At 61.0% G+C, this 93202-nt stretch carries 88 protein-coding genes; 37 read left to right on the top strand and 51 right to left on the bottom strand.

What is annotated here, in order from left to right; genetic code table 11:
* Positions 1–62 precede the first annotated feature (62 nt).
* From PMI16_RS15995 to infA, 19 genes are all read right to left on the bottom strand, one after another.
* A complete protein-coding gene (locus PMI16_RS15995) occupies positions 63–677 on the bottom strand; it encodes a HupE/UreJ family protein (RefSeq protein ID WP_007881359.1) in 615 nt (204 codons plus the stop codon).
* A gap of 68 nt (positions 678–745) precedes the next feature.
* The gene (gene ureG / locus PMI16_RS15990; protein WP_007881349.1) at positions 746–1381 is read right to left on the bottom strand and encodes an urease accessory protein UreG; all 636 of its coding nucleotides are present in this window, start codon (positions 1379–1381) and stop codon (positions 746–748) included.
* Positions 1382–1451: 70 nt separating this feature from the next.
* Positions 1452–2132 carry an urease accessory protein UreF gene (locus PMI16_RS15985; protein ID WP_007881348.1) on the bottom strand — a complete coding sequence of 227 codons (681 nt, stop codon included), beginning with the start codon at positions 2130–2132 and terminating at the stop codon, positions 1452–1454.
* Between the two features lie 17 nt (positions 2133–2149).
* Positions 2150–2662, bottom strand: a complete 513-nt coding sequence (gene ureE / locus PMI16_RS15980) for an urease accessory protein UreE (protein WP_007881346.1) — start codon at positions 2660–2662, stop codon at positions 2150–2152.
* A 6-nt stretch (positions 2663–2668) separates the two neighbouring features.
* Positions 2669–4369, bottom strand: a complete 1701-nt coding sequence (gene ureC / locus PMI16_RS15975; protein ID WP_007881344.1) for an urease subunit alpha — start codon at positions 4367–4369, stop codon at positions 2669–2671.
* The gene (locus PMI16_RS15970) at positions 4369–4692 is read right to left on the bottom strand and encodes an urease subunit beta (protein ID WP_007881342.1); all 324 of its coding nucleotides are present in this window, start codon (positions 4690–4692) and stop codon (positions 4369–4371) included. The genes ureC and PMI16_RS15970 overlap by 1 nt, the downstream gene beginning before the upstream one ends.
* Before the next feature lie 11 nt (positions 4693–4703).
* A complete protein-coding gene (locus PMI16_RS15965; protein ID WP_007881339.1) occupies positions 4704–5006 on the bottom strand; it encodes an urease subunit gamma in 303 nt (100 codons plus the stop codon).
* A gap of 37 nt (positions 5007–5043) precedes the next feature.
* Positions 5044–5949, bottom strand: a complete 906-nt coding sequence (locus tag PMI16_RS15960) for an urease accessory protein UreD (RefSeq protein WP_007881337.1) — start codon at positions 5947–5949, stop codon at positions 5044–5046.
* A 136-nt stretch (positions 5950–6085) separates the two neighbouring features.
* Positions 6086–6784 (bottom strand): urea ABC transporter ATP-binding subunit UrtE, encoded by a 699-nt coding sequence (gene urtE / locus PMI16_RS15955; protein WP_007881335.1) that lies wholly within the window; start codon positions 6782–6784, stop codon positions 6086–6088.
* 32 nt (positions 6785–6816) lie between these two features.
* Positions 6817–7671, bottom strand: coding sequence for an urea ABC transporter ATP-binding protein UrtD (gene urtD, locus PMI16_RS15950; protein ID WP_007881334.1), 855 nt, complete (start codon positions 7669–7671; stop codon positions 6817–6819).
* A complete protein-coding gene (gene urtC / locus PMI16_RS15945; protein ID WP_007881333.1) occupies positions 7668–8801 on the bottom strand; it encodes an urea ABC transporter permease subunit UrtC in 1134 nt (377 codons plus the stop codon). The genes urtD and urtC overlap by 4 nt, the downstream gene beginning before the upstream one ends.
* Complete coding sequence (gene urtB, locus PMI16_RS15940; RefSeq protein ID WP_007881332.1) at positions 8798–10414, bottom strand: urea ABC transporter permease subunit UrtB; 1617 nt, start codon at positions 10412–10414, stop codon at positions 8798–8800. The genes urtC and urtB overlap by 4 nt, the downstream gene beginning before the upstream one ends.
* A 213-nt stretch (positions 10415–10627) precedes the next feature.
* A complete protein-coding gene (gene urtA / locus PMI16_RS15935) occupies positions 10628–11881 on the bottom strand; it encodes an urea ABC transporter substrate-binding protein (RefSeq protein WP_007881331.1) in 1254 nt (417 codons plus the stop codon).
* A 233-nt stretch (positions 11882–12114) separates the two neighbouring features.
* Entirely contained in the window at positions 12115–12948 is an 834-nt protein-coding gene (locus PMI16_RS15930; protein WP_443134894.1) for a ferritin-like domain-containing protein, read from the bottom strand.
* Positions 12949–13184: 236 nt separating this feature from the next.
* A complete protein-coding gene (gene dapA / locus PMI16_RS15925; RefSeq protein WP_007881329.1) occupies positions 13185–14054 on the bottom strand; it encodes a 4-hydroxy-tetrahydrodipicolinate synthase in 870 nt (289 codons plus the stop codon).
* A gap of 315 nt (positions 14055–14369) precedes the next feature.
* Positions 14370–15026 carry an HD domain-containing protein gene (locus tag PMI16_RS15920; RefSeq protein ID WP_007881327.1) on the bottom strand — a complete coding sequence of 219 codons (657 nt, stop codon included), beginning with the start codon at positions 15024–15026 and terminating at the stop codon, positions 14370–14372.
* Between the two features lie 231 nt (positions 15027–15257).
* On the bottom strand, positions 15258–15470 hold the full coding sequence (locus PMI16_RS15915; RefSeq protein ID WP_007881326.1) for a cold-shock protein: 213 nt from the start codon (positions 15468–15470) through the stop codon (positions 15258–15260).
* Between the two features lie 246 nt (positions 15471–15716).
* On the bottom strand, positions 15717–16025 hold the full coding sequence (locus tag PMI16_RS15910) for a hypothetical protein (RefSeq protein ID WP_007881324.1): 309 nt from the start codon (positions 16023–16025) through the stop codon (positions 15717–15719).
* Positions 16026–16057: 32 nt separating this feature from the next.
* Positions 16058–16321, bottom strand: a complete 264-nt coding sequence (infA, locus tag PMI16_RS15905) for a translation initiation factor IF-1 (RefSeq protein WP_007881321.1) — start codon at positions 16319–16321, stop codon at positions 16058–16060.
* Positions 16322–16784: 463 nt separating this feature from the next.
* Here infA and PMI16_RS15900 point away from each other — a divergent pair, with 463 nt between their 5' ends.
* The gene (locus PMI16_RS15900) at positions 16785–17039 is read left to right on the top strand and encodes a DUF1488 family protein (protein ID WP_007881319.1); all 255 of its coding nucleotides are present in this window, start codon (positions 16785–16787) and stop codon (positions 17037–17039) included.
* A 528-nt stretch (positions 17040–17567) separates the two neighbouring features.
* Positions 17568–20267, top strand: coding sequence for a DbpA RNA binding domain-containing protein (locus PMI16_RS15895; RefSeq protein ID WP_007881317.1), 2700 nt, complete (start codon positions 17568–17570; stop codon positions 20265–20267).
* Between the two features lie 190 nt (positions 20268–20457).
* Here PMI16_RS15895 and PMI16_RS15890 read toward each other — a convergent pair whose 3' ends face one another.
* The 3 genes from PMI16_RS15890 to PMI16_RS15880 form a co-directional block, all read right to left on the bottom strand.
* On the bottom strand, positions 20458–21762 hold the full coding sequence (locus PMI16_RS15890; RefSeq protein ID WP_007881316.1) for an LLM class flavin-dependent oxidoreductase: 1305 nt from the start codon (positions 21760–21762) through the stop codon (positions 20458–20460).
* 9 nt (positions 21763–21771) lie between these two features.
* On the bottom strand, positions 21772–22734 hold the full coding sequence (locus PMI16_RS15885; protein WP_007881314.1) for a sulfonate ABC transporter substrate-binding protein: 963 nt from the start codon (positions 22732–22734) through the stop codon (positions 21772–21774).
* A 146-nt stretch (positions 22735–22880) separates the two neighbouring features.
* Positions 22881–23297 (bottom strand): hypothetical protein, encoded by a 417-nt coding sequence (locus tag PMI16_RS15880; RefSeq protein ID WP_007881311.1) that lies wholly within the window; start codon positions 23295–23297, stop codon positions 22881–22883.
* 161 nt (positions 23298–23458) lie between these two features.
* Between PMI16_RS15880 and PMI16_RS15875 the strand changes: the two genes are divergently transcribed.
* From PMI16_RS15875 to PMI16_RS15860, 4 genes are all read left to right on the top strand, one after another.
* Complete coding sequence (locus PMI16_RS15875) at positions 23459–23800, top strand: zinc ribbon domain-containing protein YjdM (protein ID WP_007881309.1); 342 nt, start codon at positions 23459–23461, stop codon at positions 23798–23800.
* Between the two features lie 46 nt (positions 23801–23846).
* On the top strand, positions 23847–24908 hold the full coding sequence (locus tag PMI16_RS15870) for an oxidoreductase (protein ID WP_007881307.1): 1062 nt from the start codon (positions 23847–23849) through the stop codon (positions 24906–24908).
* Positions 24909–25003: 95 nt separating this feature from the next.
* The gene (locus PMI16_RS15865; protein WP_007881305.1) at positions 25004–25552 is read left to right on the top strand and encodes a chlorite dismutase family protein; all 549 of its coding nucleotides are present in this window, start codon (positions 25004–25006) and stop codon (positions 25550–25552) included.
* Between the two features lie 174 nt (positions 25553–25726).
* A complete protein-coding gene (locus PMI16_RS15860) occupies positions 25727–27280 on the top strand; it encodes a methyl-accepting chemotaxis protein (RefSeq protein WP_007881303.1) in 1554 nt (517 codons plus the stop codon).
* Between the two features lie 88 nt (positions 27281–27368).
* On the opposite strand, the gene PMI16_RS15855 is transcribed toward PMI16_RS15860, so the two are convergent.
* The 3 genes from PMI16_RS15855 to PMI16_RS15845 form a co-directional block, all read right to left on the bottom strand.
* Positions 27369–29084 (bottom strand): methyl-accepting chemotaxis protein, encoded by a 1716-nt coding sequence (locus tag PMI16_RS15855; protein WP_007881301.1) that lies wholly within the window; start codon positions 29082–29084, stop codon positions 27369–27371.
* A 252-nt stretch (positions 29085–29336) separates the two neighbouring features.
* Positions 29337–31067 (bottom strand): sensor domain-containing diguanylate cyclase, encoded by a 1731-nt coding sequence (locus PMI16_RS15850; protein ID WP_007881299.1) that lies wholly within the window; start codon positions 31065–31067, stop codon positions 29337–29339.
* 89 nt (positions 31068–31156) lie between these two features.
* The gene (locus PMI16_RS15845) at positions 31157–32479 is read right to left on the bottom strand and encodes an ABC transporter substrate-binding protein (RefSeq protein WP_007881297.1); all 1323 of its coding nucleotides are present in this window, start codon (positions 32477–32479) and stop codon (positions 31157–31159) included.
* A 319-nt stretch (positions 32480–32798) separates the two neighbouring features.
* Between PMI16_RS15845 and PMI16_RS15840 the strand changes: the two genes are divergently transcribed.
* From PMI16_RS15840 to PMI16_RS15775, 14 genes are all read left to right on the top strand, one after another.
* Positions 32799–34025 carry a Bcr/CflA family multidrug efflux MFS transporter gene (locus tag PMI16_RS15840; RefSeq protein ID WP_034380833.1) on the top strand — a complete coding sequence of 409 codons (1227 nt, stop codon included), beginning with the start codon at positions 32799–32801 and terminating at the stop codon, positions 34023–34025.
* 419 nt (positions 34026–34444) lie between these two features.
* The gene (locus tag PMI16_RS15835) at positions 34445–35128 is read left to right on the top strand and encodes a FadR/GntR family transcriptional regulator (protein ID WP_007881293.1); all 684 of its coding nucleotides are present in this window, start codon (positions 34445–34447) and stop codon (positions 35126–35128) included.
* 98 nt (positions 35129–35226) lie between these two features.
* On the top strand, positions 35227–36879 hold the full coding sequence (locus tag PMI16_RS15830; protein ID WP_007881291.1) for an ABC transporter substrate-binding protein: 1653 nt from the start codon (positions 35227–35229) through the stop codon (positions 36877–36879).
* A gap of 81 nt (positions 36880–36960) precedes the next feature.
* Positions 36961–37914 (top strand): ABC transporter permease, encoded by a 954-nt coding sequence (locus PMI16_RS15825; protein WP_007881289.1) that lies wholly within the window; start codon positions 36961–36963, stop codon positions 37912–37914.
* Positions 37915–37916: 2 nt separating this feature from the next.
* A complete protein-coding gene (locus tag PMI16_RS15820) occupies positions 37917–38807 on the top strand; it encodes an ABC transporter permease (RefSeq protein ID WP_007881288.1) in 891 nt (296 codons plus the stop codon).
* Positions 38804–39844, top strand: coding sequence for an ABC transporter ATP-binding protein (locus PMI16_RS15815; RefSeq protein WP_007881286.1), 1041 nt, complete (start codon positions 38804–38806; stop codon positions 39842–39844). Before PMI16_RS15820 ends, PMI16_RS15815 begins: the two co-directional genes overlap by 4 nt.
* The gene (locus tag PMI16_RS15810; RefSeq protein WP_007881284.1) at positions 39837–40856 is read left to right on the top strand and encodes an ABC transporter ATP-binding protein; all 1020 of its coding nucleotides are present in this window, start codon (positions 39837–39839) and stop codon (positions 40854–40856) included. The genes PMI16_RS15815 and PMI16_RS15810 overlap by 8 nt, the downstream gene beginning before the upstream one ends.
* 56 nt (positions 40857–40912) lie before the next feature.
* Positions 40913–42115, top strand: coding sequence for an amidase (locus PMI16_RS15805; protein WP_007881282.1), 1203 nt, complete (start codon positions 40913–40915; stop codon positions 42113–42115).
* The gene (locus PMI16_RS15800; protein ID WP_007881280.1) at positions 42102–42647 is read left to right on the top strand and encodes an ureidoglycolate lyase; all 546 of its coding nucleotides are present in this window, start codon (positions 42102–42104) and stop codon (positions 42645–42647) included. Before PMI16_RS15805 ends, PMI16_RS15800 begins: the two co-directional genes overlap by 14 nt.
* A 128-nt stretch (positions 42648–42775) precedes the next feature.
* The gene (rarD, locus tag PMI16_RS15795) at positions 42776–43654 is read left to right on the top strand and encodes an EamA family transporter RarD (RefSeq protein WP_007881272.1); all 879 of its coding nucleotides are present in this window, start codon (positions 42776–42778) and stop codon (positions 43652–43654) included.
* Positions 43655–43723: 69 nt separating this feature from the next.
* Positions 43724–45391: an energy-dependent translational throttle protein EttA gene (ettA, locus tag PMI16_RS15790; protein WP_007881271.1), complete on the top strand. Its 1668-nt coding sequence runs from the start codon at positions 43724–43726 to the stop codon at positions 45389–45391.
* A gap of 325 nt (positions 45392–45716) precedes the next feature.
* Complete coding sequence (locus PMI16_RS15785) at positions 45717–46775, top strand: branched-chain amino acid ABC transporter substrate-binding protein (protein WP_237719876.1); 1059 nt, start codon at positions 45717–45719, stop codon at positions 46773–46775.
* A 121-nt stretch (positions 46776–46896) separates the two neighbouring features.
* Entirely contained in the window at positions 46897–47178 is a 282-nt protein-coding gene (locus tag PMI16_RS15780; RefSeq protein ID WP_007881268.1) for a hypothetical protein, read from the top strand.
* Positions 47179–47309: 131 nt separating this feature from the next.
* On the top strand, positions 47310–47900 hold the full coding sequence (locus tag PMI16_RS15775; RefSeq protein ID WP_007881266.1) for a hypothetical protein: 591 nt from the start codon (positions 47310–47312) through the stop codon (positions 47898–47900).
* 56 nt (positions 47901–47956) lie between these two features.
* Here the strand turns inward: PMI16_RS15775 and PMI16_RS15770 are convergent, their stop codons facing one another.
* Positions 47957–48535 carry a DUF4337 domain-containing protein gene (locus tag PMI16_RS15770; RefSeq protein ID WP_007881264.1) on the bottom strand — a complete coding sequence of 193 codons (579 nt, stop codon included), beginning with the start codon at positions 48533–48535 and terminating at the stop codon, positions 47957–47959.
* Positions 48536–48756: 221 nt separating this feature from the next.
* On the opposite strand from PMI16_RS15770, the gene hisC reads away from it, so the two are divergent.
* Entirely contained in the window at positions 48757–49824 is a 1068-nt protein-coding gene (hisC, locus tag PMI16_RS15765; RefSeq protein WP_007881263.1) for a histidinol-phosphate transaminase, read from the top strand.
* Here hisC and PMI16_RS15760 read toward each other — a convergent pair.
* Both PMI16_RS15760 and PMI16_RS15755 read right to left on the bottom strand, forming a co-directional pair.
* Positions 49801–51057: a YbfB/YjiJ family MFS transporter gene (locus tag PMI16_RS15760; RefSeq protein ID WP_007881262.1), complete on the bottom strand. Its 1257-nt coding sequence runs from the start codon at positions 51055–51057 to the stop codon at positions 49801–49803. The genes hisC and PMI16_RS15760 overlap by 24 nt on opposite strands.
* A gap of 88 nt (positions 51058–51145) precedes the next feature.
* Positions 51146–51796 carry an HD-GYP domain-containing protein gene (locus tag PMI16_RS15755; RefSeq protein WP_157212663.1) on the bottom strand — a complete coding sequence of 217 codons (651 nt, stop codon included), beginning with the start codon at positions 51794–51796 and terminating at the stop codon, positions 51146–51148.
* Between PMI16_RS15755 and PMI16_RS25970 the strand changes: the two genes are divergently transcribed.
* From PMI16_RS25970 to PMI16_RS15740, 4 genes are read left to right on the top strand one after another with little or no spacing between them, the layout of a single operon-like run.
* Entirely contained in the window at positions 51795–51932 is a 138-nt protein-coding gene (locus tag PMI16_RS25970) for a hypothetical protein (RefSeq protein ID WP_157212662.1), read from the top strand. The genes PMI16_RS15755 and PMI16_RS25970 overlap by 2 nt on opposite strands.
* Positions 51933–51968: 36 nt before the next feature.
* A complete protein-coding gene (locus tag PMI16_RS15750) occupies positions 51969–53129 on the top strand; it encodes an MFS transporter (RefSeq protein ID WP_007881260.1) in 1161 nt (386 codons plus the stop codon).
* Positions 53130–53188: 59 nt separating this feature from the next.
* Complete coding sequence (locus PMI16_RS15745; RefSeq protein WP_007881257.1) at positions 53189–53641, top strand: META domain-containing protein; 453 nt, start codon at positions 53189–53191, stop codon at positions 53639–53641.
* 35 nt (positions 53642–53676) lie between these two features.
* Positions 53677–54372: an alpha/beta fold hydrolase gene (locus PMI16_RS15740; protein ID WP_007881254.1), complete on the top strand. Its 696-nt coding sequence runs from the start codon at positions 53677–53679 to the stop codon at positions 54370–54372.
* A 150-nt stretch (positions 54373–54522) separates the two neighbouring features.
* Here the strand turns inward: PMI16_RS15740 and PMI16_RS15735 are convergent, their stop codons facing one another.
* Together PMI16_RS15735 and PMI16_RS15730 are read right to left on the bottom strand one after the other, a co-directional pair.
* On the bottom strand, positions 54523–54789 hold the full coding sequence (locus PMI16_RS15735; RefSeq protein ID WP_007881249.1) for a hypothetical protein: 267 nt from the start codon (positions 54787–54789) through the stop codon (positions 54523–54525).
* Between the two features lie 191 nt (positions 54790–54980).
* Positions 54981–55952 (bottom strand): NAD(P)H-dependent flavin oxidoreductase, encoded by a 972-nt coding sequence (locus PMI16_RS15730; RefSeq protein ID WP_007881247.1) that lies wholly within the window; start codon positions 55950–55952, stop codon positions 54981–54983.
* Positions 55953–56202: 250 nt separating this feature from the next.
* Here PMI16_RS15730 and PMI16_RS26680 point away from each other — a divergent pair, with 250 nt between their 5' ends.
* Positions 56203–56325: a hypothetical protein gene (locus PMI16_RS26680; RefSeq protein WP_007881246.1), complete on the top strand. Its 123-nt coding sequence runs from the start codon at positions 56203–56205 to the stop codon at positions 56323–56325.
* A 247-nt stretch (positions 56326–56572) separates the two neighbouring features.
* Here the strand turns inward: PMI16_RS26680 and PMI16_RS15725 are convergent, their stop codons facing one another.
* The 11 genes from PMI16_RS15725 to PMI16_RS15675 form a co-directional block, all read right to left on the bottom strand.
* A complete protein-coding gene (locus PMI16_RS15725; protein ID WP_007881243.1) occupies positions 56573–57481 on the bottom strand; it encodes a hydroxymethylglutaryl-CoA lyase in 909 nt (302 codons plus the stop codon).
* Between the two features lie 38 nt (positions 57482–57519).
* On the bottom strand, positions 57520–58065 hold the full coding sequence (locus PMI16_RS15720; protein WP_007881242.1) for a YbaK/EbsC family protein: 546 nt from the start codon (positions 58063–58065) through the stop codon (positions 57520–57522).
* A gap of 2 nt (positions 58066–58067) precedes the next feature.
* A complete protein-coding gene (locus tag PMI16_RS15715; protein WP_007881241.1) occupies positions 58068–58997 on the bottom strand; it encodes a 2-hydroxyacid dehydrogenase in 930 nt (309 codons plus the stop codon).
* Between the two features lie 62 nt (positions 58998–59059).
* On the bottom strand, positions 59060–59995 hold the full coding sequence (locus PMI16_RS15710; RefSeq protein WP_007881240.1) for an MBL fold metallo-hydrolase: 936 nt from the start codon (positions 59993–59995) through the stop codon (positions 59060–59062).
* Between the two features lie 10 nt (positions 59996–60005).
* A complete protein-coding gene (locus PMI16_RS15705) occupies positions 60006–62018 on the bottom strand; it encodes an acetyl/propionyl/methylcrotonyl-CoA carboxylase subunit alpha (protein ID WP_007881238.1) in 2013 nt (670 codons plus the stop codon).
* 44 nt (positions 62019–62062) lie between these two features.
* Entirely contained in the window at positions 62063–63685 is a 1623-nt protein-coding gene (locus PMI16_RS15700; protein WP_007881236.1) for a carboxyl transferase domain-containing protein, read from the bottom strand.
* A gap of 26 nt (positions 63686–63711) precedes the next feature.
* Entirely contained in the window at positions 63712–64140 is a 429-nt protein-coding gene (locus PMI16_RS15695) for a YchJ family protein (RefSeq protein WP_007881234.1), read from the bottom strand.
* A complete protein-coding gene (locus PMI16_RS15690) occupies positions 64140–64751 on the bottom strand; it encodes a 2-hydroxychromene-2-carboxylate isomerase (protein WP_007881233.1) in 612 nt (203 codons plus the stop codon). The genes PMI16_RS15695 and PMI16_RS15690 overlap by 1 nt, the downstream gene beginning before the upstream one ends.
* Positions 64752–64768: 17 nt before the next feature.
* Positions 64769–65962 (bottom strand): acetyl-CoA C-acetyltransferase, encoded by a 1194-nt coding sequence (locus PMI16_RS15685; RefSeq protein ID WP_007881232.1) that lies wholly within the window; start codon positions 65960–65962, stop codon positions 64769–64771.
* Positions 65963–66194: 232 nt separating this feature from the next.
* The gene (locus PMI16_RS15680) at positions 66195–67388 is read right to left on the bottom strand and encodes an isovaleryl-CoA dehydrogenase (RefSeq protein ID WP_007881221.1); all 1194 of its coding nucleotides are present in this window, start codon (positions 67386–67388) and stop codon (positions 66195–66197) included.
* 110 nt (positions 67389–67498) lie between these two features.
* A complete protein-coding gene (locus tag PMI16_RS15675; protein WP_007881219.1) occupies positions 67499–67939 on the bottom strand; it encodes a MerR family transcriptional regulator in 441 nt (146 codons plus the stop codon).
* Between the two features lie 170 nt (positions 67940–68109).
* Between PMI16_RS15675 and PMI16_RS15670 the strand changes: the two genes are divergently transcribed.
* Positions 68110–69174, top strand: a complete 1065-nt coding sequence (locus tag PMI16_RS15670; RefSeq protein ID WP_007881217.1) for an MBL fold metallo-hydrolase — start codon at positions 68110–68112, stop codon at positions 69172–69174.
* A gap of 75 nt (positions 69175–69249) precedes the next feature.
* Here PMI16_RS15670 and PMI16_RS15665 read toward each other — a convergent pair whose 3' ends face one another.
* From PMI16_RS15665 to def, 4 genes are all read right to left on the bottom strand, one after another.
* Positions 69250–71376, bottom strand: a complete 2127-nt coding sequence (locus tag PMI16_RS15665) for a peptidase domain-containing ABC transporter (protein ID WP_007881215.1) — start codon at positions 71374–71376, stop codon at positions 69250–69252.
* 2 nt (positions 71377–71378) lie between these two features.
* The gene (locus tag PMI16_RS15660; protein WP_007881213.1) at positions 71379–72536 is read right to left on the bottom strand and encodes an HlyD family secretion protein; all 1158 of its coding nucleotides are present in this window, start codon (positions 72534–72536) and stop codon (positions 71379–71381) included.
* A 337-nt stretch (positions 72537–72873) separates the two neighbouring features.
* Complete coding sequence (locus tag PMI16_RS15655; RefSeq protein WP_007881203.1) at positions 72874–73089, bottom strand: hypothetical protein; 216 nt, start codon at positions 73087–73089, stop codon at positions 72874–72876.
* A 343-nt stretch (positions 73090–73432) separates the two neighbouring features.
* The gene (def, locus tag PMI16_RS15650; RefSeq protein ID WP_007881201.1) at positions 73433–73945 is read right to left on the bottom strand and encodes a peptide deformylase; all 513 of its coding nucleotides are present in this window, start codon (positions 73943–73945) and stop codon (positions 73433–73435) included.
* 170 nt (positions 73946–74115) lie between these two features.
* On the opposite strand from def, the gene PMI16_RS15640 reads away from it, so the two are divergent.
* From PMI16_RS15640 to PMI16_RS15625, 4 genes are all read left to right on the top strand, one after another.
* On the top strand, positions 74116–74991 hold the full coding sequence (locus PMI16_RS15640; RefSeq protein ID WP_007881191.1) for a hypothetical protein: 876 nt from the start codon (positions 74116–74118) through the stop codon (positions 74989–74991).
* Complete coding sequence (gene dprA, locus PMI16_RS15635; RefSeq protein ID WP_007881186.1) at positions 74981–76087, top strand: DNA-processing protein DprA; 1107 nt, start codon at positions 74981–74983, stop codon at positions 76085–76087. The genes PMI16_RS15640 and dprA overlap by 11 nt, the downstream gene beginning before the upstream one ends.
* A gap of 106 nt (positions 76088–76193) precedes the next feature.
* Positions 76194–76670 (top strand): DUF494 family protein, encoded by a 477-nt coding sequence (locus tag PMI16_RS15630; RefSeq protein WP_007881183.1) that lies wholly within the window; start codon positions 76194–76196, stop codon positions 76668–76670.
* Between the two features lie 236 nt (positions 76671–76906).
* Positions 76907–79555 (top strand): DNA topoisomerase III, encoded by a 2649-nt coding sequence (locus tag PMI16_RS15625; RefSeq protein ID WP_007881181.1) that lies wholly within the window; start codon positions 76907–76909, stop codon positions 79553–79555.
* Positions 79556–79660: 105 nt separating this feature from the next.
* On the opposite strand, the gene PMI16_RS15620 is transcribed toward PMI16_RS15625, so the two are convergent.
* On the bottom strand, positions 79661–80437 hold the full coding sequence (locus tag PMI16_RS15620) for an exodeoxyribonuclease III (protein WP_007881180.1): 777 nt from the start codon (positions 80435–80437) through the stop codon (positions 79661–79663).
* 127 nt (positions 80438–80564) lie between these two features.
* Between PMI16_RS15620 and pyrE the strand changes: the two genes are divergently transcribed.
* Positions 80565–81227 (top strand): orotate phosphoribosyltransferase, encoded by a 663-nt coding sequence (gene pyrE / locus PMI16_RS15615; protein WP_007881179.1) that lies wholly within the window; start codon positions 80565–80567, stop codon positions 81225–81227.
* A gap of 85 nt (positions 81228–81312) precedes the next feature.
* Here the strand turns inward: pyrE and PMI16_RS15610 are convergent, their stop codons facing one another.
* From PMI16_RS15610 to gatC, 5 genes are all read right to left on the bottom strand, one after another.
* Entirely contained in the window at positions 81313–81804 is a 492-nt protein-coding gene (locus PMI16_RS15610; protein WP_007881178.1) for a hypothetical protein, read from the bottom strand.
* A gap of 174 nt (positions 81805–81978) precedes the next feature.
* Entirely contained in the window at positions 81979–82872 is an 894-nt protein-coding gene (locus PMI16_RS15605) for a TauD/TfdA dioxygenase family protein (protein ID WP_007881177.1), read from the bottom strand.
* 297 nt (positions 82873–83169) lie between these two features.
* A complete protein-coding gene (gatB, locus tag PMI16_RS15600; RefSeq protein WP_007881176.1) occupies positions 83170–84630 on the bottom strand; it encodes an Asp-tRNA(Asn)/Glu-tRNA(Gln) amidotransferase subunit GatB in 1461 nt (486 codons plus the stop codon).
* A gap of 48 nt (positions 84631–84678) precedes the next feature.
* Entirely contained in the window at positions 84679–86163 is a 1485-nt protein-coding gene (gene gatA / locus PMI16_RS15595) for an Asp-tRNA(Asn)/Glu-tRNA(Gln) amidotransferase subunit GatA (RefSeq protein ID WP_007881175.1), read from the bottom strand.
* Positions 86164–86247: 84 nt separating this feature from the next.
* Positions 86248–86550: an Asp-tRNA(Asn)/Glu-tRNA(Gln) amidotransferase subunit GatC gene (gatC, locus tag PMI16_RS15590; protein ID WP_007881174.1), complete on the bottom strand. Its 303-nt coding sequence runs from the start codon at positions 86548–86550 to the stop codon at positions 86248–86250.
* 392 nt (positions 86551–86942) lie between these two features.
* Between gatC and PMI16_RS15585 the strand changes: the two genes are divergently transcribed.
* From PMI16_RS15585 to rodA, 5 genes are all read left to right on the top strand, one after another.
* Entirely contained in the window at positions 86943–87986 is a 1044-nt protein-coding gene (locus tag PMI16_RS15585; RefSeq protein WP_007881173.1) for a rod shape-determining protein, read from the top strand.
* A 247-nt stretch (positions 87987–88233) separates the two neighbouring features.
* Complete coding sequence (gene mreC / locus PMI16_RS15580) at positions 88234–89346, top strand: rod shape-determining protein MreC (RefSeq protein ID WP_007881171.1); 1113 nt, start codon at positions 88234–88236, stop codon at positions 89344–89346.
* Complete coding sequence (gene mreD / locus PMI16_RS15575) at positions 89343–89855, top strand: rod shape-determining protein MreD (RefSeq protein ID WP_007881169.1); 513 nt, start codon at positions 89343–89345, stop codon at positions 89853–89855. The genes mreC and mreD overlap by 4 nt, the downstream gene beginning before the upstream one ends.
* Positions 89856–89886: 31 nt before the next feature.
* On the top strand, positions 89887–91833 hold the full coding sequence (gene mrdA, locus PMI16_RS15570) for a penicillin-binding protein 2 (protein ID WP_007881168.1): 1947 nt from the start codon (positions 89887–89889) through the stop codon (positions 91831–91833).
* 8 nt (positions 91834–91841) lie between these two features.
* Positions 91842–92951 carry a rod shape-determining protein RodA gene (gene rodA / locus PMI16_RS15565; protein ID WP_007881167.1) on the top strand — a complete coding sequence of 370 codons (1110 nt, stop codon included), beginning with the start codon at positions 91842–91844 and terminating at the stop codon, positions 92949–92951.
* Positions 92952–93202 lie beyond the last annotated feature (251 nt).

Raw genomic sequence — 93202 nt, 5'->3', positions numbered from 1 at the left:
TCGAAACGCGGCTTTTACATCTGCTCAATCACCGATATGTATCGGCTATTCAAATCAACGTATCAAACGCCTGCGAGCAAATATGCACCCACGGCAGCGATACCAATACCACCGATACGCACAACTTTATCGGCCATCTGCTTGCCGGCGAACAAGCCAATACCCAAACCGGCGGCATGCAACAACGCTGTCGCCAGCACAAAACCAAGGCCATACATCGCCGCCGACGAACCGTGCGGCAATTCGCTGCCATGGGCATAGCCGTGGAACAGCGCAAACAGCGACACCACCATCGTGCTAGACCACAAGGGCATCTTCACCGCAAAGGCGATCAACAGGCCGAGCACCGCAACCGAAGCCGCAATACCGGTTTCGGCTGCAGGAAATTCAAGGCCGGCAAATGCCAGCAGTGCCCCGACGACCATCATCAACGGAAACGCCAACGGCAACACCCACATCGCCGAACGCTTGTTTTGCGCGGCCCACAGACCGACCGCCAACATGGCCAGCAAATGGTCGATGCCGGAGAACGGGTGAGCGAAGCCGGTGCTGAAGCTGGCCGACGCCGTCATCATCGAATCGGGATGGCCAGGGTGTGCGAAAGCGCTGCCTGCTGCCAGCGCGGCGATGGTCAATGCGCCGGCGCGCATGGCAGTCTTGGTGGAAATACGGAACATGTTTTTCTCCTTCATATAAATCTTCGTGGATGCGCACGCGCGCCAGGTTAATCTGAATGACGTGAATCTCAAGCCTGCTTCTTTTCGTCCAGCAAACCTTGTTTGCGGATGTATTCAATCACCGTCTCGACACCGTCGCCGCTGCGCAAGTTGGTAAACACAAACGGACGCTCGCCGCGCATGCGCTTGGCGTCCTGCGCCATGATGTCGAGATTGGCGCCGACGTAGGGCGCCAGATCGGTCTTGTTGATGATCAGCAGATCCGAGCGCGTGATACCCGGGCCACCCTTGCGCGGAATCTTCTCGCCGCCGGCGACGTCGATCACGTAAATCGTCAGGTCCGACAATTCCGGGCTGAACGTTGCCGCCAGATTGTCGCCGCCGGATTCTACCAGTATCAGGTCCAGATCCGGAAAATCTGCGCTCATGCGCGCGATCGCTTCCAGGTTGATCGAGGCGTCTTCGCGGATTGCCGTGTGCGGGCAGCCACCGGTTTCGACGCCCATCAGGCGTTCTGCCGGCAATGCATCGGCGCGCAGCAGGATCTCCATGTCCTCCTTGGTGTAGATGTCGTTGGTGATGACCGCCATGTCGTAATGGTCGCGCATGCGTTTGCACAGCATCTCGCACAGCGCCGTCTTGCCGGAGCCGACCGGGCCGCCGATGCCGACGCGCAATGGATTGGGAGAAGAAGGATTGCTCATGGTTTTCTCGATTAAAAACGGATTCTATAAAAATTCAAAATGGATCTGACCAGTGGATCCGAGATCCACATTAAGAACGGTACAAACGGCTGTACTGCACCTCGTGCTGCATCGACAGCAGCGACAAGCCCGGCGACCAGTTCGACAACTCATCGTCGGCCAACTCCTGCGCCGTCTTTGCCGCAGCTTCCAGCTCCGGCTGCAAGGACAACAGCAAACGTTGCCCGGCGACCTGGCCCAGCGGCACCGACTTGACGCAGACCAGCACCTGATTCTCCGCCCACGCGAACAGCATGCCCAGCAAAGCGGCGTCATGCGGTACGTTCAGCGCCACGGCAGCATACGCCAACGCCGTCGGCAAAGGCACTTCGCCCTGCGCCTGCATCAGACCGAGCAAGGACTCGTCGCCGATCTTCAGATCGATGGCCAGCTTGCTCAGCGAGTAACCCATCTGTATCGTCTCGGCGCGAAACTCGGCCGTATCGCGCGCGGCGATAAAGCGTTCATTCCACAATGCCACCGCGTCCGCATCGCGTTCGGCGAAAGCCCGCAGCAAGCGCCACAAGATCGGCGCCTCGAAGCGGGCGACCACTTCGTGCAGCGAATCGATGATCCAGGCACGCGCGCCGGCCTCGTTCTTCACGCTGCCGTTTTCAATGGCTGCCTCCAGCCCCTGCGAATAGCTGTACGCACCGATCGGCAAGGATGGGCTGGTCAGCTGGAGCAGATGAAGCAGGGCTTGTGCTTGCATGATGTCGATCTGAGGAACTAAGCGGGCTTATCGCCGGGACGATGAATCTTCTGGCGTACGGGGATTGGCGCCAGTGGATGATGATGATCGTCGCCGTGGTGGTGGTGACCGCCGCCATAGGCGCCGGATTCAGGCTCAAACGCAGCTTCTTCCTCCGTCACCAGAGCGCCCAGGCCTTCCAGCATTTCCCTCAGCACAGGATCCTTGCGAATGCGCAGGAAGCCTTCGCCGACCTGCGCCTGCGTGTGGCGGTTGCCGAGGTGAAAGGCGCAACGCAGCAGCTGATGCGGCGAACTCGCCTCGACACGGTAAGTCGCTTCCCTCGCTGCGTTGATCTTCACCACGCGGCCATCGTCGCCGCGCAGCAGGTCGCCGTTGCGCAGCACGGTGCCGCGCACGGTGAAGACGGCGACTTCCTCGCCGGATGTCATGGTCGCGCGCAGGCGGCTCTTTTCGCGCTGGTCGTAGGGCAACAGCAATTCGCCGTCGATGTGTTCGGCGTGTTCGATCTTGGTGTTCAGGGTCAGCATAATTTTTCAGAACAGGAAATAACGTTGCGCCAGCGGCAGGACCTTGGCAGGTTCACACACCAGCAATTCGCCATCGGCGCGCACTTCGTAAGTTTCGGAATCGACTTCCATCTTCGGCGTCGCGCCGTTGTGGATCATGTCGCGCTTGCGCAGATTGCGCATGCCTTTCACGGGCACGACGGGCTTGTTGAGCTTGAGCATGTCGCCGATGCCGGCATCGAAAGCAGACTGCGAGACGAAAGTCATCGAGGTCTTCAAGCCGCCGCCATACGCGCCGAACATCATGCGGTAATGCACGGGCTGCGGTGTCGGGATCGAGGCATTCGGATCGCCCATCTGCGCCGCCGCGATCATGCCGCTCTTCAGGATCATCGACGGCTTGACGCCGAAGAAGGCCGGCTTCCACAGCACGATGTCGGCGACTTTTCCCACCTCCAGCGAACCGACCACATGCGAGATGCCATGCGTGATCGCCGGGTTGATGGTGTATTTGGCGATATAGCGTTTGACGCGGAAGTTGTCGTGGCGAGACGGATCTTGCGCCAGCGAGCCCCGTTGTGTCTTCATCTTGTGCGCGGTCTGCCAGGTGCGCATGATCACTTCGCCGACGCGGCCCATCGCCTGCGAATCGGACGACATCATCGAGATCGCGCCGATGTCGTGCAGGATGTCTTCCGCGGCAATCGTCTCGCGTCGGATGCGCGATTCGGCGAAGGCGATGTCTTCGGCAATCGCAGGATCCAGATGATGGCAAACCATCAGCATGTCCAGATGCTCGTCCAGCGTATTGACGGTGTAGGGACGCGTCGGGTTGGTCGAGGACGGCAGTACATTGCCTTCGCCGACGGCCGCGATGATGTCGGGTGCGTGACCGCCGCCCGCGCCTTCGGTATGGAAGGTGTGGATGGTGCGGTCCTTGAAAGCCGCGAGCGTGTGTTCGAGGAAGCCGCCTTCGTTGAGCGTGTCGCTGTGGATCGCCACCTGCACGTCAAGGCGATCCGCCACCGACAGGCAGTTGTCGATCGCCGCCGGCGTCGAGCCCCAGTCTTCATGCAGTTTCAGGCCGATGGCGCCGGCGTGGACCTGTTCTTCCAATGGCGTCGGCAGGCTGACGTTGCCTTTGCCGAGGAAGCCCAGATTCATCGGGAAGGCATCCGCCGCCGACAGCATTGAATGGATATGCCACGGACCCGGCGTGCACGTCGTCGCCGCCGTGCCGACCGCCGGGCCGGTGCCGCCGCCGATCATGGTGGTGACGCCGCTCATCAGCGCTTCTTCGATCTGCTGCGGGCAGATGAAATGGATGTGGGTGTCAACGCCGCCGGCCGTGACGATCATGCCTTCGCCGGCGATGATCTCGGTGGCGCCGCCGATGGCTATGGTGACGTCGGGCTGGATGTCCGGATTGCCGGCCTTGCCGATGCCGGCGATCTTGCCGCCCTTGAGGCCGATGTCAGCCTTGACGATGCCCCAGTGGTCGACGATCACCGCATTGGTGATGACGGTGTCCATGACGTCTTTGTAGTTGCGCTGCGACTGGCCCATGCCGTCGCGGATCACCTTGCCGCCGCCGAACTTGACCTCTTCGCCGTAGGTTGTGAAATCCCTCTCGACCTCGATGAACAGTTCGGTATCAGCCAGGCGCAAGCGGTCGCCGACGGTGGGGCCGAACATTTCGGCGTAAGCCTGACGCGAAATCTTGGCCATTATTTATTTCCCTTCTTGTCGAGTGCGCCCATCACCTTGGCGTTGAAACCATAGACCTTGCGTTCGCCCGCCAGCGCCACCAGTTCCACCGTGCGCTCCTGACCCGGCTCGAAGCGCACCGCGGTACCGGCGGCGATGTTCAGACGCATGCCGTAACCGACCTGGCGGTCGAATTTCAACGCCGGATTGGTTTCGAAAAAGTGAAAATGCGATCCGACCTGGATCGGCCTGTCGCCGCTGTTGGCCACCGTGACGGTCGCCGTGGCGCGGCCCACGTTGAGTTCGATGTCGCCGGGTTCAACCAGCATTTCTCCTGGAATCATCTCAGTGCTCCTTAAGGAATAGGGTGATGAACCGTGACGAGCTTGCTGCCGTCCGGGAAAGTCGCTTCGACCTGGATGTCGGGGATCATCTCCGCCACGCCATCCATCACGTCGGCGCGGCTCAGGATCTTGGTGCCTTCCGACATCAGCTCGGCAACCGTGCGGCCGTCGCGCGCGCCTTCCATGATGGCTGCCGTGATCAGCGCCACCGCTTCCGGATAATTCAGTTTCAGGCCGCGCGCCTTGCGCCGTTCAGCCACCAAGGCCGCCGTAAAAATCAGCAGCTTGTCTTTTTCCCGTGGAGTGAGTTCCATCGCGTGTTCTCCCTGATGCGTGATGTTTGTATGTTCGTTATGTATTCCAGATGCGCGGCACGATCGCCTCGCGCCGCATCAATTCCGGCCGGATGCGCTGCCATGCATGCGTCAGCCATTGCCGGGCAACCTGACTGGAGTTGCCCAGATAGCGCAGCACCAATACTTGTTTCATTTGCGTCGCGCCGCTGCGGCCATTCCCGTTTTGCGCCAGCGCGCTGGTCTGTTCGCGCAACTCGCCGAGAAAGGCGGCGTTGAGCGGCAAGCCGACCGCGATCAGGGTCGCGCTTACGGTATAACCGGCCAAGGCCAGCGGACTCGTCATGGACGACGTCCCGGCGCGCAAGGCGCCTTGTTCGAACCACACCAGCTTGCCGTCGCGGCGAATGCTGGTGCGCTGGCTGACGCGGCCGTTGACGAAGGATTCGCCCGACGCGGTGCGGCCGAAGCACAGGATCTCGCCGCCGATATACGTGGCGTCGGCAGCCAGCTCAACCTGGTGTTCCATGCGCACGTCGGCGTCGTTGAAGAAAATGGTTTCCTGCGGCAGCCATTCCAGCGCCGCGCCGGCGGTTGCCGTCAGCGCTACCTGCTGCTGTGAGACGAAGCCGTTGGCGCGGTACCATTTGCCGGCACCGGGCGTTGTCAGCAACGCATGCGCGTTGTCGCCGACGTGTGCAGTGATATTCAGCACGTCGCCGCCCAGGATGCCGCCCGGCGGATGCACGATGACGGCATGGCAGACGGCAGGATGTTCGGGATAGAGCGGCTTTTGCACGCGCAGCGGACCGAAGTGGCTGCGCTCGATCATGCGCGTCGTGCCGGCGTCGTCGGCAAAGCCGAGCGTCAGCCGCGCCTGTTCATGGCGCGCGGAAGCCATGGAGGCGACGACGGTTTGGCCGGACTCCGTGACGGCAGCGGCAGGATCAATGATGCGTTTCATGCAGTGTTCTGATTATGGCGACATGAGGGCGAGACGCGCGCGGACCTTCGTTTATAGCAGACCTGCCGCCAAAACGCACGCAGGGCGCACGCCGGCTGGACTTGATAATCCGGCAACTCCGCGTGCATAGCCCGGATCACACCGCCAGGTGTTTCTTGACGTCTTCGTTGTCCATCTCGGCCTGCACGCCCGAGGCGACGACTTCGCCGCGCGACATCACGACGAAGGTGTCTGCCAGCTCGCGCGCAAAATCGAAATACTGCTCGCACAGCAGGATGCCGATGTCGCCGCGCTGGCGCAAGAGGCTGATCACGCGGCCGATGTCCTTGATGATCGACGGCTGGATGCCTTCGGTCGGTTCGTCGAGGATGATCAGCTTCGGTTCGGCCAGCAGCGCGCGGGCAATCGCCAATTGCTGTTGTTGCCCGCCCGACAGATCGCCGCCGCGACGGTGCAGCATTTCCTTGAGCACCGGGAACAGCTCGTACACCTCGCCCTTGATCGTCGACGCCTTGCGGCCGGACTTGGTCGCCATGCCCATCAGCAGGTTTTCTTCCACGGTCAGGCGCGCGAAGATTTCACGGCCTTGCGGTACATAGGCAATCCCCAGTCCTGCGCGTTGATGCGGCTTGAGTCTGGTGATGTCCTTGCCTTCCAGGGTGACGTTGCCGGCGGCGACGGGCAAGACGCCCATCAGGCATTTCAGCAAGGTGGTCTTGCCGACGCCGTTGCGGCCGAGCAGCGACAGGCACTTGCCCTTTTCGACATTGATCGACACGCCGCGCAAGGTATGCGCGGCGCCGTAGTATTGGTTCAGTTGATTGACTTGCAGCATATTCTTTTCGTCCCGGGTTTAGAGCTCTACTCTTAGCGGCCTAAGTACACTTCAATCACGCGATCGTCCGATTGCACCTGCTGCATCGTGCCTTCGGCCAGCACCGAGCCTTCGTGCAGCACGGTCACCTTGCCGCCTTGCGCGATTTCTTCGACGAAGCCCATGTCGTGCTCGACCACCATGATCGAATGCTTGCCGCGCAGTTCGTTGAGCAATTCGGCGGTGCGCACGGTTTCGGCGTCGGACATGCCGGCCACCGGTTCGTCCAGCAGCAGCAATTGCGGCTCCTGCATCAGCAGCATGCCGATCTCCAGCCATTGCTTCTGGCCGTGCGAAAGCAGGCCGGCGACGCGGTTTTCCTGGCCGTTGAGGCGGATCAGTTTGAGGATTTCTTCGATCTTGCCGATCTGTTCCGAATTCAGGCGCGCGAACAAGGTCGTCTTCACGCGCTTGTCCATCTTCATCGCCATTTCCAGGTTTTCGAATACCGAATGCTGCTCGAACACCGTCGGCCGCTGGAACTTGCGGCCGATGCCGGCGTGGGCGATTTCGTATTCCGTCATCCTGGTCAGGTCGATGGTCTGGCCGAAAAAGGCCGTGCCCGCCGTTGGCCGCGTCTTGCCGGTGATGACGTCCATCATGGTGGTCTTGCCGGCGCCGTTGGGGCCGATGATGCAACGCAGCTCGCCGACCGAGATGTCGAGGTTGAGGTTGTTGATCGCCTTGAAGCCGTCGAACGAGACCGTGATGTTTTCCAGATACAGGATGGCGCCGTGAGTGGTGTCGACGCCTTCCTGCTTGATGCGTGCATACGAGGTGCCATGGTCGGCATGCTGGCCGTTATCGACGCTGTCTTGCGGCGCGGCGCGATTGTACATTTCGCTCATGCGGCCTCCTTGGCGCGATCTTGTTCTTCTTGCTTCTCTTGCTTCTTCAGTTTCTTGATCAGTCCCAGGATGCCTTGCGGCAGGAACAGCGTCACGAGGATGAAGATCAGCCCCAGCGCATACAGCCACAGATCCGGGAAGGCGGCGGTGAACCAGCTCTTGAGGCCGTTGACGGTGAACGCGCCGATGATGGGGCCGAGCAGCGAACCGCGTCCGCCGACTGCCGCCCAGATCACCATTTCAATCGAGTTGGCCGGCGACATTTCGGACGGGTTGATGATGCCGACCTGCGGCACGTACAGTGCGCCGGCGATGCCGCACAGCACCGCCGACAAGGTCCACACGAACAGCTTGAACCACAGCGGGTTGTAACCGATGAACATCAGCCGCGATTCCGAATCGCGCACGCCTTGCAGCACGCGTCCCAGCTTCGACGTCACGATGGCGCGGCACAGCAGCAGCGAACCGAGCAGGAAGGCCAGCGTCACCAGATACAGCACCGCCTTGGTCGACGGCGCCGTGATCGTGAAGCCGAGGATGCGCTTGAAATCGGTGAAGCCGTTGTTGCCGCCAAAGCCGGTATCGTTGCGGAAGAACAGCAGCATGAAGGCGAAGGTCATCGCCTGCGTGATGATCGAGAAGTACACGCCCTTGATGCGCGAACGGAAGGCAAAGTAACCGAACACGAAGGCCAGCACGCCCGGCACCAGCACCACCAGCAGCATGGCGAACCAGAAGTGCTCGGTCATCCACCAGTACCACGGATAAGCCTTCCAGTTGAGGAACACCATGAAGTCCGGCAAGTCGCTCTGATACACCCCGTCATGGCCGATGGCGCGCATCAGGTACATGCCGTGCGCATAGCCGCCCAGCGCGAAGAACACGCCGTGGCCGAGCGACAGGATGCCGGTGTAGCCCCACACCAGATCCAGCGCCAGCGCCGCCATGGCGTAGCACATGAACTTGCCGATCAGCGCGATGGTGTAGCTGGAAATCGATAGCGGATGACCGGCCGGGAAGATCAGGTTGAGGATAGGCAGCAGACCCAGGATCACGGTAAAGACCACGATGCCGATCCAGGCCGGACGAGAAAACAGCGAAGGTTTCAATGGGAGATTGAGGGTACTCATTCCACGCTCCTGCCTTTCAGTGCAAACAGGCCTTGCGGGCGCTTTTGGATAAACACGATGATGAACACGAGGATGGCGATCTTGGCCAGCACGGCGCCGGCGACCGGCTCCAGGAACTTGTTCACCTCACCCAGGCCGAACGCGGCGATCACGGTGCCCGCCAACTGGCCGACGCCGCCCAGCACCACCACCATGAAAGAGTCGACGATATAACCCTGGCCGAGGTCGGGACCGACATTGCCGAGCTGCGACAAGGCCACGCCGCCGAGACCGGCGATGCCGCAGCCGAGGCCGAAGGTCATCATGTCGATCTTGCCGGTCGAGACGCCCACGCAATCGGCCATGCGGCGGTTCTGCGTGACGGCGCGCACGAACAGGCCGAGGCGTGTTTTATTGAGGATCAGCCACACCGCGAACACCACGAACAGCGCGAAGAAGATGATCACGATCCGGTTATACGACAGCACCAGCGAACCCAGCACCGTGATGCCGCCCGACATCCAGCTCGGGTTGGCGACTTCGACGTTCTGCGCGCCGAAGATGGAACGCACGCCTTGCATCAGCATCAGGCTGATACCCCAGGTGCACAGCAGGGTTTCCAGCGGACGGCCGTAGAGCCAGCGGATCACCAGGCGCTCCAGCGCGATGCCTACTGCAGCGGCGACGATGAAGGCGGCCGGCAGCGCGACGACAAGATAAGCGTCGATCGCGCCCGGGAAGAATTTGCGGAACACCAGCTGGCACACGTAGGTCGTGTAGGCGCCGATCATCAGCAGTTCGCCGTGCGCCATGTTGATGATGCCCATCAGGCCGAAGGTGATCGCCAGGCCCAGCGCGGCGAGCAGCAGCACGCTGCCCAGCGAGACGCCGTAGAACAGTTTGCCGACGAATTCGGTGATGGACAGGTGGCGATCCAGCGCCGACAGCGTGCGGACTGCTTCGATACGCACGCCTTCGTCGGTTTCGACATAACTGCCGTCGGGATTCCTGGCCAGCATTTGCTCCAGCACCGGCTTCAGGTTGGCGTTGGTGGTCTCGGCCAGGGCCTTGACGGCGGCCTTGCGTGCCGCCGCATCAGGCGCATGCAGGTTGGCGGTGGCGACGACTTGCTTGAGCACTTCCTGGATTTGCGGATCTTTTTCCGCCGCCAGTGCCTTGCTGATCAGCGGCGTTTGGGCGGCATCGGCGGTCTTCAGCAGTTCCGTCGCGGCGGTCAGGCGCGTGGCGCGATCGGCCGAAAACAGTTTGAGTCCCGACAGCGCGCCTTCCACCACGCCGCGCAGGCGGTTGTTGACGGTGATGCCTTCGGCGTCGTCAGGCGCCGGGCCGGTCTTGTCGGTGGCGGGATTGAAGGCTTCGGCGTCTTCGATGATCAGCACGTCGCCGGCGGGCGTGGCGTACAGCGCATCGCTGTTGATGGCATTGAGGATTTTCTGTGCGTCGGCATTGGCCAGCGCAGCAATCTGCGTGACGGCGGCAATCCGCGCATCGGGGTCGTCGCCGGCCAGCGGCTTGAGCAGCGCCGGATCGATCGCGGCATGCGCGCTGATCGCCTGGGTGCACAGCCAGCCTGTGAGCAAGGCGGAGGCAATGATCTTGGGGAGAAGTCTCATGGTTCTTTTCGGTGGCACGGCAAGACGGAAAATAAATCGGTCTTGCGACGCTTATCTGAGATTCATGCACGCACTTCAAGGAAAAACGCATGAGGAGTGCGGCGTTGATTGCACCGGACGGGATGTCGGACGTCCGGTGCAAGGTCTTGCAAACCGCGGCATGGAACATGCAGCGGGTACTGCTCAACTACTCAAGCACGGCAAGCAGCTGCATTACATTTTTTGCTTGCTTTCGTTGCCCGGGATGTACGGGCTCCATGGCTGCGCACGGATCGTGGTCTTGGTCTTGTTGACCACGTTGAACTGACCGTCGGCCTTGATTTCGCCGATCATCACTGGTTTGTGCAGGTGATGGTTGGTCTTGTCCATTTCCAGCGTGTAGCCGGACGGCGCCTTGAAGGTCTGGCCGCCCATCGCCGCGATCACCTTGTCGGTGTCGGTGGTCTTGGCTTTTTCAACCGCTTGCTTCCACATGTAGATGCCGACGTAAGTCGCTTCCATCGGATCGTTGGTCACGACGGTGTCGGCGTTCGGCAGACCCTTGGCCTTGGCGTAGGCTTTCCACTTCTTGATGAAGGCGGTGTTGACCGGGTTCTTCACGGATTCGAAGTAGTTCCAGGCTGCCAGGTGGCCGACCAGCGGTTTGGTGTCGACGCCGCGCAGTTCTTCTTCACCCACCGAGAACGCCACGACAGGCACGTCGGTCGCCTTCAGGCCGGCGTTGCCCAGTTCCTTGTAGAACGGCACGTTGGAGTCGCCGTTGATGGTCGAGATCACTGCTGTCTTGCCGCCTGCTGCGAACTTCTTGATGTTGGCGACGATGGTCTGGTAATCGGAGTGGCCGAACGGTGTGTAGACTTCATCGATGTCGGAATCCTTCACGCCCTTGCTATGCAGGAAGGCGCGCAGAATCTTGTTGGTGGTGCGCGGGTACACATAGTCGGTGCCCAGCAGGACGAAACGCTTGGCGCCGCCGCCTTCTTTCGACATCAGGTATTCGGTGGCGGGGATGGCTTGCTGATTAGGCGCCGCGCCGGTGTAGAACACGTTCTTTTCCAGCTCTTCGCCTTCGTACTGGACCGGGTAGAACAGCAGGCTGTTCAATTCCTTGAAGACCGGCAGCACCGATTTGCGCGAGACCGAAGTCCAGCAGCCGAACACGACGGAGACCTTGTCCTGGGAAATCAGCTGGCGCGCTTTTTCAGCGAACAGTGGCCAGTTGGATGCCGGGTCAACGATCACGGGTTCGAGCTTTTTGCCCATGACGCCGCCGTTGGCGTTGATTTCATCGATTGTCATCAGCGCCACATCTTTGAGCGATGTTTCGGAGATGGCCATGGTGCCCGACAGCGAGTGCAGGATGCCGACCTTGATGGTATCCGCGGCGAACGCGGCTGGGAGCCAGGAGGATGCTGCAAGTGCGAACGCGCCGAGTGCTGTTGCTTTTAGGATAGTGCGACGTGACATGAAGTGCTCCTACAGTTAGAAGAATCAATGAGAGTTGGTTGACTGCCTTTCTGCTTTAGCAGATTGCGTGCCAATGACAATTCGTCAATCTCTCTCGATTTCTCGAACTTTGTAGAAGCGGATGTGCGCTATAGCACCATTTTGGTGATGGTAAAAATAGTGACGGTGCGGCGAATCCCGATTTGCCCCAAACATGAGCAATTTGGTGCAAATCAGTGAAGGGGTGATTGTTTTTAGCGCAAAAACACGTGTTGCATCAGCTGTTGTATCGGATATTGCACCCAGGCCTGCACCCGCGGCGACAGTTCCAGCGGGCGCATGATCATCTTCAGCGTCATCTCCGGCGTCAAATTGGTGCGAACGGTCGTGCTCATGCGCGCGCTCAGTTCTCTTAAATAGGCAGTGTCATTGGCACGTGCCGGATCGCGGAATTTCAGCACGTGGCGGATGGCGCAGTCGGCGTCCTCGTTGCGCATTTCCAGCGTGCGGCGGCTCAGGGTGCCGAGCACGCGTGAACGGCCGATGCCTTCACGCTCGCGGTATTGGCGGAAGTAGCGATAGAAGTGCTTGTAATGATTAACCTCGTCATTGGAGATGCGCGCGGCCAGATCGCGCAGCACCGGTTCCTTCACGCTGCGCGACAGCGCCCGGTAATACGTGGCGGTGCCGGTCTCGACCACGCAGCGGGCCGCCATCTCCAGCGCCTTGGTCGGCTCCAGCAGCTCGACCTTGCAGTAAGTGGCGTACTCGGCGAGAAAGCTGTCGTAGGCGCTCTGCCAGTCGAACTCGGGCCAGACGTGTTCGACATAGGCGCGCAGGGCGCGGCCGTGTTGCAGTTCCTCCGCCTCCCACTGCCCGCGTAGCCAGGCTGCAACTTCTGCGTTGTCGCTGAAGAAGTCCAGCAGGTTGTGCGTATAGAGGTCGGAGCCGCTTTCGACGAAGGAGGCGCAGGCGACCAGATAGAAGGTATTTTCGTCGTTGCGGACGCGTCGCAGATCGATGCGGGAAAAATCCAGGTCGGCGATGCTCCAGCGCGGTTGATGGTGCTGTTCCTGACTTGCCACGATAACTCCTCGACAATGATGAGATGGAAATATGACGAGGAGAAAACAGCTTGGTTCGCAAAGAAAGATGAGCCTTTTGTAACAATGGCGGATTTATCCTGCATCGCATTTCCAATCTGGCAATGTGAAAAACCGCCGGTGGAATGCGAGCGACGACGGTTGCATTGACTTCAGCAATGCGTCGTTCCGTGATTCCGCCATTTCTGGATACCGGCGTCCTTCGGTTTTTCGATATGTGTTTACAAGCAACCGAGTCGCAGCAATTCACGTTGCAGTTTTTCTCGCAATGCCGGCGAACTTGCCTGCATCGGCGCGCGCAATTCGTCGCGCACCATGCCCATCAATGCGAGCGCCGTCTTGATCGGCGCCGGATTCGGTTCGGTAAACAGCAGGCGAATCAGCGGCAGCAAATCGTAGAAGACGGCGCGTGCTTCATCGATGCGTTGCGCGCGCACCAGTTGCGCCACGCGTACGAACAGGTCCGGACGCAGATGTGCCGCTGCCGTGATGGCGCCGCTGCCGCCCAGGCAGAGCGTGGTGAAAATTTGTTCATCCTCGCCGGACAAGATGCATAAACCGCCATGCGTGATCAGGTCCATGGTTGCGCCCATGCTGCCGCCGCAATCCTTGACGGCGACGATGCGTTCATGCGCGGCGAGCGAGAGTATCGTGGCGGCGTCGATGTTGATGCCCGAGCGATAAGGGATGTTGTAGACGATCACGGGTGCGTTGGCTGCATCCGCCATGGCGAGATAAAAAGCGCGCAGGCCTTCTTGCGAAGGGCGAATGTAATACGGCGCCGGAATCAGCAAACCGGCAATCCGGCGCTGCTGGATTTTCTGCATCTTTTCCAGCATGGCCGCCTGGCGGTTGCCGGCCAGCCCCATCATCACCGGGCAGTCGGGCACGGCGGCGATGATGGCGTCCAGCACCGCCAGTTGTTCGTCGTCGTCCAGTGCAGCGGCCTCGGCGGTCGAGCCGCAGGCCACCAGCCCGCTTATGCCGGCGTCAACCATGCTGCGCGCCAGCGCCTGCAAGGCGGGAAAATCGATACGACCGTCGTGAAACGGCGTGATCAGGGGAATCCAGATTCCGTCGAAAGATGTCATTGCTGCTCTCCATTGAAGTACTGCATTACAGACCGTCGAATGTCTGTCGGCAGGTGCAAGGAAGAGGTAGCGAGGGGGAACGTGTCCGGTCTGCGTTTGCCATCCTGTCAGCCCACCTGACAGGACAGCGCGCCCCGGTCAGATGAGCGACTGTTTCTTTTGTTTACCGGCGGCTGCTGCGCGAGCGCGTGTCTGTGCAGCCAGGACGAACAGGCTGAGCGACAACAGGCAGGACAGGGCGACGATAATCATGAAGATCAATGCGTGATGTAAAAAACGATGGATCGATTCTAGCAGCATTTCCAGAAAGAGATTTCAGGCGGCGCCGACGCCGTTCCATTCCGCCGCAAACGTCGAACGGAAATCGCGTAGCCATTGCATGCGTTCTTCACCAAGCTTGCGGCCGGCGACGGTCTGCATGCTTGCCGGCAGCGTTTCCAGCTTGCAGGCGATATGGTCGAGCGCGTAGCGTTTGTCGTCCAGCGCGCGCCGTGCGCCGAGCACGTCGTCGGAATGCGCCAGCTGGCTGCCCATGCGGCCTGCGGTATAGAACAAGCGTGCTAGGCCGACCGCACCGAGCGCGTCGAGTCGATCGGCGTCTTGCACGATCTTTGCCTCTGTCGTTTCAGGAGTAATGCCGGCGGAAAAACTGTGCGCTTCGATCGCATGTGCCACACCTGCGAGTTTGTCTGCGGGGAAACGCATCGCCTCCAGATGACGGCGAGCCAGTTGCGCGGCCTGCCTCGACGCCATGTGCCGTTGCGGATTGTTCTTCGGCAGGTTCACGAGATCGTGCAGATAGCATGCCGCCTGCACGATCAGCGCATCGGCTTCGGGGTGCGCGCGTAGCAAGGCGTGCGCGGTGTGCCACACGCGATGCAGATGATTGATGTCGTGCGCGCCGTCGTTGTCGGCGAGCTTGCCGGCCAGCGCGACAAACCGTGCTGGCCAGTCGTGCAGAGGAAGATTCATGAACAAGAATTGAGAAATAAGGGAACAGCGATGATAGCGGAAGCGCACCGGCTGGCCGGAAAGCGCAAGACGAAAAAAAGCCCGCCGTAGCGAGCTCTTTTTATCTGCGGTTTCCCGCAGGGTGCCGGATCCGATCGGCAATGACCCATGCTATCTGCGTGGTGTCACCGGCGACGTACGAATCCGGACTTGCATGCGCGAAGACCGTGGTCTTCGCGTCAGAACATTCGATCAGATAGGACGAATGTTGGTCGCTTTTTCGCCTTTAGGACCAGTGCCGCGTTCAAACGAAACGCGTTGGTTTTCAGCCAGGCTCTTGAAACCGGTCGACTGGATGTCCTGGAAATGCGCGAACAGATCGTCGCCGCCTTGATCAGGCGTGATAAAGCCGAAGCCCTTGGAATCGTTGAACCATTTGACTGTGCCGGTTTGTGATGTAGACATGTTTTACTTCCTTGAAAAAATGAGGGACGACGCCCGAAGCGCACCCGAGATCAAGCAAGATGTAACCGAAGAGAGTCAAACAGAGATGGCTTGTGAACAAGCGCAAGGGAGAGAGACCGACAATAACGACGACTTGATGTAAGTGCAGAATTCAATATACAGGTAAATCAGAGACTTACCTAAGCATATCGTGATAAATGGAGATTTATTTCGTCAAGCCCGGCTCGCAAGCTCAGCTCAGTGATCTCAGTTATAGCCGTAGGTCGGCGCAGGTGCGCGTTGCTGCAACTGCGCGATGGCGCGTTGCAGGCGCTCATCGATACGCTTGCTGCGCGAGGCATTGCCCGCGGTGGTCAGTTCCAGTTCGCGAAAATACACGCGCACCGATTTTGCCGCCGTCACCAATTCCAAGCGATGCGCATGTTCATGCGTGAGATCGGCGCCGATGTCCCACACGCAATCGGCGATCTCGACCTCGAGCGCAAGCGCGATGGACAGCGCCTTGGCGGAAATCGCCGCAGCGCCTGCAGAGCGTTCGATGATGGTGTCGGACATGGCGCGGTTTCCAGTGTGGACGTCAGGTAACTTTAATAGCGACGACGTTGTTGTCCGCCGCCGACCGGTCCGCGCTTTTCCAGGTGACGGAAAGTGATGCGGCCCTTGCTCAGGTCATAAGGAGACAGTTCCAGCGTGACTTTGTCGCCGGCCAGGATGCGGATATGGTTTTGGCGCATCTTGCCGGAGGTGTAGGCGATCAGTCGATGACCGTTTTCCAGATTGACGCGAAAGCGCGAGTCAGGGAGGACTTCTTCGACGAGGCCGTTCATTTCGAGTAATTCTTCTTTAGCCATGGTGGTTTCCAGGTAAGGCGCTCGACGGGCGAAACAGGCACGCAGCAATCGAGCTGCACGGCATTCGCCAGAGAACGCAGAAAAAAGAGACCGGTTGCCGCGCGAGCGGACCAGTGCGATTTTGCTTTTCGTTCAGGTGCCCAAACAAGGACACACAAAAAGACTTTTGCGCCGGAAGTACAACGTTGCCGGCACAGGACGGTTACTACGGGACGGGCCGACTGCTCGGGAACGACAGAAGCACGACCGGAAAGAGTGGAGACGGGCAATGCGACGGGCCAGTCCGGAAAAGGGCGAATCGCCCGACTAGGCGCTATTATACCCTGTTGGCGCGGCGGCGGCCGGATAAGCCCGCGCGGAGCCCGAAAAAGGGGTGGGAAAGCCCGCCGTTTGCCGATTTTAATTGCTATTGGCGACGCTTGCGCGCACTATAACTGGATTCTACGATTGAAAGTGAGCTGTCATGTCTCAAGCGTCAACCGAAGTGAAAATGACCAAAGCGGGCATCGTTTTTTCCGTCTGCGTCGAATTCGTCAATCGCGAGTGCTTCATCTCCAACGAAGCGCTGATCAAGCTGGCCTCGCAGATGTTTACCGCCATCGGCCCGATGCAAACCTTTCGCGAGCTGGAACCCAACATCACCGGCGTCGCCCGCCGCATGGTGCGTGCCGGCGTGCAGGGCACACCGCTGCAACTGACGCCCAATACCTTTCAATAACACCAACTATTGCACGCAATCGCCGCCGGGAATGGTCGCCATGATCGTCGCGGCTTGATTGCCGTTCGGCACTTATTAGAACTCATTTCATAAATAGGCGTGAGATGCGTTCTTCCCAGAAAGGGTGCTGGCAAGGCGTGCGACGCGTCGTGTGCCGGGGCACACGCAAGGAGCACAACGCGGCCAGCGCCCTTTCTGGGAAGAACCCGTAGGGAGCGGCCTGTTTGGGCGAATTGCCGCGTTACGAATCAGGGTCAAGACGCCCAGTCTTGACCCCGATTCGCGCCTTGCACTTCATCCCAAACAGGGTAAGCTCGCACTCACGCCTATTTATGAAATGAGTTCTAGTAGCGGACTTGGCGTCCGCCGCAGCATTTTTCTCTCGTAAGATCCCTGCCGGCGACGTGTCGGCGGAAGCAGCTTCCCTGTCGGTGTTGCAACTTAACTTCGCTGATTCCGTCACAAGCGAGTAAACTGCGTCACCATCCGGCCGCGCCCTGCGGCCTAAAAGAACCTGTGAGTCTCACCATGTCCGAAGCACCTCTCCCCCAATTTTCCGATCTCAATCTCAGCGAACCGCTGCTGCGCGTCCTGAAGGAACTCGGTTACGAAACACCCTCGCCGATCCAGGCCGCCACCATCCCCACCTTGCTGAACAACCGCGACGTGCTGGGCCAGGCGCAGACCGGCACCGGCAAAACCGCGGCGTTCGCCTTGCCGATCCTGTCGCGCATCGACATCCGCCAGACCGCGCCGCAAGCGCTGGTGCTGGCGCCGACGCGCGAACTGGCGATCCAGGTGGCCGAAGCATTTCAGCGCTATGCCACGCACATCCCCGGTTTCCACGTCTTGCCTATTTACGGCGGCCAGAGCTACGGCCCGCAGCTGAGCGCCTTGCGCCGCGGCGTGCACGTGGTGGTCGGGACCCCCGGCCGCGTGATCGATCACCTCGACAAGGGCTCGCTCGATCTGTCGCAACTGAAGACCATGGTGCTCGACGAAGCCGATGAAATGCTGCGCATGGGTTTCATCGACGACGTCGAATCGATTTTGCAAAAGACCCCGGCCACGCGCCAGACCACGTTGTTCTCCGCGACCATGCCGGCCGTCATCAAGCGCATCGCCAAGACCTATCTGCGCGACCCTGCGGAAATCACCGTCGCCGCCAAGACCGGCACCGCCGAAAACATCCGCCAGCGCTACTGGCTGGTCAGCGGCATGCACAAGCTCGACGCGCTGACGCGCATCCTCGAAGTCGAACCCTTCGACGGCCTCATCATTTTTTCGCGCACCAAGCTCGGCACCGAAGAGCTCGCCGGCAAGCTGCAGGCGAGGGGTTTTGCCGCCGCCGCCATCAACGGCGATGTCCAGCAGCAACAGCGCGAGCGCACCATCCAGCAATTGAAAGACGGCCAGATCGACATCCTGATCGCCACCGACGTCGCCGCGCGCGGCCTCGATGTCGAACGCATCAGCCATGTCATCAACTACGACGTCCCTTACGATCCGGAAAGCTACACCCACCGCATCGGCCGCACCGGCCGTGCCGGACGCAGCGGCGAAGCGATCCTGTTCATCACCCCGCGTGAAAAGAATTTGCTCAAGAGCATCGAACGCTCGACGCGCCAGCCGATCACGCAGATGACCTTGCCGAGCGTGCAGGCCGTCAATGACGTGCGCGTGGCGCGCTTCAAGGAACAGATCGGCGAAACGCTGGCCGACGGCGGTCTCGACATCTTCCGCTCGCTGATCGAAGACTACGAGCGCGAACAGAACGTCACCGCGGTCGACATCGCCGCAGCGCTGGCCAAGATGGCGCGCGGCGACGTGCCGTTGCTGCTCGACAAGAACCAGCGCGAGCCTGAATTCGTCCGTAACGACGACCGCGCCCCGCGCGAACGTCCGGACCGCTCGCCGCGTGCAGAGCGTGGTGATCGTGGCGATCGTGGCGATCGCCATGAACGCACCGAGCGCCCGAGCTACGCCGCCAAGGAGCGCATCGTCCGCGCCGCCGATCCCGGCATGCAGACCTTCCGCATCGAAGTCGGCCATCAACACGGCGTCAAGCCCGGCAACATCGTCGGCGCGATTGCCAACGAAGCCGGCATGGATTCCAAGCACATCGGCCGTATCGAAATTTATGACGACTACAGCGTGCTCGATCTGCCGGACGATATGCCTGCCGATCTGATCGACCATCTGAAATCCGTGCGCGTCGCCGGCCAGCAATTGCAGATCAGCCGCGACGACGGCAACGCCACCGCTGCGCCGCGTGCCGCACGGAGCGAGCGTCCGGAACGTGCCGAGCGCACCGATCGTCCCGAGCGGGCTGAACGTGCAGAACGTCCGGAACGCACTGAGCGTCCGCGCCCGACCAAAGCCGACTTCGCCGCCCACACGACACAGACGTACCGCATCGAAGTCGGCCATGAGCACGGCGTCAAGCCGGGCAACATCGTCGGCGCCATCGCCAACGAAGCCGGCATGGATGCCAAGCACATCGGCCGCATCGAAATCTTCGACGACCACAGCGTGCTGGATCTGCCGGGCGACATGCCCGACGATTTGCTGCAGCATCTCAAGAAGGTCTGGGTCGCCGGTCAGCAGCTCAAGATCAGCGTGACCGACGAGCGTCCGCCGATGCTGCGTGCCGAACGCGGTCCGCGCACCGACCGGGACAACGGTCGCGGCGACGATCGTCCTGCACGTGCCGAACGTACGGAGCGCGTTGAGCGTCCTGAGCGCACCGAGCGCACGGAACACGCGCCGGTCGAAGAGCCGCGCAAAACCAAAACCAAGGAAAAGGGCAAGCCGGAGTTCCAGATGCAGACCTTCCGCATCGAAATCGGCCGCGCGCATGCCGCCACGCCCGCCGGCATCGTCAACGCCATCGCCACCGAAGCCGGGCTCGAAGCCAAGCACATCGGCCGCATCGACATCCACGACGACCACAGCACCCTGGACCTGCCTGCCGGCATGCCCAAGCCGCTGCTGCACCAGTTGAAGGCGGTGGAGATCGGCGGCCGCAAGATGAACATCAGCATCATCGGCACCGGCACCGAGCATCACGACAAGACCCCGGCGAAGAATTCCACGCCGCCCAAGGTCAACAGCAGCGCACGCGCCGGTCGTCCGGGCGACAAACGTTCCGACAAGCGGGATGCGCGCCCTGATACGCGTGCCTCGGGCAAGGCTGCGCCGCATCGCAAGGGCGGCAAACCTGGGTAAGCTGAGGTAAATCAGTAGGGTGAGATGAAAAACGGCGCGAAGTCACTCGTGCCGTTTTTTTTGATGCAGCTGTTCGGCTCACCCTGCCGCCACCAGCCTTTTCGATCTATTACCGTCGTCCCAGCGAACGCTGGGTCCTGACTTTCGTCAGGACGACGGCGATGGCGCATGTACGGGAAGAGCGAGGACTTCAGCGCAGATGAGCGCGCAAAGTATCGCCCTCGTAATCCCAGCGGAACAGCCCGCGCCGCTGCAACTCCGGCACCGCCAGATCGACGAAATCGTCGAAGCCTTCCGGCAGATGCGTCGGCGTGATCACGAAACCGTCGGCGCCTTGCTGTGCGACGATGTGTTCCATCCAGTCGGCGATGTCTGCCGCCGTGCCCGCAACTTGCGGCACCAGCACGCCGCCGGCATACAGGCGACCGATATCGGCCAGCGTCAGGCTGCCGTCGCGCGACAGCTCCTTCACCAGTTTGAACAAACCCTGCATGCCCTCGACCTGGATGTCGTCCACCGGTGCATCCAGTGCATATCTGGAAAAATCCACGTTCATGTGGCTCGACAGCGTCGACAGGCCGACCGCCGGATCGACCACGGCGTTGTGGCGTGCGCGCTGCTCTTCCGCTTGCTCCTTGCCGGCGGCGACAAACGGCATGACCGCGGTCAGCACCTTGATGTCCTGCGGTCGCCGCCCGAACTTTTCGGCGCGGCTTTTCAGATCCTGATAGAAGCGCTGCATGCGCGCCAGATCCGGCTGGATGCCGAACACCACCTCCGCCCAGCGCGCCGCAAAATCCTGCCCGCGATGCGACGATCCGGCCTGGATGATCACCGGGCCGCCCTGCGGGGATGCGGGAATGTTCAGCGGGCCGCGCACGTTGAAATGTGCGCCGTGATGATCGATGGGATTGACCTTGTCGGGATCGGCGTAGCGTCCGCTCTCCGCCTCCAGCAAGAGCGCGCCTGGTTGCCAGCTGCGCCATAGCTTGTGCGTGACATCGAGGAATTCGTCGGCACGATCGTAGCGCTCGTCATGTCCCAGCGTTTCGCGCAAACCGAAATTGTCGGCTTCGCCCTGATTCACCGACGTCACCACATTCCATGCCGCGCGTCCCGCCGACAAGTGATCGAGCGTGGAAAACTCGCGCGCCAGGCTATACGGTTGCGAATACGTCGTCGAGCGCGTGGCGCCCAGGCCGATGCGCGAGGTCACCGCTGCAATTGCTCCCAGCACCGGCAACGGATCCATGCGCGTCGCATCCTGATCGCCGTACGCCACGCCATAGCGATGGTCGCCGCCGAAGCGCGTCGACACCGCCAGCCGGTCGGCAAAAAACAGCAGGTCGAACTTGCCGCGTTCCAGCGTCCGGGCAATGTGTTTGTAGTAATCGAGCGTGAGGAAGCCACCCGGCCGGCTCTGCGGATGCCGCCACAGCACCTGGCTGTGGGCGGCATTGCCGGCGATGAGAAAGGCGGCGAGATGTATGGTCATGACACAGGCTTACAGCAGCGCTTCGCCGTAGACCTTGTCCTTGACCTGCACCGGATTCTTGATCAGGTTCAGTTTGTAGAAGGCTTCGACGATTTGCTGTTGTTCCTGGATGATGCCGGCATCGATGGGCACGGTGGTGTAGTTGCGGCGCTCCGTCGCCAGGCGCAGGACCTTGGCGTCGACGCCCAGTTGCGGCGCCAGCAGGTCGGCGGTTTCCTGCGGATGGGCCTGGGTCCAGCTATTGGTCTTCTTCAGCTCGGCGAACAGGATGCGGATGATGTTCTTGTTCTGGTCGACGAACTTCGGCGTGGCCAGATGGAAGGTGCGGTTGTTCGACAGGCCGGTGCCGTCGCGCAGGATGCGCGGGCGCGTCGCCAGTTCCTGACCTGCCAGGAAGGGATCCCACAAACCTGCCGCGTCGACGTTGCCCGATTGAAAGGCCGCGCGTACATCGGCGGCATTGGAGACATACACCGGCACGATGTCGTTGTAGCTGAGTCCGGCTTCTTCCAGTGCGCGCACCAGCAGATATTGCACATTCCAGCCGCGACCCAGCGCGACCTTCTTGCCTTTCAATTCCCTGATCGAACGGATGGGTGAATCCTGCGCGACGAAGATGCCGATGCCTTTCGGATAGGGCTGCTCGGCGGCCAGATAGACCGCATTCACGCCGGAAGCATTGGCGAATACCGACGGCGTGTCGGCGGCATGGCCGAAATCGATGGCGTCGGCGTTCAGGGCTTCGGTCAGCTGCGGCCCGGCGGCGAATTCGAACCATTTCACTTTCCAGCCCAGCGGCGCCAGCGCCTTTTCCAGGTTGCCGGTGCCTTTGAGAATATTGAGCGTGTTGAACTTCTGGTAGCCGATGCGCAGCGTGCGCTCTTCGGCCGCGCTGCTCCATGCCGCCGCCCCCGCCAGCGTTGCCGCAGCCGTCGCTTGCAAAATCAGGCGGCGCTTGTTCGATGTTGTCATGTCCTGCCCCGTAGAATGTGGTGGGCATCAAGACTAAACAAATCGATGGCGATTCAGAACGAATGCTTTCGATGATGCTTAGGCGATTTCTGCATATTCTCGGGCGGGGACAACCAGACAATCAGATAACGCAGATCTGGTGAAGGTCAGGCGTCGCCCAGCAGGTCGTGCGCATTGAGGATGGTGAAGGCGATTTCGGGATGGTTTTCCAGGCATTTGCGAATCGCGGCGGGTACCGCCTGGCGCGTCTTCTTGCACAGGCCGGGTTGGTCTTCCAGCAGGATCACGAAGCCGCGCACGGTGCGCACTTCGCGCGGGCTCGGCGTGATGCGCAGGACCACGCCGAGCTGTTTGTACAGCAGGGCGCTGACGTGCTGGAGATCGTCGTAGCTGTCGATGCGATCGATGCGTTCGATCAGCCGGCGCTCCTGTTCCTGCGTCAGCGTCAGGATGCGCAGATCGGTGTCGGGGTCGGCCCGGTCGAGCAGGCTCTCGCGATCGCACACGCACGCGCCGGGCGGGCACTCCTTGCGGATGGGGATACCGGAAAGCGACTGCAGCATGCCAACTCCTGAATTTCGACGTTCAACCAGAACCGATTTGCAGTTCCATAGTATAGCGGCTGCGCATCTCCGGCGCCGATTGCCGGCGCTGTATACTGCGCATTCTGCAACCGGCATCCGGCGTTTTTCCGCGTCCTTGCCACATCATCAAGAAAGCCATCATGAGTACCCTGCCAGCCTGCCCGCAATGCCAGTCCGAATTCACCTACGAAGACGGCGCGCTCTACATCTGTCCCGAATGCGCGCATGAATGGTCGGCGCAAGCGACGGAGGTCGCGGAAGACGCCGCCAAGGTATGGCGCGACGCCGCCGGCAATATCCTGCAGGACGGCGACACCGTCACCGTGATCAAGGACCTCAAGCTCAAGGGCGGTGGCGGCGTCGTCAAGATCGGCACCAAGGTCAAGAACATCCGCCTGGTCGACGGCGACCACGACATCGATTGCAAGATCGACGGTTTCGGCCAGATGGGCCTGAAGACCGAGTTCGTCAAAAAAGTCTGAACAACGCAGAACGCAGAACGCAGAACGAAAAACGAGGAGACTCCCCATGTCCGAGGTATTGAAGCTGGGTTTGATGGGCTACGGTTTTGCCGGTTCGACCTTCCACGCGCCGGTGATCGCGCATAGCGGCCGCACCGCCCTCGCCGCGATCGCCACCTCGCAGGCCGGGCGCGCCCGCGCCGATTATCCCGATGCCGCCGGCGTCGCCGGTGTTGACATCGTGCCGGATTTCGACGCCTTGCTCGCGCGCGAAGATATTCCTTGCATCGTCATCGCCACGCCCAACGACACCCATTTCGACCTGGCCCGCCGCGCGCTCGACGCCGGCAAGCATGTCGTGGTCGACAAGCCGGTGACCTTGTCCGGCGCCGATGCAAAGACGCTGGCGGAGTTGGCGACGCAGCGCGGCTTGCTGTTGGCGCCGTTTCACAACCGGCGCTGGGACGGCGACTTCATGACCCTGCGCGCGCTGATTGCCGACGGCAAGCTGGGACGCGTGACGCATTACGAATCGCACTTCGACCGCTTTCGTCCGGTGATTCCCAAGCGCTGGCGTGAAGAAGCGGCGCATGGCGGCGGCCTGCTGTTCGACCTGGGACCGCATCTGATCGACCAGGCGCTGGCCTTGTTCGGCGCGCCGCAATCCATCTCGGCGACGGTGAGGCAGCAACGCGACAATGCCCAGGTGCCGGACTACGTCCATTTGCAATTGCATTACGCCGACAAGGAAGTCATCCTGCACGCCAGCGCGCTGACCGCCTTGCCGCCGCCGCGCTTTACCGTGCACGGCACACGCGGCAGTTACGTCATCAACGGCCTCGACGTGCAGGAAGACCAGCTCAAGGCCGGCCTGCGCCCCGGCGATGCCGGCTTCGGCAAGAACGCTTCCGGCCTGCTGCGCGAAGCCGATGGCGAGCGCGATACACAGTCGGCCTGCGCCACGCAGGATGGCGACTATGCCGGCTTCTATCGCGCGCTGGCGGAGACGCTGCTCGACGGCAAGCCTTTCCCGGTGGCGGCGCACGACGCGGTCGATGTCATGAACATCATCGACCTCGTCATCCGCAGCGATGCCGAGGGACGGCGTTTACCCTTCCCCTCGGCCTGAAATCCGGGGCATGGCCCTTGCTTGACTGATGTAAGAAGCGCCGCCGCGGCGCGACTAAGCAGAACCAGGAAAAAACATCATCAGCGAGGGCAGACATGAATGAACGGCTTTGGAGTTTTTCCGGCGGCGATCACGGGCAATGGCGCGTTACCGACGTCAAGGCCATCACCGGCACATCGCTGGCCATGGCAGCACGACTCGATATCGTCAACGGGGCGCCGTCCGCGCCTGCCGTATGGACGCTGCAAGGCGTCACCAGCAACGAGCGCTACGTGCAACAGGATGAAAAACAAAAACTCGTTGTCGTCCAGCAGGGCCCGGGTCGCCCTTCCTCCACACAGGCGGCGTTGATTCCCATCCGCAAGAATGCCGCCTGGTGGGCGCTGGCGCAGGACGAGCGCCGCGACATTCTCGAAGCCAAATCACGCCACATCGAAATCGGCCTGCGGTACCTGCCGCCGATCGCCCGCCGCTTGCATCACTGTCGCGATCTTGCCACGGCGCAAGGCTACGATTTCCTGACCTGGTTCGAGTTCGCGCCGGAGCATGCGAAAGCCTTCGGCGAGCTTCTCCTTGCCCTGCGCAGCACCCCTGAATGGACCTATGTCGAGCGTGAAACCGAGGTGCATTTGCGGCGCGCTTGAGAACGCCATGGAGGGATGAAAAATGGGTGCCCCATGTTGCACAGCAGCAGTGTAGCTTTCCGGACAATATATATTTTCGGTAGGTTTAAAACGCGGTAATCTGCATTGGAGCTCGAGGAGGAAACAGGGCCGGGGGACACATTAAAACGATAGCAAGCAAGGGGCGATATCACCATGAAACAACTTTCCAACATGCGGATTTCCAGCCGCCTGATTTTCGGTTTTGCCATTGTTCTCATCCTGGCGATCATTTCCACCTCGATGGGACTGATCAATGCCAAACGTAACGCGGAATCCACGCGCGCCATGATGGAGTTGCCGCTGGCCAAGGAAAGGCTGGTCGCCGACTGGTTCGTGCTGACGTATTCGGCGATCGTGCGCACGTCGATGATCGCGCGCAGCTCCGACGTCAATTTGGCTGACACCTTCAAGGAAGCGATCGCCGCCAGTGTGGTTTCCGGCAGCGGCATCATCAAGCAGATCGAACCGCGCCTGAGTTCGGAGGATGAGAAAGCACTGTTCAAGGAAATCATCGCCGCGCGCAATACATACCAGGCCGCCAAGGAACTGGTGATGAATACGCGCAAGACCGGCGACGCCGCCGCCGCCGAGAAAGCCTACAAGGATGTGTTCGAACCGGCGTCCAAGGCCTATGCGGACAAGGTCCACGGGCTGCTGGCGATGCAGCGCAAGGCCATCGACCAGATGGCCGTCGATATCGACCGCACCAACACGCGCGGCATGCAACTGATGATGGCGCTGGGCGTGCTGCTGGTGGTCATCAGCGTGGTTGCGGTGATCATCATTTCGCGCAGCATCACGACGCCGTTGAAGCGCGCGCTGCAAGTTGCCAGGATGGTGGCGGCCGGCGATCTCACCGCCAACATCGAGAAACACGGCAAGGACGAAATCGCCGAACTGATGCGGGCGCTCGACGAAATGAACGAGGCGCTGCGCAAGATCGTGTCTGAAGTGCAGACCGGCACCGAGTCGATCTCGACCGCGGCCAATGAAATCGCCTCGGGCAATTTCGATCTGTCTTCGCGCACCGAGCAGCAGGCCGGTTCGCTGGAAGAAACCGCGGCATCGATCGAACAGCTGACCTCCACCGTCAAGCAGAATGCCGAGAACGCGCGGCAAGCCAATCAATTGGCGCAGAGCGCGTCCGACGTCGCCGTCAAGGGCAGCGGCGTGGTCTCGCAAGTGGTCGACACCATGGGCGCCATCAACGCCTCCTCGAACAAGATCGTCGACATCATCAGCGTGATCGACGGCATCGCCTTCCAGACCAACATCCTGGCGTTGAACGCAGCGGTGGAAGCCGCCCGCGCCGGCGAACAGGGCCGCGGCTTCGCCGTGGTGGCGTCGGAAGTGCGCAGCCTGGCGCAACGCAGCGCGGCGGCGGCCAAGGAAATCAAGATGCTCATCGGCGACTCGGTGGAAAAGGTCGGCTCCGGCAGCCGGCTGGTGGAACAGGCCGGCGTCACCATGAGCGAGATGGTGGAAAGCGTCAAGCGCGTGACGCTCATCATGAGCGAGATCGCCACCGCCAGCCAGGAACAGAGCCAGGGTATCGAACAGATCAACCAGGCCGTCACCGAGATGGACAACACCACGCAACAAAACGCTGCGTTGGTGGAGCAGGCGAGCGCCACTTCGGAACTGTTGCAGGCCCAGGCCGGCAAGCTGGCCGAAGCGGGACGGCACTTCAAGCTCGGGCATGCCTGACGTCGTCTGAGATCGGCCGCCTCCAATAAAAAACGGGCGCCTTTTGACAGGCGCCCGTTTTGGTTTCAAGCCGCGACGCAATGCGCGATCAGAAGGTTTCCCAATCTTCCGAGCCGTCGTTGACCGGCTTTCTGGCCGGCTGTGGCGGCGGGATCAGGCGCGGTGCAGGCTTGTCCGTGCCGGTTGCGATCGCCGCACGTTGCGGCGTGATGTTCCTGATCGGGGTAGCCGATGGTCCGTGTGACGATGCGACGGCTACGCTGTTGGCGTCCAGTGTGAACACGCTCACCACCTGTGCCAGCCGAGCCGCCTGGTCCTGCAGCGAACCGGCAGCAGCGGCGGCCTGTTCGACCAGCGCGGCGTTCTGTTGCGTGACCTGATCCATTTGCGTGATGGCGTGATTGACTTCGCCGATGCCGGTGCTTTGTTCCTGCGTGGCCGAACTGATTTCGGCCACGATGTCGCTCACGCGCCTGACGCTGCTGACGACGTCGGCCATGGTTTTTCCGGCCTGTTCCACCAGGCGGGTACCCGAGCCGACCTTGTCGACGGAGTCGTCGATGAGCGATTTGATTTCCTTGGCAGCCGACGCCGAGCGCTGCGCCAGGCTGCGCACTTCGCTCGCCACGACAGCAAACCCGCGGCCCTGCTCGCCGGCGCGCGCGGCTTCCACCGCCGCATTCAACGCCAGGATGTTGGTCTGGAAGGCGATGCCGTCGATCACGCTGATGATGTCGACGATGCGACGCGAGGATTCGTTGATGGCTTGCATGGTGTCGACCACCTGTCCGACCACGGTGCCGCCTTCGACTGCGACCTTGGAGGCCGACAAGGCCAGCTCATTGGCTTGGCGCGCGTTGTCGGCATTTTGCTTGACGGTGGACGTCAGTTGTTCGACGGCGGAGGCGGTTTCTTCCAGCGAGCCGGCCTGTTGTTCGGTGCGCGACGACAGGTCGAGGTTGCCGGTGGCGATTTCGGATGAAGCAGTGGCGATGGTATCGGCGCCGGAGCGCACTTCGCGCACGGTCTTGAGCAGATTCTGCGTCATGTCGTGCAGGCCTTGCAGCAACTGGCCGATTTCATCCTTGCGGTCCACCACCACATGTTTGCTGAGATCGCCTGCCGCGACGGCGGCGGTGGCTTGTACGGCGCGGTGCAGCGGGCGCGTGATGCCTTCGGCCAGACGCCATGAGGTCAGAATGCCCACCAGCAGCGCCAGCACGCCGACGGCGATCAGAATGACGCGGCCGGAGCGGTACTGGTCGTCGACGATGGCCGCATTGCGATTGATGACATCCTTCTGATGAGTGGCGACAGCGTTGACGCGCGCGCTATATTCCTTCATGGCCGGGATCAGCTTGCCGTCGAGTTCGGCCAGGGCGCCGGCTTCGTCGCCGGCTTCCTTCATCTTGAACACCTTGTTGCGCAAGTCGTTGTAGACCTTGCGCTGTTCCAGCAGCGCGTTGAACAATTTGCGTCCTTCATCGGATTTGACCATTTCGTCGAGCTGCTTCTGGACGGCGCTGGTGCGGTCCACGGTGCCTGCCACCTGGTCCTTGAAGAACTTCTGGTGATCGGGGTTGCTGCTCTTGATCAACGCCACGGTGCGCACGCCGTTGGCGTCGATGTTGGCGGCCCATTCCGAAGCCAGGCGCTCTTTCAGCAGATCCTGGCTGATCATGCTGGCGGTACGGCTGCCGATGTCCTGCAGGCGCCACACGCCGATGACGGTCATCAACACCAGCAGGGATAACACCATGGCAAATCCAAGTCCCAGCCGCGAACCAATGCGGATATTTTTCATGTTTGTCTCGTCCAGATATTGTTGTCGTTTCCGTGCGGGGATGCACGGGGGAAACATGCATACTAGTCCAGCGCGCGGAGCCGCAATCCGGTGAAAAGGCCGGTAAAGCGGGGCTTTATGGCCGATGTAACAGACTACGGCACGACGATGTGGTGTTTTCGTTATTGAAAAATCAACGCGATGCCGCATCGGAAAATTGACCATGCCGGACAGGTCAATTGAGTCATCGATAAACCGGACATCGTTACACCATCATGCCGCCGGTGAGCCGGCGATACCTTCGCGGTCGTTGAGCACGACGCGATTGCGGCCCTGCGACTTGGCCAGATACATCGCCTCGTCGGCCATGCGCAGCACGGTGTCGGTGCTCATGCCGTCGTCGACCTGCACGGCGGTCACGCCGATGCTGCAGGTCACATAGCCGAACGGCGAGTCTTCGTGCGGGATGCGCAGGTTTTCGATGGCGGCGCGGATGTTCTCGCCCAGTTGCATGGCGTGGGCGCTGTCGCTTTCCGCGACGATGATGGAAAACTCTTCGCCGCCGTAACGCGCCGCCAGGTCGGTGGCGCGGCGCGAACTGGTGTGCAGGATCTGCGCCACGGTACGCAGGCAATCGTCGCCGGCCAGGTGGCCGTAGCGGTCGTTGTAATTCTTGAAAAAGTCGACATCCAGCATCAGCAGCGCCAGCGGCTTTTGCGAACGTACCGCGCGCCGCAACTCGCTGGCCAGCGCTTCGTCGAAGCGGCGGCGGTTGGCGATGCCGGTCAGGCTGTCGGTGGCGCTCAGGGCTTCCAACTTGCGGTTGGCCAGCTCCAGCTCGCGCGTGCGCGCGGCGACCTGCTCTTCCAGATGTTCGTTGTGCTGGTACACCTTGCTGGCCATTTCGTTGAAGCGCTGCGACAGCACGGTGATCTCGTCCTTGCCCTCGTATTCCATGCGGATCAGGTAGTTGCCGGTCTTGGTTTCCTTCATCACGCCGACCAGCTGCTTGAGCGGCAGCGAAATGCTGCGCGCGATGATGAAGGATAGTGCGAACGAGACGATGAAGCACAGCACGCCGATCAGGATGATCTTGTTGCGGATCGAGCGCACCTCGGCGTTGAGCGCATTGAGCGGCGTGGTGCTGACCACCATCCAGTCGGTATGCGGAACCGGTGCGAATGCCGCCAGATGTTTTTTCTTGTTGCTGCCGTCATAGGATACGAAATCCTTGCTGCCTTTGGCGACGGCCTGGGCGATGGCGGCCACCAGGCCGGTTTCCGCTGCATCGTTGTCGTCCTGGCTGCCGCTGGCGACGATGCGGCCGTCGCGGCTGTCGATGACGAACAGGCGCGAGCCGTAACCGAGATCGACCGCATCGAAGATGCGCGAAAAATGCGTCGGCTTGAGCCCGACGAACAGGGTGCCGGCCAGCCGGTTGTTGCTCTTGAAGAGAATGTCGCGCAGCATCACCACGCTTTTCTGGCCGGCGGCGGTGCCGTAGGTGCTCCAGTAAGGCCGGCCCTTCATGTCGGGCGCGTCGTCGACGAAGCGGACCACGCCGTCGCCGAGCTGCGCAAACACCTGCGGGTCCATGATCTTGTGTTTGCGGTCGAGTACGTACTTCTGGTTGACGTATTCGAAGGAGCCGTAATTCTCCAGCATCAGCCGCGTCATCTTCGCGCGCGCCGTGGAGCGGTCCGCTTCGTTGCCGTTGTAGTAAGCCGCCAATGCGCCTTGCATGCGGTCGGAAACCGCCAGCTCTTCGCTGGAGGATTCGATCTTCTCGATTTGCTGCAGCATGTTCTGCGCAACCTGCTTGACCACTTCGCCGGCGAAGATGCGGATCTTTTCCTGCGAAGCGCTGCTTGACTCCCGGTAGGCGACGATGCCCGCGATCAACAGCGGCACCAGCGACACCAGTACGAAAGAATTGATCAGCCGATGACGGATCTCGATCTTGCGCAACAGTTTCAGCGACAGGAAATCCAGCATCTTCCTCATGACGGCAGCTTTCCGCATGCGGCGGCCGGACGCAAACAAGGACACGGGCAGGGTGAGAATGCGTTCATCGCGGACAAGGCTGGCATCGCTTATCTGTTCTCCGTTCTGGCTTCATGCCGGATCGATTGTTCCAGCGCCAGGGCGGCCTGGCGCGGGGTCTTTTTGCCGAACAGCACGTCTTGCAGCAGCGGATGCAGCATGTCGATGGTGTTGGTAGGCAGATAAGAATAATACGGCCCCGTCGTCAGCGGCGCTTGCGTGACGTGCTGCACGTAGTCGACGATTTGCTGATCGGTGACGGTCTTGCCGCCGACGTACTTCAACGGAGAGACATTTTGCCGCTTGTTCTGCAGGATCGGATAGCCCTTGTCATAGATGAATTCGAGAAATTTCATCGCCGCCTTCTTGTTGCGCGTCTCGCAGACGGCAAAGCCGGTCTCGCTGCCGACCACCGGCACCACGGTCTTGCCCGGTGCATTCCATGGCGGCACGAAGGTGCCGGTGGTGAAATGATTGCCGTGCATTAATTGCCCCGACGACCACGTTCCTTGGAAAGCCATCGCCGCCTTGCCCTCGGCGAACAGGCGGATGCCTTCGTCGTAGCTGGTGTTCATGTAGCCGCGCTGCACGTAGCCTTTATCGGCGATCAGTTTGATCTTGGCGAAGATGTCGACGGCGTCGTCGGTGTTGAGATCAAGGCTGCCGTCGGCGATGCGGGCCTTCCAGTCGTTGGGGTGACGCGCCACGACGTTGTTGGCGAAGCCGAAGCTGAACGGACCGTTGGCCAGCATGTTGGGGAATGCACCGTTCCAGATGATCGGCGTGAAGCCGGCCTTGCGCAGCGCGGCGCAGGCGGCGAGGAATTCTTCGAAGTTGGCCGGCAGCGTCTTGATGCCGGCTTTGCGGAACATGTCCTTGTTGTAATAGATCAGCGTCGCCGCGACGCCCCCCGAAATGCCGAAGCGCTTGCCGTGGCGGCTGGTCCAGTCGGGTTTGAGCGAGTCCAGCATGTTGTCCCAGGCGGCGCTGTCGCCGACGTCGGCAAGGATTCCCTGGTTCGCCAGCTCGGCGGCATAGGCGTTCGGATTGATGGAGATCAGGTCGGGCAGGTTGTGGGTGGCGACTTTGGGTTTGAGGTTTTCCTCCACCGAGTTGCCGATCATGAACTGCACGTCGACCATGATGTCGGGATTCTCGCGATGGAAGGCATCGGCGATCTTGTGCATCTCCTCAGGCCAGTCGGGCGCCCATATCAGCGCGGTAAGCCGCGTCTGCGGCGCAGGCGCCGGTGCGACGGCAGTCTGGTCGGCGGCCTGGTCGCAGGCCGACAACAGACTGCAACAGCAGAAAACGGCGATGACGGCAAACGCGGTGAAAACACCCGAGGTTCTTTTTATAGCTGCGTGACCCATGAATCTTTCCTGAAGACTTCCCCGATGTGGCTACCGATGAAACATCCCGCGTAGTACGGAGAGGTGTTCGCCAACTTTTTATTCAACATTCAGTGTGCCATCTTTTACGTAACTTGCAGGCGAATGTTGCGGGTTCCACAGAAAAATTTACGGCTTCGTTGTTGCTCCGTCATTGGTCGCGGCGCGTGCCGGAAGCTTTGCGCCCCAGACGGTATAATGACGGACGCTGCATCTGTTCCGCCGTACTCTATTTGCGCCAGGCATTCCCCCCTTTTCTTGTTTGTCCGTCTTTGGCATCAGGCGGCATTTGTCATTTTTCATGCATACAGACTCTTCGCCTTTTCAGGGCAAACGCCTTCCCGGTTGGCTGATCTTGATGGCCGCGCTGACGGCGATGGGCGCCTTGTCGATCGACATGTACCTGCCCAGCTTTTCCTTCATCGCCAAAGATCTCGGCGTGGGCAGCAACACCATCCAGTTGACGCTGTCGACCTTCCTGATCGGGCTGGCGTTCGGGCAAATGTTCTACGGTCCCATCAGCGACCGCTTCGGCCGCAAGCCGCCGCTGTATTTCGGCATCTGCCTGTATGTCGTCTCCTCGCTCGGCTGTGCGCTGGCGCCGAATATCGAAACGCTGCTGGTGCTGCGCTTCTTCCAGGGCCTGGGCGGCAGTTCCGGCATGGTGATCCCGCGCGCGGTGGTGCGCGACAAGATGGGAGCGGAAGGCGCCGCCCGCGCCTTCTCGATGCTGATGCTGGTGTTCGGGCTGGCGCCTATTCTCGCGCCTTTCATCGGCGGCCTGTTGCTGACTTTCTCGACCTGGCGAGCGATTTTCGCCACGCTGACCGTGTTCGGCGCGATTTGCCTGATCTGCACGCACCGCGTGATGGAAGAAACGCGCGACCAGGCCCACGTCGTGCCGCTGCATCTGGGCCGCGTGCTGCGCCAGTACCTCGGTCTGTTGCGGCATCGCCAGTTCATGGCCTACGTCCTGTGCGGCGGTCTGATCCAGGCCGGTTTGTTCGCTTATATTTCGGGCGGTCCTTTCGTGCTGATCGAACTGCACGGCATCAAGCCGCAAAACTTCGGCTTCGTCTTCGGCGCCAACGCCATCGGCCTGATCACCTGTTCGCAGATCAACGCGCGCCTGGTGATCAAACGCAGCGCCGACCGCGTGCTCGGCAAGATCATCTGGATTCCGGCCATCCTGACCACGATCGTGGCGCTGCTGGTGGCGTGCGGGTTTGAAAGCCTGCCGCTGCTGCTGATCGGCTTCTTCGGTTTCCTGTCCTGCCACGGTTTCGTCGGTCCCAATGCCTCGGCCATCGCGCTGGCGCAGCAGGGCAAGCAAGCCGGCACCGCGGCGGCGCTGATGGGTACGCTGCAATTCGGCATCGGCATGTTGTCGGGCGTGGTGATGGGGCTGTGGCACGACGGCACGGCGTTGCCGCTGGTGACCGTGATGGCGGTGTGCGGTGTCGCCGCCTTGCTGCTGTATCGCTATGTTGCGCGTCACACCATGCAAACGGTGCCGCGTCAGGCTTGAGCTGTATAAATGGCGTTCGGCCAAAGTATCTTCTTATCTTTCGCAGTCGTCCCAGCGAACGCTGGGACCCAGTGTCGTGAAAACGGTTGATACGACACTGGGTCCTGACTTTCGTCAGGACGACGGCATGTAGTGATCGTGCACCGGGCGGGAAAATTGGCGCCCACTTGCTCGTCGCATCTCCTCATTCTCATCTCCGTTTTCCCGTGCACGCTTTTGCGCACGCGCCTGCATGAAATATGTGCGGCGGTGTTTTTCGGGGCGGTTCTTTACCGCTCGCCGCGCGTCGGCACGCCGCCATCTTCCAACGCATCAAGCCTTGTTTTGTCTATGTAATCGCCGTTTTTCGAAGTAGGTGGCATATCAATTGCTATATCGATTCTTGCGGTCTGACCAGTCAGACCAAAAAGGGGAAATCGATGAGCATGCCTAATATCGCCGCGCAAACATTGCAACGCCAGATTCTGTCAGGGACCTACAAGACCGGCCAGATGCTGCCCGGCCAACGCGACCTCGCCGAGTCGCTGGGCATCAGCCGCGCGTCCTTGCGCGAGGCCCTGTCGATGCTGGAAGCGCTGGGGTTCATCCGCTCCATGCCGGGCAAGGGCACGCTGGTCACTTCCGGGCGCGGCACTCCCGTCGCCAAGGCAAAGGCGACCTCGGCAGCACCTTCCTCGGCAGAGTTGCAATCCACTTTTCAACTGCGTTACGTCATCGAACCGGACGCCGCCGCACTGGCCGCACGCGTCGCCAACATGCACACCACGCCGCGTCTGTGGGGCGTGCAGGCGCGCTTCGAAGATGCGCTCAAGACCGTCGATCTGGTCAGCGCCTGGCAGGCCGATCTGGCCTTCCATCAATTGATTGCGGAGTTGTCCGGCAACGGCGGCCTGCTGCAAATTTCGCGCGACTTCGAAACCCGCATTTGCCACAGTCTGCGTCTGCCGTTTGCCGATCATTCGCGCATCTGGGAACCGGCCGAAGAACATCGCGCCATCGCCGCTGCGATTTCAGCCGGCGACGCCGACGGCGCCCGCGCGGCGATGCAGGCGCACTTGCTGCACACGGCTGCGCGCGCCGGCATTTCCTTTCTGCAGCCATGACCGTTTTGCTTCACCTCTGATTCAACTTTGTTTCAACTTTAATCCACAGTAAAAAACCAAATTCTCCATCACGTCGTTCTCGTAAAGGAAGCATCAACATGAAACTGACCAAACCAAGCGCGCTCACCCTGGCCTGTACGCTGGCTTTCGGCTTGCTGACCAGCGTCGGCGCGCACGCCGAGAAAGTCTTGCGCATCGCCATGACCGCGGGCGACATCCCGCGCACGCTGGGCCAGCCCGACCAGGGCTTCGAAGGCAACCGCTTCACGGGCATTCCGATGTACGACAGCCTGACGCAATGGGACTTGAGCAAGGCCGACAAGCCCAGCGAAGTGATTCCCGACCTGGCCGTGTCGTGGGCGGTCGACGCCAAGGACAAGACCAAGTGGATCTTCAAGCTGCGTCCGGGCGTCAAGTTCCATGACGGTTCCGCCTTCAATGCCGACGCCGTGGTATGGAACGTCAACAAGGTGCTCGACAAGGACGCACCCAACTTCGATCCGAGCCAGGTCGGCGTGACGGCATCGCGCATGCCGACATTGCGTTCGGCCAAGAAGATTGACGACCTCACCGTCGAGCTGACCACCTCCGAGCCGGACTCCTTCCTGCCGATCAACCTGACCAACCTGTTCATGGCCTCGCCGCTGCAATGGGCCAAGAAGCTGGCCGCCGTGCCGGGTTCGGTGACCGACAAGGCCGAGCGCGCCAAGCAGGCCTGGGCGGCATTCGCTGCAGACGCTTCCGGCACCGGTCCTTTCAAGATGACCAAGTTCGTTGCGCGCGAGCGTCTCGAACTGGCGAAGAACCCGGAATACTGGGACGCCAAACGCCGCCCGCAAATCGACAAGGTCGTGATGTTGCCGCTGCCGGAAGCCAACTCGCGCACCGCGGCGCTGTTGTCCGGCCAGGTCGACTGGATCGAAGCGCCGGCGCCTGATGCGCTCGACACCATCAAGGCGCGCGGATTCAAGATTTATTCCAATCCGCAGCCGCACGTGTGGCCGTGGCAGCTGTCCTTCGTGCCGGGTTCTCCATGGCTGGACAAGCGCGTGCGCCACGCCGCCAACCTGTGCGTGAATCGTCCCGCGATGAAGCAATTGCTGGGCGGCCTGATGGGCGAAGCCACCGGCACCGTCGAGCCGGGTCATCCATGGCGCGGCAACCCCAGCTTCCACATCAAGTACGACCCGGACGGCGCGCGCAAGCTGATGGCCGAAGCCGGTTACTCGGCGGCCAAACCGCTCAAGGTGAAGGTGCAGATTTCGGCGTCTGGTTCAGGCCAGATGCAGCCGTTGCCGATGAACGAGTTCATGCAGCAAAACCTGAAGGCCTGCTTCTTCGACGTGCAGTTCGACGTGATCGAGTGGAACACGCTGTACACCAACTGGCGCATCGGCGCCAAGGATCCGAGCGCGCACGGATCGGACGCGGTCAACATCAGCTTCGCGGCGATGGATCCGTTCTTCGCGATGGTGCGCTTCGTCAGTTCCAAGGCAGCGCCGCCGGTATCGAACAACTGGGGCTTCTACAGCAATCCGGAAGTCGACGCCATCGTCGCCAAGGCGCGCACCACGTTTGACGCCAAACAGCGCGACGCCTTGCTGGCGCAACTGCACGCCAAGATCGTCGACGAAGCGCCGTTCGTCTGGGTGGCGCACGACACCGGTCCGCGCGCCATTTCGGCCAAGGTCAAGGGCGTGGTGCAGCCGCAAAGCTGGTTCATCGATATCGCCACCATGTCGATGGACTAACTCTGCGTTGATGTCGTGAACATTGCCGCCGGCATTGCGAGGGTAATGCCGGCGACAAGAATGACTTGGTAAAGACACCCCATGATTTCCTATCTGATCCGCCGCGTACTGTATGCCTTGCCCATCATGCTGGGTGTGGCGTTCCTGTGCTTCATGCTGGTCCATATCGCACCGGGCGATCCGCTGGTGGCTATCCTGCCGCCCGACGCTTCCGTCGATTTGCAGAAGCAATTGATGGAGCTTTATGGTTTCAATCGCAGCTATCCCGAACAATTTTTCAGCTGGGTCTGGCGTGCCGTGCACGGCGACCTCGGCAGCTCCATCGCCACCGGACGGCCGGTGGCGCAAGAAGTCTTCAAGGCCGTCGGCAATACCTTCATGCTCGCCGCGCTGGCGACGCTGATCGGTTTCTTCTTCGGCTCGCTGTTCGGCTTTGTCGCCGGCTATTTCCGCAACTCCTGGGTCGACAAGATCGCGTCCTTCATCTCCGTGATCGGCGTCAGCGTGCCGCACTACTGGCTCGGCATGGTGCTGGTCATCATCTTCTCGTCGCAACTGATGTGGCTGCCCGCCACCGGCGCCGGGCCTGACGGTTCCGGCGCATGGGTGTGGGATGCCGAGCACGTCAAATACCTGATCATGCCGGCGGTGACGATGTCCTTCATCCCCATGGGCATCATCGCGCGCACCGTGCGGGCGCTGGTGGCCGACATCCTGTCGCAGGAATTCGTGATCGGACTGAAGGCGCGCGGCCTCGGCGAGTTCGGCGTGTTCCGCCACGTGGTCAAGAACTGTGCGCCGACCGCGATGGCGGTCATGGGTTTGCAGCTCGGCTACCTGCTGGGCGGTTCGATCCTGATCGAGACCGTGTTCTCCTGGCCCGGCACCGGCTTCCTGCTGAACCAGGCGATCTTCCAGCGCGACCTGCCGCTGCTGCAAGGCACGATCCTGGTGCTGGCGCTGTTCTTCGTGTCGCTGAATCTGCTGGTCGACATCCTGCAAACCGTGTTCGATCCTCGCATAGAAAGAGCGTGATCATGCAAGCAACTGCTGTTGTTTCCTCCTCATCCTTGCCGGCGTACAAGCGCTCGCGCGGCCACTGGGCCAACGTCGCGGCGCGCATCGTGCGCAATCCGCTGGCGATGATCGCCGCCGTGATCCTGTTGGCGCTGATCGGCATCGCCATGTTCGCGCCGTGGATCATGCCGGCAGATCCTTTCGCTACTTCGATGTTCACGCGCCTGAAACCGATCGGCACCCACGATCATTTGTTCGGCACCGACGAACTCGGCCGCGATCTGCTGTCGCGCCTGATGCTGGGCGGCCGCCTGTCGCTGTTCATGGGCATCACGCCGGTGCTGATGGCCTTCGTGATCGGCAGCGGCATCGGCATCCTCGCCGGTTATGCGGGCGGCTTCATCAACACCGCCATCATGCGCACCATCGACGTGCTGTATGCCTTTCCTTCGGTGTTGCTGGCGATCGCCTTGTCAGGTGCGCTCGGCGCGGGGATCGTCAATGCACTGACCTCGCTGACCATCGTTTTCATTCCGCAGATCGCGCGCATCGCCGAAAGCGTCACCACGCAGGTGCGTCGCAGCGATTACGTCGATGCGGCGCGGGCGTCGGGGGCGAGCGCTTTCACCATCGTGCGCGCCCATGTGCTGGGCAACGTGCTCGGACCGATCTTCGTGTACTCGACCAGCCTGATCTCGGTGTCGATGATCCTGGCCTCGGGGTTGTCCTTCCTCGGCCTCGGCGTCAAGCCGCCCGAGCCGGAGTGGGGCCTGATGCTCAATACGCTGCGCACGGCGATCTATACGCAGCCCTGGGTGGCGGCCTTGCCGGGGGCTTTCATTTTCATCACATCGATTTCGTTCAACATGTTGTCCGACGGTTTGCGTTCGGCGATGGAGGTCAAGCAATGACAGACGAACGCGATATCGGCGGACCGCGCCAGCCTTTGCTGCAGGTGCGCGATCTGCTCAAGCATTTTCCGTTGAAGGGCAAGGGCCTTCCCTTCGCCTCGGCACGCAGCGCCGTGCGCGCGGTGGATGGCGTCAATTTCGACATCCTCAAGGGCGAGACGCTCGGCGTGGTCGGCGAATCCGGCTGCGGCAAGTCGACCACGGCGCGCGTGCTGATGCAACTGATCGACCAGGACAGCGGCGAGCTGGTGTTCGACGGCGAAACGGTCGGTTCGCGCGCCTTGCCGTTGCGCCGGTTCCGCCGCCAGACGCAGATGGTGTTCCAGGATAGTTACTCCTCGCTCAATCCGCGCATGACGATCGAAGACTCGATCGCTTTCGCACCGACCGTGCACGGCGTACCGTCGCGCGAAGCGATTACCCGCGCACGCGATCTGCTGGCGCGCGTCGGTTTGGCGCCGGAACGTTTTGCCGGCCGCTATCCGCATGAGCTGTCCGGCGGTCAGCGCCAGCGCGTCAACATCGCGCGTGCGCTGGCGCTGGAGCCGCGGCTGGTGATTCTCGACGAAGCGGTATCGGCGCTCGACAAGTCGGTCGAGGCGCAGGTGCTCAATCTGCTGCTCGACCTGAAGCAGGAGTTCGGTCTCACTTATCTGTTCATCAGCCACGACCTCAACGTCGTGCGTTTCATCTCCGACCGCGTGCTGGTGATGTATCTGGGCCAGGTGGTGGAGATCGGTTCGTCCGACCAGGTGTTCGACCAGCCCAAGCATCCCTACACGCGCGCGCTGCTGAAATCGATGCCCAGCATGGATCCGCTGCAACGCACGATGGAAGCGCCGCTGGCGGGCGATCCGCCCAATCCCATCAATCCGCCGAGCGGCTGCCGCTTCCATACGCGCTGCGCCTATGCCCAGCCGGTGTGCAGCCAGCGCGCGCCGGTATTCGCCAATGACGACAGCGGTCACGGCGTCGCCTGCCTGCGTTATGAAACCGACACCGCCTCTTTGTTTGCCAGCGAGGTCAGCCATGCATGACATGATTTCATTGCGCGACCTGCAAGTGCAGTTCTTCGCACCGAAGAAACTGATCCGCGCCGTCAACGGCGTCAATCTTACTGTCGGCCAGGGCGAAGTCGTGGCCCTGATCGGTGAATCCGGCTCGGGCAAGAGCGTCACGCTGCGTTCCATCATGCGCCTGCATTCGGAACGGTCGACGCGCATCAGCGGCGGCCTGGACGTCGACGGCAAGGACGTGCTGAAGATGTCGCAGCGCGAACTGGCGGCCTTGCGCGGCGACACGGTGGCGATGATTTTCCAGGAGCCTTTGCTGGCGCTTGATCCGGTCTACACCGTGGGAGCACAAATCGTCGAAGCGATCCGCCGCCACAAGAAAGTATCCAAAGCCGAGGCGCACAAGCAGGCGCTGGGCCTGTTCGAGAAAGTCCGCATCCCGAGTCCGGAACGCCGCCTCGACGCCTATCCGCACGAGATGTCCGGCGGCATGCGCCAGCGCGCGATGATTGCGCTGGCCTTGTCGTGTTCACCGAAGGTCTTGCTGGCCGACGAACCGACCACGGCGCTCGACGCCACGGTGCAGATCCAGATCCTGCTCTTGCTGCGCGATTTGCAGAAGGAACTGGGCCTGTCCATCGTCTTCGTCACCCACGACATCGGCGCTGCTGCCGAAGTAGCCGATCGCATCGCCGTCATGTACGCAGGCAAGATCATCGAACAAGGTCCGGCGGCGGAGTTGCTGACGCGGCCGCGCCATCCCTACACCTTGTCGCTGCTCAAGAGCCGCAGCCATGGCGCCATGCAAAAAGGCCAGCGCCTGGAAACCATAGGCGGGGCACCGCCGGACCTGAGCAATCTGCCGGCCGGCTGCGCCTTTGCCGAGCGCTGCAAATACGCCGTCGCCGAATGCCGCAGCGTGCAGCCGCACGAAGAGACGTTGTCGTCCGGTCATGTCGTGAGCTGTTTGCGCGTGCATCAGATTGCAAATGCCGCTACCGACGCTGATGGCGCTGTCAGCGTGGCCGCAAGTTAAACCTCTGTAAGCAATGCTCTCCATCCATCATCTTTTTATGTCCGAAAGAATTATTCATGTCCGTTGACGCACAAGCTGCACGTTGTTTCGTTCCCTATCCCGCACCCGCTTCCACGGCGATCTCGGCAGGTCCGCTGTCCGGCATCCGCTTTGCGGTGAAAGATATTTTTGACGTCGCCGGTTTTCCGACCGGCTGCGGCAATCCGCACATGCTGGCGATGTCCGGCGTGAAGACCGCATCGGCGCCGTCGGTGGTGGCGTTGGCGCAGGCGGGTGCCAGATTCGTCGGCAAGACTTACACCGATGAGCTGGCATTTTCGATGAACGGCAAGAACGCCCATTTCGGCACGCCGCGCAACGGCGGCGCGCCTGACCGGATTCCAGGCGGCTCCAGTTCGGGGTCGGCCTCGGCGGTGTCCAACGGGCTGGCGGACGTTGCACTCGGCACCGATACCGGCGGTTCCGTACGTGCTCCCGCCAGCCACTGCGGGCTGATCGGCCTGCGTCCGACGCATGCGCGCGTGAGCCTCAAGGGTTGCATGGATCTGGCGCCGTCGTTCGATACTTGCGGCTGGTTCGCGCGCGATATCGACAGTTTTTCGCGCGTGGGCGAAGTGCTGCTGCGCGAAGACACCTGCCTGTTGCCCGACGGTGCGCCGTCGATGCCGCAGGTGCTGGTTGCTGCCGACGTGCTGGCCTTGCTGGAGCCGCGCGTGCAGGCGGTGTTCATGCAGACGCTGGAACGTCTGGCCGGCGTGATCGGCACGCCGTTGCCGGTCAAGACCGCGACGCCGTCGTTCGAAGCCTTGTATTGGGCGTTCCGTTATATCCAGGGTTATGAAGCCTGGCAAAGCCATGGCGAAACCATCGTCCGCCACGACCTGCAACTCGGTCCCGGCGTGGCCGAACGTTTTGCCTGGTCGAGCCAGATCACGCCGCAGCAGATGGAAGAGCACAGCAACGTGCGCGACCGTTTCCGCGAAGATTTCCTGCGCCTGCTGGGCAGCGATCGCGTGATCGTCTTGCCGACCATGCCCGACGTCGCGCCGCTGCTGAGCGAATCGGAACAGGTGCTGGAGAACTACCGCAACCAGGCCGTGCGCATGCTGTGCCTGGCCGGCCTGTCGGGTTGCCCGCAGATTTCGCTGCCGCTGATGACGCTCGATGGCGCGCCTTTCGGCTTCTCCATCATCGGGCCGCTGGGCAGCGATCAGGCCTTGATTCGCTTGTCGAGAAAGCTCATCGATGAACTTGCCTGATTCACCGGCATCAGCCGCAAGCAAAGTCATCGTGGCGCAGACGCTGACAGCGGCGGCGTTCGCGCCGTTCGGCGATGTCATCGCACCAGAGACGGTGCAATCCGAGGCGCAGTCCGGCAGCAGGCCGATCAATGAAGGCACCGCACAACGTTTCGACGACTTGACGCAACTGGATGTGAACGAGCAGGGCGGCGAAGCCTGCGTGGCGATCTTTCGCACGCAGGATGGCACCCACGTCGCGCCGTATGCGCTGACCATGTTCGAGCGTCATCTGCTGGGCAGCCAGAGCTTCGTGCCGATGGGGCAGGGGCGTGTACTGGTGGTGGTGACGCAAGGCGACGATATGCCGGACGAAGGCGCGATTCAGGCTTTCATCGTCGAACCGGGCCAAGGCGTCACGCTCAGGCGCGGCGTCTGGCATCACCCGATGATCACCATCGGCGGCGCGGATGTGTTCGTGATCGAGCGTCGCGCGACGGAAGTGGATTGCGAGATTCAACGCATAAAAGACCGCTTCGTGGTGGCGCTCTGACATGATGCGCGGCCTTGCCAGCCGGAAAAGGGGAATCCTGAGATAATGACGTTGCTGCCGCGAAACTTTCCAGGGTTTTCGCGGCGCTTTCATTTTTGTCATTCCACTTTTCCTATTTCCGGGTCGCCATGTTTTACGCGATAAGCTGTTTCCTCCTGTGGGGGCTGTTCCCGCTGTATTTCAAGTTGCTGCACGACGTCGGCTCCTTCGACATCGTGCTCCAGCGCATTTTCTGGTCGCTGCTTTTTCTCGTCGCGGTGTTGAGCTGGAAGCGCCAGTGGGCCTGGCTCGGCGAAGTCGCGCGCAAGCCGCGTGTGCTGCTGGGATTCCTGATCAGCGCCTTGCTGTTGTCGGGCAACTGGGTGCTGTATGTGTGGGCGGTCAACAGCGACCGCATCGTCGACGCCAGTCTCGGTTACTTCATGAGCCCTTTGGTCAGCGTGCTGCTGGGTTATGTGATCCTCAAGGAGAAATTGCGTCCCTTGCAATGGCTGGCGGTGTTCATGGCGCTGGGCGCGGTGTTGTGGCTGACGTGGATCAACGGCGCCTTGCCGTGGATCGGCCTGACCATCGCCGCGACCTTCGGCATTTACGGCCTGCTGCGCAAGATCGCGCATCTCGGCGCGTTGGAAGGTCTGGCGCTGGAAACCATCCTGCTGTCGCCGCTGGTGCTGGCGGTGCTCGCGGTGTCGGCGCTGCACGGCAGCAACGGTTTCCTGCAGGCCTCGCTGCCGTCGCAGATTTTGCTGGCGCTGTCGGGGCCGGTGACGGCGATTCCCTTGCTGCTGTTCGCTCGTGCGGCGCGCCGGATTCCCTTGTCGCTGCTGGGTTTGCTGCAATACATTTCGCCCACGATGCAGCTGCTGACCGGGGTTTTCATCTATGACGAGCCCTTCGACGGGGCGCGTCTGACAGGTTTCATGGTGATTTGGTCCGCGCTGGCTGTATACTCTCTGGAAGGATTGTGGCGATTGTGGTCCGCCAAGGGCCGCCCGCTCAGCGCATAGGCTCCCGGGCGTTCAGCTGCAATCACGGTATTCCGCAAGCATTCTTACCCTCATTACTGGCATCCAAACATGGCTCAATACGTATTCACTATGAACCGCGTCGGCAAGATCGTGCCGCCGAAGCGTCAGATCCTGAAAGACATTTCGCTGTCCTTCTTCCCCGGCGCCAAGATCGGCGTGCTTGGCCTGAACGGTTCCGGCAAATCGACGCTGCTCAAAATCATGGCCGGCATCGACAAGGAAATCGAAGGCGAAGCGACGCCGGCGCCGAACCTGAACATCGGCTATCTGCCGCAGGAACCGCAGCTCGATCCGGAAAAGAACGTGCGCCAGGAAGTCGAGAGCGCGCTCGGCGAAGTGTTTGAAGCGCAAGCCAAGCTCGACGCCGTGTATGCCGCCTACGCCGAAGAAGACGCCGACTTCGATGCCCTCGCCACCGAGCAGGCGCGTCTGGAAGCGATCATCTCCGCCTCCGACGGCAACAGCCTGAACCAGCAGCTGGAAATGGCCGCTGACGCACTGCGCCTGCCGCCGTGGGACGCCAAGATCGGCGTGCTGTCCGGTGGCGAAAAGCGTCGCGTGGCGCTGTGCAAACTGCTGCTGTCCAAGCCCGACATGCTGCTGCTCGACGAACCGACCAACCATCTGGACGCCGAATCGGTGGACTGGCTGGAACAGTTCCTGCTGCGCTTCCCGGGCACCGTCGTGGCGATCACCCATGATCGCTACTTCCTCGACAACGCCGCCGAATGGATCCTGGAACTGGACCGCGGCCACGGCATTCCATGGAAGGGCAATTACTCGTCCTGGCTGGAGCAGAAGGAAGCGCGCCTGAAGCAGGAAGAAGCCACGGAGTCGGCGCGCCAGAAGACCATCGCCAAGGAACTGGAGTGGGTGCGTCAGAATCCCAAGGGGCGCCAGGCCAAGAGCAAGGCGCGTCTGTCGCGCTTCAACGAGCTGAGCGAACACGAATACCAGAAGCGCAACGAGACCTCGGAAATCTTCATTCCCGTGGCCGAGCGCCTGGGCAACGAAGTCATCGAATTCAAGAACGTCAGCAAGGGCTACGGCGACCGCCTGCTGATCGACAACCTCAACTTCAAGATCCCTGCGGGCGCCATCGTCGGCATCATCGGCCCCAACGGCGCCGGCAAATCGACCTTGTTCCGCATGCTGGCGGGCCGCGAACAGCCGGACAGCGGCGACCTGGTGCTCGGCCCCACCGTCAAGATTTCGCTGGTCGACCAGTCGCGCGAAGATCTGGAAAACAAGAAGACCGTGTTCGAAGACGTCGCCGGCGGCGCCGACATCCTGACGGTCGGTCGTTTCGAAATGCCGTCGCGCGCCTATCTGGGACGCTTCAACTTCAAGGGCGGCGACCAGCAAAAGATCGTCGGCAACCTGTCCGGCGGCGAACGCGGTCGTCTGCATCTGGCCAAGACGCTGCTGCAAGGCGGCAACGTCCTGCTGCTCGATGAACCGTCCAACGACCTCGACGTCGAAACCCTGCGCGCGCTGGAAGATGCGCTGCTGGAATTCGCCGGCACCGTGCTGGTGATCAGCCATGATCGCTGGTTCCTCGACCGCATCGCCACGCACATCATTTCCTTCGAAGGCGACTCGCAGGTCTCCTTCTTCGACGGCAATTACCAGGAGTATGAAGCCGACAAGAAGAAGCGCCTCGGCGAAGAAGGCGCCAAGCCGAAACGCATCCGCTACAAGCCGGTCACGCGCTGACCGGCGCACCTGTCATGCGCTGCATGGCGGGTGGCACTACATGGCAATGCATGGCAACACCATGCAACAGCAGCTCACAACGCCCCGTCTTCGGGGCGTTGTTGCTTGTGAGTATTGTTTCTGTGACAGTTTGTAATGGTGCTCTGATTTCGTATTTTTTTGATCGTGACCGAGGTTGCCGTGAGGTATAAGAGGAGTCATTTTGGTCACGAAAAAACTTTGCGGAGGAGAGATGCCTTTTTTGAGCCGCTTTTACAGGGCGGGGATATTCATTGTATTGTTTTCCGTCTCCGCACACGCATGCGCGGAAGGTTCTCAGACAGTATTGATCGGATTCGCCGGTTCGCTCAGCGGCATCTCGGAAACCTTTGGCAAGAGCATGGCGAACGCGGCAGAACTGGCCATCGCGGCAGCCAATCACCATCCTTATAAAATCAACGGCAAGCACGTGCTGTTCCGGTTGGTCCGCGTGGATGACCAGGGCGACCCGGATCGTGCACGGCACGTTGCCAATATCCTTGTGCGGGCCGGCGTGATCGGCGTCATCGGCGGGGCCAACAGCACCACCAGCGTGGCGAGCGCAAAGATTTACGCCACGGCGGGCATCGCACAAATTTCTCCCGCCGCGACCACGCGCAAGTTCACCGAGATGGGCTATCGCACGACATTCCGCACCTTGGGTGGCGACAGCGAAGCCATCCATTTCCTGGCCGACTATGTCACCGATGATCTGCGCGCCAGCCGTATTGCCGTCATCGACAACGGCACCCTGTTCGGCGTCGGCGCCGCCGCGCATTTCATCGACGTGGCGGCAAAAAATGGCGCGACGATCGTCAGCCACGATACGGTGACGCAGACGGACAGCGATTTCGACAAGATCCTCCTGCGTCTCAAGGCGCAGGACATCGACCTCATCTTTTTTGGCGGCTATACCTCGCAGACCAGCATGTTGACGAAAAATATGCGGCGCCTGGAAATGAAGACCAAGCTGGTCACGTCGCTGAGCGGCGTTGTCGGTTCGTCCTTCCTCATCTCGACCGGAGCGGCTGCCAACGGCACGTTTTCCCTGGAGGCCGGCCTGCCGTTCAACAAGATGCCCGGCTGGAGAAAATTCGAAGCCGCTTACACGCAACGTTTTGATTTCAACGTGTATGGCATGACGCCATTCGCCTACGATGCCGCACAGGTGCTGATCGCCGCGATACGGCAAGCCAATTCGCTGGATGCCAGAAAAGTGGTCGACGTCCTGCATCGGATTCAGTATCGCGGTCTGACCGGGACGATCTCGTTCGACGCGGCAGGCAACCTGAGAAACCCGTCATTCACCATTTACGAAGTGCAGAATCAACGATGGGTCGCGCTGAAAAGCCATACCGCAGAATGACGTCGCGGCGTCGCCGCCGGCATCTTGTAAAGGCAATGTAACGCCGCTCTTTACATCCAGGCGTGACGGCAATTTGTGCGCTAGCCTTGCGGTTCCATCGCTTTGTTTTGTCAGGGGGCACGTGAAGCCGCATCGCTTGTATCTTGGATTCTTCCTGCCGGTTCTGTTGTCGGCTTGCTCCTCCGGCGGCGCCATTCAGCAGCTCGATCGCGATACCTACATGGTCACCGGACAGTCGCGCCTGAACGGCAACGATGGTGCCGCCGCGAGCGCCGTCCTCAACGCCGATGCCTATTGCAAGGAACGCGGCAAGCGCATGCAGTTGACCGGCGCTGAAACTTCCGACGGTGTCTTCGGCGTGCGGCCGTCGCGCAGCGTGGTGATGTTCAGATGCGTGGGATGAGGAAGCCGCAGGCTGGCGATAGGAGTCGGCAGAAATAAAAGGCGGACCGCGGTCCGCTTTTTTTGTATCCGGCATGGGCATTTATCGTGCATCATGCGCTTCATCGCTGGTACAAAAGAGAAAGACCGACAATGAAGAAACGACAATTTCTCGCCGCCGGGCTGCTCGGCATGAGCAGCGTTGCCATCGCCGCAAACAAGAAGCAGGCCGCCTGTGTCGGCAGCACGGAATCCGGTCCGGTGCTGCTGACCGTCACCGGCGCCATCGGCACAGGCAATCGCGGCGCGCTCGATCCGGCATTGGATCAGATGATGGCCAAGCAGAAGCTGCAGTTCAACCGTGCCCACACCTTCGACTTCGCCGCGTTGAGCGCCTTGCCGCAGACAAGCATCAGGCCCACGCTGGAATACGACGGCAAGCAGCATGTGCTGAGCGGCCCCTTGCTGAGCGAGGTGATGCATGCCGCCGGCGCGGCTGCGGTCGGCGACGTTCTGCTGCGCGCCGTCGACGGCTACGCGGTGCAGGTGACGATGGCCGATATCCGCAAGTATCGCTTCATCGTCGCCACGCATCTGGACGGCAAGCCGATTCCGCTGGGCGGGTTGGGGCCGTTGTGGGCGGTCTTCGACGCCGACGCTTTTCCGGACATCATGGCAAAGCCGATCAGCGCGCGTTTTGCCTTGTGCCCGTGGGGCACCTATCACATCGAAGCAAAAACCTGAACCTGTTTGCCATCACGCACTCACCTTTTGATGAAATGCGTGCCGGTGATTTTCAATCAGATATGCATCGCCGCCAGCGTACCGAGCACGACGCTGGCGCCCGCTGCGGTGTAGGAGATGCGCTTCAACCAATTTTTGCGCGTGAGCAGCGTGATCGCCGCCAGCGAGATGGCGATCTGGATGGCCGTCATGGCCTGCGCCCAGCGGTGGTGCTGGTGCAGTTTGACTTCGGACAGTTCGTCCCATTCCTTGGATTCTGCTTCCAGCTTTTCGGCGGCCTTGCGGATGTCTTCCTTTTCCGACTTGTAGCGTTCCGCCGCGGCAGTGTATTTCGCCGCATCGACGCCGGGGATGGTCGCAGCCAGTTCGGCCAGGTTCTGGCGGCTGGATTTGGCCTGGTAATAATTCCACTGGTTGGCCGCTTCGGTCTTCTTGATGGCGGCGTTGTTCTTGTTCATGGCGGCGGCGCTCTCGGTGGAGCCGGCCTGGTAACTGAACAGCGCGCCGACGGTCGCCATGATCGCGGTCATGACGGCGATCTTGCCGGCAAAGTTGTCGCCGCTCTCGTGTGCGTGTTCGGTGACGTGTTCCAGATGATGTTCATGCGGACTTGGGACTTCGAATTCTTCAGCCATGCGAGTACTCTTTATAGATTTGTCATGATGGAATTGACCGGCATTGCCGCCGGGAACCTGCGCAACCCTCCTTGCGCATGCCATTAATGCGCAAGCAAGGGCCTCAGTTGACGTGGTTTGCGTTACTGTCCGCTTTATCTGTGCCGCGCCGCCGGCCGGGGTTTGTTACCATAGACGCTTTCCCGCAGAACTTTACGTAGAATCTTCCGAAAATCATTCCCATGAGCAAATTCTGGAGCCCCATCGTCAGCCGCCTGACGCCTTACACTCCCGGCGAACAGCCCAAGATCAGCAATCTGGTCAAGCTCAACACCAACGAAAATCCCTACGGCCCCTCGCCCAAGGCGATCGCTGCGATGGCGCAGGAAGTCGGCGACAACCTGCGCCTGTATCCGAATCCCGATGCCGAACCGCTGAAACTGGCGATCGCCAGGCGCCACGGCTTGTCGCCGGCACAAGTGTTTGTGGGCAATGGTTCGGACGAGGTGCTGGCGCATGCTTTCCAGGCATTGCTCAAGCATGGCGCGCCGATCCTGTTCCCGGACATCACCTACAGCTTCTATCCGACCTACGCCGGCCTGTATGAAGTGGCCTATCGCGCGGTGCCGCTGGCGGACGACTTTACTATCCGTGTCGAGGACTACCTCGGCCATGGCGCCGCCATCGGCGGCATCATTTTCCCGAACCCGAATGCGCCGACCGGCTGCCTGTTGGCGCTCGACGCCATTGAGCGCATGCTGGCGGGCAATCCGGATCGCGTGGTGATCGTCGACGAAGCGTATATCGATTTCGGCGGCGATAGCGCCATCGCTCTGGTGGCGCGTTATCCCAACCTGCTGGTGGTGCAGACGCTGTCCAAGTCGCGTTCGCTGGCGGGCTTGCGCGTCGGCTTTGCGGTGGGCCACGCCGATCTGATCGGCGCACTGGAACGCGTCAAGAACAGTTTCAATTCCTACCCGCTGGATCGCATCGCGATCGTCGGCGCGACGGTTGCAATGGAAGACGACGAACATTTCGACCGGACCCGCAAGGCGGTCATCGCCAGCCGCGGAAAAATGGTGGCGGAGTTGACGGCGCTCGGTTTCGAGGTGCTGCCGTCGGCGGCCAACTTCGTGTTCGCTCGTCATCCGCAACACGACGCGGCGGGACTGGCGGCATTGCTGCGCGGCGACGGCATCATCGTGCGTCACTTCACCAGCGCGCGCATCAATCAGTTCCTGCGCATCACCGTCGGCACCGACGACGCGTGCGGGACGCTGATTACATCATTGCGCAAGCACCTGGGCTGACGACAGGGGGTGCTGGCGCCACGCCAGCAGCGCCCCGATCAGCAAGGCCGCCGCAGAGAACATCAGGCCTTGCTGCAGGCCGCCGCTGCGGTCGGCGATCCAGCCGACGATGCTCGGGCCGACGATCTGTCCGGCCGCAAACACGATCGTGAACGCACTGATGCCGACCGACCAGCTGGCCGGCGGCAGATTGTGTCGCACCAGCGCCGTGGTTGACGCGACGGCAGACAGAAACACGCCGCCGAACATCAATCCGGAAATGAACACCGCCACCGGTGCCGCCGTCACCGCCGGCAGCAGCGTGGCGATGCTCAATAGCGCGTTGAGGATGGCCAGCGATTCGCCGCCTTTGAACTTGTCCAGCATGCCGGCCCACAGGCGCGACGATGCCACCACCGCGACACCCAGCAGCGTGTAGAACAGCGTGATCATGCCGGCCGACATGCCTTGCTCCTTCAGCAACGCGATGACGAAGGTCATGTATCCGATATAGCCCAAACCGAACATGAAATAACTCGTCAGGCTGAATCCGAGTGTGCGTAGCCGTACCCGTCCCGCGCCGCGCACTTGCGGCGGCAGATCGGGGATGCGTAGCGCCGGCGGCGTCATGAAGGCCGTGGCGACCAGGCTCAGGATCCCCATCGCCAGCCACGCCCATTGCCAGCTGTGCGCAACGCCATACGCGTTGGCGGCGGCAATCGTCAGCGGCACCAGCCAGGCCGAGATCACGATGCCGATGCCGCTGCCGCCGTAGAACACGCCCAGCAGAAATCCCGCGCGTTGCGGATGCAGCGCCGCCAGTCGCGTCGCCAGGATGCCGCCCGAAATGAAGATGAAGGCGCTGACCGCGCCGGTCACGATGCGCAGGAACAGCAAGGTCGCGGTATCGATGAACAAGCCCGACAGGACGATGAAGAATGCCGTCGCCAGCGCGCCGCCGACCAGCATCTTGTGCGAACCGAAGCGGCGCGCCAGCGACGGCGTAATGAGTGCGCCGAGCAGATAGCCGAGCGCGTTGCCGGTGTTCATGCCGCCGGCGATCAGATAGGGCCAGCCGAGGTCTGTGCGCATCGGCGACAGCAACAATGCATAAGAGAAGCGCGCCACGCCGAGCGCGATGGCGGTGCCCAGCGACAGGGCCAGCGCGGTCAGCAGCGGATGGCGCGTAATGAAGTCATGATGAGTGTGGGGGAGTTTGCGCCCCTCGTCGGAGGCGGCAGTCGGATCGGGCATGGCTTGTCTCTTGAGCATCGACGGCTGGTTGCCATCTGGTTTCTTATGATGGATGCGGAGGACGATGCAATGCCGTCCCCGGCTCTGCTCAGAGTGTAGCGGATTGCGCCGAGCCTTGTTGCGGCTCTGCCTGAGTGCCGCAACAAGACTCGGTGCACAGCAGCAGGCAGGCGTCGACCACCGCCGGATCCAGGCGCGTGCCGCGCAGGCGGCGGATCTCGTCGAGCGCGGCGGCCATACCTAGGCTCTTGCGATAGGGCCGGTCTTCCGACATCGATTCGACAATGTCGGCCACGGTCAGGATGCGCGACTCCAGCATGATTTGATCGCCGTGCAAGCCGCGCGGATAGCCGGAGCCGTCGAGGTATTCATGGTGGGCGTAGACGATCTCGGCGACCGGCAGCGTGAACGAAATGCGGCTCAGCACGTCGTAACTGGTCTGTGCGTGGGTCTGGATCAGTGCAAATTCGGCATCGCTGAGCTTGCCGGGTTTGTTGAGGATGTCCAGCGGGATGTCGACCTTGCCGATGTCGTGCACGCGCGCGGCCAGGTGGAGGGCTTCCAGTCGTGCTTCGCTCAGTTGCAGTTGCCGGCCGATGCGCAGCGCCAGGTCGGCGACGCGGCTTTCGTGCCGCGGCGTGTAGTCGTCGATCAGGTGTTGCAGCGCCAGCAGTGCATCGATGGCCTGGCGCTCAAGCTTCAGCGTGGGGAGGAGGTTCGGATCAGTGGAGACGGTCATGCAAAAAAACGGAACGGCGCCGGGTGGCAAGTCATGGGAAGACATGGCAAGTTACGGCGGGCGCAATGAAAAAACATCATCGGGATGGTACGAAATCGCACGGAATGCAAAAGCGATGTCGGCGGATGCGAGATAATGACGGCTGACAGAAGTTTATTCCTCTCTTGACTGCATGACAACCGACCTGACTGAAAGTCTCGGCGCTTCGGCGTTGCGCGTGCGATGGCGGCAGATCGCCATTCCGTTTTTCTTTTTCCTGCTGGGCTTGCTGTATGCCAGCTGGGCCGCGCGCATCCCGTCGATCCGCGACAACTTGCAACTCGATGCCGCCACCCTGAGCCTGGTGCTGCTGTGCGGCGGCATCGGCGCCGTCGGTTCGTTTCCGCTGGCGGCGTGGCTTAACGCGCATTACGGCGCGCGCCGCACGGCCTGGTATGCGGGACTGATGCTGTTGTTGTCGCTGCCGGCCATCGGCTGTGCGCCCGGCCTGCCGGTGCTGATGCTGTTCAGCATGGTGTACGGTGCGGCGTCCAGCTGCTTTGACGTCGCCATCAACGCACTGGGTGCGGTGGCCGAGAAAAAAGCCGGTCGCTCCATCATGTCGCTGCTGCACGCGTGGTTTTGCGTGGGCACCTTCAGCGGGGCCTTGCTCGGCAGCGCGGTAGCATCCTTTGAGATTGCGCCGCTGTGGCATTTCCTGGCGTTGAGCCTGCTTTTCCTGGCGCCGCTGCGCTGGGGTTACAAGGCCCTGCCTAATGACCGGCCGGAACCGAGTGCGGACCGCAAGATATTCGCCATCCCGCACGGCCATCTGGTGGCGCTGGGACTGATCGGCTTTTGCGGCGCCATCGTCGAGGGATCGATCGCCGACTGGAGCGGCCTGTACATGAAGGATCACATGGGCGCGGGCGACGGCGGCGCGCCGCTGGCGTATGCCGCGTTCGCCGGCATGATGCTGCTGGCGCGGCTGGTCGGCGATCGCTTCAAAGAGCGCTGGGGCGCGCGCAAGGTGGTCGGCTTCGGTTCGCTGCTGGCTAGCGTCGGGGTGTTTCTCGCCGTGGCGGCGCCGGACATTCCGCTGGCGATTCTCGGTTTTGCGATTGCCGGCAGCGGCGTGGCGATGGTGTTTCCTTTTGTGTTCAGCGCGGCGGGCCGGCATGGTGCGATCGCGCTGGCGGGCGTGGCCACGCTCGGCTACAGCGGCAGCCTGATCGGCCCGCCGGTTGTGGGTTTTCTGGCGCACGGCTTCGGCTTGCAGGCGGCGCTGGGATTCATCGGCGTGCTGTGTTTCGCGGTGGCGCTGGCGGCTAGCCGCGCAAAATGGCTGGAATAAACGGATTGAAATAAGCGGGTTGGAGTGAACGGACTGAATCCTGAAAGGAGCGCAGGGACATGAAACGATATCCGGCAATCACGGCGGCGACACTGGCGGCATTTGCCCTGGCGGCGTGCGCAAGCTCATCTTCCACGACGAGCGCTGACCTGACCACGTCGCTATGGGAACTGACCAGCTGGCCCGGCCACGAGATTCCGCATGGAGACAATGGCGAGCCGGTTATCCTGAACTTTCAGGATAACGGCAAGCAAGCCAGCGTCAGCGGTCGCGCCTGGTGCAACCGGTTCAACGCGCCGTATGTGCTGCGCGACGGCAGCCGTCTGACGATAGGCCACGCCGCCGCCACGCGCATGGCCTGCATGGGCAAGGCGATGGAATTCGAGTCGGCCTTCCTCGACAAATTGCAGGCGCTGGAGCGCTACAAGATCGACGGCAAGACCTTGCAATTGTTTGCGGTCGACGGCGAAGTCATGACGCTGCAGCGTCGTCCAAGAAACGAACAGCCCTAAGAGCAATATCCCGGACAAGGAAAGAGAAAAAGAAAATGCGCGACCTGGTTTTTTTGCCCGGCTTCATGTTGAACGAAGCCTTGTGGGACGACATGCGGACCGATCTTGCCACGCTGGGCAATCTGCATTTCGGCAATCTCGGACTGGATGGCTCGATCTCCGCGATGGCCGATCGCGTGCTGTCGGCGGCGCCGGAAAAGTTCGTGCTGTTCGGTTTTTCGATGGGCGGTTTCGTGGCGCAGGCGATTGCCTTGAAGGCGCCCGGGCGCGTGCTCGGACTGGGTTTGCTCAATACCTCCTCGCGTCCGCAAAGCGAGAAGGAATCGGCCGGCACGCTGGCGCAGATCGCGCTGGCGGAAAAGGCGCCGTTCAAGGGCCTGACCTCGCGCGCGCTGGCGTCGTCGCTGCATCCCGATCGGGCGACCGACCAGGTTTTGTTGCAACGCTTGCAAGCCATGGCGCTGGCCAACGGCAAGGAAGTTTTTCTGCGCCAGCTGTCGACGCTGCGCGACGGCAGTTACGCCGACCTGCATCGCATTGCCTGTCCGACGCTGATCGTGGCGAGCGATGCAGACCGTTTGCGCACGGTGGAAGAATCGGCGGAAATGGCGCAGCGCATTCCGGCGGCGCGTTTCGAGATCGTGCGCGATTGCGGCCACATGACGCCGATGGAAAAGCCGCAGGAGTTGTTCGGCATCATCAGCGGGTGGATCGCGGACTCGTCGCTTTAAATGGCAGCTGTGAATGCCGGCCACAAACGCAATACGCCGCTGATGAGCGGCGTATCGTCAATGTCCTGCGGTGCGACCGGTTCCTGCCTGGCCTCTTGATTTTTTGCCAATGCAGGCTACCGATTTGCCGCCTGTCGGGCAATCAGGACATCAGTGCGATTTGTCGTACGGATCGTCCTTGCGCGGAGCTTCGCCGGCGCGTTTGCCGGCGCCCTTGTTGATCTCGTCCAGTCCGCCGCTGCCGCGCAGATCGGTGTCCACCTGGCCTTCGCGGATGTCTTGATACGCGCGGCGCATCTCCTTCTGATCGATGTCACTGCGCTGGCTGTCGCCGGACTGGTCATGCTCATGGGGGAGACGGGCTTTGTTTTCCGGTTTAGGATGGCGGTCTTTTCTGGTGCGCAGAAAGCTGGTCATGAAATCCTCACGTGTATGGTGTCTGAGACCGTACGACATGCAAGCGAGAAAGAAGTGCCGGAGAAGTGTCCTTAGTTACAAAGTCATTTGCAAGTCGCGAGCTTGTCCGACAGAACCCGTCTGTCGGCGTCGCTTCGATGCAAAACCGGCATCGCCCGCAAAGCCGCGCCGGTTCTTGCTATGCGACTGCCTCAGAGTGCCAGGCGCCGACGCGCTGCGGCGTATTCGCTTTCCAGTCGGTTCACCATTTCCGCCACCGTCGGCACGTCGTCCATCAGGCCCACTGCCTGGCCTGCACCCCAGATGTCGCGCCATGCCTTGGCCTTGGTGTCGCCGCCGGAGCCGAAATTCATCTTGGTCTTGTCCGCCTCCGGCAGGTTGTCGGGATCGAGACCGGCGTTGACGATGGACTTTTTCAGGTAGTTGCCGTGCACGCCGGTGAACAGGTTGGTGTACACCACGTCGGCGGCGGTCGACTCGACGATGGCCTGGCGATATTCGTCGGTGACGTTGGCTTCCCTGGTCGCCAGCCAGCGCGAGCCGATGTAGGCCAGGTCGGCGCCCATGGCTTGCGCCGACAGGACGGCGTCGCCGGTGGCGATGGCGCCGGACAGGATCAGCGGGCCCTTGAAGAACTTGCGCACTTCGCCCACCAACGCGAACGGCGACAGCGCGCCAGCATGACCGCCGGCGCCGGCCGCCACCAGGATCAGGCCGTCGACGCCGGCTTCCAGCGCCTTCTGCGCATGGCGGATCGAGATCACGTCGTGCAGCACGATGCCGCCATAGCTGTGGATGGCGTCCAGCATTTCCTGCGGCGGCGCGCGCAGGCTGGAAATGATGATGGGCACGCGATGCTTCACGCAGACTTCGACGTCGTGGGCGAGGCGGTCGTTGGACTGATGCACGATCTGGTTGACGGCGATCGGGCCGATGATGGCGTCCGGATTGGCGGCCTGGTACGTCGCCAGTTCGGTCTGCAATTGCGTCAGCCAGACATCAAGCTGTTCCGCCGGACGCGCGTTGAGCGCAGGAAAGGAGCCGACGATGCCCGCCTTGCATTGGGCCGCCACCAGCGCAGGGCTGCTGGCGATGAACATCGGCGAGGCAATGATGGGCAGGCGCAGGTTTTGCAGGATGGCAGGAATGGCGGGATTGGGCATGGCGGCGTCTCATCGTTGTAGGTAATTCGCAGATTATAGGATAAAAATATTACGATCGTGCTTTTTTTGTTGTTGCATCAAATGATTTTTGCTTTTGGCTGAACTTTTCATTTTTTAAACGTGTTATTTTTTCTATACATCAGCCGATAAACACTTCTACGTCCCATGTTCCTCGCATGGCATGTGACTTGCATGAGCGTAGGCATGCCAATCCTGGCTGAATCAAGGTGATCTTTCCGAGGGGGGATATATGGATACCTTTCTGATCGTGGCGGCCATCGCCGGCGGACTTATCGGTGCAGCAGCACTTCACAGCCGTTATTTGCAGGCACGCCTGAAACACGTGCGTACGCGCAGCCGTCATATACATTGACGTTGCCGCTGTTGCTGCTGTTGCCGGTATGGCAAATGCAGGGTGTGCTTGAGGGCTTGTTTTAACGCCGGTTCCGCGTCGCGCCGCCAGCCGGTGCGGAGATGCCCGTGCGTCACCAAAATGCGCGCCTGTTTCGCAGATGTGGACAAACCGGTGCATCGCCACCACTAAAAAAAGCGGCATGATCATTCACTGATCATGCCACTTTAGTTTTATGACGCGTTTTCCGTGCAAAAGCGCTGCGCTCTCAACCTTTCCTCTTCGCCGCGATCGCATTGCCGGCGCGGCTGACCGCTTTGCGCCCCAGGTGCTCTGAAATGAACTGACCGGCATCGACGACGACATCGAGGTCGACGCCGGTCTCGATGCCAAGCCCCTGCATCATGTACAGCACGTCTTCCGAAGCGACGTTGCCGGTGGCGCCCTTGGCGTAAGGGCAGCCGCCGAGGCCGGCGACCGACGAATGGTAAATCGTGATGCCGACTTCCAGGCTGGCATAGATGTTGGCCAGCGCCTGGCCGTAAGTGTCGTGGAAGTGACCGGACAAGCCATCGATGTTGAATTCGCGAATCGCCGCTTGCATCACCGGCGCCACCTTGTTGGGCGTGGCCACGCCGATGGTGTCGGCAATGTCGATTTCATCGCAGCCGAGGTCGCGGAAGCGGCCGACCACATCCGAGACCGACGACAGCGGCACCTCGCCCTGGTATGGACAACCGAAGGCGCAACTGACCGCCGCGCGCAGGCGGATCTTGTGTTCCTTGGCGGCTTGCGCGACTTCGCGGAAACGCTCGATCGATTCGGCGATGGAGCAGTTGATGTTCTTTTGCGAGAAAGCCTCCGACGCCGCACCGAAGATCACCACCTCGTCCGCGCCGGCCGCCAGCGCCGCCTCGAAGCCCTTCATGTTGGGCGTCAGCGCCGAATAGATCACGCCGGGTTTGCGCGTGATGCCTTGCATGACTTCGCCCGAGGTCGCCATCTGCGGCACCCATTTCGGCGAGACGAAAGAGGCGGCTTCGACGTTGACGAAGCCGGCGGAGGTCAATCGATTCACCAGCTCGATCTTGACTTCGGCGGAGATGGTTTCCTTCTCGTTTTGCAAGCCGTCGCGCGGACCGACTTCGACGATTTTGACTTTCTTGGGCAAGCTCATGGGGTGTCTCCTTCGCCTCGGGGCTGTTCTTGATGATATCAGTTCGTTTGTTGTCCGTTGGGTGCAACGGGTGCAATGGGTGCAACGGGAGCCAGCGCGACGTCGGCCACCGGCGCACCGGTCATCGCCTGCAATTGCCGTGCAGTCAGATTGAAGACGGCATGCGGATGACCGGCTGCCGCCCACACGCTGTCGTAGCGGAACAGATCCTGATCCAGCAGCATCACCGGTTTGACCGCATGGCCGATCGGACAGACGCCGCCGATGACATAACCGGTTTTCTCGCGCACGAACCTGGCGTCGGCTTTGCCCAGCGCGCCGACCTGCGCCGCGACCTTGGTTTCGTCGACGCGATTGCTGCCGCTGGCGATCACCAATACGGGCGCATCGTCGGACAGACGGCGGAAGATGATCGACTTGGCGATCTCCGCCACGCTGCAGCCGAGACCGGCGGCCGCTTCGGCCGACGTGCGCCCGGCGCTGGGCAGCATGACGACCGGCTTGTCGTGCTGCATCTGTGCGAGCAGATTGGCCACGCGTTGCGCGGAATCTGGAAGCGTATCGTGTCCTTGATTCTGTTCCATGTTCAATATCCTCTGTTGCGATCAACCAGTCCGACCACGCGTTCGCCACGGCCCAGGGCGCCGATTTTTTCGGCGATCTGGCGCGCGGCTTCGCTGCGTACGGTCAGCGCGGAAATATGCGGCGTGATGGCGATGCGGGGATCTTTCCAGAACGCGTGTTGCGGCGGCAGCGGTTCTTCCTGAAACACATCCAGTGTGGCGCCGGCGATCTGACCGCTTTCCAGCAAAGGCGGCAGATCGGCTTCGACCAGATGGCCGCCGCGCGCCAGGTTGACGAGATAGGCGCCGCGCGGCAGTTGCGACAAGGTCGCGCGGTTGAGGATGCCGGCCGTGTCGGGCGTCAGCGGCAGCATGCAGATCAGCACGCGCGCGCCGCGCAGGAATTCATCGAGTTGTGCGCTGCCGGCGTAGGCCTTCACGCCGGGCAGCGTCTTCGGGCTGCGGCTCCAGCCGCTGACCTGAAAACCGAAATGCTGCAGGCTCTCGGCGATGCGTTGTCCCAGTACGCCCAGACCCAGCACGCCGACGCCGAAGTCGCTGCGCTCAAAAGGCGCCAGCGGCGTCCATTCCCCTTGGCGCGCCTGCCGCTCGTACTGGTCGAGGCGGCGGTAGTAGCGCAGCACGGCATGCGTGGCGAACTCCGCCATCTGTTCCGCCATGCCGCCGTCATCGATGCGAATCAGCGGCAGATTCTCCGGCACCACGTTCAGTTGCAGGATCGCGTCGACGCCTGCGCCGAGGTTGAAGACGGCCTTCAATTCGGGATGGCCTTGCAGCATCTCGAAGGGCGGTTTCCATACGATGGCGAAATCGGCCGGGGCGGTGTCGCCGGATTGCCAGACGCGAATCTCTGCGTGCGGCATGGCGGAACGTAAATCGTGCAGCCAGGCGTCCTGGCTGGCGGTGTCGGCGGTCTGGAACAGGATGCGCATCGGCGTCGGCGGGATGAGTGAAGTAAGCACGAGATTTTACCTGCAATGCATGCACATTGCCGTCACCCCGCATTCAGCAGTGCAAGGCCGTCGCTGCGCGCCGCGCCTGCCTTGATCAGCTGCGCGCTCGTCCACTCGGCCAGCGCCTCGTCGCTGAGCCGGAAGTAGCGGCGATTGCAGCGCGCCAGCAAAGGAATATCGGCCATCATCGCCGCGACTTCGCGCAGGGGGATCGCCTGCCTTTCCAGCAGCAAGAACTTGAGCATGACCTTGACGCTGTTCTGCGCATTGCGCAAGGGATCGGCCCGCAGGTAATCGAGGCGGGAATAAGCCGTCGCCAGCGCCTGCTTCACCTCCGTGAACGGTGCGCCATGGCCGGGAATCACCACGCGCACATCGAGCCTGGCGATCAGATCCAGCGTCGCGCGCGCTTCGGCAAAGCCCGACTCGCCGTCCAGTTCGGGAAAGATCACGCCGAAGCCGTTTTGCCACAAGGCATCGGCAGAGATCAGGATGCCTTCCTGTGCGCAGTACAGAATCAGCGAATGCGGATCGTGACCGGGCGCCGCGAGCGCGCTCCATTCCAGATCGCCGAGCAACAGCGTGTCGCCGTCCCGCAAGGTGTCGTCGAAGGAAAAGCGCGGACATTGCTGGCCGGTTGCCTTGTAGCTCAGCGCGTCCTCGTCCCAGCGCGCGACCTTGTCGGCCTCTGCATGCGGGATGCTGGTGCGGCAGCGATAACGCGCCTGCAAAGCGGCGTTGCCGCCGCAGTGATCGGAATGCAGATGCGTGTTGACGATGCGGTCGAGTCGCGGCGCGCGGCCTTGTTCGTGCAATACATGTCCGACCAGCGCCAGGGTTTGCTCGGCGTGCGTGACATAGCCGGTGTCGACCAGCGCGGTCTCTTGCGCGCCGAGAAGCAACACGTTGTTGGACGACAGCCAGCCGCGCTCAAGCACATACACGCTGGACGGCAGGCCGTAGGGATGGGCGCGCATGAGCGTGTGCTCAGCCCGGCGTGAACGCCAGCAACTGCGCGCCTTCCGTCACCTGGTCGCCGACCAGATACAGCAGCTCGTCGATGACGCCATCGGCCGGCGCCGCAATCGTATGCTCCATCTTCATCGCTTCCATGATCAGCAGCGGCGCGCCCTTGACGACGCTGTGGCCCTTTTCGACCAGCACGGCGACGATCTTGCCCGGCATCGGCGCCGTCAGACGGCCGCCTTCGCTTTCACTGTGGCCGGCGTGCGCCAGCGGATCGTCCCAGGTCAGCACGGCATGGCGGCCTTGATGGAAGACGTGGAAGATGTCGGCGTCGCGCACGACATTGCCCGCGAGCGTGGAGTCGTCCAGCGTGATGCGAAGGTCTGCATCCCCCTGCTTGTCAAAGCGCAGCGCGTGCTGCACGCCATCGCGATGCAGAATCCATTGCCGGTTGCTGCGATATTCCACATGAATCTGATAGGAACCGGCCTCGTCGGCGAACTGCAATGCGCGCAGCAAGCTGCCGTTCATGCGCCAGCCGCTGGTTTGCGCCCATGGATTGCTGCTGTCGCCGACACGTTCCGCTTCTTGCGACAGCAGCAAGGAAGCCGCCATTGCCAGCGTGGCGGTCGATGCAGGCTGCAGCGCAGGGAACAGCGCATCGTGATTGCGCTCGATCAACCCGGTATCAAGATCTGCCGTGGAGAACGCCTGCCCGGCAATCAAGCGTTGCAGGAAACCGATGTTGGTGGCGAGTCCGACGATGCGGTACTGCGCCAGCGCCGCCGCCATGTTGGCCAGAGCGGCGGCGCGGTCCTTGCCCCAGACGATCAGCTTGGCGATCATCGGATCGTAGAACGGTGAAATCGCATCGCCTTCGCGCACGCCGGAATCGATGCGCACCGCCGCCGGTGTCTGCACGTGGCTGTCGACACGGAAGTGCACGGCAGGCGGCGTATGCAGATAGCGCAACGTGCCGATCGAGGGCAGGAAGCCTTTCTCCGGATTCTCGGCATAAATGCGCGCTTCGATGGCGTGGCCGTTGAGTTGCAATTGCTCCTGGCGCAGCGGCAGGTGCTCACCGGAGGCCACGCGCAGTTGCCACTCCACCAGATCGAGGCCGGTGATCATTTCAGTCACGGGATGCTCGACCTGCAGGCGCGTGTTCATTTCCATGAAGTAGAACGAGCCGTCCTGGTTTGCAATGAATTCCACAGTGCCTGCGCCGACGTAGCCGACCGCCTTTGCTGCGGCCACGGCCGCTTCGCCCATGGCGCGGCGGCGCTCTTCGCTCATGCCGGGAGCGGGGGCTTCTTCCAGCACCTTCTGATGGCGACGCTGCACCGAGCAATCGCGTTCGAACAGATAGACGCATTCGCCATGGCTGTCGGCGAACACCTGGATCTCGATATGGCGCGGGCGTGTCAGGTAGCGTTCCACCAGCACCTTGTCGTCGCCGAAGCTGTTGATCGCCTCGCGCTTGCACGACGCCAGCGCGGCCTTGAAGTCTTCCGATTTCCCGACGATGCGCATGCCCTTGCCGCCGCCGCCCGCGCTCGCCTTGAGCAGCACCGGATAGCTGATGCGGTCGGCTTCCTTTTGCAGGAAATCGGCATCCTGATTGTCGCCGTGATAGCCGGGGACCAGCGGCACCTTGGCTTTTTCCATCAAGGCCTTGGCCGCCGACTTCGATCCCATCGCATGGATCGCCGACGCCGGCGGCCCGATGAAGACCAGCCCTGCCTTGGCACAGGCTTCGGCGAAGCCGGCGTTCTCGGACAAGAAGCCGTAGCCGGGATGGATCGCTTGCGCACCGGTCGCCAGCGCCACGGCGATGATCTTGTCGCCCAGCAGATAGCTTTCCTTGGCCGGCGCCGGGCCGATCAGCACGGCTTCGTCGCAGGCAGCGACATGCTTGGCCTGCGCGTCCGCTTCCGAATACACGGCGACGGTCTTGATGCCGAGCTTGCGCGCGGTCTCGGCCACCCGGCAGGCGATTTCGCCGCGATTGGCGATCAGGATTTTGCTGAACATCTTGTCTCCTCAGACGTCAATTCTGTTTATTCTGTCGTGGCGGATTACATCCGGAAAACACCGAACTTCGTCTCTTCTATCGGCGCATTCAACGCCGCGCTCAATCCCAGCCCGAGCACCATGCGCGTGTCGGCAGGATCGATCACGCCGTCGTCCCACAGGCGCGCCGAGGCGTAATAGGGATGGCCCTGATGTTCGTATTGTTCGCGGATCGGCGTTTTGAAGGCGGCTTCTTCTTCCGCCGACCAGTTGCCGCCCTTGGATTCGATGCCGTCGCGCTTGACGGTGGCCAGCACGCTGGCCGCCTGTTCGCCGCCCATCACCGAGATGCGCGCATTCGGCCACATCCACAGGAAGCGCGGTGAAAATGCGCGGCCGCACATGCCGTAGTTGCCCGCGCCGAAACTGCCGCCGATGATCATCGTCAGCTTCGGCACCGCCGCCGTCGATACCGCCGTCACCATCTTGGCGCCGTTGCGCGCGATGCCTTCGTTTTCGTATTTTTTGCCGACCATGAAGCCGGTGATGTTCTGCAAAAAGATCAGCGGGATCTTGCGCTGGCAGCACAGTTCGATGAAGTGCGCGCCCTTGAGCGCCGATTCGGAAAACAGGATGCCGTTGTTGGCGATGATGCCGACAGGCATGCCGTACAGATGCGCGAAGCCGCACACCAGCGTGGCGCCGTAGCGCGCCTTGAATTCGTCGAACTCGCTGCCGTCGACCACGCGCGCAATCACTTCGCGCACGTCGAAAGGTTTGCGCGTATCGGTCGGGATGATGCCGTAGAGTTCGCGCGCCGGATAGTTCGGTTCTACCGGTTCGCGCATTGCGAGTTGCTGCGGCTTGCTGCGATTGAGGTTGCCGACGATGCTGCGCGCAATCGACAGCGCGTGCAGGTCGTTTTGCGCGAGATGATCGACCACGCCGGACAGACGCGTGTGCACATCGCCGCCGCCCAGTTCCTCCGCCGTGACGACTTCGCCGGTGGCGGCTTTCACCAGTGGCGGGCCGGCGAGGAAGATGGTGCCCTGGTCCTTGACGATGATGGATTCGTCGCTCATCGCCGGCACGTACGCGCCGCCGGCGGTGCACGAGCCCATCACCACCGCGATCTGCGGAATGCCCTTGGCCGACAGGTTGGCCTGGTTGAAGAAGATGCGGCCGAAGTGATCGCGGTCGGGAAAGACTTCATCCTGATTCGGCAAATTGGCGCCGCCGCTGTCGACGAGGTAGATGCAGGGCAGGTGATTGAATTCGGCGATCTCTTGCGCGCGCAAATGCTTCTTGGCGGTCATCGGATAATAGGTGCCGCCCTTGACGGTGGCGTCGTTGCAGACGATCACGCATTCCTGTCCGGCGACGCGGCCGATGCCGGTGATGATGCCGGCTGACGGCGCCGCATCCTTGCCTTCCTTTTCCTGATACATGCCGTAGGCGGCCAGTTGCGAGAATTCAAGGAAGGGCGTGCCCGGATCGAGCAGCATCTGCACGCGGTCGCGCGGCAACAATTTGCCGCGCGCCAGATGCTTGTTGCGCGCGGTTTCGCCCCCGCCTTGCGCGATGACGGCGATCTTCTCTTTCAGGTCGTCGACGATGGCTTGCATCGCCGCCGTGTTGCTCTGGAAGTCTTCGCTGCGCGTGTTCAGTTTGCTGTCGAGTTGCGGCATGGTGATCCTCTGTCTCAATGTATTTTTTATTCGTCGTCGGGGAACGCGCCGTCGACGTAATACCAGCGCGCCACCCCTGCGGCATCCGGCTGGCGCACGAAGCTGCTCACCTCGTGCAGACGATGCGCGCGGCCGCCGACCTTGAAGCGGGCGACGAATTCCACCGTTGCTTCGTCGGTGTCCCTGTCGTTATCTTTCAAGTGCTTGTGCTTGATCACGTCAAGGCCTATCCACTTCACGTCGCTCTCCGCCGTGATCGGTTCGTCCGGCAGCGTGTCGGGATGCCAGGTCGAACGCAGATACGCTTCTTCACGCAATGAGAACGCCGTATAGCGCGAACGCATCAGTTGCTCGGCCGTCTCCGGAACCGTTGCGCCGGAGATGAAGCGCCCGCAGCAGACGTCATAGATGCCTTTGCCGCAGGGACAGGTCTGTTTGTCCGGTTTACCCGCCATCAAATCTTTCCATTCTTCAAAAAAACCTCGAGCTGGCCGAAGCGATCGAAGCCCCAGAACGATTCGCCGTCGACGATCACGAACGGCGAGCCGAACACGCCGTGCTCGATGGAAGCCGCGACCTCCGCTTTCAAGGCATCCTTGATGACGTCGTCGTTCAGCGCCGCCGTCAGTTTGTCGGCATCAATGCCGACGTCGCCGGCGATGCGCAGCACCGTCTCGAGTTTGCTGATGTCGATGTTTTCGGTGAAGTAGGCGCTGTACAGCGTGTGGATGAGGTTGACGGCTTTGGCTGCATCGTTCTTCTGTGTCCACAACACCGCGCGCGCCGCGTGCTGCGAAGAAATCGGCAACACGTCTGGCCGCTTGAACAGGATGTTGTGAAAGCGCGCGCTGCGTTCCATGTCGTGGTGCGAATAATCGCCTTTCAGGGGAACGTTGGCGATCGGCGCAATGCCCATCACCTTGAACACCGGCCCGAGCAGAATTGCATGCCAGTTGACCGTGCGGCCGTATTGCGCCGCCAGTTTTTCGATATGCAGCGAGCCGAAATAGCCGTAGGGCGAGCTGAAGTCGAAATAAAAATCGATGGGGGTTCTTTGATCGCTCATGTTTTTCCCTGACCGGTTCAGACCAGCTCGATCGCCAGCGCCGTGCCTTCGCCGCCGCCGATGCACAGCGACGCCACGCCGCGCTTGCCGCCGGTCTTCTTCAGTGCGCCGATCAGCGTGACGATGATGCGCGCACCCGAAGCGCCGATGGGATGGCCCAGCGCACAGGCGCCGCCGTGGATGTTGACCTTGTCGTGGGTGATGCCGAGTTCCTTCATCGCGGCCATCGGCACGGCGGCAAAGGCTTCGTTGATTTCGAACAGGTCGACGTCGGCGGTGCTCCAGCCGGTTTTCTTGTACAGGTTGTTGATGGCGCCGATCGGCGCGGTGGTGAACCAGTTCGGTTCCTGCGAATGGCGCGCATGGCCGACGATGCGGGCGATCGGCGTGCAGCCGAGTTTTTTCGCGGTCGATTCGCGCATCAGTACGAGGGCGGCGGCGCCGTCGTTGATGGACGACGACGAAGCGGCGGTGATGGTGCCGTCTTTCTTGAAGGCGGCCTTGAGCGTCGGGATCTTTTCGACCTTGGCTTTGCGCGGACCTTCATCGGTGTCGATGACGACATCGCCGGCGCGGGTGGCAACGGTCACCGGTGCGATCTCCCATTGAAAGGAGCCGTCGGCGGTGGCTTGCTGCGCGCGCTTGACCGAAGCGATCGCAAAGGCATCCTGGTCGTCGCGCGTGAAGTGGTATTTCGCCGCGCAGTCTTCGCCGAAGGTGCCCATGGCGCGACCCTTGTCGTAGGCGTCTTCCAGGCCGTCGAGCATCATGTGGTCGTAAATCATGCCGTGGCCGATGCGATAGCCGCCGCGTGCTTTCGGAATCAGGTAAGGCGCGTTGGTCATCGATTCCATGCCGCCGGCGACGACGATGTCATTGGTGCCGGCGAGGATGGAGTCGTAGCCGAACATGGCGGCTTGCATGGCCGAGCCGCACATCTTCGACAGTGTCACGGCGCCGGCGGAAACAGGAATGCCGGCCTTGATCGCCGCCTGACGCGCAGGCGCCTGGCCTTGTCCGGCCATCAGGCAGTTGCCGAACAAGACGTCCTGCACCTGATCGGGCGCGACGCCGGCGCGTTCCAGCGCGGCCTTGATGGCGGCGGCGCCGAGGTCGCTGGCGTTCAATGCCGACAATTCGCCCTGGAAGGCGCCCATGGGAGTGCGCGCGGCGCCGACGATAACGATGGGATCTTCAATGCGGTCTTGCATGATCTTCTCCTGCTGGCTAGTCAATGAAATACGTGAACAAAGTATGGAAATAGTGAAATCTGAATAACGCTTTTACGCAGCAAACTTGGTAGTGCTGTCGTCCTGACGAAAGTCAGGAACCAGCGTCGTATCAATGTTCTTTGCGACACTGGGTCCCAGCGTTCGCTGGGACGACGGCAATGAGGCTTAACTGAGAGATGCTTCAAGAACAGCATATGGCTCTCGTCGTTGCTTACATGGTTTCGGCAAACAGCTCGCGGCCGATCAGCATGCGGCGGATTTCGCTGGTGCCGGCGCCGATTTCGTACAACTTGGCGTCGCGCCACAGGCGGCCGGCCGGGTAGTCGTTGATGTAGCCGTTGCCGCCCAGGGCCTGAATGGTCTCGCCGGCCATCCAGGTGGCTTTCTCCGCTGAGTAGAGGATAGCGCCGGCGGCATCCTTGCGCAGGGCGCGCGCCGCATCGGGCGTCCTGGCGCGGTCGCAGGCCTGGCCGACGGCGTAGACATAAGCCTTGCACGCCATCATGGTCGAATACATGTCGGCGATCTTGCCCTGCATCAGTTGGAACTCGCCGATGGCCTGGCCGAACTGCTTGCGGTCATGCACATAGGGCACGACGACGTCCATGCAGGCCTGCATGATGCCCAGCGGTCCTCCGGACAGCACGGTACGTTCGTAGTCGAGGCCGGACATCAGCACGTTGACGCCCCTTCCAACCCCTTCGATGCCGCCGAGCACGTTCTCCGCCGGTACTTCGCAGTCCTGGAACACCAGTTCGCCGGTGTGCGAACCGCGCATGCCGAGCTTGTCGAGCTTTTGCGCGATCGAGAATCCCTTGAAGCCCTTTTCCACCAGGAAGGCGGTCATGCCGCGTGCGCCTGCTTCCAGGTCGGTCTTGGCGTACACCACCAGCACGTCGGCATCGGGGCCGTTGGTGATCCACATCTTGCTGCCGTTGAGAACATAGCGGTCGCCCTTCTTGTCGGCGCGCAGCTTCATGCTGACGACGTCGGAGCCGGCGTTGGGTTCGGACATGGCGAGCGCGCCGATGAAGTCGCCCGAGATCAGCTTCGGCAGGTACTTGTTCTTTTGCTCGGCGGTGCCATTGCGCTTGATCTGGTTCACGCACAGGTTGGAGTGCGCGCCGTAGGACAGGCCGACCGAGGCCGAGGCGCGCGAGATTTCTTCCAATGCGACGACGTGCGCGAGATAGCCCATGGCGGCGCCGCCGTATTCTTCGTCGGCGGTGATGCCGAGCACGCCGAGGTCGCCCATCTTCTTCCACAGATCCATCGGAAACTGGTCGCTGCGGTCGATTTCCGCCGCGCGCGGCGCGATTTCAGCCTGGGCGAATGCCGCCACGCTTTCGCGCAGGGCGGCAATGTCTTCTCCGTGATCGAAGGTCAAACCTGGCAGATGGATCATGTTGTGTCTCCTCGTTTTTTGGATGGATGCGTTATGGTTTATATACTTTACGTTAACGTCAATTGAAGTGCGCAACGTGCCTAAATAATAAGCAATCTATGTTCATGGGGTCAGGCGGATTTTCGGGCGGCGGCAGGGCGCACGGTGCGCTTGGCCGGTGATTTTTGCGGCAAGTCGGTGTCCAGCAATTGCAGGCATTCGGCTTCGTGGGCGGCGATTTCCTCCAGCGTCACTTCGAGGTCTTCGCGCTGGCGTTCCAGTTTTTCGCGATGCTGGGCGAGCACGCCGAGGAAGCGTTTGAGCTGCGCTTCGGTGTCCTTGGGCGACTCGTACATGTCAACCAGGTTCTTGATTTCCGAGAGAGTCAGGCCGAGACGCTTGCCGCGCAGGGTGAGCTTGAGGCGGGTGCGTTCGCGCGCGGCATAGACCCGGTTGCGGCCACCGCTGCCTTCGCGCTTCGGACTCAGCAAGCCCTGATCTTCATAGAACCGGATCGCGCGCGGCGTGATGTCGAATTCTTTTGCCAGCTCGGTAATGGTGTAGGTCGGCATGATCTCTGGGCGATGACTCGTGGCGGTTTCTCGGGTGGAAGTGGCACTTTACGTTAACGTAAAGTATATTGTAGGCTGCTCTGCAAAAAATGAAAATATTTCTTCGTGTTTTGCAAATTTGACAACGCAATGCAATCTCGCGATTGCAGCCAGGTCCCCGTCAGGTATCCATGAACGCTCTTGAATCCCAGCTCGAATACGCCTTCGGCGACACTTTGCCCGCCCTGGGCACAACCCTGGAAGTCGCGCCCGGCATCTTGTGGCTGCGCATGGGGCTGCCGTTTGCGCTGGATCACATCAATCTGTGGCTGCTGGAAGACGAGATCGAGACCCCAGCCGGGCGCGTGCGCGGCTGGACGGCGGTCGATTGCGGCATCGCCACCGATGCCACGAAAGAAAGCTGGGAAAGCATTTTCGCCACGCAACTGCGCGGCTTGCCGATCATTCGCGTGCTGGTCACGCATTGCCATCCTGACCACGTCGGCCTGGCCGACTGGCTGTGCAAGCGCTGGAACGCGTCATTGTTGATGAGCGCCGGCGAATACGCTTTTGCGCGGCTGATGTCGGCGGGTTTGCCGGGCGCGGACGGCACGGCGGCGGCGCCGCATTTCCGCCGGCATGGTTTGACCGATGCCGAGCTGATCGATAAATTGTCCGGACGCAACAACTACTATCAGAATCTGGTGCCGGGCGTGCCGCTGTCGTACACGCGCCTGCAGGATCAGCACGCGGTGCGCATCGGCGGTCGGGACTGGCGCGTGATCACCGGTTTCGGCCATTCGCCGGAACATGTGTCCCTGTATGCCGACGATGTGCGTCTGCTGGTTTCAGGCGACATGGTGCTGCCGCGCATCTCCACCAATGTTTCGGTATTCGCCATCGAGCCGGAAGCCAATCCGGTGCAGCAGTATCTGGATTCACTGAAAAAATATGCGGATGTTGCCGCCGATACGCTGGTGTTGCCATCGCATGGCAAGCCGTTCCGCGGATTGCATACGCGCATCGCGCAACTGAATGATCATCACCGCGCGCGCCTGGCGGAAGTGGTGGAAGCTTGTGCCACGCCGCAGTCGGCGGTGGATATTTTGCCGGTGATGTTCAAGCGGCCGCTGGATACGCACCAGCTCAGTTTTGCGTTGGGCGAGGCGGTCGCGCATTTGCACAAGCTGTGGTTCGACGGTGTATTGACGCGTGAATTGGGCGGGGATGAGGTGATGAGATTTCGTCGGGCGTAGGGACTGTTGCGCCGCCTTGCATCGTCTTCGCACTGTCGGTATCGGTGCGCCTCGCCAGCGTGATTTTGAAGCTTCTCAAGTTTCCGGCATGCGCATGTCTTGAACTATCTTGCCCTGGTGCAGCACCACGATGCGATTTGCCGAGGCAATCGTTTCGGGCCGATGTGCAATGATGATGCGTGTGATGTCGAGCATTTTTACCGACGTGTTGACCTGTTGTTCGCGTTCGATGTCGAGGTGGCTGGTCGCTTCGTCGAGAAACAGGATGCGAGGTTTCTTGTACAGGGCGCGGGAGAGCAGGATGCGTTGTTTCTGTCCGCCGGAAAGCACCGTTCCCATATCGCCCACCAATGTGTTGTATTTCATCGGCATGGCCGCAATTTCGGTATCGATGGCGGCCATGGCCGCACATTGCTGTATCCAGTAGGGATCGGCATCGGCGTCGAAGAAACTGATGTTGTCGGCAATGGAGCCCGCAAACAGAACGTCGTCCTGCATGACCGTGCCGACCATGCCGCGCAGACGATCAAGGCCGATCTGTTGCAAGGGGATGCCGCCGATGAAGATTTCCCCCCGGGTGAGCGGAAGCACGCCAAGCATCAGATTCGTCAATGTCGATTTGCCGCAGCCCGATGGGCCGACGATGGCGATGGACTCTCCAGGGGTAATTTTCAGATCGATACCGTTGAGAACCAGAGGTTCTTGTTCGGCATAGCGGAAATGCACGTCGATCAATTCGATCGATGCGGCGATGGCGTTGCCATCTTCCTGGAGTCTGTTCGCGGGAGCAGTGATTTCTTGCTCGGAAAAAACAATGTCGGCCAGTCGTTCCCCTTGCAGGCGTAACATGTTGACTTCGAACAGTTTGTCGATCAAAGAGCTGATGCGATTATTGAACTGTTCGCGGTAGGCGCTGAATGCAATCAGCACGCCGGCGGTGAATGCGCCTTTGATGACCAGTCCGGCGCCCATCCAGATGACCAGAATGCGTTCCAGACCGAATAAGGTGCCGTTGAAGGCGCGGTAAAACAGTTGCATTTTCTGCGACCGCAGGTCGGCATTGATCTGATCGATGAGTGTTGTCAGCCATGAGGCGTGACGTTCTTCCTGTCGTTGAAACAGCTTGATCGTTTTGATGCCGCGCATGGTTTCCAGAAAGTGGCTCTGCTGTTTGGCGGCGTGGATCAGTTGTTCTTCGGTGGCATTGCGCAACGGTGCGTACCAGATCCATCGTCCCAACGCATAGAGCGCCATGGCGCCCAATGAAATCCAGGGCAGCACCGGACTGTAGATGAACATCATGACCAGCGTGACGACGGTCATCAGCCCGTCGAGAAGCGCTTCGAGAAATGAGGTCGTCAAGGTTTTCTGGATGGCGTCCACGGAACCGAATCGCGATACGACATCGCCCAGATGGCGTTTTTCGAAATAGGTGACGGGCAGGCGGATCAGATGCATGAAAACATTGCTGCGCCATTGAATGTTCAGCATGGTGCCCATGTAGATCAACATCCAGGATCGTATGGCGCTGGCGGTTTGCTGCACCAGCACCAGCAGGGCGAAGCCGAGAGCGAGCGTTGTCAGCAGATTGCTGTCCGATGCAACCAGTACGTTATCCAGCACCCATTGCATATAAAAAGGGCTGACCAGGGAAAACAGTTCCAGCCCGAGAGCGAGCAACAGGATTTGCGCGAACGAGCGGCGCAAGCCGGTGACGCGTCCCATCATGTTGCGGATACTGACGTGCTGTTTTATCTCTTGCGGTTTGAAGTTTGCCCCGGGCCATAGTTCGAGCGCGACGCCGGTGAAGGCTTTGGAGACTTCCTCCGGCGGCAGTTTACGGATGCCGACGCCCGGATCGTAGATGGTGATGCTTTTACGACCGACTTCTTTCAGAACGACGAAGTGATGGAAGTTCCAGTGCAGGATGCAGGGCAAACGCAGATTCGACAGGTCCTGAATGTCCAGTTTGAGAGGGCGACTGGACAGCTCCAGTTCGTTCGCCATGCGCATCAGATGCGCCAGCGTCGCTCCTTTCAATGAAATGGAGAAACGGCGGCGCAGTGTATTCATGTCGGTGCGGTAGCCGTGATATCCGGCGATCATGCCCAGGCACGCCAGTCCGCATTCGGAAGTTTCCGTTTGCAGGATCAGCGAGAGCCGGGAAACAGATCCGAGGTTCAGGCGGTTCAGAAAGGACATGATCAGGACTGGAATTTGCCGGACAGGCTGTACAGCGGTTCGAGCGCCCATTCGTACAGGCGTCGCCGGTCCAGCAGGATATCGGCGTCGAGCAGCATTCCGGATTGCAGCGGCTGCGCTTTGCCGTAGGCGTCGATCGCTTGTCGCGCCAGATTGACGGTGATGCGGTAGAGCGGTTCGTTCGAAGCGGCAGAGAGTCCGTTTGTCGTTGGCACGAATGGCAAATTGAGATCTCCGATCGGCAATGCTGTTTTGGAAATGGCGGCGACGATGCCTTTGGCATGGCCGAATTTTTGGTATGGATACGCCTGATAGCGCAACAACACCGTGTCTCCGGTTTTGACGAAGCCGATCGCTTTGCTGGGGACATAGAGCTGCGCTTGCAGGTTGGCCCCGCTCGGAATGATATTGAGCAGCGGTTTGTCGGCATCGACGGTTTGCCCCGGTTCGGCAATGATGGCCGTCGCGGTGCCGTTCTCCGGCGCGATGACGGCCAGCCGGCGTTTTGCCTCGCTTTCGGCGAGTTCTTGCTTGAGATTGATCAGAGTGCGGTCGATTTGCGACAACTGGTTTTGTTGTCGGAGGGACAGGCCGGCGAGTTCATGTTGCTGGTTGCCCAATTCGCGTCGGATGCCGATTTTTTCTCGTTCCAGGCCTTGCAGCCGGTTGCTTTGGTCGAGTTGGTCGATTTCCTTTTGTTGCAGCATTTCCTTGGAGATGTAGTGACGCGCAAACAGATCGCGATAGCGCACCACGTTTTCTTCCGCAAGACGGACGCGCAAGCTTTGTCCTTCTATCTGACTGTCCAGTTGGCTCAGTTCCGCTTGCATGGTGGCGATTTTTTGCGTCAGGGCGCGCCGTTCTTCCTGCTGCAGCAAACGGGTTTTCCCCAGTTCTCCTTGCACCGATTGCTGGCGCAACTCCACCTGCCGGCTGATGGTCTCTTGCGTATTTCCCTGGGTGCGGCTATGGCGTTCGCTGGAGAGCACGTACAAAATGTCGCCGCGTTTGACCGACTGCCCTTCCACGATATATTTTTCCTGCACCAGGCCGACCTGAGACGAATAAACCTTGACTAGCCCCGTACTGGGAAGGAGTTGTCCGCTGACCGTGCTGCGCTGGGTATAGGTGCCGACAATAAGGAAGCTTGCCAGCAACATGACGAAAATGCTTATCAGACCTGTCAGAACATGAAACGACAAAGGACGAACCAGAATGATATCGCCCAGACATTTGTGTTGTTGCGCTTGTATGGCTTGCGATCGGAAAAGATGAGGTTCGGTTTGCATCTGAGGGGCAGGATTGTCGCCTGTAAATGGAAGCGGAGGACTTGTGAAAACGACTGCTTGGCGATTGGCGACGGAGAAGCAGGGAACGCGGCAAACGGGAAAAAATGGGAAAAAACGGGAAAAAACGGGAAAGTCGGAAACAGGCGCCATGGGCATGGCATGCTGCGCAATCCTTGGCGACGCGCCGCCAAGGATCCGGGTCTATCTTTTAAACGCCAGGGCCGTAGTAGGGCGCCGGGTGTGGCCAGCCCAATGCTTCAGTCAGGCCCAACGCGACATTCGCGCCCGCCACGCCGATAATGAAGCCGGCACCGGCCAGAATGGTGGATACGCCTGCGACCAGACCTGGTCCAGCTGGAAAGGTAGGAATCACTAAGCCGGCGCCAGAAACTTCACTGACTTCTTGCATGGAAAGTTCTTGCATTTCGTTTTCCTTGTAAATGAGTAATTTAACCAGTCATGTCAAAATGACATGACGAGAAAATATTGCCATTAAGGAATTTCTTTGTAAATGCAAATGATTGTCATATAGAAACAATATTATTTTTTTAATAATATTTCTAGAGTTTCAGGATATTTTTGTGATGAGTGCATTGGCGTCGAGAGGAAATGGCGCTGACGTCAGGGCGCAATTCCTTGAGAAGAGGAGATGCCGGGGGAGTCGTTTGGAAGATTTGCCTGCTGCTTTGCAATGGAGCAGCAGGAGAAGGAGGCGTGATTACATCAAATCAGCGCGTCATGAGGAGAAAAGGAGGGGACGTTGACTGTCAACCCCGTTTCAACGCACGTTCTTCTTTCAACAGCTTGGTCTTGATGCGGTTGCGCTTGAGCGGCGACAGATATTCCACGAACACCTTGCCCTTGAGGTGATCCATTTCATGCTGGATGCAGACCGCCAGCAGGCCGTCGGCTTCCACTTCGAATTCCTTGCCGTCCGCATCCAGGGCGCGGGCTTTCACGCGTGCCGGACGCTCGACGCCGTCGTAGATGCCGGGCACCGACAGGCAGCCTTCGTCGTAGACCTGTTTCTCTTCGCTGGACCAGGTGATTTCCGGATTGATGAACACGCGCAGTTCGTTGCTGGCGTCGGAGACGTCGATGACGATGACTTGCTCGTGCACGTCGATCTGGGTCGCGGCCAGGCCGACGCCGGGCGCGTCGTACATGGTTTCGGCCATGTCGGCGACCAGCTTCTTGAGACGATCGTCAAACACGGTGACGGGCTTGGCGATTTTATGCAGTCGGGGGTCCGGGTAGCGGAGGATATTCAATAAGGCCATACGTATTTACTCACTGAGCCATCGAGATAGCACTGAGTGATAGCTGTGGGTTGTTCTTGCTAGTTCAAGGATTTGTCGGCAGAATCTGCTTTTATTGTCAATGTTGCAACAAAAAAGACTTTTGGCCGATTCTGGCGTGCGCCGCAATTTGCCGCACTGAGGGGCAATTCGTGAAAAATTTTAGCATAGCCGGACTGACCTTCCTCTTGTTTGGCCTCGCCGGCGATGTTTGTTCAACATCCCCGGACGCGCAAGAGCCCCTGTTGCCCACGGTGCACAAGGCGCCGACAATCAGGAGCAGCGCATTGCCGCCGGCACCCGTCGCGGCGATAAGCAGCCGCATGCTGGCGCCTTTGCAGAACTTGCCGATGGTGATCGACGCCACCGTGTTGGAAAGCGCGCCGCGTATCGTCGCCGCGCATGAACGGCGCGCGTATCTGGCCGGGGGCGACAAGATCGTCGTGCAGGGCGAGTTGCGCGGCGCATCCGAATTTCGTCTCGTGCGGACGGTCCGGCGCTTGCTGGATCCGGTCAGTAAAGACTATCTGGGCGACGAGGTCGCGCCGGTTGGTACGGCGACGTTGCTGGAACAAACAAGCGACGGGCTGCATCGTTTTCTGATCACCGATGCCAACCGCGAAATCACGGTCGGCGATCGCCTGATTGCCCAGCCGCGCGAAGCGCCGCATAGCATCACCATCGTTCCCTATCGCTCGCCGCAGGCAGTCGACGCGCTGATCGTGACGATTGCAGACGGCGCCGGCCAGGCGATGCAACATCAGGTCGTGGCGATCAACAAGGGCGTGCGCGACCACATCCGCGAGGGCTTGCTGCTGAGCTTGTCCGCCGCGCAAACAATTCGGCAATCATCGCAAACGTCATCGATACCAACGCTGCCCGAAGAGCCGCGTGGCGTTTTGCTGATTGTCCGGGTCTACGACCGTGTTTCGTACGGCTTGATCACACAAGCGCGCGAACCGGTGCAGGTGGGGGATAAGGCGTACGCGCCACGGCAAGAAAGAATGAGCGCCAAGGATGTTGAATAATGCTTATCTGAACGACACAACGGAGCTGTCCGACTGGCTCCGTCTCACGCAAACCGAAGGCGTCGGCGTGGAAGCCGCCCGCCGGTTGTTGACGGCCTTCGGCATGCCCTCGGACATCTTCGCCGCCGATGTTGTTGCGCTGAGCACGGTGGTGACGGAGCGCATCGCGCGCGCCTTGCTGAAGCCGCCGTCGGCGATGATGCAAAACCATATCGAGCGCACGCTCGCCTGGGTGGGAGAGCCCGATAATCGCATCGTCACGCTGGCCGATGCCGGCTATCCGCAAGCCTTGCTCAACATTCCGGATCCGCCGGTGCTGCTCTATATAAAAGGTCGTGCGGAACTGCTGGCGGCAACGTCGCTCGCCGTGGTCGGCAGCCGCAACGCCACCGCGCAAGGGATACAAAACAGCGAGCGATTTTCCGACGCGGCCAGCCGCGCAGGACTGACCATTGTGTCGGGCCTGGCGCTCGGCATCGACGCCGCGGCGCACGAGGGCGGCTTGCGCGGCAGCGGCTCGACCGTGGGGGTGATCGGCACCGGACTCGACATCGTCTACCCGGCGCGTAACCGCGCCCTCGCGCATCGTCTCGCCGAAGAAGGATGCATCGTCAGCGAATACCCGCTCGGCATGCCGCCGATCGCCAGCAATTTCCCGCGCCGCAATCGGATCATTTCGGGGTTGTCGCGCGCCGTGCTGGTAGTGGAAGCGGCGGCGCAATCGGGTTCGCTGATCACGGCAAGAATGGCGGCGGAGCAGGGGCGAGACGTGTTCGCGATTCCGGGCTCGATTCATGCGCCGCTGTCCAAAGGATGCCACCTGTTGATCAAGCAGGGCGCCAAGCTGGTCGAGTCGGCGCAAGACATTCTCGACGAGCTCGGCAACTTGTCGCTGTCGTCGTCATTGCAGGTGCCGACGGATAATCGCGACGAAGACGTCGTGTTGAAAGCAATGGGTTTCGATCCGATCGCGGGCGACATGTTGAGCATGCGCAGCGGGCTCGATGCCGCCGCATTGAATGCGCATTTGTTGACGCTGGAACTGGATGGTGTTGTCGAATGTTTGCCAGGCGGTATGTACCGTCGTATGAATTAGACAATGCACAAAAAGCAACCGAAAGATATTCTGCGAAAATTTGAAAATCCTGCCATACTGGTTTCATAGACTTGTGTTGTGTCAACCTTCGCGATAGAGTAGAGCCATGTTTGACGTCCTTGTTTATCTGTACGAAACCTACTATCGCCCCGATGCCTGCCCTGAACCCGCGGCCTTGGTCAAGAAATTGACCGCCATTGGTTTTGAGGATGAGGAAATCACACGCGCCCTCGGTTGGCTGACCGATCTCGAAGAAGCCAATCACGAATTCGCCGATCAGTACCCTCAGCAAACCGCCTTCTCCTTCGGTATCCGCATTTACGCCACGCAAGAAATGGACGTATTGGGTACGGAAGCCGTCGGTTTCATCCAGTTCCTCGAATCCGCCAAAATGCTCAACGCCGTTCAACGCGAGATCGTTATCGAACGCGCGCTGGCGGTCGGCGATGCGCCCGTGTCGCTGGAGAAACTCAAAGTCATCGTGCTGATGGTGTTGTGGAGCCAGGGCAAGGAGCCGGACGGCCTCATGTTCGACGAGTTGTTCCTCGACGAAGACGACGACGAACCGCGTCTGTTGCACTAAATCGGTACATCGTTTTCCCGTGGCCGGCACGTCTGTCGCCAACCACAGGCAAGCCGCCGTGCTTGCCGTTTCCTGAGCATCGCGCTTATCATTCCCCCGCAATCCTCGAATATTAGCTACTATATAAAAAGCATATTGCCAATGTGCAATATAAATTCTGCCTGGTCGCCTCATTTTGGTGCCGCCCGGCAAGTAGCTGACGACCACATTTTGTATCCTCTTTTGAGATCCTATTTATGAGCAAGACCCTCATCATTGCCGAGAAGCCCTCTGTCGCGAACGACATCGCGAAGACGCTCGGCGGCTTTACCAAGCACGATGAGTACTTCGAATCCGACGAATACGTCCTGTCCTCCGCCGTCGGCCACCTGCTGGAAATCGCGGTGCCCGAGGAATACGACGTCAAGCGCGGCAAATGGACTTTCACGCATCTGCCGATGATTCCGCCGCACTTCGCGCTCAACCCCATCGCCAAGACCGAGTCGCGTCTCAAGGCGCTCAACAAGCTGATCAAGCGCAAGGACGTCACCGGCCTGATCAACGCCTGCGACGCCGGGCGGGAAGGCGAGCTGATTTTCCGCCTGATCGCGCAATACACCAAGGCCAAGCAACCGGTACAGCGCCTCTGGCTGCAGTCGATGACGCCGGGCGCGATCCGCGACGGTTTCGCCAACCTGCGCAAGGACGAAGACATGCTGCCCCTGGCCGACGCCGCCCGTTGCCGCAGCGAAGCGGACTGGCTGATCGGTATCAACGGCACGCGCGCCATGACCGCGTTCAATTCGAAAGAAGGCGGCTTCTACCTGACCACCGTCGGCCGCGTGCAAACGCCGACGCTGTCGATCGTGGTCGAGCGCGAAGAGAAAATCAAGAAGTTCGTCCCGCGCGACTATTGGGAAGTGCGCGGCGAGTTCGTCTGCGCCGCCGGCATCTATGAGGGCCGCTGGCTCGACAAGATGCACAAGAAGGACGAGAACGATCCGGAGAAGCGTCCCGAGCGTCTGTGGAGCAAGGCCGCCGCCGAATCCATCGTCGCCGCCTGCCGCGGCAAGATCGGCACCGTCACCGAAGAATCCAAGCCGACCACGCAAATGGCGCCCGGCCTGTTCGACCTGACCAGCCTGCAACGCGAAGCCAACTCGCGCTTCGGCTTCTCGGCCAAGAACACGCTCGGCCTGGCCCAGGCCCTGTACGAAAAGCACAAGGTCCTGACCTATCCGCGTACCGATTCGCGCCACTTGCCGGAAGACTACCTGCAGACCGTCAAGGAAACGATGGAGTCGCTGTCCGAGAACAATAATTATCACCAGTTCTCCAAACAGATCCTCAAGCAAGGTTGGGTCAAGCCGAACAAGCGCATTTTCGACAACACCAAGATCAGCGATCACTTTGCGATCATCCCGACCACGCAAGTGCCGAAGAACCTGTCCGAACCGGAACAGAAGCTCTATGACCTGGTGACGCGCCGTTTCATGGCGGTGTTCTTCCCGGCCGCCGAGTTCCAGGTCACCACCCGCTTCACCGAAGTCTCCGGCCATCAGTTCAAGACGGAAGGCAAGGTCATGACCAACCCCGGCTGGCTGGCGATCTACGGCAAGGACATCGTCGACGAGAAAGACGAAAACAGCGGCACCCTGGTCGCCGTCGCCAAGGACGAAAAGGTCAAGACCGACAAGGTCACCGCCAACGGCCTGGTCACCAAGCCGCCAGCGCGCTATACCGAAGCCACGCTGCTGTCGGCCATGGAAGGCGCCGGCAAGCTGATCGACTCCGACGAGCTGCGCGAAGCGATGGCTGGCAAGGGCCTCGGCACGCCGGCAACGCGCGCGGCAATCATCGAAGGTTTGCTGAACGAAAAATACCTGCTGCGCGAAGGCCGCGAAATGATGCCGACCGCCAAGGCGTTCCAACTCATGACGCTGCTGCACGGTCTCGGCGTGGACGAACTGACCGAGCCGGAACTGACCGGCGAATGGGAACAAAAGCTGGCGCAGATGGAGCGCGGCAAGATCAGCCGTGAAGAGTTCATGCGCGAGATCGCCCAGATGACGCAAATCATCGTCAAGCGCGCCAAGGAATACGACAACGACACCATCCCCGGCGACTACGCGACGCTGAAAACACCGTGCCCGAATTGCGGCAGCGTGGTGAAGGAAAACTATCGCCGCTTCGCCTGCACCAAGTGCGAATTCTCGATGAGCAAGACGCCGGCCGGCCGTCAGTTCGAAATCCCAGAAGTGGAAGAACTGCTGGCCAACCGCACCATCGGCCCGCTGCAAGGTTTCCGCTCCAAGATGGGCCGTCCGTTCGCGGCGATTCTGAAGATTTCGCGCGACAACGAAATCAACAATTACAAGCTCGAATTCGACTTCGGCCAGAACGACGGCGAAGGCGAGGGCGGCGAACCGGTCGACTTCAGCGAACAGACGCCACTCGGCCCTTGCCCGAAATGCGGCAGCGGCGTCTACGAAATGGGTCTGGCCTACGTCTGCGAAAAGCAGGTCGCCAAGCCGAAGGCCTGCGACTTCCGCAGCGGACGCATCATCCTGCAGCAAGAAATCCTGCCGGAGCAAATGGCCAAGCTGCTCAACGAAGGCAAGACCGACTTGCTGCCGGGCTTCATCTCGCAACGTACACGCCGTCCGTTCAAGGCCTTCCTGACGCGCGGCAAGGACGGCAAGATCAGCTTCGAGTTTGAAGAGCGCAAAGCCAAGGCGCCCGCCAAGGGCAAGGCTGCAGCAGCCACAGCAGAAGGCGACGACGCCGAAACCACTGCCAAGGCCAAACCGGCCGCAGCAGCGAAGAAGCCGGCCGTCGCCAGGAAACCTGCGGCGGCAAAGAAGCCTGCCGTTAAAAAGGCCGCACCGAAAAAAGCCGCCGCGTAATCTCAAGCTTACGCGACCGGTTTTCTTTCGTGCACAAAAAAGCCCTCGTTATCGAGGGCTTTTTTATTGCCGCCGGCGCAGCGGTCAAGCAAGGGAGAAAGGTGATCAGCCCTTGTAATCAATCGTCAGCGGCGCGTGATCCGAGAAGCGCGCTTCCTTGTAGATCGCCGCCGTTTTCGCCTTCTTCGCGATACCGGCCGTTGCGATGTGATAGTCGATGCGCCAACCCACATTGTTGGCCCACGCCTGGCCGCGATTGCTCCACCAGGTGTAGGCGTCGCCGGTGGTTTCCGGATGGATGGTGCGATACACGTCCACCAGGCCCAGCTCGTCAAACACGCGTGTCAGCCAGGCGCGCTCTTCCGGCAGGAAGCCCGAGTTCTTCTGGTTGCTCTTCCAGTTCTTCAGGTCGATTTCCTTGTGCGCGATGTTCCAGTCGCCGCAAATGACGATCTCGCGGCCGCTGTCCTTCAACTCCTGCAAGTGCGGCAAGAACACTTCCATGAAGCGGAACTTGGCTTGCTGGCGTTCTTCGCTCGACGAGCCCGACGGGCAATACAGCGAGATCACCGTGATGTCACCGAAGTCGCACTCGACATAGCGGCCTTCATCGTCGAACTCCTTGGTGCCGAAGCCGATGCGCACGGCATCCGGCTTGCGCTTGCTGTACAGGCCGACGCCGGAGTAGCCTTTCTTCTCGGCATAGTGGAAATGGCCGACATAACCCTTCGGCGTCAGGAATTCCTCGGTCATGTCGGCTTCCTGCGCCTTGAGTTCCTGCACGCAGATGAAGTCGGCGGATTCCTTGGCCATCCACTCGAAGAAACCCTTTTTGGCGGCGGAGCGGATGCCGTTGAGATTGGCGGAGACGATTTTTGGCATGGGGAAACTCACGTAAAAGTCAGGCGCGTAGCATACCTGATTCATTTAAAATGTGGGTCTTTGCAAGCCAGCGCTGTCGGGCGGCAGCGCGCGGGTTTCTCCGCAGACAATTTTTCGGGAATATATTTTGAGCAACTTACGACAAGAATTCATCGAGTTCGCCGTTTCCGCAGGCGTACTGCGTTTCGGCGAGTTCATCACCAAGGCCGGCCGCACCTCGCCGTACTTCTTCAACGCCGGCTTGTTCAACGAAGGCGCCGCGCTGGCCAAGGTCGCGCAGTTCTACGCACAGACGCTGCAAGAGTCGGGCGTCGAATACGACATGCTGTTCGGCCCCGCCTATAAAGGCATCACGCTGGCGTCCGCCACCGCCGTCGCGCTGGCAGGCCACGGCCGCAACGTGCCGTTCGCCTACAACCGCAAGGAAGCCAAGGACCACGGCGAAGGCGGCACCATCGTCGGCGCCAAGCTGCAAGGCCGCGTGGTGATCATCGACGACGTCATTTCGGCAGGTACTTCGGTGCGCGAATCGGTCGACATGATCCGCGCAGCAGGCGCCACCCCATGTGCCGTCCTGATCGCGCTCGACCGCATGGAACGCTCCGGCAAGGACGACGCCCTGTCGGCCCACTCGGCCGTGCAGGAAGTCGCCAAGGCCTACGACATGCCCGTGATTTCCATCGGCAACCTCAACGACCTGCTGGAATATCTGGCCCACGCCGGCGCCGATGCGCAGCTCTCGCAATACAAGGACGCCGTGGCGGCGTATCGCACGCGTTACGGCGTCTGATGCACGTCTGGTACAGGCTTTGATTGCTGTATAAAAAACAATGCCCCTCACGGGGCATTGTGCATTTTGAAGGAGGAGGCGTGGCTCAGATTGCCTTAATGCCGACGCCATGTCGCTGCAGGCGATCGTCCAGTTCGCCGATCTGCGCGGCAACGGCGTTTTCCGTCAGCTGGCCGCGTTGCTGGATGTCCTGCTGCACCGACTCCAGCTTGTTGGTCAGCGCGCTCAGGTGCGCGTTCTGACGTTGCTGCAGCTGCTGCAATTCACTTTGCAGATAACCGCGCAATTCGATGAAGCGCGACTTCTCCGCCTGGTCGGCCAGATCGCGCTGCGTATCGAGCTGCTTGGTCAAGCGGCGCGTCTCGAACAGCACGCTGGTCTGCAACGCCATCACATACAGCAGGAAGACCGCCGCCAGCACGATCACCACGCCCAGCATCACCAGCCCCAGCGGCGCCTGGAAGTCGGTGAACACCAGCGTCAGCTGCGTCGGCGCCAGGAAGGCCTGCCAGTTCACAGCGGCAAAGATGCCGACCAGCGCCAATACCACGATCATGAAAGTTGTGCGGAATCTCATTGCATTCTCCTTGTGTTGTTCGAATAGTGGGGACAGATTACGCAATTTGGACCCGGCACGAGGAGCGTCGTTCCTTATTCGATGACAACAATGCAAGATTGCCAATAAAAAAGCCCTCCGGAGAGGGCTTTTAGAGACGTTGTCTTACTTATTCATTGCCAAGGCAGAAACAACTCAAAACGGCACATCGCCTTCCACCGTCGTGCGATACAGCGTGCGGCGCAGATGCTGCGGCGTGATCGGTGCGTAATGCACGGTGCTGCGGTTGTCCCAGAACACGATATCGTGGGCGCGCCATTTGTGCGTATAGACGTTCCCGGCACGCACCGCATGCTCATGCAGCAGCTTCAGCAGCGCATCGCTTTCATCCTTCGGCAAACCGATGATGTGCGACGTAAAACCCTCACTCACGAACAAGGCCTTGCGACCGCTTTCCGGATGCGTGCGCACGACCGGATGTTCGACATCGGGCACCTCATCGATCTGCTTTTGCGTCAGGTCGACGCGCCAAGGCGTCAGCGCCTGCAAGCGACGATAGCGGTACACGTAAGAATGCACGGCGCGACGTCCCTCGATGGTCTTCTTCACATCAGCCGGCAAGCTGTCATAGGCGTTGAACATGTTGGCAAACTGCGTGTCGCCCTGTTCCGGCGGCAGCTCTTGCGCATGCAACAACGAGCCCAGGCTGGGCCTGAGCATGTACGACAGATCAGAATGCCAGTCCGCGCCCGCATCGACCAGGCCGATCGGTTGACCGTTTTCCACCACGTTGGAAACGATCATGATTTCCGGATGATTCTTGAGGTGAAAACGATTGAGCACATGCACTTGCAACGGCCCGAAGCGGCGGCTGAAAGCAACGTGCTCTTGCGGCGTGATGCGTTGGTCGCGCAGGACGATGACGCTGTGCTTGACGAGCGCGGCGCGCAGTTCGGCAATGTCGCGATCCGACGTCAGGTTGATATCGAGACCGGTGATCTCGGCGCCGAGCGGGCCGCTGAAAGGACGGATAGTGAAATTGTTTTCCGCGACAGCGGGACGGGTTTGCAATGCGGTTGCGCTAGCCATGATGGGTCCGTAAGCTCAATGACGAAGGCGGCGCGAAGCGAGAGACCAAGCGGGACGACGCACAACGAATATGGCCGGCACGATCAGCAGGGCCGCCTTACAAAAGACAAAAGAAAGGCAGAAAATCCCATTACACCCGGCGTCGGACAAGGCGACAACGAATAAGTTGGCATATTCATATGCGATTTTTGATTATGTCGGCCGTAGTCACGTCTCATCCCTCATCGTGGACCGCCATGAAAAAAGCCGCTGCACAGGCAGCGGCTTTGGCGACTGAATCAAGTCGTTGGCGGGAAATCAGCCCGCCAGTTTCTTGCGCAGCAACTCCGTCAACTGCGCCGGATTAGCCTTGCCCTTGGTCGCCTTCATGGCCTGACCGATCAGTGCGTTGATGGCTTGCTCCTTGCCTGAGCGGAACTCCGCCACCGACTTCTCATTCGCCGCCAGCACCTGATCGACGATGGCTTCCAGTGCGCCGCTGTCGGAGATTTGCTTCAGGCCCTTGGCGTCGATGATGTCGTCGGCCAGCGTGTCCTTGTCGGACCTGGCTTCCCACATGCCGGCGAAGACTTCCTTGGCGATCTTGTTGGAGATCGTGCCGTCGGCGATGCGCTTCAACAGCAGCGACAGTTGCACGGCGCTGACGGGGGCGTCGGCGATGTCGGTGTCTTCGCGGTTGAGGGTGGAGGCGACGTCGCCCATGAGCCAGTTGGCGGCGGGTTTGGCTTGTTCTTTGCCGGCGGCGGTGACGACGGCTTCGAAGTAGGATGCCATCGACTTCGATTGCGTCAGTACGGCGGCGTCGTATTCGGGCAGGCCGTAGTCGTTGACGAAGCGCTCGCGCATGGCGCCCGGCAGTTCCGGCATGGTGGCTTTGACGCGCTCTATCCATTCCTGTGCGATGACCAGCGGCGGCAGGTCCGGGTCGGGGAAGTAGCGGTAGTCCTGCGCGTCTTCCTTGCTGCGCATGGAGCGCGTTTCTTTCTTGTCCGGATCGTAGAGGCGCGTTTCTTGGACGACGGTACCGCCGTCTTCGATGAGCTCGACCTGGCGACGCACTTCGTAGTTGATAGCGTCTTCCATGAAGCGGAAGGAGTTCAGGTTCTTGATCTCGCAGCGGGTGCCGAATTCTTTCTGGCCGACCGGGCGCACGGAAACGTTGGCGTCGCAGCGGAAGGAGCCTTCCTGCATGTTGCCGTCGCAGATGCCGAGCCACATCACTAGCGAGTGCAGGGCCTTGGCGTAGGCGACGGCTTCGGCGGCGCTGCGCATGTCGGGTTCGGTGACGATTTCCAGCAGCGGCGTGCCGGCGCGGTTGAGGTCGATGCCGCTCATGCCCTGATAGTCTTCGTGCAACGACTTGCCGGCGTCTTCCTCGAGGTGGGCGCGGGTCAGTTGCAGGGTCTTGATTTCGGCCTTGCCGTCTTTTTCCAGCACGAAGGAAATCTTGCCGCCCTGGACCACCGGGATTTCAAACTGGCTGATCTGATAGCCCTTCGGCAGGTCGGGGTAGAAGTAGTTCTTGCGCGCAAACACCGAGCGCGGCGCGATCGTTGCGCCGATGGCCAGGCCGAACTGGATGGCGCGTTCGACGGCGCCTTTGTTCAGCACCGGCAAGACGCCCGGCAATGCCAGATCAACCGGGCTGGCCTGGGTGTTGGGGGCGGAGCCGAACTGTGTCGACGAGCCGCTGAAAATTTTGGATTCGGTCGAAAGCTGTGTATGCGTTTCCAGACCGATGACGACTTCCCACTGCATAGTATTCCTCGCTGATTCTTTGTTTGTTTCGTGGCCTGCGTTCGGCGCTCAGGCCGGTGCGCGCAGATGCCAATCGGTGACTTGCTGGTACTGATGCGCGACGTTCAGCAGGCGCGCTTCATCGTAGTAGCTGCCGATGATTTGCAGGCCGACCGGACGCTTGCCATTTTTGTCGCCCTGGCCGCCATGTCCAAACCCGCATGGGATCGACATGCCCGGCAAGCCTGCCAGGCTGGTCGACAGCGTGAAGATGTCGGCCAGGTAGTTGGCCACCGGATCGTCGGTCTTGTCGCCCAGATCCCATGCCACGGTCGGCGACACGGGGCCCATGATGACGTCGCACTGACGGTCCGGGCCGAGCAGCGCGTTCTGGAATTCCTGCGCGATCAGGCGGCGAATTTTTTGTGCCTGCAGGTAGTAGGCGTCGTAATAACCGTGTGACAAAACGTAGGCGCCGACCAGGATGCGGCGCTTCACTTCGTCGCCGAAACCTTCCGCGCGCGACTTCTTGTACATGTCGGCGAGATCCTTGTAATCGGCGGCGCGATGGCCGTAGCGCACGCCGTCGAAACGCGACAGATTGGACGATGCTTCCGCCGGTGCGATGACGTAATACACGGGGATCGACAGTTCGGTTTTGGGTAGCGAAATGTCGACCAGGGTGGCGCCGAGTTTTTCGTATTCGCTGAGCGCGGCGCGCACGGCTTGTTCGACGTCGGCGGCCAGGCCGGCGCCGAAGAATTCTTTCGGCACGCCAATACGTAAACCCTGCAAACCTTTCAGGCCATCGTTGATCAAGCGGTTGAAATCTTCCTTCGGACGTTCGATGCTGGTCGAATCGCGCTGATCGAAACCGGTCATGGCGTTGAGCAGCAGGCCGCAGTCTTCGGCGGTTTTTGCGATCGGGCCGCCTTGATCGAGCGAGGAGGCAAACGCGATCATGCCGTAGCGCGAGACGCTGCCGTAGGTCGGCTTGATGCCGGTGACGCCGCACAGCGAAGCCGGCTGGCGAATCGAGCCGCCGGTGTCGGTGGCCGTTGCCGCCGGCGCGAGACGTGCTGCGATTGCCGCGGCCGAACCGCCGGAGGAGCCGCCGGGGACGGCAGTCTTGTCCCACGGATTTTTGACCGGACCGAAGTAAGAGTTTTCGTTGCCCGAACCCATGGCGAATTCGTCGCAGTTGAGCTTGCCCAATGTAACAGTGCCGGCCGCGTTGAACTGTTCCACCACGGTTGCATCAAACGGGCTTACATAATTTTCCAGCATCTTCGAACCGGCCGTCGTGCGCCAGTCGCGCGTGACGAAGATGTCCTTGTGCGCGATCGGGATGCCGGTCAATGGCGTGACGTTGTTGGCGGCGATGCGTTGGTCGGCTTGCGCGGCTTGCTTGAGCGTGAGTTCGCGGTCGACGTGCAGGAAGGCGTTGAGGTCGCTGGCGCCGATGCGGTCGAGGAATAAAGTGGCCAGTTCGGTCGCCGAGATTTTCTTGGACTGCAGTAGCGTCGAAAGCTCTTTAATGGTCTTGGTGTGCATGGAAAAGATATTCGTTTTTCAGGTTCTGTGAGGCTGAGGATGCGCGGTGCGAACGAGGCAAGCGGCGCGATGGCTGGGCGAAGATTATTCGATGACCTTGGGCACGAGGTACAGGCCGTCCTGGGTTGCCGGGGCCGGTTTCTGGTAGTCGTCGCGGTGATTGGTTTCGGTCACGGCGTCTTCGCGCAGGCGCAGCGACAAGTCGGTGGTCAGCGCCGCAATCGGATGGCTCAGCGGCTCGATGCCGGTGGTGTCGACCGCTTTCATCTGTTCGACCAGGGAAAAAATGCCGTTCAGTTTGTCCAGGGTTTGACCTGCTTGTTCATCTGTCAATTCCAGGCGGGACAGATTGGCAATGCGCTTAACATCGGAAAGGGCTAGAGTCATGATAGGAAGGTACGCGCGGGGCGCAAGAGCTAGTGTGTTGAAAAATCGCGTCGTTGGCCATGCACGCGCTTGCAATTACGCAGGTAAATGCCGGTAAAAACGCAGAAGTATCTGGCATCAGGCAAGGATTATTGACAGTTTTGCCTGCTGGTTTCTCTCAAATTATAAGGTAGAATGTAGGACTAATGCCTTGCTGGCGCCGATTTGTGTCGCCGCAGTCATAAAAGAAGCCGTTGCAAAATGAAGCTGACGTTGCCGCGTCGCCCCTGTTGTACTCCCTTACCGTGCAGGGCGGCGCCTCCGGGCAGCTTCATTTTGCAACGGCTTCTGAAAAAAGATACCCCACTTACACAAAATGCAACGCGCGCGACTCTGGCGCATCAGGACACTTCATGTTTGGATTTTTACGCAGTTATTTCTCTAACGACCTCGCTATTGACCTTGGAACGGCAAACACTCTGATTTACGTACGTGGTCAAGGCATCGTCCTCGACGAGCCGTCGGTTGTGGCGATCCGCCAGCAAGGCGGCCCCAACGGCAAAAAGACCATCCAGGCAGTCGGCAAGGAAGCAAAACAGATGCTGGGCAAGGTTCCCGGCAATATCGAAGCCATCCGCCCGATGAAAGACGGCGTGATCGCCGACTTTACCGTCACCGAGCAGATGCTCAAGCAATTCATCCGCATGGTGCACGACTCCAAGCTGTTCCGTCCGTCCCCACGCATCATCATCTGCGTTCCCTGCGGTTCGACCCAGGTGGAGCGCCGTGCGATCCGTGAATCGGCGCTGGGCGCCGGCGCTTCGCAGGTTTACCTGATCGAAGAGCCGATGGCGGCGGCAATCGGCTCCGGCCTGCCGGTGTCGGACGCAACCGGCTCGATGGTCGTCGACATCGGCGGCGGCACCACCGAAGTCGGCATCATTTCGCTGGGCGGCATGGTGTACAAGGGTTCGGTGCGCGTCGGCGGCGACAAGTTCGACGAAGCCATCGTCAACTACATCCGCCGCAACTACGGCATGCTGATCGGCGAACAGACCGCCGAAGCGATCAAGAAGGAAATCGGTTCCGCCTTCCCCGGCTCCGAAGTCAAGGAAATGGAAGTCAAGGGCCGCAACCTGTCCGAAGGCATTCCACGCTCGTTCACCATCTCCAGCAACGAAATCCTGGAAGCGTTGACCGATCCGCTGAACAACATCGTTTCCGCCGTAAAGAATGCTCTGGAGCAAACTCCACCGGAACTGGGCGCCGACATTGCCGAAAAGGGCATGATGCTGACCGGCGGCGGCGCGCTGCTGCGCGATCTGGACCGTTTGCTGATGGAAGAAACCGGCCTGCCGGTGATCGTCGCCGAAGACCCGTTGACCTGCGTGGTGCGCGGTTCCGGCATGGCGCTCGATCGCATGGACAAGCTGGGTTCGATCTTCTCCAACGAATAATTCCGTTACAGGAGCCTGGTCAACCTCGAGGAACTGAAACGCGCCTATGACAGAGCACAAGCAGATTTGGCCGGTGCTGCGAACTTCCGGTTCGCACAGCGGCGAAATCTCGGCTGCGACGGCGCGTTGTCTTCCCGATATTGATCGCAACCTTCCCGCTATCCGTCCGCTGTTCATCCTCCAGCCCGCCCTGTGCGGGCTGTTGCGGTTTTCGGCGTCCCCGGCATCGGTCTCGGCCTGACCATCAATGGATATCCCACCACTCTTCAAACAAGGCGCATCGGCCCGCGCCCGCGCCGGCTTTTTCGCCCTGATCGCCATCGTCATGCTGGTGGTCGACTCGCGCATGCACGCCCTGACCATGGTGCGGCAGGCGGTCGGCACCGTGTTGTATCCGTTCCAGGTGGTGGCGTTGATGCCGCGCGATGCGGCGTATCGGGTCGGCGACTATTTCAACTCGCTCAACGCGCTGCAAAAGGAAAACGACGCCCTGCGCCGCCAGCAGGCGATGAACGCCCAACTGCTGCAGCAAGAGCGCCAGATGGCCGCCGAGAATGGCCAGTTGCGCAATTTGCTGAGCATGCAGCAGCGCATCCACAGCAAATCCATCGTCGGTGAAATCCTGTACGACGCGCGCGACCCGTTTACCCGCAAGATCATCCTCAATCGCGGCTCCCAGCAAGGCGTGGCGCCCGGCCAGCCGGTGATCGACGACGTCGGCATCGTCGGCCAGGTGACGCGCGTGTTTCCGTTTACGTCCGAAGTGACGCTGCTGACCGACAAGGACCAGGCCATCCCGGTGCAGGTCTTGCGCAACGGTTTGCGCAGCGTGGCCTACGGTCGCGGCCAGTCCGGCGTGCTCGATCTGCGTTTCATGGCGGCCAATGCCGACATCCAGAAGGGCGATGCGCTGGTGACGTCCGGCATCGACGGCGTGTATCCGCCGGGTTTGTCGGTAGCCAGCGTGCTGCAGGTCGAAACCAAGTCGACCGACGCCTTCGCCCATATCGTCTGCCTGCCGTCTGCGGGCGTCGATCGTCATAAACAATTGCTGATCTTGCTGGTGGAGCAGACAACGCCGCCGCGTCCCGACCCGGAAGGCGCGCCGGACAAGGCCGACAAGCTGCTCAAGCGTCGTTTCCGCGACAGTGCGAAAGAGGGCGAAGCGGTGCCGGCCAAGGATGCGCCTAGCGAAGATCGCAAGGGGCAGGCGCCGACAGCCACGCCGGCAGCCGCAGCCCCGGCCGCCGCTGCGTCAGTGGCCAAACCGGCCGTCCCTGCACCTGCAACACCCGCAGCCAAACCGGCGGCCGCCCCTGCTACACCTGCCGCCGCACAACCAGCCAAGAGCGCCCGATGAACGATCCACATTACATCCTGCTGCCGGCGAATCCGATTTTCATCGCGTTCAGTCTGATCGCGGCTTTCCTGCTCAATCTGCTGCCTTGGGGGCAATGGGTCGGCGTTCCCGATTTCGTCGCGCTGGTGCTGGTGTTCTGGGCCATCCACGAGCCGCGCAAGATCGGCATCAGCATCGCCTTCATGATGGGCCTGCTGATGGACGTCAACGAAGCCACGCTGTTGGGCGAAAACGCATTGGCCTATACGCTGCTGTCGTATTTCTCGATCATGATCCACCGCCGCGTGCTGTGGTTCCCGGTCGGTACGCAAGCCCTGCACATCCTGCCGCTGATGCTGCTCACGCAAGCCGTGCAACTGCTCGTGCGCCTGATGGTCAGCGGCAAATTCCCGCATTGGTATTACTTCAGCGAGAGCTTCGTCTGCGCGCTGTTGTGGCCGCTGGTGACATGGCTGCTGCTCGCGCCGCAACGACGCGCGATCAATCGCGACGACAATCGTCCGATCTGATGGATGAAGATTACGAATACGACAGAGCAGCATGACAGAATTCAAAAACACCGAGCATGAACTCAAGCTCTTCCGACTGCGCCTGTTCGCGGTGGCGGTGCTGGTGCTCGTGTGTTTCGGCCTGCTGACGGCGCGTTTCATCTGGCTGCAGATCGTCCGCCACGACGCCTACGCGGCGCAGGCGGAAGAAAACCGCATCTCGGTGGTGCCCATCGTGCCCAACCGCGGTCTGATCCTGGACCGCAACGGCGTCGTCCTGGCGCGCAATTATTCCGCCTATACGCTGGAAATCACGCCGTCCAAGATCACCATCGGGCTCGACGAGCTGGTCGATCAGCTCAGTACGCTGGTGGACATCCAGCCCAAGGACCGGCGCCGCTTCCGCAAGCTGCAGGAAGAATCCAAGAATTTTGAAAGCCTGCCGATCCGCACGCGCCTGACCGACGAAGAGGTCGCCAAGTTCACCGCGCAGCGCTATCGTTTCCCCGGCGTCGACATCCAGGCGCGCCTGTTCCGTCAATATCCTTACGGCAAGACCGCCGCGCACGTGATCGGCTACATCGGCCGCATCAGCCAGCGCGACGCCGACCGCATCGCCGACGCCGACGACGAAGCCAACTACAACGGCACCGACTACATCGGCAAGGAAGGTCTGGAAAAGAGTTACGAAACCCAGCTGCACGGCACCACCGGTTACGAAGAAGTGGAAATCTCCGCCGGTGGCCGTGCCGTGCGCACGCTGTCGCGCACGCCCGCCAGCCCCGGTCAGAACCTGATCCTGTCGATCGACATCGAGCTGCAAAAAGTGATCGAAGAAGCCTTCGGCGACCGCAAGGGCGCACTGGTGGCGATCGATCCCGCCACCGGCGACATCCTGGCCTACGTGTCGCAGCCGTCGTTCGACCCCAACGTCTTTGTCGAAGGCATCGACCAGCAAACCTGGGACGAGCTCAACAACTCGCCCGATCGTCCGTTGATCAATCGTCCGCTGTCCGGCACTTATCCGCCCGGTTCGACCTACAAGCCGTTCATGGCGCTGGCGGCGCTGGAGCTGGGCAAGCGCAAGCCGTCCGACTCCATCCGCGATCCCGGCTTCTTCTGGCTCGGCAACCACAAGTTCCGCGACGACAAGGAAGGCGGCCACGGCGTGGTCGACATGTACCGCTCGATCGTCGTGTCTTGCGACACCTACTATTACATGCTGGCCAACGACCTCGGCGTCGACGCCATCCACGATTTCATGAAGCCGTTCGGTTTCGGCCAGATCACCGGCATCGACCTTGAACACGAGCGCAAGGGCCTGTTGCCGTCGACCACCTGGAAGAGCAACGCCTACCGCAAGCCGGAGCAGCGCAAGTGGTACGCCGGCGAAACCATTTCTCTGGGCATCGGCCAGGGCTACAACGCCTTCACGCCGATCCAGATGGCGCACGCCACCGCGACGCTGGCCAACAACGGTGTCGTCATGAAGCCGCACCTGGTCAAAATGATCGAAGACGGCGTCACGCATGAGCGCACCGTGACCGTGCCGAAGGAAAGCTACCGCATTCCGCTCAAGCAGGAAAACATCGACGTCATCAAGCAAGCCATGGTCGGCGTGAACAAGGAAGGTACCGGCGCGCGCGTGTTTGCCGGCGCCGAATACACCTCGGCCGGCAAGAGCGGCACCGCGCAGGTGGTGTCGATCAAGAAGAACGAAAAGTACGACGCCAAGCGCCTCGCCACGCATTTGCTGGATAATGCGCTGTTCACGGCGTTTGCCCCCGCCGACAAGCCGCGCATCGCGCTGTCGGTCATCGTCGAAAACGGCGGCTGGGGCGCGGAAGCCGCGGCGCCGCTGGCGCGCAAGGCGATCGACTTCTATCTGCTCGGCAAGCGTCCCGGCGACAAGACCAAACCGGCCGGCAAGGGCGATGACGCCGCTGCTGCCGCAGCAGCTACCGGACCGGATCCGGTCGGCAACGACATCAGGGATTGAACAACACCATGAGTTTGCACCGACCCCCTCTCTGGCAAATCATCAAACCGCACCTGGCGGTGTTTGACGGCGCGCTGTCGCTGATCATTTTCCTGATCATGTCGGTCGGCATCGTCACGCTGTATTCGGCGGGCATGAACTTCCCCGGCCGCGTCGAAGACCAGTTGCGCAATATTCTGGTTGCCTTCATCGTCATGTGGATTGCGGCCAATGTCTCGCCGCAGACGCTGTTGCGGTTTGCCGTGCCGATTTACACCATCGGCGTGGCGCTGCTGATCGCCGTGGCGCTGTTCGGCATCGTCAAGAAAGGGTCGCGACGCTGGCTCAACATCGGCATGGTCGTACAGCCCTCTGAAGTCATGAAAATCGCCATGCCGCTGATGCTGGCCTGGTACTTCCAGAAACGCGAAGGCATGATCCGCTGGCCGGTATTCCTGATCGCGGGGGTGCTGCTGGCGGTACCGGTCGGGCTGATCATTCGTCAGCCTGACCTTGGCACCGGGGTGCTGGTGCTGGCGGCTGGTTTCTATGTCATCTTCTTTGCCGGTTTGTCATGGAAAGTGCTGACCGGCTTGTGCGTGGCCGGCGCCGCCAGCCTGCCGGTGATCTGGTCGGTATTGCATGACTACCAACGCCAGCGCGTGATGATGCTGATCGATCCGACGTCCGATCCGCTCGGCAAGGGTTTCCACATCATCCAGTCGACCATCGCCATCGGCTCCGGCGGCATCACCGGCAAGGGCTGGCTGATGGGCACGCAGACGCATCTGGAATTCATTCCCGAACGCACCACCGACTTCATCTTTTCGGTGTATTCGGAAGAATTCGGCCTGATCGGCAACCTGATCCTGCTGGTGCTGTACCTGCTGCTGATCGGTCGCGGGCTGATGATCACCGCCAACGCGCCGACGCTGTTCACGCGCTTGCTGGGCGGCGCGATCACCATGATTTTCTTCACCTACGCCTTCGTGAACATGGGCATGGTCAGCGGCATCCTGCCGGTGGTCGGCGTGCCGCTGCCGTTCATGAGCTACGGCGGCACCGCGCTGGTCACGCTGGGCCTGGGCGCGGGCATTCTGATGAGCATTCAGCGACATCGCAAGCTGGTGCAGACTTAGGCCGGGCCATCCGGACAGTTTCTCTTTGTAACGTTAGTTTCTCCCGACAGACATTTCGGGGATGCTTCCGATACTCTGGTATCGTTGCGCTTGCCTGTGTTTGCAAGCCTGATAAAACTAACAAGTCTGGGAAGATTGCAATGCGAGATTTTCTTGCCCGCTCGGCGTTTCTGTCGAGCCCATCGCGCCTGTTGCGCTATGTTTCAATTCTGGCGCCGCTGGCGCTGGCGGCCTGCGGCAGCGCGCCGCCG

It is taken from the genome of Herbaspirillum sp. CF444 (assembly GCF_000282135.1).
Lineage (GTDB): Bacteria > Pseudomonadota > Gammaproteobacteria > Burkholderiales > Burkholderiaceae_D > Herbaspirillum.
This window is presented reverse-complemented; position numbering and strand designations above follow the sequence as displayed.

What these genes read in the sequence shown, in the direction of transcription:
- PMI16_RS15995 (WP_007881359.1), bottom strand. Translation starts at nt 677, where the DNA reads ATGTTCCGTATTTCCACCAAGACTGCCATGCGCGCCGGCGCATTGACC.
- ureG (WP_007881349.1), bottom strand. Translation starts at nt 1,381, where the DNA reads ATGAGCAATCCTTCTTCTCCCAATCCATTGCGCGTCGGCATCGGCGGC.
- PMI16_RS15985 (WP_007881348.1), bottom strand. Translation starts at nt 2,132, where the DNA reads ATGCAAGCACAAGCCCTGCTTCATCTGCTCCAGCTGACCAGCCCATCC.
- ureE (WP_007881346.1), bottom strand. Translation starts at nt 2,662, where the DNA reads ATGCTGACCCTGAACACCAAGATCGAACACGCCGAACACATCGACGGC.
- ureC (WP_007881344.1), bottom strand. Translation starts at nt 4,369, where the DNA reads ATGGCCAAGATTTCGCGTCAGGCTTACGCCGAAATGTTCGGCCCCACC.
- PMI16_RS15970 (WP_007881342.1), bottom strand. Translation starts at nt 4,692, where the DNA reads ATGATTCCAGGAGAAATGCTGGTTGAACCCGGCGACATCGAACTCAAC.
- PMI16_RS15965 (WP_007881339.1), bottom strand. Translation starts at nt 5,006, where the DNA reads ATGGAACTCACTCCACGGGAAAAAGACAAGCTGCTGATTTTTACGGCG.
- PMI16_RS15960 (WP_007881337.1), bottom strand. Translation starts at nt 5,949, where the DNA reads ATGAAACGCATCATTGATCCTGCCGCTGCCGTCACGGAGTCCGGCCAA.
- urtE (WP_007881335.1), bottom strand. Translation starts at nt 6,784, where the DNA reads ATGCTGCAAGTCAATCAACTGAACCAATACTACGGCGCCGCGCATACC.
- urtD (WP_007881334.1), bottom strand. Translation starts at nt 7,671, where the DNA reads ATGAGCGAAATGTACAATCGCGCCGCGCCGCAAGACAGCGTCGATAAC.
- urtC (WP_007881333.1), bottom strand. Translation starts at nt 8,801, where the DNA reads ATGAGTACCCTCAATCTCCCATTGAAACCTTCGCTGTTTTCTCGTCCG.
- urtB (WP_007881332.1), bottom strand. Translation starts at nt 10,414, where the DNA reads ATGAGACTTCTCCCCAAGATCATTGCCTCCGCCTTGCTCACAGGCTGG.
- urtA (WP_007881331.1), bottom strand. Translation starts at nt 11,881, where the DNA reads ATGTCACGTCGCACTATCCTAAAAGCAACAGCACTCGGCGCGTTCGCA.
- dapA (WP_007881329.1), bottom strand. Translation starts at nt 14,054, where the DNA reads ATGACATCTTTCGACGGAATCTGGATTCCCCTGATCACGCCGTTTCAC.
- PMI16_RS15920 (WP_007881327.1), bottom strand. Translation starts at nt 15,026, where the DNA reads ATGAATCTTCCTCTGCACGACTGGCCAGCACGGTTTGTCGCGCTGGCC.
- PMI16_RS15915 (WP_007881326.1), bottom strand. Translation starts at nt 15,470, where the DNA reads ATGTCTACATCACAAACCGGCACAGTCAAATGGTTCAACGATTCCAAG.
- PMI16_RS15910 (WP_007881324.1), bottom strand. Translation starts at nt 16,025, where the DNA reads ATGTCCGACACCATCATCGAACGCTCTGCAGGCGCTGCGGCGATTTCC.
- infA (WP_007881321.1), bottom strand. Translation starts at nt 16,321, where the DNA reads ATGGCTAAAGAAGAATTACTCGAAATGAACGGCCTCGTCGAAGAAGTC.
- PMI16_RS15900 (WP_007881319.1), top strand. Translation starts at nt 16,785, where the DNA reads ATGTCTCAAGCGTCAACCGAAGTGAAAATGACCAAAGCGGGCATCGTT.
- PMI16_RS15895 (WP_007881317.1), top strand. Translation starts at nt 17,568, where the DNA reads ATGTCCGAAGCACCTCTCCCCCAATTTTCCGATCTCAATCTCAGCGAA.
- PMI16_RS15890 (WP_007881316.1), bottom strand. Translation starts at nt 21,762, where the DNA reads ATGACCATACATCTCGCCGCCTTTCTCATCGCCGGCAATGCCGCCCAC.
- PMI16_RS15885 (WP_007881314.1), bottom strand. Translation starts at nt 22,734, where the DNA reads ATGACAACATCGAACAAGCGCCGCCTGATTTTGCAAGCGACGGCTGCG.
- PMI16_RS15880 (WP_007881311.1), bottom strand. Translation starts at nt 23,297, where the DNA reads ATGCTGCAGTCGCTTTCCGGTATCCCCATCCGCAAGGAGTGCCCGCCC.
- PMI16_RS15875 (WP_007881309.1), top strand. Translation starts at nt 23,459, where the DNA reads ATGAGTACCCTGCCAGCCTGCCCGCAATGCCAGTCCGAATTCACCTAC.
- PMI16_RS15870 (WP_007881307.1), top strand. Translation starts at nt 23,847, where the DNA reads ATGTCCGAGGTATTGAAGCTGGGTTTGATGGGCTACGGTTTTGCCGGT.
- PMI16_RS15865 (WP_007881305.1), top strand. Translation starts at nt 25,004, where the DNA reads ATGAATGAACGGCTTTGGAGTTTTTCCGGCGGCGATCACGGGCAATGG.
- PMI16_RS15860 (WP_007881303.1), top strand. Translation starts at nt 25,727, where the DNA reads ATGAAACAACTTTCCAACATGCGGATTTCCAGCCGCCTGATTTTCGGT.
- PMI16_RS15855 (WP_007881301.1), bottom strand. Translation starts at nt 29,084, where the DNA reads ATGAAAAATATCCGCATTGGTTCGCGGCTGGGACTTGGATTTGCCATG.
- PMI16_RS15850 (WP_007881299.1), bottom strand. Translation starts at nt 31,067, where the DNA reads ATGAGGAAGATGCTGGATTTCCTGTCGCTGAAACTGTTGCGCAAGATC.
- PMI16_RS15845 (WP_007881297.1), bottom strand. Translation starts at nt 32,479, where the DNA reads ATGGGTCACGCAGCTATAAAAAGAACCTCGGGTGTTTTCACCGCGTTT.
- PMI16_RS15840 (WP_034380833.1), top strand. Translation starts at nt 32,799, where the DNA reads ATGCATACAGACTCTTCGCCTTTTCAGGGCAAACGCCTTCCCGGTTGG.
- PMI16_RS15835 (WP_007881293.1), top strand. Translation starts at nt 34,445, where the DNA reads ATGAGCATGCCTAATATCGCCGCGCAAACATTGCAACGCCAGATTCTG.
- PMI16_RS15830 (WP_007881291.1), top strand. Translation starts at nt 35,227, where the DNA reads ATGAAACTGACCAAACCAAGCGCGCTCACCCTGGCCTGTACGCTGGCT.
- PMI16_RS15825 (WP_007881289.1), top strand. Translation starts at nt 36,961, where the DNA reads ATGATTTCCTATCTGATCCGCCGCGTACTGTATGCCTTGCCCATCATG.
- PMI16_RS15820 (WP_007881288.1), top strand. Translation starts at nt 37,917, where the DNA reads ATGCAAGCAACTGCTGTTGTTTCCTCCTCATCCTTGCCGGCGTACAAG.
- PMI16_RS15815 (WP_007881286.1), top strand. Translation starts at nt 38,804, where the DNA reads ATGACAGACGAACGCGATATCGGCGGACCGCGCCAGCCTTTGCTGCAG.
- PMI16_RS15810 (WP_007881284.1), top strand. Translation starts at nt 39,837, where the DNA reads ATGCATGACATGATTTCATTGCGCGACCTGCAAGTGCAGTTCTTCGCA.
- PMI16_RS15805 (WP_007881282.1), top strand. Translation starts at nt 40,913, where the DNA reads ATGTCCGTTGACGCACAAGCTGCACGTTGTTTCGTTCCCTATCCCGCA.
- PMI16_RS15800 (WP_007881280.1), top strand. Translation starts at nt 42,102, where the DNA reads ATGAACTTGCCTGATTCACCGGCATCAGCCGCAAGCAAAGTCATCGTG.
- rarD (WP_007881272.1), top strand. Translation starts at nt 42,776, where the DNA reads ATGTTTTACGCGATAAGCTGTTTCCTCCTGTGGGGGCTGTTCCCGCTG.
- ettA (WP_007881271.1), top strand. Translation starts at nt 43,724, where the DNA reads ATGGCTCAATACGTATTCACTATGAACCGCGTCGGCAAGATCGTGCCG.
- PMI16_RS15775 (WP_007881266.1), top strand. Translation starts at nt 47,310, where the DNA reads ATGAAGAAACGACAATTTCTCGCCGCCGGGCTGCTCGGCATGAGCAGC.
- PMI16_RS15770 (WP_007881264.1), bottom strand. Translation starts at nt 48,535, where the DNA reads ATGGCTGAAGAATTCGAAGTCCCAAGTCCGCATGAACATCATCTGGAA.
- hisC (WP_007881263.1), top strand. Translation starts at nt 48,757, where the DNA reads ATGAGCAAATTCTGGAGCCCCATCGTCAGCCGCCTGACGCCTTACACT.
- PMI16_RS15760 (WP_007881262.1), bottom strand. Translation starts at nt 51,057, where the DNA reads ATGCCCGATCCGACTGCCGCCTCCGACGAGGGGCGCAAACTCCCCCAC.
- PMI16_RS25970 (WP_157212662.1), top strand. Translation starts at nt 51,795, where the DNA reads ATGCAAAAAAACGGAACGGCGCCGGGTGGCAAGTCATGGGAAGACATG.
- PMI16_RS15755 (WP_157212663.1), bottom strand. Translation starts at nt 51,796, where the DNA reads ATGACCGTCTCCACTGATCCGAACCTCCTCCCCACGCTGAAGCTTGAG.
- PMI16_RS15750 (WP_007881260.1), top strand. Translation starts at nt 51,969, where the DNA reads ATGACAACCGACCTGACTGAAAGTCTCGGCGCTTCGGCGTTGCGCGTG.
- PMI16_RS15745 (WP_007881257.1), top strand. Translation starts at nt 53,189, where the DNA reads ATGAAACGATATCCGGCAATCACGGCGGCGACACTGGCGGCATTTGCC.
- PMI16_RS15740 (WP_007881254.1), top strand. Translation starts at nt 53,677, where the DNA reads ATGCGCGACCTGGTTTTTTTGCCCGGCTTCATGTTGAACGAAGCCTTG.
- PMI16_RS15735 (WP_007881249.1), bottom strand. Translation starts at nt 54,789, where the DNA reads ATGACCAGCTTTCTGCGCACCAGAAAAGACCGCCATCCTAAACCGGAA.
- PMI16_RS15730 (WP_007881247.1), bottom strand. Translation starts at nt 55,952, where the DNA reads ATGCCCAATCCCGCCATTCCTGCCATCCTGCAAAACCTGCGCCTGCCC.
- PMI16_RS26680 (WP_007881246.1), top strand. Translation starts at nt 56,203, where the DNA reads ATGGATACCTTTCTGATCGTGGCGGCCATCGCCGGCGGACTTATCGGT.
- PMI16_RS15725 (WP_007881243.1), bottom strand. Translation starts at nt 57,481, where the DNA reads ATGAGCTTGCCCAAGAAAGTCAAAATCGTCGAAGTCGGTCCGCGCGAC.
- PMI16_RS15720 (WP_007881242.1), bottom strand. Translation starts at nt 58,065, where the DNA reads ATGGAACAGAATCAAGGACACGATACGCTTCCAGATTCCGCGCAACGC.
- PMI16_RS15715 (WP_007881241.1), bottom strand. Translation starts at nt 58,997, where the DNA reads ATGCGCATCCTGTTCCAGACCGCCGACACCGCCAGCCAGGACGCCTGG.
- PMI16_RS15710 (WP_007881240.1), bottom strand. Translation starts at nt 59,995, where the DNA reads ATGCGCGCCCATCCCTACGGCCTGCCGTCCAGCGTGTATGTGCTTGAG.
- PMI16_RS15705 (WP_007881238.1), bottom strand. Translation starts at nt 62,018, where the DNA reads ATGTTCAGCAAAATCCTGATCGCCAATCGCGGCGAAATCGCCTGCCGG.
- PMI16_RS15700 (WP_007881236.1), bottom strand. Translation starts at nt 63,685, where the DNA reads ATGCCGCAACTCGACAGCAAACTGAACACGCGCAGCGAAGACTTCCAG.
- PMI16_RS15695 (WP_007881234.1), bottom strand. Translation starts at nt 64,140, where the DNA reads ATGGCGGGTAAACCGGACAAACAGACCTGTCCCTGCGGCAAAGGCATC.
- PMI16_RS15690 (WP_007881233.1), bottom strand. Translation starts at nt 64,751, where the DNA reads ATGAGCGATCAAAGAACCCCCATCGATTTTTATTTCGACTTCAGCTCG.
- PMI16_RS15685 (WP_007881232.1), bottom strand. Translation starts at nt 65,962, where the DNA reads ATGCAAGACCGCATTGAAGATCCCATCGTTATCGTCGGCGCCGCGCGC.
- PMI16_RS15680 (WP_007881221.1), bottom strand. Translation starts at nt 67,388, where the DNA reads ATGATCCATCTGCCAGGTTTGACCTTCGATCACGGAGAAGACATTGCC.
- PMI16_RS15675 (WP_007881219.1), bottom strand. Translation starts at nt 67,939, where the DNA reads ATGCCGACCTACACCATTACCGAGCTGGCAAAAGAATTCGACATCACG.
- PMI16_RS15670 (WP_007881217.1), top strand. Translation starts at nt 68,110, where the DNA reads ATGAACGCTCTTGAATCCCAGCTCGAATACGCCTTCGGCGACACTTTG.
- PMI16_RS15665 (WP_007881215.1), bottom strand. Translation starts at nt 71,376, where the DNA reads ATGTCCTTTCTGAACCGCCTGAACCTCGGATCTGTTTCCCGGCTCTCG.
- PMI16_RS15660 (WP_007881213.1), bottom strand. Translation starts at nt 72,536, where the DNA reads ATGTTGCTGGCAAGCTTCCTTATTGTCGGCACCTATACCCAGCGCAGC.
- PMI16_RS15655 (WP_007881203.1), bottom strand. Translation starts at nt 73,089, where the DNA reads ATGCAAGAACTTTCCATGCAAGAAGTCAGTGAAGTTTCTGGCGCCGGC.
- def (WP_007881201.1), bottom strand. Translation starts at nt 73,945, where the DNA reads ATGGCCTTATTGAATATCCTCCGCTACCCGGACCCCCGACTGCATAAA.
- dprA (WP_007881186.1), top strand. Translation starts at nt 74,981, where the DNA reads ATGTTGAATAATGCTTATCTGAACGACACAACGGAGCTGTCCGACTGG.
- PMI16_RS15630 (WP_007881183.1), top strand. Translation starts at nt 76,194, where the DNA reads ATGTTTGACGTCCTTGTTTATCTGTACGAAACCTACTATCGCCCCGAT.
- PMI16_RS15625 (WP_007881181.1), top strand. Translation starts at nt 76,907, where the DNA reads ATGAGCAAGACCCTCATCATTGCCGAGAAGCCCTCTGTCGCGAACGAC.
- PMI16_RS15620 (WP_007881180.1), bottom strand. Translation starts at nt 80,437, where the DNA reads ATGCCAAAAATCGTCTCCGCCAATCTCAACGGCATCCGCTCCGCCGCC.
- PMI16_RS15610 (WP_007881178.1), bottom strand. Translation starts at nt 81,804, where the DNA reads ATGAGATTCCGCACAACTTTCATGATCGTGGTATTGGCGCTGGTCGGC.
- PMI16_RS15605 (WP_007881177.1), bottom strand. Translation starts at nt 82,872, where the DNA reads ATGGCTAGCGCAACCGCATTGCAAACCCGTCCCGCTGTCGCGGAAAAC.
- gatB (WP_007881176.1), bottom strand. Translation starts at nt 84,630, where the DNA reads ATGCAGTGGGAAGTCGTCATCGGTCTGGAAACGCATACACAGCTTTCG.
- gatA (WP_007881175.1), bottom strand. Translation starts at nt 86,163, where the DNA reads ATGCACACCAAGACCATTAAAGAGCTTTCGACGCTACTGCAGTCCAAG.
- gatC (WP_007881174.1), bottom strand. Translation starts at nt 86,550, where the DNA reads ATGACTCTAGCCCTTTCCGATGTTAAGCGCATTGCCAATCTGTCCCGC.
- PMI16_RS15585 (WP_007881173.1), top strand. Translation starts at nt 86,943, where the DNA reads ATGTTTGGATTTTTACGCAGTTATTTCTCTAACGACCTCGCTATTGAC.
- mreC (WP_007881171.1), top strand. Translation starts at nt 88,234, where the DNA reads ATGGATATCCCACCACTCTTCAAACAAGGCGCATCGGCCCGCGCCCGC.
- mreD (WP_007881169.1), top strand. Translation starts at nt 89,343, where the DNA reads ATGAACGATCCACATTACATCCTGCTGCCGGCGAATCCGATTTTCATC.
- mrdA (WP_007881168.1), top strand. Translation starts at nt 89,887, where the DNA reads ATGACAGAATTCAAAAACACCGAGCATGAACTCAAGCTCTTCCGACTG.
- rodA (WP_007881167.1), top strand. Translation starts at nt 91,842, where the DNA reads ATGAGTTTGCACCGACCCCCTCTCTGGCAAATCATCAAACCGCACCTG.